Source organism: Gracilimonas sp. (genome assembly GCF_014762685.1).
Taxonomy (GTDB): Bacteria; Bacteroidota; Rhodothermia; order Balneolales; family Balneolaceae; genus Gracilimonas.
Map to the genome: position 1 here is coordinate 1,441,784 of NZ_JABURM010000005.1, position 115,343 is coordinate 1,557,126.

The 115,343-nt window shown below is 41.8% G+C and carries 111 protein-coding genes, 6 tRNA genes and 2 riboswitches (2 of these 119 running past the window's edge); of the genes, 47 read left to right on the forward strand and 70 right to left on the reverse strand.

Annotated features, from left to right (window positions below; all coding sequences use genetic code 11):
* Positions 1-199 carry the 5' portion of a protein disulfide isomerase family protein gene (locus HUJ22_RS06530; protein WP_290875441.1) on the reverse strand. 230 nt of this gene lie to the left of the window's left edge, so the window shows 199 of its 429 coding nt (coding positions 1-199); the start codon lies at positions 197-199; its stop codon lies beyond the left edge, outside the window.
* Between the two features lie 479 nt (positions 200-678).
* Between HUJ22_RS06530 and HUJ22_RS06535 the strand changes: the two genes are divergently transcribed.
* The 9 genes from HUJ22_RS06535 to HUJ22_RS06575 all read left to right on the forward strand — a co-directional run bounded on the left by HUJ22_RS06535 (position 679) and on the right by HUJ22_RS06575 (position 4,891).
* Positions 679-996 (forward strand): metalloregulator ArsR/SmtB family transcription factor, encoded by a 318-nt coding sequence (locus HUJ22_RS06535; RefSeq protein ID WP_290875443.1) that lies wholly within the window; start codon positions 679-681, stop codon positions 994-996.
* Positions 997-1,063: 67 nt separating this feature from the next.
* Positions 1,064-1,555 (forward strand): SRPBCC family protein, encoded by a 492-nt coding sequence (locus tag HUJ22_RS06540; RefSeq protein ID WP_290875445.1) that lies wholly within the window; start codon positions 1,064-1,066, stop codon positions 1,553-1,555.
* Complete coding sequence (locus HUJ22_RS06545; protein WP_290875447.1) at positions 1,552-1,770, forward strand: hypothetical protein; 219 nt, start codon at positions 1,552-1,554, stop codon at positions 1,768-1,770. Before HUJ22_RS06540 ends, HUJ22_RS06545 begins: the two co-directional genes overlap by 4 nt.
* Before the next feature lie 18 nt (positions 1,771-1,788).
* Positions 1,789-2,319, forward strand: a complete 531-nt coding sequence (locus HUJ22_RS06550) for a DUF4199 domain-containing protein (protein ID WP_290875449.1) — start codon at positions 1,789-1,791, stop codon at positions 2,317-2,319.
* 43 nt (positions 2,320-2,362) lie between these two features.
* Entirely contained in the window at positions 2,363-2,728 is a 366-nt protein-coding gene (locus HUJ22_RS06555) for a DUF2200 domain-containing protein (RefSeq protein ID WP_290875451.1), read from the forward strand.
* Positions 2,729-2,746: 18 nt separating this feature from the next.
* On the forward strand, positions 2,747-3,331 hold the full coding sequence (locus HUJ22_RS06560; RefSeq protein ID WP_290875454.1) for an SRPBCC family protein: 585 nt from the start codon (positions 2,747-2,749) through the stop codon (positions 3,329-3,331).
* Positions 3,332-3,340: 9 nt separating this feature from the next.
* On the forward strand, positions 3,341-3,925 hold the full coding sequence (locus tag HUJ22_RS06565; RefSeq protein ID WP_290875456.1) for a hypothetical protein: 585 nt from the start codon (positions 3,341-3,343) through the stop codon (positions 3,923-3,925).
* Positions 3,926-4,021: 96 nt separating this feature from the next.
* Positions 4,022-4,210: a hypothetical protein gene (locus HUJ22_RS06570; RefSeq protein WP_290875458.1), complete on the forward strand. Its 189-nt coding sequence runs from the start codon at positions 4,022-4,024 to the stop codon at positions 4,208-4,210.
* 33 nt (positions 4,211-4,243) lie between these two features.
* Positions 4,244-4,891 (forward strand): class I SAM-dependent methyltransferase, encoded by a 648-nt coding sequence (locus HUJ22_RS06575; RefSeq protein ID WP_290875460.1) that lies wholly within the window; start codon positions 4,244-4,246, stop codon positions 4,889-4,891.
* Between the two features lie 187 nt (positions 4,892-5,078).
* Here the strand turns inward: HUJ22_RS06575 and HUJ22_RS06580 are convergent, their stop codons facing one another.
* A complete protein-coding gene (locus tag HUJ22_RS06580; protein ID WP_290875462.1) occupies positions 5,079-5,471 on the reverse strand; it encodes an HU family DNA-binding protein in 393 nt (130 codons plus the stop codon).
* 212 nt (positions 5,472-5,683) lie between these two features.
* Here HUJ22_RS06580 and HUJ22_RS06585 point away from each other — a divergent pair, with 212 nt between their 5' ends.
* Both HUJ22_RS06585 and HUJ22_RS06590 read left to right on the forward strand, forming a co-directional pair.
* On the forward strand, positions 5,684-6,229 hold the full coding sequence (locus HUJ22_RS06585) for an alpha/beta hydrolase (protein WP_290875464.1): 546 nt from the start codon (positions 5,684-5,686) through the stop codon (positions 6,227-6,229).
* A 143-nt stretch (positions 6,230-6,372) separates the two neighbouring features.
* Positions 6,373-7,401 (forward strand): DUF6340 family protein, encoded by a 1,029-nt coding sequence (locus tag HUJ22_RS06590; RefSeq protein ID WP_290875466.1) that lies wholly within the window; start codon positions 6,373-6,375, stop codon positions 7,399-7,401.
* Positions 7,402-7,475: 74 nt separating this feature from the next.
* Here HUJ22_RS06590 and folE2 read toward each other — a convergent pair whose 3' ends face one another.
* The 23 genes from folE2 to HUJ22_RS06705 form a co-directional block, all read right to left on the reverse strand.
* On the reverse strand, positions 7,476-8,375 hold the full coding sequence (gene folE2 / locus HUJ22_RS06595) for a GTP cyclohydrolase FolE2 (protein ID WP_290875468.1): 900 nt from the start codon (positions 8,373-8,375) through the stop codon (positions 7,476-7,478).
* A 29-nt stretch (positions 8,376-8,404) separates the two neighbouring features.
* Positions 8,405-8,836 carry a 6-carboxytetrahydropterin synthase gene (locus tag HUJ22_RS06600; protein ID WP_290875469.1) on the reverse strand — a complete coding sequence of 144 codons (432 nt, stop codon included), beginning with the start codon at positions 8,834-8,836 and terminating at the stop codon, positions 8,405-8,407.
* Between the two features lie 153 nt (positions 8,837-8,989).
* On the reverse strand, positions 8,990-10,030 hold the full coding sequence (gene arsB, locus HUJ22_RS06605) for an ACR3 family arsenite efflux transporter (RefSeq protein ID WP_290875471.1): 1,041 nt from the start codon (positions 10,028-10,030) through the stop codon (positions 8,990-8,992).
* 104 nt (positions 10,031-10,134) lie between these two features.
* Positions 10,135-10,761, reverse strand: coding sequence for a protein-tyrosine-phosphatase (locus HUJ22_RS06610; protein ID WP_290875473.1), 627 nt, complete (start codon positions 10,759-10,761; stop codon positions 10,135-10,137).
* Between the two features lie 187 nt (positions 10,762-10,948).
* Positions 10,949-11,971: a 2-oxoacid:ferredoxin oxidoreductase subunit beta gene (locus HUJ22_RS06615; RefSeq protein WP_290875475.1), complete on the reverse strand. Its 1,023-nt coding sequence runs from the start codon at positions 11,969-11,971 to the stop codon at positions 10,949-10,951.
* A gap of 2 nt (positions 11,972-11,973) precedes the next feature.
* Positions 11,974-13,821, reverse strand: a complete 1,848-nt coding sequence (locus tag HUJ22_RS06620; protein ID WP_290875477.1) for a 2-oxoacid:acceptor oxidoreductase subunit alpha — start codon at positions 13,819-13,821, stop codon at positions 11,974-11,976.
* Between the two features lie 43 nt (positions 13,822-13,864).
* Positions 13,865-14,215 carry a 4Fe-4S binding protein gene (locus HUJ22_RS06625; RefSeq protein WP_290875479.1) on the reverse strand — a complete coding sequence of 117 codons (351 nt, stop codon included), beginning with the start codon at positions 14,213-14,215 and terminating at the stop codon, positions 13,865-13,867.
* A gap of 173 nt (positions 14,216-14,388) precedes the next feature.
* Entirely contained in the window at positions 14,389-15,396 is a 1,008-nt protein-coding gene (locus HUJ22_RS06630; protein ID WP_290875480.1) for a dihydroorotate dehydrogenase-like protein, read from the reverse strand.
* A gap of 99 nt (positions 15,397-15,495) precedes the next feature.
* A complete protein-coding gene (nifJ, locus tag HUJ22_RS06635) occupies positions 15,496-19,077 on the reverse strand; it encodes a pyruvate:ferredoxin (flavodoxin) oxidoreductase (protein WP_290875482.1) in 3,582 nt (1,193 codons plus the stop codon).
* 71 nt (positions 19,078-19,148) lie between these two features.
* On the reverse strand, positions 19,149-19,586 hold the full coding sequence (locus HUJ22_RS06640) for an Rrf2 family transcriptional regulator (protein WP_290875484.1): 438 nt from the start codon (positions 19,584-19,586) through the stop codon (positions 19,149-19,151).
* 222 nt (positions 19,587-19,808) lie between these two features.
* A complete protein-coding gene (locus HUJ22_RS06645) occupies positions 19,809-20,255 on the reverse strand; it encodes an Rrf2 family transcriptional regulator (RefSeq protein WP_290875486.1) in 447 nt (148 codons plus the stop codon).
* A gap of 159 nt (positions 20,256-20,414) precedes the next feature.
* Positions 20,415-20,828 (reverse strand): hypothetical protein, encoded by a 414-nt coding sequence (locus HUJ22_RS06650; RefSeq protein WP_290875488.1) that lies wholly within the window; start codon positions 20,826-20,828, stop codon positions 20,415-20,417.
* 161 nt (positions 20,829-20,989) lie between these two features.
* On the reverse strand, positions 20,990-22,480 hold the full coding sequence (locus tag HUJ22_RS06655; RefSeq protein WP_290875490.1) for an NADH-quinone oxidoreductase subunit N: 1,491 nt from the start codon (positions 22,478-22,480) through the stop codon (positions 20,990-20,992).
* A 76-nt stretch (positions 22,481-22,556) separates the two neighbouring features.
* A complete protein-coding gene (locus HUJ22_RS06660; protein ID WP_290875492.1) occupies positions 22,557-24,143 on the reverse strand; it encodes an NADH-quinone oxidoreductase subunit M in 1,587 nt (528 codons plus the stop codon).
* 38 nt (positions 24,144-24,181) lie between these two features.
* Positions 24,182-26,218 carry an NADH-quinone oxidoreductase subunit L gene (nuoL, locus tag HUJ22_RS06665; RefSeq protein ID WP_290875494.1) on the reverse strand — a complete coding sequence of 679 codons (2,037 nt, stop codon included), beginning with the start codon at positions 26,216-26,218 and terminating at the stop codon, positions 24,182-24,184.
* 38 nt (positions 26,219-26,256) lie between these two features.
* Positions 26,257-26,592 (reverse strand): NADH-quinone oxidoreductase subunit NuoK, encoded by a 336-nt coding sequence (gene nuoK / locus HUJ22_RS06670; protein WP_290875496.1) that lies wholly within the window; start codon positions 26,590-26,592, stop codon positions 26,257-26,259.
* Positions 26,593-26,594: 2 nt separating this feature from the next.
* The gene (locus HUJ22_RS06675) at positions 26,595-27,113 is read right to left on the reverse strand and encodes an NADH-quinone oxidoreductase subunit J (RefSeq protein WP_290875497.1); all 519 of its coding nucleotides are present in this window, start codon (positions 27,111-27,113) and stop codon (positions 26,595-26,597) included.
* 2 nt (positions 27,114-27,115) lie between these two features.
* Positions 27,116-27,757 carry an NADH-quinone oxidoreductase subunit I gene (locus tag HUJ22_RS06680; protein WP_290875499.1) on the reverse strand — a complete coding sequence of 214 codons (642 nt, stop codon included), beginning with the start codon at positions 27,755-27,757 and terminating at the stop codon, positions 27,116-27,118.
* Between the two features lie 19 nt (positions 27,758-27,776).
* A complete protein-coding gene (gene nuoH / locus HUJ22_RS06685) occupies positions 27,777-28,802 on the reverse strand; it encodes an NADH-quinone oxidoreductase subunit NuoH (RefSeq protein ID WP_290875501.1) in 1,026 nt (341 codons plus the stop codon).
* 85 nt (positions 28,803-28,887) lie between these two features.
* Positions 28,888-30,027 carry an NADH-quinone oxidoreductase subunit D gene (locus HUJ22_RS06690; protein ID WP_290875503.1) on the reverse strand — a complete coding sequence of 380 codons (1,140 nt, stop codon included), beginning with the start codon at positions 30,025-30,027 and terminating at the stop codon, positions 28,888-28,890.
* An 18-nt stretch (positions 30,028-30,045) separates the two neighbouring features.
* Positions 30,046-30,531, reverse strand: coding sequence for an NADH-quinone oxidoreductase subunit C (locus HUJ22_RS06695; protein ID WP_290875505.1), 486 nt, complete (start codon positions 30,529-30,531; stop codon positions 30,046-30,048).
* Between the two features lie 5 nt (positions 30,532-30,536).
* The gene (locus HUJ22_RS06700; protein ID WP_290875507.1) at positions 30,537-31,085 is read right to left on the reverse strand and encodes an NADH-quinone oxidoreductase subunit B; all 549 of its coding nucleotides are present in this window, start codon (positions 31,083-31,085) and stop codon (positions 30,537-30,539) included.
* 41 nt (positions 31,086-31,126) lie between these two features.
* Positions 31,127-31,579 (reverse strand): NADH-quinone oxidoreductase subunit A, encoded by a 453-nt coding sequence (locus HUJ22_RS06705; protein ID WP_290875509.1) that lies wholly within the window; start codon positions 31,577-31,579, stop codon positions 31,127-31,129.
* Between the two features lie 107 nt (positions 31,580-31,686).
* Between HUJ22_RS06705 and HUJ22_RS06710 the strand changes: the two genes are divergently transcribed.
* Positions 31,687-32,760 (forward strand): chemotaxis protein CheB, encoded by a 1,074-nt coding sequence (locus tag HUJ22_RS06710; protein WP_290875511.1) that lies wholly within the window; start codon positions 31,687-31,689, stop codon positions 32,758-32,760.
* Between the two features lie 48 nt (positions 32,761-32,808).
* Here the strand turns inward: HUJ22_RS06710 and HUJ22_RS06715 are convergent, their stop codons facing one another.
* From HUJ22_RS06715 to nuoL (HUJ22_RS06790), 16 genes are all read right to left on the reverse strand, one after another.
* Entirely contained in the window at positions 32,809-33,711 is a 903-nt protein-coding gene (locus tag HUJ22_RS06715; RefSeq protein WP_290875513.1) for an arsenite methyltransferase, read from the reverse strand.
* 1 nt (position 33,712) lies between these two features.
* Positions 33,713-34,045 (reverse strand): metalloregulator ArsR/SmtB family transcription factor, encoded by a 333-nt coding sequence (locus tag HUJ22_RS06720; RefSeq protein ID WP_290875515.1) that lies wholly within the window; start codon positions 34,043-34,045, stop codon positions 33,713-33,715.
* Positions 34,046-34,464: 419 nt separating this feature from the next.
* Positions 34,465-36,591, reverse strand: coding sequence for an ATP-dependent zinc metalloprotease FtsH (ftsH, locus tag HUJ22_RS06725; protein ID WP_290875517.1), 2,127 nt, complete (start codon positions 36,589-36,591; stop codon positions 34,465-34,467).
* 127 nt (positions 36,592-36,718) lie between these two features.
* Entirely contained in the window at positions 36,719-37,747 is a 1,029-nt protein-coding gene (gene thiL / locus HUJ22_RS06730; protein WP_290875519.1) for a thiamine-phosphate kinase, read from the reverse strand.
* Positions 37,748-37,822: 75 nt separating this feature from the next.
* Positions 37,823-38,275: a biopolymer transporter ExbD gene (locus tag HUJ22_RS06735; protein ID WP_290875521.1), complete on the reverse strand. Its 453-nt coding sequence runs from the start codon at positions 38,273-38,275 to the stop codon at positions 37,823-37,825.
* 1 nt (position 38,276) lies between these two features.
* Positions 38,277-38,819, reverse strand: coding sequence for a biopolymer transporter ExbD (locus HUJ22_RS06740; protein WP_290875523.1), 543 nt, complete (start codon positions 38,817-38,819; stop codon positions 38,277-38,279).
* A gap of 14 nt (positions 38,820-38,833) precedes the next feature.
* Positions 38,834-39,100, reverse strand: a complete 267-nt coding sequence (locus tag HUJ22_RS06745; protein ID WP_290875525.1) for a hypothetical protein — start codon at positions 39,098-39,100, stop codon at positions 38,834-38,836.
* A gap of 36 nt (positions 39,101-39,136) precedes the next feature.
* Entirely contained in the window at positions 39,137-39,865 is a 729-nt protein-coding gene (locus HUJ22_RS06750) for a MotA/TolQ/ExbB proton channel family protein (RefSeq protein WP_290875527.1), read from the reverse strand.
* Positions 39,866-40,344: 479 nt separating this feature from the next.
* The gene (locus HUJ22_RS06755) at positions 40,345-42,276 is read right to left on the reverse strand and encodes a cytochrome c biogenesis protein CcdA (protein WP_290875529.1); all 1,932 of its coding nucleotides are present in this window, start codon (positions 42,274-42,276) and stop codon (positions 40,345-40,347) included.
* A 110-nt stretch (positions 42,277-42,386) separates the two neighbouring features.
* A complete protein-coding gene (gene rplI, locus HUJ22_RS06760) occupies positions 42,387-42,833 on the reverse strand; it encodes a 50S ribosomal protein L9 (RefSeq protein ID WP_290875531.1) in 447 nt (148 codons plus the stop codon).
* An 18-nt stretch (positions 42,834-42,851) separates the two neighbouring features.
* The gene (gene rpsR, locus HUJ22_RS06765; RefSeq protein ID WP_290875533.1) at positions 42,852-43,103 is read right to left on the reverse strand and encodes a 30S ribosomal protein S18; all 252 of its coding nucleotides are present in this window, start codon (positions 43,101-43,103) and stop codon (positions 42,852-42,854) included.
* A gap of 33 nt (positions 43,104-43,136) precedes the next feature.
* Entirely contained in the window at positions 43,137-43,523 is a 387-nt protein-coding gene (gene rpsF, locus HUJ22_RS06770; RefSeq protein ID WP_290875535.1) for a 30S ribosomal protein S6, read from the reverse strand.
* 157 nt (positions 43,524-43,680) lie between these two features.
* Positions 43,681-45,135, reverse strand: coding sequence for an NADH-quinone oxidoreductase subunit N (locus HUJ22_RS06775; protein WP_290875537.1), 1,455 nt, complete (start codon positions 45,133-45,135; stop codon positions 43,681-43,683).
* A 9-nt stretch (positions 45,136-45,144) separates the two neighbouring features.
* Positions 45,145-45,429, reverse strand: a complete 285-nt coding sequence (locus HUJ22_RS06780) for a 4a-hydroxytetrahydrobiopterin dehydratase (RefSeq protein ID WP_290875539.1) — start codon at positions 45,427-45,429, stop codon at positions 45,145-45,147.
* A 1-nt stretch (position 45,430) separates the two neighbouring features.
* Entirely contained in the window at positions 45,431-47,038 is a 1,608-nt protein-coding gene (locus tag HUJ22_RS06785; protein ID WP_290875541.1) for an NADH-quinone oxidoreductase subunit M, read from the reverse strand.
* Between the two features lie 17 nt (positions 47,039-47,055).
* Positions 47,056-49,077 (reverse strand): NADH-quinone oxidoreductase subunit L, encoded by a 2,022-nt coding sequence (gene nuoL, locus HUJ22_RS06790; protein WP_290875543.1) that lies wholly within the window; start codon positions 49,075-49,077, stop codon positions 47,056-47,058.
* A gap of 533 nt (positions 49,078-49,610) precedes the next feature.
* On the opposite strand from nuoL (HUJ22_RS06790), the gene HUJ22_RS06795 reads away from it, so the two are divergent.
* The 12 genes from HUJ22_RS06795 to HUJ22_RS06850 all read left to right on the forward strand — a co-directional run bounded on the left by HUJ22_RS06795 (position 49,611) and on the right by HUJ22_RS06850 (position 58,364).
* Entirely contained in the window at positions 49,611-50,168 is a 558-nt protein-coding gene (locus HUJ22_RS06795; RefSeq protein WP_290875545.1) for a Na+/H+ antiporter subunit E, read from the forward strand.
* Positions 50,168-50,449, forward strand: a complete 282-nt coding sequence (locus HUJ22_RS06800; RefSeq protein WP_290875547.1) for a monovalent cation/H+ antiporter complex subunit F — start codon at positions 50,168-50,170, stop codon at positions 50,447-50,449. The genes HUJ22_RS06795 and HUJ22_RS06800 overlap by 1 nt, the downstream gene beginning before the upstream one ends.
* Positions 50,442-50,771, forward strand: coding sequence for a monovalent cation/H(+) antiporter subunit G (gene mnhG / locus HUJ22_RS06805; protein ID WP_290875549.1), 330 nt, complete (start codon positions 50,442-50,444; stop codon positions 50,769-50,771). Before HUJ22_RS06800 ends, mnhG begins: the two co-directional genes overlap by 8 nt.
* Positions 50,771-51,016, forward strand: coding sequence for a hydrogenase subunit MbhD domain-containing protein (locus tag HUJ22_RS06810; protein ID WP_290875551.1), 246 nt, complete (start codon positions 50,771-50,773; stop codon positions 51,014-51,016). Before mnhG ends, HUJ22_RS06810 begins: the two co-directional genes overlap by 1 nt.
* Positions 51,013-51,321, forward strand: a complete 309-nt coding sequence (gene mbhE, locus HUJ22_RS06815) for a hydrogen gas-evolving membrane-bound hydrogenase subunit E (RefSeq protein ID WP_290875553.1) — start codon at positions 51,013-51,015, stop codon at positions 51,319-51,321. Before HUJ22_RS06810 ends, mbhE begins: the two co-directional genes overlap by 4 nt.
* The gene (locus HUJ22_RS06820; RefSeq protein WP_290875555.1) at positions 51,311-51,751 is read left to right on the forward strand and encodes an MnhB domain-containing protein; all 441 of its coding nucleotides are present in this window, start codon (positions 51,311-51,313) and stop codon (positions 51,749-51,751) included. Before mbhE ends, HUJ22_RS06820 begins: the two co-directional genes overlap by 11 nt.
* Positions 51,744-52,112, forward strand: coding sequence for a cation:proton antiporter subunit C (locus HUJ22_RS06825; RefSeq protein WP_290875557.1), 369 nt, complete (start codon positions 51,744-51,746; stop codon positions 52,110-52,112). Before HUJ22_RS06820 ends, HUJ22_RS06825 begins: the two co-directional genes overlap by 8 nt.
* Complete coding sequence (locus HUJ22_RS06830; RefSeq protein ID WP_290875559.1) at positions 52,109-53,608, forward strand: complex I subunit 5 family protein; 1,500 nt, start codon at positions 52,109-52,111, stop codon at positions 53,606-53,608. Before HUJ22_RS06825 ends, HUJ22_RS06830 begins: the two co-directional genes overlap by 4 nt.
* A gap of 17 nt (positions 53,609-53,625) precedes the next feature.
* Positions 53,626-55,110 carry a monovalent cation/H+ antiporter subunit D family protein gene (locus tag HUJ22_RS06835; RefSeq protein ID WP_290875561.1) on the forward strand — a complete coding sequence of 495 codons (1,485 nt, stop codon included), beginning with the start codon at positions 53,626-53,628 and terminating at the stop codon, positions 55,108-55,110.
* A 2-nt stretch (positions 55,111-55,112) separates the two neighbouring features.
* Positions 55,113-55,328 carry a hypothetical protein gene (locus HUJ22_RS06840; protein WP_290875563.1) on the forward strand — a complete coding sequence of 72 codons (216 nt, stop codon included), beginning with the start codon at positions 55,113-55,115 and terminating at the stop codon, positions 55,326-55,328.
* The gene (locus tag HUJ22_RS06845) at positions 55,318-57,045 is read left to right on the forward strand and encodes a Na(+)/H(+) antiporter subunit D (RefSeq protein ID WP_290875565.1); all 1,728 of its coding nucleotides are present in this window, start codon (positions 55,318-55,320) and stop codon (positions 57,043-57,045) included. Before HUJ22_RS06840 ends, HUJ22_RS06845 begins: the two co-directional genes overlap by 11 nt.
* A gap of 80 nt (positions 57,046-57,125) precedes the next feature.
* Positions 57,126-58,364, forward strand: a complete 1,239-nt coding sequence (locus tag HUJ22_RS06850) for a BamA/TamA family outer membrane protein (protein ID WP_290875568.1) — start codon at positions 57,126-57,128, stop codon at positions 58,362-58,364.
* Between the two features lie 26 nt (positions 58,365-58,390).
* On the opposite strand, the gene HUJ22_RS06855 is transcribed toward HUJ22_RS06850, so the two are convergent.
* The 4 genes from HUJ22_RS06855 to HUJ22_RS06870 all read right to left on the reverse strand — a co-directional run bounded on the left by HUJ22_RS06855 (position 58,391) and on the right by HUJ22_RS06870 (position 61,418).
* Positions 58,391-59,557, reverse strand: a complete 1,167-nt coding sequence (locus tag HUJ22_RS06855) for a hypothetical protein (RefSeq protein WP_290875570.1) — start codon at positions 59,555-59,557, stop codon at positions 58,391-58,393.
* Between the two features lie 120 nt (positions 59,558-59,677).
* Positions 59,678-59,980 carry an NADH-quinone oxidoreductase subunit NuoK gene (nuoK, locus tag HUJ22_RS06860; protein WP_290875572.1) on the reverse strand — a complete coding sequence of 101 codons (303 nt, stop codon included), beginning with the start codon at positions 59,978-59,980 and terminating at the stop codon, positions 59,678-59,680.
* Positions 59,981-59,982: 2 nt separating this feature from the next.
* A complete protein-coding gene (locus HUJ22_RS06865) occupies positions 59,983-60,501 on the reverse strand; it encodes an NADH-quinone oxidoreductase subunit J (RefSeq protein WP_290875574.1) in 519 nt (172 codons plus the stop codon).
* Between the two features lie 110 nt (positions 60,502-60,611).
* Entirely contained in the window at positions 60,612-61,418 is an 807-nt protein-coding gene (locus HUJ22_RS06870; protein WP_290875576.1) for an undecaprenyl-diphosphate phosphatase, read from the reverse strand.
* Between the two features lie 76 nt (positions 61,419-61,494).
* Here HUJ22_RS06870 and HUJ22_RS06875 point away from each other — a divergent pair, with 76 nt between their 5' ends.
* On the forward strand, positions 61,495-62,496 hold the full coding sequence (locus HUJ22_RS06875) for a MoxR family ATPase (RefSeq protein WP_290875578.1): 1,002 nt from the start codon (positions 61,495-61,497) through the stop codon (positions 62,494-62,496).
* A 344-nt stretch (positions 62,497-62,840) separates the two neighbouring features.
* Here the strand turns inward: HUJ22_RS06875 and HUJ22_RS06880 are convergent, their stop codons facing one another.
* From HUJ22_RS06880 to cmk, 3 genes are all read right to left on the reverse strand, one after another.
* On the reverse strand, positions 62,841-63,209 hold the full coding sequence (locus tag HUJ22_RS06880) for a hypothetical protein (RefSeq protein WP_290875580.1): 369 nt from the start codon (positions 63,207-63,209) through the stop codon (positions 62,841-62,843).
* Positions 63,210-63,317: 108 nt separating this feature from the next.
* Positions 63,318-65,402, reverse strand: coding sequence for a 30S ribosomal protein S1 (gene rpsA, locus HUJ22_RS06885; protein WP_290875582.1), 2,085 nt, complete (start codon positions 65,400-65,402; stop codon positions 63,318-63,320).
* A 60-nt stretch (positions 65,403-65,462) separates the two neighbouring features.
* Complete coding sequence (gene cmk / locus HUJ22_RS06890; RefSeq protein WP_290875584.1) at positions 65,463-66,128, reverse strand: (d)CMP kinase; 666 nt, start codon at positions 66,126-66,128, stop codon at positions 65,463-65,465.
* A 128-nt stretch (positions 66,129-66,256) separates the two neighbouring features.
* Here cmk and rpsT point away from each other — a divergent pair, with 128 nt between their 5' ends.
* From rpsT to HUJ22_RS06905, 3 genes are all read left to right on the forward strand, one after another.
* Complete coding sequence (gene rpsT / locus HUJ22_RS06895) at positions 66,257-66,508, forward strand: 30S ribosomal protein S20 (protein ID WP_290875586.1); 252 nt, start codon at positions 66,257-66,259, stop codon at positions 66,506-66,508.
* Between the two features lie 17 nt (positions 66,509-66,525).
* Positions 66,526-68,049: a 2,3-bisphosphoglycerate-independent phosphoglycerate mutase gene (gene gpmI / locus HUJ22_RS06900; protein ID WP_290875588.1), complete on the forward strand. Its 1,524-nt coding sequence runs from the start codon at positions 66,526-66,528 to the stop codon at positions 68,047-68,049.
* Positions 68,050-68,195: 146 nt separating this feature from the next.
* Positions 68,196-70,775 (forward strand): ATP-dependent Clp protease ATP-binding subunit, encoded by a 2,580-nt coding sequence (locus HUJ22_RS06905; protein WP_290875590.1) that lies wholly within the window; start codon positions 68,196-68,198, stop codon positions 70,773-70,775.
* Between the two features lie 88 nt (positions 70,776-70,863).
* Here HUJ22_RS06905 and HUJ22_RS06910 read toward each other — a convergent pair whose 3' ends face one another.
* Entirely contained in the window at positions 70,864-71,946 is a 1,083-nt protein-coding gene (locus tag HUJ22_RS06910; protein ID WP_290875592.1) for a hypothetical protein, read from the reverse strand.
* Positions 71,947-72,065: 119 nt separating this feature from the next.
* On the opposite strand from HUJ22_RS06910, the gene HUJ22_RS06915 reads away from it, so the two are divergent.
* From HUJ22_RS06915 to HUJ22_RS06950, 8 genes are all read left to right on the forward strand, one after another.
* Positions 72,066-73,109: an NAD-dependent epimerase/dehydratase family protein gene (locus HUJ22_RS06915; protein ID WP_290875594.1), complete on the forward strand. Its 1,044-nt coding sequence runs from the start codon at positions 72,066-72,068 to the stop codon at positions 73,107-73,109.
* Between the two features lie 4 nt (positions 73,110-73,113).
* Positions 73,114-74,391, forward strand: a complete 1,278-nt coding sequence (locus HUJ22_RS06920; protein WP_290875596.1) for a glycosyltransferase — start codon at positions 73,114-73,116, stop codon at positions 74,389-74,391.
* An 81-nt stretch (positions 74,392-74,472) separates the two neighbouring features.
* Positions 74,473-74,546, forward strand: a tRNA-Pro gene (locus HUJ22_RS06925).
* 64 nt (positions 74,547-74,610) lie between these two features.
* Positions 74,611-74,684, forward strand: a tRNA-Arg gene (locus tag HUJ22_RS06930).
* Between the two features lie 23 nt (positions 74,685-74,707).
* Positions 74,708-74,778: transfer RNA gene (locus tag HUJ22_RS06935), tRNA-Cys, on the forward strand.
* Between the two features lie 47 nt (positions 74,779-74,825).
* Positions 74,826-74,898, forward strand: a tRNA-Glu gene (locus tag HUJ22_RS06940).
* Between the two features lie 97 nt (positions 74,899-74,995).
* Positions 74,996-75,069: transfer RNA gene (locus HUJ22_RS06945), tRNA-His, on the forward strand.
* A 57-nt stretch (positions 75,070-75,126) separates the two neighbouring features.
* Positions 75,127-75,199: transfer RNA gene (locus HUJ22_RS06950), tRNA-Glu, on the forward strand.
* Positions 75,200-75,241: 42 nt separating this feature from the next.
* Here the strand turns inward: HUJ22_RS06950 and HUJ22_RS06955 are convergent.
* From HUJ22_RS06955 to HUJ22_RS06970, 4 genes are all read right to left on the reverse strand, one after another.
* The gene (locus tag HUJ22_RS06955) at positions 75,242-77,941 is read right to left on the reverse strand and encodes a cation-transporting P-type ATPase (protein ID WP_290875598.1); all 2,700 of its coding nucleotides are present in this window, start codon (positions 77,939-77,941) and stop codon (positions 75,242-75,244) included.
* Between the two features lie 51 nt (positions 77,942-77,992).
* Positions 77,993-79,078: a chemotaxis protein CheB gene (locus HUJ22_RS06960; RefSeq protein ID WP_290875600.1), complete on the reverse strand. Its 1,086-nt coding sequence runs from the start codon at positions 79,076-79,078 to the stop codon at positions 77,993-77,995.
* A 118-nt stretch (positions 79,079-79,196) separates the two neighbouring features.
* Positions 79,197-87,893, reverse strand: a complete 8,697-nt coding sequence (locus tag HUJ22_RS06965) for a glucoamylase family protein (protein WP_290875602.1) — start codon at positions 87,891-87,893, stop codon at positions 79,197-79,199.
* A gap of 10 nt (positions 87,894-87,903) precedes the next feature.
* Positions 87,904-88,230, reverse strand: coding sequence for a DUF5335 family protein (locus HUJ22_RS06970; protein ID WP_290875604.1), 327 nt, complete (start codon positions 88,228-88,230; stop codon positions 87,904-87,906).
* 194 nt (positions 88,231-88,424) lie between these two features.
* Between HUJ22_RS06970 and HUJ22_RS06975 the strand changes: the two genes are divergently transcribed.
* The 8 genes from HUJ22_RS06975 (at position 88,425) to HUJ22_RS07010 (ending at position 97,844) form a co-directional block, all read left to right on the forward strand.
* Positions 88,425-89,564 carry a polymer-forming cytoskeletal protein gene (locus tag HUJ22_RS06975; RefSeq protein WP_290875606.1) on the forward strand — a complete coding sequence of 380 codons (1,140 nt, stop codon included), beginning with the start codon at positions 88,425-88,427 and terminating at the stop codon, positions 89,562-89,564.
* A 4-nt stretch (positions 89,565-89,568) separates the two neighbouring features.
* Positions 89,569-92,133, forward strand: coding sequence for an MMPL family transporter (locus tag HUJ22_RS06980; RefSeq protein ID WP_290875608.1), 2,565 nt, complete (start codon positions 89,569-89,571; stop codon positions 92,131-92,133).
* A gap of 229 nt (positions 92,134-92,362) precedes the next feature.
* Positions 92,363-92,455: riboswitch (TPP riboswitch) on the forward strand.
* 337 nt (positions 92,456-92,792) lie between these two features.
* A riboswitch (TPP riboswitch) is annotated at positions 92,793-92,887 on the forward strand.
* Between the two features lie 164 nt (positions 92,888-93,051).
* Positions 93,052-93,456 carry a TraR/DksA C4-type zinc finger protein gene (locus tag HUJ22_RS06985; protein ID WP_290875610.1) on the forward strand — a complete coding sequence of 135 codons (405 nt, stop codon included), beginning with the start codon at positions 93,052-93,054 and terminating at the stop codon, positions 93,454-93,456.
* Between the two features lie 53 nt (positions 93,457-93,509).
* The gene (locus HUJ22_RS06990) at positions 93,510-94,169 is read left to right on the forward strand and encodes a phosphoribosyltransferase family protein (protein ID WP_290875612.1); all 660 of its coding nucleotides are present in this window, start codon (positions 93,510-93,512) and stop codon (positions 94,167-94,169) included.
* 171 nt (positions 94,170-94,340) lie between these two features.
* Positions 94,341-95,966, forward strand: coding sequence for a chaperonin GroEL (gene groL, locus HUJ22_RS06995; RefSeq protein ID WP_290875613.1), 1,626 nt, complete (start codon positions 94,341-94,343; stop codon positions 95,964-95,966).
* Positions 95,959-96,636: an alpha/beta family hydrolase gene (locus tag HUJ22_RS07000; protein ID WP_290875615.1), complete on the forward strand. Its 678-nt coding sequence runs from the start codon at positions 95,959-95,961 to the stop codon at positions 96,634-96,636. Before groL ends, HUJ22_RS07000 begins: the two co-directional genes overlap by 8 nt.
* A gap of 5 nt (positions 96,637-96,641) precedes the next feature.
* Positions 96,642-97,136 (forward strand): BCAM0308 family protein, encoded by a 495-nt coding sequence (locus HUJ22_RS07005; protein WP_290875618.1) that lies wholly within the window; start codon positions 96,642-96,644, stop codon positions 97,134-97,136.
* A gap of 162 nt (positions 97,137-97,298) precedes the next feature.
* On the forward strand, positions 97,299-97,844 hold the full coding sequence (locus HUJ22_RS07010) for a flavodoxin domain-containing protein (RefSeq protein ID WP_290875620.1): 546 nt from the start codon (positions 97,299-97,301) through the stop codon (positions 97,842-97,844).
* A gap of 14 nt (positions 97,845-97,858) precedes the next feature.
* Here the strand turns inward: HUJ22_RS07010 and HUJ22_RS07015 are convergent, their stop codons facing one another.
* Positions 97,859-98,176 carry a hypothetical protein gene (locus HUJ22_RS07015; protein ID WP_290875621.1) on the reverse strand — a complete coding sequence of 106 codons (318 nt, stop codon included), beginning with the start codon at positions 98,174-98,176 and terminating at the stop codon, positions 97,859-97,861.
* Positions 98,177-98,385: 209 nt separating this feature from the next.
* Here HUJ22_RS07015 and HUJ22_RS07020 point away from each other — a divergent pair, with 209 nt between their 5' ends.
* A complete protein-coding gene (locus HUJ22_RS07020) occupies positions 98,386-98,904 on the forward strand; it encodes a hypothetical protein (RefSeq protein ID WP_290875623.1) in 519 nt (172 codons plus the stop codon).
* The gene (locus HUJ22_RS07025; RefSeq protein ID WP_290875626.1) at positions 98,901-100,733 is read left to right on the forward strand and encodes an adenosylcobalamin-dependent ribonucleoside-diphosphate reductase; all 1,833 of its coding nucleotides are present in this window, start codon (positions 98,901-98,903) and stop codon (positions 100,731-100,733) included. Before HUJ22_RS07020 ends, HUJ22_RS07025 begins: the two co-directional genes overlap by 4 nt.
* Before the next feature lie 41 nt (positions 100,734-100,774).
* On the opposite strand, the gene HUJ22_RS07030 is transcribed toward HUJ22_RS07025, so the two are convergent.
* From HUJ22_RS07030 to HUJ22_RS07095, 14 genes are all read right to left on the reverse strand, one after another.
* Entirely contained in the window at positions 100,775-101,662 is an 888-nt protein-coding gene (locus HUJ22_RS07030) for a F0F1 ATP synthase subunit gamma (protein ID WP_290875628.1), read from the reverse strand.
* Between the two features lies 1 nt (position 101,663).
* A complete protein-coding gene (locus HUJ22_RS07035) occupies positions 101,664-103,190 on the reverse strand; it encodes an alternate F1F0 ATPase, F1 subunit alpha (RefSeq protein WP_290875631.1) in 1,527 nt (508 codons plus the stop codon).
* The gene (locus HUJ22_RS07040; RefSeq protein ID WP_290875633.1) at positions 103,187-103,978 is read right to left on the reverse strand and encodes a F0F1 ATP synthase subunit delta; all 792 of its coding nucleotides are present in this window, start codon (positions 103,976-103,978) and stop codon (positions 103,187-103,189) included. The genes HUJ22_RS07035 and HUJ22_RS07040 overlap by 4 nt, the downstream gene beginning before the upstream one ends.
* 1 nt (position 103,979) lies before the next feature.
* Positions 103,980-104,249: a F0F1 ATP synthase subunit C gene (locus tag HUJ22_RS07045; RefSeq protein ID WP_290875635.1), complete on the reverse strand. Its 270-nt coding sequence runs from the start codon at positions 104,247-104,249 to the stop codon at positions 103,980-103,982.
* Positions 104,250-104,251: 2 nt separating this feature from the next.
* Complete coding sequence (locus HUJ22_RS07050) at positions 104,252-104,968, reverse strand: F0F1 ATP synthase subunit A (protein ID WP_290875637.1); 717 nt, start codon at positions 104,966-104,968, stop codon at positions 104,252-104,254.
* The gene (locus HUJ22_RS07055) at positions 104,958-105,257 is read right to left on the reverse strand and encodes an ATP synthase subunit I (RefSeq protein WP_290875638.1); all 300 of its coding nucleotides are present in this window, start codon (positions 105,255-105,257) and stop codon (positions 104,958-104,960) included. Before HUJ22_RS07055 ends, HUJ22_RS07050 begins: the two co-directional genes overlap by 11 nt.
* A gap of 2 nt (positions 105,258-105,259) precedes the next feature.
* Positions 105,260-105,550: an AtpZ/AtpI family protein gene (locus HUJ22_RS07060; protein ID WP_290875639.1), complete on the reverse strand. Its 291-nt coding sequence runs from the start codon at positions 105,548-105,550 to the stop codon at positions 105,260-105,262.
* A gap of 19 nt (positions 105,551-105,569) precedes the next feature.
* Positions 105,570-105,959, reverse strand: coding sequence for a F0F1 ATP synthase subunit epsilon (locus tag HUJ22_RS07065; protein WP_290875640.1), 390 nt, complete (start codon positions 105,957-105,959; stop codon positions 105,570-105,572).
* Positions 105,946-107,385, reverse strand: coding sequence for a F0F1 ATP synthase subunit beta (gene atpD / locus HUJ22_RS07070; protein ID WP_290875641.1), 1,440 nt, complete (start codon positions 107,383-107,385; stop codon positions 105,946-105,948). Before atpD ends, HUJ22_RS07065 begins: the two co-directional genes overlap by 14 nt.
* Positions 107,386-107,394: 9 nt before the next feature.
* Positions 107,395-109,794, reverse strand: a complete 2,400-nt coding sequence (ppsA, locus tag HUJ22_RS07075) for a phosphoenolpyruvate synthase (RefSeq protein ID WP_290875642.1) — start codon at positions 109,792-109,794, stop codon at positions 107,395-107,397.
* Between the two features lie 13 nt (positions 109,795-109,807).
* Positions 109,808-110,584, reverse strand: coding sequence for an SDR family oxidoreductase (locus HUJ22_RS07080; RefSeq protein ID WP_290875643.1), 777 nt, complete (start codon positions 110,582-110,584; stop codon positions 109,808-109,810).
* Positions 110,585-110,816: 232 nt separating this feature from the next.
* Positions 110,817-111,269, reverse strand: a complete 453-nt coding sequence (locus tag HUJ22_RS07085) for an Hsp20/alpha crystallin family protein (RefSeq protein WP_290875644.1) — start codon at positions 111,267-111,269, stop codon at positions 110,817-110,819.
* A 189-nt stretch (positions 111,270-111,458) separates the two neighbouring features.
* A complete protein-coding gene (locus HUJ22_RS07090) occupies positions 111,459-112,127 on the reverse strand; it encodes a response regulator transcription factor (RefSeq protein WP_290875645.1) in 669 nt (222 codons plus the stop codon).
* A gap of 17 nt (positions 112,128-112,144) precedes the next feature.
* Positions 112,145-113,563 carry a PAS domain S-box protein gene (locus HUJ22_RS07095; RefSeq protein ID WP_290875646.1) on the reverse strand — a complete coding sequence of 473 codons (1,419 nt, stop codon included), beginning with the start codon at positions 113,561-113,563 and terminating at the stop codon, positions 112,145-112,147.
* A 235-nt stretch (positions 113,564-113,798) separates the two neighbouring features.
* Here HUJ22_RS07095 and HUJ22_RS07100 point away from each other — a divergent pair, with 235 nt between their 5' ends.
* Entirely contained in the window at positions 113,799-114,338 is a 540-nt protein-coding gene (locus HUJ22_RS07100; RefSeq protein ID WP_290875647.1) for a DUF892 family protein, read from the forward strand.
* Positions 114,339-114,375: 37 nt separating this feature from the next.
* On the opposite strand, the gene HUJ22_RS07105 is transcribed toward HUJ22_RS07100, so the two are convergent.
* Together HUJ22_RS07105 and HUJ22_RS07110 are read right to left on the reverse strand one after the other, a co-directional pair.
* Positions 114,376-115,218, reverse strand: a complete 843-nt coding sequence (locus tag HUJ22_RS07105) for a hypothetical protein (protein ID WP_290875648.1) — start codon at positions 115,216-115,218, stop codon at positions 114,376-114,378.
* A gap of 43 nt (positions 115,219-115,261) precedes the next feature.
* Positions 115,262-115,343, reverse strand: the final stretch of a protein-coding gene (locus HUJ22_RS07110) for a hypothetical protein (protein WP_290875649.1). 380 nt of this gene lie beyond the right edge of the window; the window shows 82 of its 462 coding nt (coding positions 381-462); its start codon lies beyond the right edge, outside the window; the stop codon is at positions 115,262-115,264.

Sequence of the window (115,343 nt, forward strand, 5' to 3'; positions counted from 1 at the left end):
CAAACTCTCTCACCGCTTCTGCCATTTTAGGTTTAATAGCCTGGCAAGCTCCGCACCAATCTGCATACATGTACATCGTTATTACAGCGGGATCTTCTTCCGTCTCAGCCTCATTCGAAGCGATCAAAAAGAATGATCCAATAAAAAGTACGGCGGTTAAGAGAACTGCGGATGTCGTTTTATATCTATTTTTCATCATCTTTTTTTGAGTTTATAATCTTCCATCCTTGTCGACAGAAATACTTCGATTTACCCGGTTTAAACTTAAAACAAATCACGGTGATAACAGAAAGGACTTACTTCTCACTGTACGAGTGAAATGTAACCTTTCATACCCCCTTAATAAAGTGCGAAGTCTTCGGCTTCCATACAGGCAACCGGCCCCCCTTCAATATCCAATAATGAATAACCAACACAGAATATCCAACTAGTCATGCTGAGGATACTTCCGAAGCATCTTCAAGGACTTATGTAGCTTTATATTCGTGCAGGTCCTTCGGGGGTACCCTCAGGATGACCTTTAATAGAGTATGGATATTCCGTGTTGGATGTTCTTCAGCCTCATTCGCGTTCCATTCCTTTCGTGTTTTAGAGTTTTCGTGGCATTAAAAAAAATTTGCGTAACCAAAATGTTACATATATATTTGTAACCAATCAGTTACACATTAATTATTCTACATGCCTCAAGATGTATTCCAAGCCATAGCCGACCCTACCCGACGGGAGATCATTGATCTTTTGGCGGGACAATCCATGCCGGTTAATGACGTGGCCAGGCAGTTTGAAATGAGTCGCCCTGCGGTTTCCAAGCATATCAAGATCCTGAATGAATGCGGGTTGGTGGTCATCCGAAAAGAAGGCCGCAAACGCTATTGTCGTGCGGATACCCGGAAGCTTCAGGAAGTAATCGAATGGGCGTACCGCTACCGCAAGTTCTGGAATGAGAAGCTGGATGCGCTGGAAGCAGCTTTGGCAGAGGATGAGCGTATTAAATAGCTGTCAGCTCTCAGCTTTCAGCCGTCAAATCAGGCGGACTGAAAGCTGAAAGCCTAAAATCTACCCTATGAATAAACAAAACCTCCCAGTTGTAAAAGCAGAAATGTTAATCCGAAAGCCTGTGCATGAGGTATTTGAAGCAATGATAAACCCGGAGATCACCTCAAAATTCTGGTTCACCAAAAGCAGCGGTCGGGTTGAACCCGGAAAAACTCTTGAGTGGGAATGGGGGCAATTCGGGGTTTCGGATACAGTAGATATCCTTGAAGTACGAACCAATGAATATATTTCCCTGGAATGGAAACCTGGAGATCTGAAAACGAAAGTGGAAATGGAATTTGAGCCTCATTCCGAAACCTCCACCCTGTTCAAAGTAACTGAAAGTGGGTTTTGGGACTCCGCCCCTGCCGAAGATGAGAAGCTTGAAGAAAAGATTAACCTGATGTTAGGACAGAACGGCGGCTGGAATTTGGTACTCTGCAACATGAAAGCCTGGCTGGAACATAAACTGGATCTGAATTTAATTGCAGACCATAACCCCAAAGCAGCTGTTAAATGAATATTGCCGTATATAAAACAAATGTGGGCAGCAAGGAAGTTGCCAAACCGATCATATCCGCCATTCAACATCAAATTGGAGAGTGTGAGGTGAGCTTTGATCTGGAAGACCGCGATAACGTACTGCGGGTCGAAAGTATGAATACGACCATAGATGAATCCGCTCTTGAGGATATTTTCAAAAAACACGGTTACCGCATTGAACCATTACCTTAAAACTAAACAGGGGAATTTATGAAACGAAACGTACTGATTTTTGGATCCATTATCGGAGTCATTTTGATATTCCATATCATATATATGGTACACCTGATGTACAGCAAGCCTGATTTCCAGAGCAATGACGTCTTGGGATACATTTTCTTATTTGGCGTGTTTTCTTTGGTTTTCTTCGGAGTTAGAAATTACCGGAACAAGGAATTGGACGGATTTATATCCCTTGGAAAAGCATTCAAAACCGGGGCTTTGATTGCCTTGCTTGCAGCCACTTTTTATGTGGTTTTCTGGTTGTTTTATTATTACTTGTATGTGCCCGATTTCTTAGATAAATACATTGAACACGTAATGCTTGAAGCCGCCCTGGAAGGTGCAACGGAAGCCGAACTGGCTGCCCAATCGGAGCAAATGGACCAATTTAAGTCATGGTATCAAAGTCCCTTCATGGTAGTTTTTATTACTTACATGGAAGTTCTGCCCATCGGACTGGTAGTGGCTTTTATAAGCTCGCTGGTTCTGAAGAAAAAGCCTGAGACAGATCATAAATAAAACTTAGGGATCTTCGCACTTTCCATTAATAAAAGTACAAGGCATGAATTCAAAAAACTCAAAACACCGAATCTATACCACGAGCTTTGCAAGTGTCTACCCTCATTATGTGACAAAGGCTGAAAGAAAGGATCGCTCCAAAGCCGAAGTGGATGAGATCATTCGCTGGCTGACCGGATACAGCCAGAAAGAGCTTGAAACCATTCTGGAAGATAAAACAGACTTCGAAACTTTCTTTGCGGAGGCTCCCAAACTGAATCCTTCCCGGCGGTCGATCAAAGGAGTTATCTGCGGAATAAGGGTAGAAGAAATGGAAGAGTCAACCATGAAGGAAATTCGCTACCTGGATAAGCTCATAGATGAGTTAGCAAAAGGAAAGGCAATGGAAAAGATTTTGCGAAATGAGTAAATCTTCAGGTAGATAGTAATGCAGAAGTTTAATAATAAACCAAATAAAGTTGAAATCATCATGAACCAACAACACGGCATCTTTCCTGAACCCGGTACAATCCAATTCGAGCGACTGCTATCCGGGCCTCCGGAACGGATCTGGGATTACCTCACCAAATCAGAATTAAAAGCAAAGTGGCTTTCCGCCGGTGATGTAGAGCCAAAAGTGGGCGGCAAGGTTGAATTCCGGTTCAAACACAAAAACCTTTCCGAAAAAGACGATCCCATCCCCGAAAAATACAAAGCCATGGAAGACGGGACCTATTTTGAAGGGCGGGTGACCGAATGGAATCCTTATACCAAACTTAGCTATACCTGGGGTGAGGATACTGGGGAAGAATCGGAAGTGACTTATGAACTCATTCCTAAAAAGAACGACAAGGTGCTGCTTCGGTTGACCCACCGCAGATTGGGCGATGATCCGACGACGCTTATCAGCGTGGGCGCCGGCTGGCATACGCATCTGGGTATCTTAGCCGATCGACTGCAAGGCAAAGAGCCTGAAGGATTTTGGAAAGTCCATGTGCCCCTTGAAAAAGAATACGAAAAAATTATCAGTTAACAGTGTGCAATGAGCAGTTATCAGTTTATAGTAATTGAGGAAGCCGGAAGCAGTATTCGTTTTTTTGTAAAGGAAAGTGGTGCCCGGATTTCGCATCAGCGGTTCTTGGATTTATTGAAAAGCAATCCCGGGTTTCGGGAACAGTATAATAATTACCTTGCCGATTGTAATTTTGACGCTTTCTTCTGGGAAAATAAACCCCTCACGCAGCAAACACTGCATGAAGAATATGAATGCAATCTTATCGACAGTGATTTTCTGTCGGGCTGCTCGCCCGATTCAAGCACGTTTCAGTCTTATTTCAGGGACGATATAGCGGTCGTCCGTTTCCCCAATCTTGGAAAGGATGCACAACTGGTGGTCCCCTGCCCGGTTAAAGAACACTCGGTTTATACGCATATCGGGAACTTTGTACGGGATGCCGGTGCCGGTCAAAAAGACGAGTTCTGGAAGCAAGTCGGAAAAGAAACCCTGAATCAGATCGGTGAAGAACCCCGATGGCTCAGTACTTCGGGGCTGGGGGTATTTTGGCTGCACGTTCGGATTGACTCCTATCCGAAATATTATCAGACTGAAGAGTATAAAACCCCGTGAGTGATTCCGGATTGGGTACAGGATGTTAAAAATCGTCCATCGCTAATCGGTCGGTCGGTCTATCGCATATCAAAAGAACTGAAAAACGAATGACCGATGGACCGACAGATCGAACGGCGAATATATTTACTGTATAAATACTATTGCCCAACCCCCGAAAACCAACAAGGCTATGGGTGGCACCCACCGGGTGGAGGTTTAGGCATTTATTCATTCATTAACCCCGCCCTGAAGGACGGGGCTATGTTCGGTGATCCCTATCAGACGAATATTAAATTAGATTAGCACGTATTAGCAAATTTTGAGTATCATCCTTACATGAATCCTATTGAACTTTCATCACAACTGAGAAAACCTACCGGTGAAGCAGGAAAGGAGATTGGTAAAGCGCTCAACGAATCAAACCGGGGATTGTATGAGCTGGCTTTTGAGATGATGAGCCTTCAAAAAGATGACCGGGTGTTGGAAATTGGTTTTGGCAGCGGAATGCACTTCCCGGAATATTTCAGGCTGCAGCCCCGGTTAACGGTAACGGGCATAGATTTCTCGAAGGATATGTGTGAAGAAGCCAAAGCTCACAATGCGGAGTTAATCGCCTCAAATAAACTAAGCCTGCATTGTGAAGAAACTTCCGCCCTCCCCTTTTCGGATAACCGGTTTGACCTGGCAGTGGCCCTTAACGTTATCTATTTTTTAGATCCGCCCGGAGTTCACCTAAAAGAAATTCACCGCGTGCTCAAACCCGGCGGAATGTTACTGATCGGCTACCGCCCGCGACATACGGTGGAACATCTACCTTTCACCAAACAAAATTTCATTCTGTATGAGCCGGACGAGCTGAAAGTACTTCTCAGTAAAAACGGGCTTGAAGCCACAAAAGAAATCACCCGTTCCCATGAAAAAACATCCGTGGATGGCGTGGAAGTCACCGTCACTGATGCCTGCCTGCTTGTAAAGAAAGGGTAATTGCCGTGGCCTTACTCGCGCTTCATCATTCCCCGGATATGATGCCGAATGTTTAAAATCGTCCATCGCTGATCGGTTTTTCGGTCTTTCGTAAATCAGTTCCTGCAGAATTTCGATTAATCGATGGACCGATAGATCGAGCTGCGAATTAACCTGTTTTCCATCCTTTTACTTTATAACAGCCATTTCATTGCTCTTCCACCTTTACAAAGGTTGCTTTTTCCAGTTTCCTCTTTATCCGGGTATCCGGGATAAAGCCCAGGCGAACCTCCTTGATGTTATCGGCGGTTACCTCTTCAGGAGAATCGGCCGGCTCGGATTTGAGGTACAGTCGGAAAGTACCGAGTCCGTCAATCCTTACCGTATGCCCGGCCAGCAGCTGTTCCGGAATCAGATCCGACAATCCCCAGGCAATCAGGTGTACATCCCCTCCACTGGCCGTGGTGTGTTTTTCAAATATTTCCACTACGTCATCCATGCCCAACTTAGACGAACCCGTTAACTGCGGAAACCAGAACGGCTGCTTTTCATTATTATCTCCACGTTTATAAGACTTGACGGCTTTAAATTTTAAACTCATAGTTTCTCCGTAATTATCTAAATGTTTTTGTTATCTACCCCGGGGTAAATAAAAAAATTATCCTGATATTTTCTTCATCCCTTCATATAAATCCCTCAAACTCTTCAATATGTCGCAAAAGCCCCTTCAAGTCGTCGCTTTTCCACCATGCAAAGTTTGAATCAAGAAATTATACTGTTATAAATAAATGGGAAAACATCTTATAAAATGATATGAGCAAGCTTATAATATTTATACAAGGTGGAGGCGCAGGAGGTTACGATGCAGATGCCAGGTTAGTGGATTCCTTACAAACGGCATTGGGTGAAACCTACGAGGTACGCTACCCTCAGATGTTCTCAGATGAAACACAGCCGGATTTCGGATGGCCTCATCAGATCGGTAAAGAAATTTCAGGGATTAAAGGCAAAGTTATTTTGGCAGGGCACTCCCTGGGTGCTTCCATGGTGTTGAAATTTCTTTCAGAACATGAAATCCGGGAACAGATTGACAGCATATTTCTCATCGCTACACCCTTTTGGAGCGGTGATGAAGATTGGATTAAAGGACTTAAGCTGCAAGTAAATTTTGAAGATCATCTACCCAAAGAAGTACCGATTTTTTTCTACCATTGCCGCGATGACGAAGAGGTACCGTTTGAACATCTTTCTATTTATAGTCAAAAACTTCCCTGGGCGACTTTTCGCGAAATTCCCAGTGGTGGTCATCAATTTAATAACGACCTGACACTAGTAGCTAAGGATATTAAATCTTTATGAGAATTAAAGTTTAACCTCCCGCCCACTTCATCATTGAACATTCCGTGTCGGGTGTTGGATATTCCTGTAGCATTCACATGCGGGTTTTTATATTATATGAGAACAGTATATATGTAACGTTCCCCAACTAAACCCTCTCCCTTATGAAACATGTACTGATTTTAGCCCTCGCAGCTTTTGGGTTCGGTTGCAGTCCTACAAATACCGTGACCATGAGCGTTCAGGAGCCTCCGGTCGTACAATTGCCGTCGTCCATGGAACAGATTGGCCTGATCAATCGAAGCGATACGGGAGACCGCTCCACAACTATGGAACGAATCGACCGGGTGTTGTCGGCCGAGGGGAAAAACCTGGATCGTGACGGTGCGGCCGAGAGCATCACCGGGCTGACTGAGGAAATCCACCGATACGAGCTGTTCGATGCCATCGAAACTCCGAATATCAGCCGGCTCGATAATCCCCGATTCGGAGTCTTTCCGGCTGCGCTATCGCGGGACGAGGTTACGGAAGTTTGCAGTGAATATAATCTGGACGGACTATTTTCCCTGGAATTTTACGATACTGACTCCCACATCGATTACACCACAGAACGGGTTACTATAAAAGGGCCTCTGGGAGCCGAAATCCCTGCAATAGAACATCATGCCAGAGTTCATACCACTATTAAAACCGGCTGGCGTATATACGATAATACCTCAGGAATCATACTGGATGAATTTGTAGCAACCGAGAATGTAGTAACCACAGGCAAGGGGATTAATCCGGCGGAAGCGATTGCTGCCATAACCGGACGCAAGGAATTGGTAAATCAGGTCAGCCGTGAAATCGGTCGTTATTACGCGGGAAGAGTGGTTCCGTACTGGATCAGGGTTCGCCGCGATTACTATGTAAAGGGCAGTGATAATCTGGAGCGGGCCAAACGCCGGGCACAAACCGGCAACTGGAACGGTGCTGCAGAATTGTGGATGCAGGATACCGATCATCCCGATTCGAAAGTAGCCGGACGAGCACATTATAACATGGCGATTATTAACGAGATCAACGGCAACCTGGATGATGCCATCGAATGGGCTCGAATTTCTTACGAAGATTACGGGGATAAACGAGCTTTGGATTACGTGCGCATCCTGGAACGCCGAAAAGACAGACTGGCTGCCCTCGAGCAATATTAGAGGAATGAGTTTAGGCTCACTCCCCTCCACCCCGTTCCGGTATTAACCGATGGACCGATAGGTCGAACGGCGAATTATCTGAGGCCGTTGGGCAGGCCTTTGCAGATACGGCTTACGGCATCATGGCTGTGAAGGCTTTCCATGTGTACGCAGCGCACCACGAAGTCGCGGATGCTGTTGTAGCTGTCGAGTTCTTCATAAAGCAGCCGGGCGGCATCTTCCACAAACTTTTGATAGGCTCCATTGAGCTCGGCAAAAGCCTGTTCATCTTCGCGTTTCACCATCACCTGTGTTTCTGTTTTCAGGGCATTCCGGCAGATTTGCACCAGGTCTTCCACGAAAAATTCATCTTTTAATGCAACCGTTACATTCGCCACGCTGCGCTGACTGTGAGGAATGGCGGCCACCTCTCTCGTTTCCCGGGCATGTTCAGCCAGTTCATAACTGCACGGACATGCACTGCTGTACTCAAAATCGAGATGCATGTATTTTTGAAACTGATCGTAGTTATCCAGCCGGCCTTCCAGCTGTACTTTGTAGTACTGATATCCTTTCATCCCGGAACGGAGGCTTTCCATCATCATCGGGTAATTAAAAGAAATTCGAAGGAAAGATTCCTGACTGTCCAATTCATCTTTATAGGCTTTCAGAATTTCCTCCAGCAGATCCAAATGAAAAACCTTCTCCTGAAACTTGTAGAACGTTCGCATGATGCGGCTCATGTTGATCCCCTTCTTGCCCATCTCGAGGCTTACATAGCCATCTACGGAAGCCTCAAGCGTAATGGGCTCGCCATCTCGCCTGCGAAATCGCAAAGGCAGCTTAAAATTAGATATTCCCACTTGTTGAATGGGAACATTGGCTCCTTCAATAAGGGATGCCGGGCCGTTTTGAAGATCCGGCAGTGATTCCTTGTATTCTTCCGTTATTGCAAACGTAGGATCATAGAAACGTTGTACTCCATTTGAAATCATATTATGTAAAGCTAAAGATGAATAGTCTGTTAAATTCCCCGATAAGGACAATATTCGGCAATATTTCGTTCGGTCTCGAAGAGTTTGACCTTGTATAATTTTCCGTCGCTAACGCAAGCTGCTTCTACCTCCGGCTTTAATTCTTCGTAGAAAGCACGGACTATATTTTCCGTAGTTGGTAAAACCCCTTCCAAAAATGGCACGTCCATATTCAGGTTTCGGTGGTCACAAGGTTCCAGGATTTTCTTGTGGATGATGTCCTTTAGATCGCCCAGGTCAATGATGAATCCCGTTTCCGGATCGGGTTCGCCGGCTACGGTAACTTCAACCACGTAGTTGTGTCCATGCCAGTTAGGATAGTTGCACTTCCCAAAGGTTTTGCGATTCCACTCATCGCTTTTATCGGGATTATGAAGCCGGTGTGCGGCATTAAAATGAGCTCTGCGTGTTACGAATGTCAATGTTTGAGGCCGTTAGTTATTGTTTTCTGGTAAGCCTAACATTTAGAAATTATAAACAGTTCTGCAAGTGGAAAGTTTTTTTATTTGAGAATTCAGGAGTCAGAATACAGAATTCAGAAAAACTTATCCTGAATTCTGTATTCTGACTTCTTTCTAATACTTTAGCCTGCTTTTATTCGCAAACTTCACCAGCGAAAGCATAATCGGCACTTCGATTAAAACCCCGACTACCGTCACTAAAGCCGCTCCGGATTGCAAACCAAACAAAGCTATGGCAACCGCCACGGCAAGCTCGAAAAAATTACTGGCTCCGATCATGGAACCGGGGGCACAAACCTGATACGGTAATCCGATCTTCTTCCCCCCATACCAGGCCAGTACAAAAATAAAATATGTTTGAATGATCAGCGGAATGGCAATCAATACAATATCCAGTGGCTGACCCACGATCTTTTCACCCTGGTAGGCAAATAATAAAATCAGGGTCACCAGTAAGGCTGATATGGAAACCGGCTTAAATTTTGGGAGGAATTTGGAAGTGTACCACTCCTGTCCCTTTTGATTGATGGCAATTTTATGGGTCAGATATCCGGCCAGCAATGGAATCACTACAAACACGATAATGGATGCTGCAAGTGTGTTCCACGGAATGGCTATATCGGTAATGCCAAGCAATAATCCCACAATGGGAATGAACAAAACGAGGATCAGGATATCGTTCACCGAAACCTGAACCAAGGTGTAATTCGGATCTCCATCTGATAAATACGACCACACAAAAACCATGGCTGTACAGGGTGCAGCTCCCAACAAAATAGCCCCGGCTATATACTGATCTGCCAGCTCCGGACTCAGCCATGCCGAATAAATATGATCAAAAAAGACCCAGGCAAAAAAGGTCATGGTAAAGGGTTTGATTGCCCAATTGATTATTACGGTCCAAACCACTCCTTTAGGGGATTTTCCGATCTCTTTAAGAGAAGCAAAATCCACTTGCAACATCATAGGGTATATCATCAGCCAGATCAGAAAGGCAACCGGGATGTTCACTTTATAGATCTCCCAGTCGCTGATAACCTGTATTGAATCCCCGGTCAGGTACCCCACTCCGATTCCAATTCCTATACAAAGCAATACCCATAGTGTGAGGTAGCGTTCGAAAAAGTCCATTCGTTTTTGAGATGATTCAGACATGTAGCGTTTATGTGTTTAGAAGTTCTTGATAAAAATTTTGGTTGGATAGAAGTCAGGAATCAGGACTCAGAATTCAGAATACTGAGTCCTGAATTCTGATTTCTTTATTTTGTTTTGCTGATCATATAGAACATTTCCGTGGCTATTTGCCGGCAACGTTCGTCGTAAATTTCTTTTTCCTTATCTGTCCCATCAGACTCCTTTGGATCGCGATAAGTGATCGGTTTTCGAAATTCCGCTCCCGGCACAAATGGACAGTTTTCGTCGGCATCCGAGCAGGTCATGATGGCAGCGAAGTTTTTATCGGGATTGACCTCATCGTCAAATTTCTTGGAAAAGCAGATCATCGGCTCCGATTGCTCACTGAAGAAAACTTCATGCCCGGGATTCACTCCACCCGAATTCTCAACTTTAAAACCCGCTCGTTCTAGCGCTACAACCGCCCGTGGATTGAAGGCCGTAGCCTCTGTTCCCCCCGAATAGGTTTCGATGTTTTCTATTCCATAGTAATGAGCCGCCGTTGATGTCCAGATCTGTGCTAAATGACTTCTCCTGCTATTGTGCGTACAGATAAAATTAAGCCTGGCTGTCTCCCCTGATTCTTTTTTTGAGCGGATATAATCCGCAACTTCTCTAAGTTTTTCTTTTCTTGAAGAAGTAATGGAATCAAAATCAGCCTTTAATTCTTCAATATACTGTTCCAGCTTTTTATACATGATGAATAATCTCATTAACAGCAGCTTTTAACGAGTTTATAAGAAAAATCAGAAAGCAAAGACTTCAACTCATTCACTCCGTTGGAATTTAGATAATGCAAAATACATTATTATCAATTTATCGTAAAATTACGATTAATATATTGCAGCTAACTTTGATTATCAACAGATGTATTCAGAAAAGAATATTGTATGCCCTTAATTAAGAAATCTCCCAGGTACTTCCGCTTCGGAACAAATCATTTATATTATTGAAATCACCTCTTCCTTTTGCGGATTTAATAGCAGAGTGAACACGTTCTTCAAATGGTTTGGATTCAACCTTTCTGATCACTCCCATGGCAACGGGAAAATCGGGGAGTTGCATTTTTGCTAATGCCAAATGTTGCAGTACATCGGCTTCTTCGGCATCGTGCACCAGGGACCCGCCAATTTCATTTTCAAGAATGATTTTCTTAAGGCGCATTCCATCAACTTTTAATCCATGCTCTTTTTCTTTGCCAAATAGTATGGGTTGCCCCTGTTCAAGAATGACCTGGTTTTCATCTTTAGTCTCACGACCGGTTATTTGTTCGTGAATACCATCCGTAAAAATCACACAATTTTGGAGTACCTCAATAACAGAAGTACCTTTGTGGTTATACGCCTGCATCATCACATCTTCCAATAACTTTGGATCATTATCAGGAACCCGGGCAAAAAATGAAGCCCCGGCTCCAATGGCAATTTCTCCGATATTAAAGGGGTTCTCATAACTTCCTTCCGGAGCCGTCTTGGTTTTCACACCCTCCGGGGTCGTAGGCGACGACTGGCCTTTGGTCATACCGTAAATTTTGTTGTTAAATATGACAATATTTAGATCCACATTTCTCCTGCATGCATGAATAAAATGATTCCCTCCAATTGCCATACAGTCTCCATCACCGGTAAAAACCCATACATTTAAATCAGGGTTGGCTAATTTTGCCCCGGTTGCAACTGCAATAGCACGACCATGAATTGAATGAATACCATAGGTATCCAAATAATAAGTAATCCTGGAGGAGCAACCGATACCTGAAATACTTAGGGTATTTTCCTTTTTGTGGCCCATATTTGCCATGGCTTTTTGCATAATAGCCAGGATCATGTAATCACCACAACCCGGGCACCAGCGTACCGCCTGATCACTTTTAAAATCTTTCGTGGTCAGGGCAGCTCCATTATTTTTTGCATCCGTCTGCATACTTACTCCGATAAATGATTAATGATCTGTGCTTTTATTTCTGTGGTAAAGAAAGGTTGTCCCTGTATCTTATTAAACTGCTTATAATTGAAGTGTGGGTATATTGATCTCAAATAATGAACAAACTGTCCGTTGTTTAATTCACACACTAGTATTTGATCATAATTGCTAAAAACAGCTTCCGTATTTTCAGGCAAGGGCTTTATGTAGTTAAAGTGGGTAAATCCGATATCTTTTTCACCATCTTCCATCAGCTCTGTAACTGCAGTATTTATGGCCCCATGGGTACTTCCCCATCCAACGACCAATAATTTTCCGGATTTAGCTCCTATGACTTTTTGTTTGGGCAGTTTTTTTGCAATTCTGTCTATTTTCTCTTCCCTCAACTTGGTCATTTTCTCATGATTGAGAGGTTCATAAGTCAGATTACCTGTAATTTCCTTTTTCTCGAGGCCGCCAATCCGGTGTTCAAACCCCGCATCTCCGGGACTCATCCAATAACGATTCAGGAATTCCTGTTGACGCATATAAGGCTGCCAGTCTTGAGGTAATCCTTCATATCTCGGAATATTGATCTCTTCAAGTTCACCTTCCTCCGGTATTCTCCAGGGGCTGGTACCACTTGACAGATACGAGTCTGAAAGCAGCATTACAGGGGTAATATGCTCCAGGGCAATTTTTGCTGCTTCATAACTAAAATAGAAACAATCATCAGGAGAACTGGCGGCCATCACCACCATTGGTGCTTCACCATGCCTTCCATACAGGGCCTGATAGAGATCGCTCTGTTCTGTTTTAGTCGGTAACCCGGTAGAAGGACCTGCACGTTGAACATTCACAATAACCAATGGGAGTTCAGAGATCACAGCTAAACCCATTGCTTCAGACTTTAAGGAAGCACCCGGACCGGATGTTGTAGTAGCAGACAAATTACCACTAAAAGCAGCTCCAATTGCAGCCGTAATAGCGGCTATTTCATCCTCAGCTTGAAAAACAATGGCCCCCATATCTCTGCGTGCCGAAAGTTCATGGAGAATTTCTGAAGCCGGCGTTATTGGATAAGAACTTAAAGATAATTTTCTGCCGCTTTTTTCTGCTGCTGCCAAAAGTCCCCACGCTACAGCCGTATTTCCGTCTATATTCCGATAGGTGCCTTTAGGGAGCTTAGCCGGGGGAATAAAAACTGATTTAGCGATCACTTCTGTACTTTCAGCAAAATTATAACCTGCATTCAGTGCCTTTTTATTAGCCTCAACCAATGCCGGTTTTTTATTGAATTTCTTCTCAATAAATTCAACAGTTTTTTCGATCGGGCGGCTAAACAAATTCAGAACCAAACCAAGTGCAAACATATTTTTGCTTCGGGTTATGGCTTGCATTTCAAGCCCTAAATCTTTGAGGGCCTCTTTTGTCATGGATGTTGCAGGAGCCCGGATTACTTGAAAATCTTCCAATGTTTCATCATCAAGCGGATTACTTTCATAATCAGCCTTCTTCAGGTTTTTGGAAGTAAAATTATCCTCGTCAACAATAATAGTTCCACCGGGCTTCAGGAACCCAAGGTTAGCGGCTAATGCAGCCGGATTCATCGCAACCAGTACATCTACTACATCACCGGGGGTATAAATCTCGGTTCCGCCAATTTGTATCTGAAAACTGGAAACACCGCCAATACTTCCTTGAGGAGCTCGAATCTCAGCAGGGAAATCAGGTATCGTAGTTAAATCGTTACCCGCAATACCCGATGATTGTGAAAACATATCTCCGGTCAACTGCATACCATCACCGGAGTCTCCGGAAAACCGGACAACAACTTTTCTCATTTCCGAGGTTAAAACACTTTCTGCCATAATCAGCTCATCTTGGTTTTTGTTTAGATTCTAAAGTACCGGCCTATCCGTGGAGAAATGCTTGCCTTTTAATAAGTGTGTCTTCTGAGTCTTCATGATCAGGATCAGGTATAATACAATCAGGAACCGGACAAAAAGAAATACACTGCTCTTCGTCATGAAACCCCTTACACTCAGTACACTTATCTGCTACAATAAAGTAAAACTCATCGGAAATAGGTTCCTGCATGTCATCTGCATCCACCTCTTTTCCATTCAAAAGGGTTACTGTACCTGTTAAATTAGTTCCTTCTGCCATCGACCATTCCGCACCCGGCTCATAAATAGCCTGGTTAGGACATTCCGGTTCGCATGCTGCACAATTAATACATGTATCGGTGATTAATACTGCCATGGTCTTTAATATTTGATTCTGGGTTTGGGTTTCAACATGTGTTGGAAAATGTTTTAAATCCTATTTTAGATATTTAGACAAAAAACTCTACTATAAAGTATTAAAAAGTTTTTCCACTAACAATTTTATAACCAATACTGACTCATATTTAGAATCTGTATAGATTACAAACTTCATTTAATATCATCTAATTTAAAGCCCTGCAGTGCTTTGATATAATTTGCTCGTTCAAATGCTTCGGGATCGGCAACTGAAGCGGAACTCATGGCCCCTTTCATTTCCTCGATGGATGTATATTCTTTTTCTTCCATCCAGATTTCAATTTCCTTCAGCATAGATTTTAATACTCTTGGGCCTCCATAAAGTAATACGGATGCCATCATAGTTACATCGGCTCCGGCAAGTATCATTTTAATTACGTCATTTGCCGTATGTATGCCGGTTGTGGCGGCAAGACTGCATGAAAGATGCGGCCTGAGCATGGCAATCCAACGCAATGGAAGCCTTTTCTCAAAGGTACTGCTCAATTCCAAGCTGGGTTCAACTTCAAGAAACTCAAGATCTATGTCGGGTTGATAAAAACGATTAAATAAAACCAAACCATCTGCGCCGGCGTGTTCAAGACGCACAGCCATATTACCAAATGAACTGAAATAGGGGCCTAACTTTATAGAAACCGGGATATCAACAGATTCTTTAACCGCTTCGAGATCATCAATGTACATTTGTTCAACTTCAGTTGAAGTTAAATCAGGATTCCCTGCTATATAGTAGATATTTAATTCAATAGCATTGGCTCCGGCTTCTTCCATTTTCTTTGCATAAGACATCCATCCACCTTTCGAGAGACCATTTAAACTGGCAATCACCGGTATGTCCACGGCATTCTTCAGGTTCATGATCTGCTCCAGATAATCTTCGGCATGCAGATTGTGATACACATCCGGCTGGGGAAAATAGCTGAGAGCTTCCGCATAGCTATCACTCGATTTATTCAGGTAATGATCAAGAGCCTTATTTTCTGCTGTGATTTGTTCCTCAAATAAGGAGTACATCACTATAGCTGATGCCCCGGCTTCTTCCATCTTTTTAACATTATCCGTATTGCTTGAAAGCGGTGATGCAGATGGAACAAGCGGGTTTTTAAGAGACAGTCCAAGATATTTTGTTTCTAAATTCATAGCGTTAGAAATTCGATGGTTAAATCATTTCACGTTAATATTTCTTCTATCCCACCCTGCCAGATATAAATAAAAGCCAGGCTGGAATTAAGGTTTTCATTATTCTTCAGGCATTTCTTCACTTTCCGGCTCATATACTTTCTCCATCTGCTCGTACACGTGCCATTGCTCTTTTACTTCTTTTTGAGCCTGAGTAATTAATTCTTTGGCAATTTTCGGCTGAGATTTAGCCAGCATCAAATACCGCATTTCATTGTAAGCGTAATCCTTCAATGAAATCTTTGGTGCTTTTGAATCAAGCTGGAATGGATTTTTGCCCTCATCAACTTTTGTCGGGTCAAATCTGAACAGCGGCCAATATCCAGAATCCACTGCCAATTTCTGTTGTGTGAGGCCATCTTTCATGTCATAACCATGTGCAATACAGTGGCTATAAGCAATTATAATGGACGGCCCGGGATATCGCTCGGCTTCAATAATAGCCTTCATGGTCTGCATGTCATTGGCTCCCATAGCAATTCTGGCTACATAGGCCTTTCCGCCATTTACCGACATCAAGCCCAGATCTTTTTTGGCTACCCGTTTACCTGCTGCAGCAAATTTTGCAACAGCTCCCAGCGGAGTTGCTTTTGAGCACTGTCCACCGGTGTTCGAATAAACTTCTGTATCCATCACCAGGATATTGACATCACGGCCACTCGCTAACACATGGTCGAGCCCTCCGTATCCGATATCATAAGCCCAACCATCCCCGCCAAATATCCAGACACTTTTACGAACCAGGTAATCCGCAATGCTGTACAACATACTTGCGTCTTTAGAATCTGATTTCTTCAAGATTTCTTTGAGTTTACTTACCCGTTCCCGTTGTTCAAATATTCCGGGTTCTGTAGATTGATCCGCCTTCAGGATTTCTTCTTTTAAACCGGCATCAACAGCGCCATTCATATTTGATAACAGTTCACGTGCCTGTTCCTGTTGCTTATCAATGGTAAGCCTGAAACCAAGTCCAAATTCAGCATTATCCTCAAACAGCGAGTTTGACCACGCCGGACCTAAACCTTGACTATTCGTTGTATAAGGAGTTGATGGAAGGTTACCGCCATAAATAGAAGAACATCCAGTGGCATTGGCAATCACCATTCGGTCGCCATAAAGCTGGGTAATGAGTTTGATGTATGGCGTTTCGCCACAACCGGCACATGCGCCGGAGAATTCAAACAATGGCTGCAGGAACTGGGCTCCTTTTACTGTCTCTGTTTTTAAATCTTCTCGTTTATACTCCGGTATTCTCAGGAAGTGCTCCCAGTTTTCCTTTTCCTGCTCAATAAGCGGATCAATCGCCGCCATATTCAGTGCTTTCCGTCCTACTTCTTTACGGTCTTTAGCAGGGCAAACTTCTACACAAAGTTCACAGCCGGTGCAATCTTCCGGGGAAACCTGGATGCTGATTTTTGTATTATCCGGCCATTCCCGGCCTTTTGCATCCATATACTTAAAGGTTTCCGGAGCAGAATTGAGCCATTCTCCATCATAAGCTTTCATTCGGATTACGGCATGCGGACAAACCATCATACATTTGCCACACTGAATGCAAATATCCGGTTCTAAAACCGGTATCTCCTGAGCAATATTTCGTTTTTCCCATTGAGTAGTTCCCGTTGGGAAAGTTCCATCTGCTTCAAATGAACTAACCGGCAAGTTATCACCATTTCCTGCAATAATTTCTGCAATCACTTTTTGTACATAGTCAGGAGCTTCTTTTGGTACTGCCGGACGCATCTCGATCTCAGAACTTGCTTTAGCAGGCACTTTCACTTCAAACAAGTTCTCAACCGAATTATCTACCGCTTTGTAATTGCTCTGTAAAATTTCTTCACCTTTATTACCGTATGCTTTTTTGATGGCATCTTTGATCAGAAATATTGCTTTTTCTTTGGGTAGTATCTCTGAAATTGCAAAGAAACAAGTTTGCATTACCGTGTTAATGCGGGTGCCCATACCATTCTCACGAGCTACTTTATAGGCATCAATACTGTAGAACTTTAAACCCTTATCTATAATTTGCTGTTGCACTTTGTTGGGAATTTGCTCCCAAACTTCATCGGGGCTGTATGGGGCATTCAGCAGGAAGGTTGCTCCCGGACGTGCGTGTTTCAGCATATCAAGCCGATTTAAAAACTGGAATTGATGGCAAGCAACAAACTTTGCTTTATCAATCAAGTAAGCTGACCTGATGGGGTTTTGCCCAAAACGCAAGTGAGATACCGTGGTAGCACCCGATTTTTTCGAGTCATATACAAAATATCCCTGGGCATAGTTATCGGTATTGTCTCCAATAATTTTAATGGAGTTTTTGTTTGCACTAACGGTTCCATCAGCTCCTAAACCGTAGAATAAGCCTTCAAATACTTCTTTATCCGTATCCCACCCATCGGCAGTATAATCAAGGCTGGTCTTGGTCACATCATCATTAATACCAATAGTGAAATGATTTTTGGGTTTTTGTTCTTTTAGTTCATCGAAAATTCTTGCAATCATTGGCGGGGTGAATTCTTTGGAGGACAACCCATAACGGCCATTGATAACTTTCAGCTCTTCCGCAAACGGTTTCCATCCTTCAACCCTGTTTTCCTGAATTGCAGCTAATACATCATTATAGAGTGGCTCACCGGTACTTCCCGGTTCTTTGGTGCGATCTAAAACAGCTATCCCTTTTACCGTATCGGGCAACGATTGAATCAGATGATTCATACTAAATGGACGGAAAAGCCGGACTTTTATCAATCCTACTTTCTCACCTTTTGCATTCATTCGGTCAACAGTCTCGTGAGCCGTTTCCGCGCCGGAGCCCATCAAAATAATCACTCTTTCAGCATCATCCGGTCCATGATATTCGAACAGCTGGTACTGACGGCCTCCCAATTCAGCAAATTTATTCATCGTTTTTTGCACGATTTCCGGGCAGGCATCGTAGTAGGAATTCACAGACTCACGTGCCTGAAAGAAAACATCCGGGTTTTGAGCCGTTCCCCTTATAACAGGTTTATCCGGAGTCAAAGCTCGATTTCGGTGATCGATGATCCACTGTTCATCAATCATCTCGTTCATCACTTCCGGAGGAATCTGTTCAATCTTTTGCACTTCATGCGATGTTCTGAATCCATCAAAGAAATGAAGAAACGGAATCCTTGATTCCAGTGTAGCGACATGTGAAATCAGAGCCATATCCATGGCTTCCTGTACACTGTTAGAACTTAGCATCGCCATGCCGGTCATGCGAGAAGCCATCACATCACTATGATCCCCAAAAATCGAAAGCGCATGAGTTGCTACCGATCTTGCTGCAACATGAACCACAGCCGGAGTCAACTCTCCTGCAATTTTAAACAAGTTCGGGATCATTAATAACAACCCCTGGGAGGCCGTAAATGTTGCGGCCATTGCTCCCGATTGAAGAGCCCCATGCAAAGTCCCTGCTGCACCTCCCTCGCTTTGAAGCTCAACAACTTCCGGAACGGTTCCCCAAATGTTTTTCTTTCCGGCCATTGTCCATTCATCCGACCACTCTCCCATTGGGGAAGCCGGGGTAATAGGATATATCGCTATTACCTCGCTTAGATTATGCGCTACATACGCGGCTGCTTCGTTTGCGTCAATAGTTAACTTCTTTTTCGGCATTGGAAAATTCCTCCGGGGGTTATTAAATCAGTAAATTTGTTCAATGTTATATTCGTTGCTTTCATTGCTTATCACTTCGTAAACTTTGCGAGACTATCCCCATTCAGGATATCTTCAGTAAGTGCCTCCAGGGTTTTCGTCTCAAAAAGGTCTCGTACATGGTCCCTTATCCGCTTATAATCTGTATGAATCGGGCAAGGATCCTCTTCATTGCATTCCCTGAATCCAATTCCACATTGGTTAAATATGTCAAGCCCATCAATAGCTTTAACGATTTCAATGAGTGTTATCTCTTCCGGGGCACGATTAAGCCGAAATCCACCATGTGGTCCTTTCATTGAAATCAAAAGTTTATGCTTTACCAACAGCTGCAATATTTTGCTCAAAAAATGCTGCGGAATATTCTTGTCATTGGCAATTTCATTGAGACTTATATTCTTTTCTTCCGTCGAGTGAGATGCGATGTAAAACATCGCCTGCAATCCGTAATGGCATGAGGCAGAAAACATAAATCTTTGATTGAAAGGTTAAGTTATATGCTGTTTATACATCTTCTCAACGACAATGATATAAATAAAGATTTTTAGATATAAAACTCTAAATTTAATTTAAATAAAAATGAAGTCGTCTACAAAATAAATACTCTATTTAGTAATGGTCTAAACTGTTGAGGTACAAACTGCTTTTTGGCATACTGTAAACAAAGGTTTTGAAATTTAAAAACAGGGAAATCAGCCGGGAATTTTCTTCATATTAATAATGCTATCCCCTTGCTCAACTTCTTCAATAAGTTTTTTAAGGGTCTTGTTTTCAAACAAATTCTGAACCTTGTCCCTTACTTTTTTGAAGTCATGATGAATGGGACACGGGTGGCTGTCGCTGCATTTCTTAAACCCGATTCCACATTGAGTAAATACTCCCATGCCATCAATAGCTTCAATTATTTGTATCAAAGCAATCTCATCCGCAGACTTTCTCAGCTTAAAACCGCCATTTGGGCCTTTCATGGAATCAATCAATTCATTCTTTACAAGCTCCTGCAAAATTTTACTTAAAAAATGTTTGGGTATCTCCTGGTTCTCTGCTATTTCGGTTAATCCCACATTTTTATCATTGGATGAATACATAGCAATATAAAGCATAGCCTGAAGACCATAATGGCAAGATGTTGAAAACATAGTTTGTTCTTAATTATTTAATTTAATCTATGGGCTAATTAGCAAGCCCTTCCTGTTTGTTTAAAAGATTTAAAGATATAAAACTCCTTTTTAATTCCCGAAATTTTTTAACTCATTCAAAAGCTTTCGAATATTTTAAGTTTAGACTATAAACTATCCTCATAATAAAGACGGCTTCTTTTCAATTAAAATTTCCCGGACGCTTTCTGAAAGATCTGAGCAATAATTTACTTTGTCCACATTTGTACAATACACAAGATCCTCTTCTCCTTCTTCTTGCATTTTATGACACTTACAACTCAACATTGAAAAGTCGATGCTTTTTAAAGCTTCATTGTATTTGCTGTTGTATTTAATGAGCTTTTCCAGAGTGTTATCTTCCTGAACAGGATCATTGTTTTCTTCAGCATTTACCAGGGATAATCCCAACAAATACTTATATAGTGCTTGCCTTGTGAATACACAGGCAGAAAAATTTACTACATCCTCTATAGGACGATAAAGCTCTTTCTTCGCGTGTCTTAAATCCTCTTCAGCATCCGCAAACAGTTTTTTTAAGTTCGATTTTTTCATGGCATTATGGATTTATGGTTACTGTTATAATCTATGCGCTCATCAAATGGCGGTGATAGATGTCTCCCTAAACCGAAATAAAATTCTTCATTGAATTCTATTACTAACTCCGGTTAAGAAGCTTGTAATTTCATTTCCTCAACAAATACTCTTTACCATTACTACATACCGAACATGTTGATTGAATTTTTTGCAAAGTTTAGAACCGGTTCAAAGTAAATGCCTAACAAAACTGTTGGTATTAACAACAAAAAGAGAACTATTCGAGCTCCTGTATTAAATTTCAGCAGACTTGTATCACCTTCCGGCTTAAAGAAAAACATATTTCGTGATACCCGTATATAGTAGAAAAGCGATATCACCGTAGTGACACCTGCTATTGCTACAAGCCATATCCACCCGGCACTAACTGCGGCTCCAAATATGTAAAGCTTAGCGATGAACCCTCCGGTGGGAGGAATGCCCGTTAGAGATACCAGGAATATGGTCATGGCTACACTTTCCACTGGTGCCCGGAAGCCGAGCCCCTTGTATTCTTCAATTGATTCTGTTCCCAGTTTATTGGAAAAGAGCATGGCTACATAAAAAGCTCCAAGATTCATAAACAGATAGATGAACAGATAGATCATGATAGAAGCGAGACCTTCTTCAGCTAAAATCACCAATCCCATCAATAGATACCCGGCATGAGCAATGCTTGAGTAAGCAAGCATTCGCTTAATGTTATCTTGTCGCAATGCAGTCAGATTACCTACAATCATAGCTAAAGCAGCCATTCCTCCCAAAAGTATATTCCAGTGAATACCTTCAATAACCTGCCAAACCCCGGTTGCCATTACTCCTTCTGAGTCAATGAATGTAAGGGTGAAAAAACGAACCAATAAACCGAAAGCAGCTATTTTTGATGCCACTGCAAGAATCGCAGCTATTGAAATTGGAGCTCCCTCATAAACATCCGGTGCCCAAAAATGGAATGGGACCACTGCAATTTTAAAACCAAGCCCTACTATAATGAGTAGAATGGATAAATTCAGCAGTAATGACTGACTTGAACCGGCAACAAGGGCTTCATTCATTCCATACATATCAGTAGCCCCGGTGATACCAATCAGCAGCGAAATTCCATATAGCATCACCCCTGACGAAACCGCTCCATAGATAATGTACTTCAGGGAAGATTCGGCTGATTTATGTCTTTTTTTAGTAAAGCCAACCAGTACATAAGAGCTAATACTCGTCAGTTCAAAAGCAAGGTACATAAACAGGAGATTAGTAGAACCTACCATAAGTAACATGCCCAGCATCATTCCGGAGAGCAACATATAATATTCTCCGATGCGGGATTTGTATTCCTCAAGCTCCTTGCTTTGCAACGAAAAGAATACAATAAAGATGCCGGTGAGCACCAACAAAACTTTAAAAAATACCGCAAACGGGTCAACAACAACCATATCGTAAAATACAGCCTCGCTCCGGCCTAATTGCATCAATACAAAAATCCCGGTAAGCACTAATCCACCCAGAAATATATATCCGGTTGTATTACTTTCTTTTTTGATCAACAGATCTGCCACTATAATTACACAAAGTGTAAGAACAAGGATGATCTCCGGGTAAAACTGACTTAAACTATATAGGGTATGTTCAATCATATCAGTAATTGAGTCTGTGTGGATTACCGTTTTCCGTTTTGGGTATAATGCCGGTGAAATTTGAAATTGCCATCTTTTAGTTCCCTCCCACTGTTACAAATTCAACTAAATGGCTCAATGATATATTCATCAACTCTATTACCGGCGATGGATATATCCCAAGCATAATGATGAGTATGATTAGTGGTACAAACATCAGGATCTCTCTGGCTGTGAGGTCTTTCAGGTCTTTAAGCTTTTCAGGAGTTTTACCCAGGAATACTCGCTGAATAGTCCACAATATGTAGCCGGCAGTTATAATTATACCCGTTACAGATATCATGGCGATCCACTTGTAAGCTTCGAATGCCCCCAAGAAGGAGAACAGTTCACTTACAAATCCATTTAAACCCGGTAAACCAAGAGCCGCAAACATACCTATCATGGCTATACCGGTATATTTTGGCATTTGATTGGCTATTCCACCAAAATCATACAACCCGCGTGTGTGTGTCCGGTCGTAGAGCACTCCAACCGCAAGGAAAAGCACGGCGGTGATAATACCGTGGTTAAACATTTGAAGGACACCCCCAACCATACCCTGCGTATTAAGTGCTGCAATTCCAAGCACTACAATTCCCATATGACTGATAGATGAATAGGCGATCAGCTTTTTGAAATCATCCTGGGCCATGGCGCAAAGGGCTCCATAAATAATACTGACCATACCCAGTGCAGCCATGAAGTACACAAAATAGATGGTTGCGTCAGGAAAAATTGGGAAGTTGATGCGGAGGATTCCATAGGTGCCGAGTTTCAGCAATACACCGGCTAAAATTACGCTAATCGGTGTTGGAGCCTCAACGTGAGCATCGGGAAGCCAAGTGTGGAACGGGAAAAGCGGAATTTTGATGGCAAAGTTGATGAATAATGCCATCCACGCTACATAACGCCATGTGGTATCAACGCCGGAAAGCAGCCCTCCATCCACAAAATTATCCGGGTTCATCATGTGCAAAATATTGAAAGTATGCACGGACTGTCCGGTAGCAGGATCGGTATAAGCCACACTAAAGTAAAGGGCCAGCATGGTTAGCAACATCAAAATACCCCCTACAAATGTGTACAGGAAGAATTTGATGGCTGCATATTCCCGTCGAGGCCCACCCCATAGACCTATCAAAAAGTACATTGGGAGTAACATAGCTTCCCAGAAAATGAAAAAGAGAAAGAAGTCGAGGGAAACAAATACCCCCATCATACCGGTTACCAGCAGCAGGTACAGGGCAAAATAACCTTTCACCATTTTATCAATATTCCAGGATGATATCACCCCGATGAATCCAATAAGAGCCGTTAAGATCACCATCAGGATACTGAGGCCGTCAATTCCCATGAAGTACGAGATCTCAATGCGTCCTACCCATGGAACAGCATCGACTGTAATCCAGCTGAATTGCTCAACAAACTGGAAACTGTCTGCTTCGTTAATACCGACTTTAGTTCGGTCAAATAAAGCGAAAATAATTCCGGCGATCATCACCTGGGTACCGGTAGCAATAGCTGCAGTCCAACGTATGGCGTTACGGTTTTTATCAGGAAGCAGTAAAACTACAATCATTCCTGCTATCGGAAGAAAAACGAGCCAGGTTAAAATGCCAATGCCTAATATTTGAAGTTCCATAGTTTAACGTTCTATTAAAGTTTTCTTTTTCATATCCATTATATAAACAGGACAAATAGCACCAGGAAACTGAATACTACGTATATCAGGTAGGTCTGTACTTTTCCCGTTTGAATTTTACTTAGCAAACTGCCGGCTCTGTCGGCAGAGGTTGCAGTGGCATTTACCAGCCCGTCCACAACATTGTTATCGAACCAGCCGCTGATTCTTGAAAGTTTTTCCATTATCACGGCCGACCCATTTACAATTCCATCGATGATATTTTCATCAAACCATCTCAATATTCTCGTCAACAACAGGATGCCCCCCACAAATACTTTGTCGTACATCTCATCGAAATACCATTTATTAAGTGCACCTTTGTATAAAAATCCTGCCTTCTTAGCCATTTCATCGGCACTGATTTTCTTCCACTGATACACTGAAAAAGCCAGTAAAATCCCTCCCGCTGCAATCAGGATAGAGAGTATCATGGCCGTGGTATGTACGTGGTGTACTGTCTCACTGAAAACTGCATATGTAGCAGGCTGAAGGATTTCCGGAACCATACTCATTGGTCGCGTGATGGCTCCAAAAAACCACCCGTCTGCAGCTCCAAATGGATTAAAACTGTAGAAGAAAAAGAGGGATAAGGAAGCAAGTACCATCAAAGGTATAGTCATCACTTTTGGAGACTCTGTAATACCCGAGATCCTGAGCTCACTGGATGGCTTTCCATGAAATGTGAGAATAAGCAGGCGGAACATATAGAAGGCGGTAAGTCCTGCCACTGCAAATCCAATGACCGGTAACAGCCAATGACCGGTAATAGAGCTGAATGCCAAGCTTCCGGCAAGAATTTCATCCTTGCTTAGGAATCCGGAAGTCAACGGTATGCCTGAAATCGCCAGGGTGAATATTAGAAATGTCCAGTATGTAAACGGCATCTTTGATTTCAGCCCACCCATATTCCTGATATCCTGGGCATCTGTATGATGATCGTCCTGGGCATGAAGAACCTTGTGCATCGCATAGATTACACTGCCTGAACCGAGGAATAGTCCGGCTTTAAAAGCAGCATGAGTTACCAAATGCATAAATCCAGCAGTGTACGCTCCTACCCCAAGCGCCATTATCATATATCCAAGCTGACTTATAGTGGAATACGCCAGCACTTTTTTAATATCGTATTGGGTGATAGCTATGGTTGCAGCAATTAAGGCAGTAATAGCTCCGATGTACGCAATTACAAGCAAGGCTTCTGCCGTTAGCATGGGAAAAACCCGAGCTACCATGTAAACACCCGCAGCTACCATCGTTGCGGCGTGAATAAGCGCGCTGACTGGCGTGGGGCCTTCCATGGCATCGGGAAGCCAAACGTGCAGGGGGAATTGTGCCGATTTACCAACGGCTCCACAGAAAATTAGTATTCCGGCTGCTGTCAGCCAGCCATTGCTTGCAAAGGGAAGCTGACCGGCATCGATCGAAGTAAAAATGGTTTCAAAAGTGAAGGTTGAGAATGTGGCAAACAGGATCATAATTCCCAGAAACATCCCGAAGTCACCGACCCTGTTTACAATAAAAGCTTTATTGGCTGCATTTGAAGCTGATTTCTTCTCATACCAATGACCGATCAATAAATAGGAGCTCAGTCCTACTAATTCCCAAAAAACATACATCAGCAAAAGATTATCCGTAATTACAATACCAAGCATAGAGAATGAGAAGAAACCCAGGTAGGCAAAATATCTGGAGTAACGGACATCATCCTTCATATACCCCATAGAGAAAAAATGCACCAAAGTGCTCACCAGGGTAACAACTACCAACATCACGGCCGCCAGGTTGTCAATCAAAAACCCGAACTCAACATTCATGGAGCCCACAACAGCCCAGGAAAATGTCATAGTAAACACTTCTGCAGAATGGGAAGTAACTTTGGTGATCAATAAATACAGTGACAACAGGAACGCAATTGAAATAAAACCCGAGGCCAGCCAGTCGCCTTGCCGGGGCAGCTTTTTCCCAAAAAAGATCATTAGAAGAAATCCTAATAAGGGTAAAAGAAGGATAGTTATAGATAGTTGTGTAAACATGTGATATTCTCTGTATGGTTATTTCATTTTCTAGCGTGTTACCCTTTCATCAGGCTAATATCATCGATATTTATAGACTTGAAGCGGTTATAAATATTTAGCACAATGGCCAAGGCAACTGCCGCTTCTGCAGCTGCTATTATGATGACAAACAAACCTATCATCTGTCCATCCAGGGAAAGTTCCGTGAACCGGCTGAATGCTATAAAATTGATATTCGCTGAATTCAATATCAGCTCCACGCCCATAAGTACCATGATTATATTTCGCTTCGACAGAACCGCCATCAATCCCAACGCGAAAAGGATTGCACCTACAATCAAAAAGTGAGTTAAACCGGGTTCTGCAAGCCATTCTATCATATAAAATTCCATACTTAATTCGTTTGGTTATCAGTTTTTGTGGACAATCGGGTAGCCATTACTATGGCACCGATAATGGCAATGAGCAGTAACACTCCCACCATAATGAAAGGCAATACATAATCTCCCATCAGCATCATGCCGAGACTGTGTACAGTTTCACTGTGCTCAATAGGTTCAGAAATACCCCATTCAGTGGCAGTAAAGGCAAAAATCAAGAATCCCACTGCCGCTACTGAGAGAAGAGATGCGGGGATAAGGTTTACCGTAACTGTTTTGAAACTGAATGTATGACCTTGGGTTGTCAACATTACGCCAAATAGGATTAGGATTAGGATCCCTCCGACATAAACCAAAAGTTGTGTGGCCGCAAGAAAATCGGCATAAAGCAATACATAAAGGGCTGCTACTCCCATCAGTGTAAACATCAACGCAAAAGCTGAATGCACGATGTTTTTTGAAAACACCATGATTGCAGCTGCAGCGATAGTAATTATTGAAAAGAGATAAAAAAGAATGGCTGTAAATTCCATGGTTATTTATCCCCTTCTTTAGTATCAGGTGATCCATTTTCAGGAATTTCATCTTCGCTTGTCTCTACAGATGCCGCTTTCTGTTCTTCCTGCTCTTTTTCCCGCTTAGCCTCTTCTTTTTTCTTCATCATTTCTTCTTTCTGCTTCTGTTTTTCCTCGGCTTCTTTTTCAGCTTTATTTTTGACATCTGCCACCAGATCGGGTGTTAAGTTGCTGAAATGATATACCAGGTTAGTGCGGTCAAATTCCGAATACTCATATTCCGGAACCATGTAAATACAATCGGTTGGGCAAGGGTACACGCATAAGTCACAGTACATACACTTTGCCATATCGATATTAAACTTAGTCAGCCAAAAACGTTTTGGGTTACCGGTGGAAGTTTTCCCCAAATCCGTGTCGGAAGTGGCCGGGACTGTTTCTATATCAATACAGTTAACCGGGCAGGCCCGTGCACAGAGATTACAACCGATACAGTCATCTATATTCACAAACAATCGTGCCCGTGCTCCCTGCGGAAGTTCTACTTTTTCTTCCGGATACAGCTCCGTAACTGTAGGTTGAAAGAGGTGCCTGAGAGTGATTCCCATTCCCGCAAAAATAGATTTAAACGTCAACCAGCCGTCTTTAAAATCATTTACCATTGTTCTAAGCTCCGGTTATTTAAAAAATTACTTCCCATAGTGCTACCAAAATGAGGTTTATAAATGAGGCCGGAATTAAAATACTCCAGCATATATGCATCAATTGATCTACCCGGTATCGAGGCAAAGTCCAGCGAATCCACATCATGATTAATACCAGGAACAAACCTTTTGCCATGAACCAGAAAAAACCCCAAACCGGACCCGCCATAAATTCTCCAAACGGACTGTTCCATCCGCCAAAAAATAATGTTGCTCCTAAAAGTGAGAGCAACAGCATATCGGCATACTCGGCGAGCATGAACATCGCCCATCTCATTCCGGAATATTCGGTTTGATAGCCGGCTACCAGTTCTGATTCAGATTCGGGAAGATCAAAGGGTACCCGGTGAGCTTCGGCTAGAATGGAAATGAAGAAAATGATAAAAGCGACGATCAGAAATGGATTCTGAAATATGAACCAATTTGGAAGGAACCCAAGAATATCGTTTCCGGATTGCATTTCAGTAACCGTCATTAAATTCAATGAACCGGTAACCACGATCACTGTTAACACTGTTGCAATAGTAGGCACTTCATAGCTTACCATTTGAGCTGCGCTTCGCATTCCGCCAAGAAGTGACCACTTGTTATTGGAAGCCCATGCCCCCATAATCACACTCAGAGTAAGAACGGAGGTAACAGCCAGCAGATAAAAAACACCGATGTTGACCATGCTTCCTATATAGGCGCTGCTGAATGGAATCACAGCAAAAGCAGCGTAAGAAGCTGCAAACATCATAAATGGCGCAAATTTAAACAGAAACCGACTGGCATCAGCAGGAATGATATCCTCCTTCTGAAGTAGTTTCAATAAGTCAGCAATAGATTGTGCCCATCCATGCCACCCCCCAACGCGATGAGGGCCAAGCCGGTCTTGAATGAACCCCGCAATCTTTCGTTCTCCCCAAATTGCAGCAAGTGCATAAACAAGGATGATCGTCAGCGGTATGAATGCATGAACCAGTAGGGTTAAGGCAGGCTCGATATTTCCGAAGAGTTCCATTCTTTATTATATATTTAGATATTTATATCCAATTTAGTTTTAAAACTAAATCGGGTGAATTTAATTTTTGAGTAAAGCTTCACTATCACCTATCAACTTCTCCTAATACAATATCTATGCTTCCCACAATTGCTACCATATCTGCAATTAGTGATCCCTTAGAAATAGCCGGCAGCATGCTCAGGTGTACAAAACTTGGAGCCCGGGCTTTTACCCGGTACGGCCCACCTTGATTATCACTAATGATATAATAGCCTAGTTCCCCCCGGGGAGATTCAGTCCGAACATACAACTCCCCTTCCTTCGGTCTGATTCGTCTTGGAGTAGCTTCTGTTACGTCGCCTTCATCAGGCATTCCGTCCAGTGCTTGTTCTATTATTCTGAGGCTTTGCTCCATCTCAAGAACCCTAACCATATACCGGTCCCAGCAATCACCCAGGGTTCCCATTTCTCCGGTTCCTGTCGGGATATCAAACTCAAAGCGATCATAAATGGAATATGGATCATTCTTTCGCAAATCCCACTTCACGCCGGAGCCTCTCAACACCGGTCCCGATGCTGCATAATTCAGGGCAACCCGGTCGGGAATAACTCCAATATTTGCTGTTCTTTTAATAAAAATTCTATTGTAGGAAAGCAGGTCATTCAGCTCTTTTATTTTTGGACGAAAACTTTTAACAAATTCTGCGGTATCGGCTTTGAAGTCTTTGTGAACATCTTTGATTAATCCACCCACTGTCATGTAATTGTAGAGCAGACGTGCACCACTTGTTTTTTCAAAGATATCCAGCACTTTTTCACGCTCTGTGAAGAGGTAAAGAAATGGGGTGAATGCGCCCAAATCAAGGCCAAAAGCTCCAATTCCCAAGAGATGACTCGCTATTCGCTGTAACTCTGCCAATATTATCCGGATATATTCTACGCGCTCAGGAACTTCAATTTCAAGCATTCGCTCCATGGCAGTTACATACCCATGTTCTTGATTCATTGCGGACACATAATCCATGCGGTCGGTATAAGGAATCACTTTTGAGTATTCACCGACTTTTTCAGCATATTTTTCGAAACATCGGTGCAAATAACCGATATTTGGCCGGACTTCGTTGATTAACTCTCCATCCAAAACAAGCTCCAGTCGCAGTACCCCGTGGGTTGAGGGGTGTTGGGGACCCATATTAATGGTCATTTCCCGGGTACCGGCATCATTTGTAATTAGATTCATCATATCATTTATCACCGCTTGTTATTCACCGGTTGGCATACCTTGGTAAAATTCCTGTTGAACATAATCCTTTCGAAGCGGATGGCCTTCCCAATCATCCGCACATAATATTCTTTTATGATTTGGATGGTCTTTGAACCGAATACCCACCATATCCCAGGCTTCCCTTTCGTGCCAATTAGCTGTTTTCCAAATGGATTCAACCGATGGAACAACCGGGTCAACTAAAGGAACTATGGCTTTTAATGCCAGAGAATGATTGAAGGTGGTTGAATTGATGTGGTAGGTAACCCCAACAGCTTCTTTATCAGGATAATGGACGCCGCTTAAGCACATTAATACATCAAATAATAGCTCGTTATCATCTCTGAGAAATTTCATGATTTCTTTGACGGATGAAACATCAATTTCAATCCAGGGCTGGCCAACATCTGCGGCTTTATATTCAAAAAGGGACTCGCCAAAATTTTGCTTCAGGTATTCAAATATTTCTTCAGGCTGTTTCATATTCTTTACGCTGTTTTAATTTTAGGAGCTTCTACCGTTTCAATTTCAGGTTCGGTTTCTGAATCTTCATCTTTTTCAATGATGGTCTCCCCTGTAATTTTTTCCTGTAGTTTGATAAACCCTTCCAATAATGCCTCAGGGCGAGGAGGACAACCGGGTACGTATATATCAACCGGTATTACTTTATCCACTCCTTTTAATACATGATAGCCATGTTCCCAATATGGGCCACCGCAATTGGAGCAGGAACCCATGCTAATTACATATCGTGGTTCTGACATTTGTTCATATAATCGCTCTATCCGGGAAGCCATTTTCATTGTAACCGTGCCTGCCACAATCATAACATCTGCCTGCCGTGGTGAAGATCTGGGAATTATCCCAAAGCGATCAAAGTCATAACGCGAAGCTGCCGTAGCCATCATCTCAATGGCACAGCAGGCAAGACCAAACTGCTCGTACCAAAGAGAGTTTTTACGAGCCCAATTCAGTGCACTTTCAAGATTCACAATAATGATGTTACTGTCATGATATTTTTTGTCGAGTATTCCCATAATTGATATATCGCTAATAGTGGGTTTTTATTGAATTCATATTAAATAGCCGTTTTAACCGGGGTCTCTTTTTCTTTTTCATCTTCAAACTCAACCACTCCTACTCCTTCCACATACCTTGGGACACGAGGAACTGGAACATCCCACTTCAGTTGACCTTTGCCAAGCTCATAAATGAATCCAACAAAAATGAGGGATACGAATACAAACATTACCAGAAATGCGAACCAACCAATTTCTTTAAAGACGACCGCCCAGGGAAAGAGCAAAAGAATTTCAACTTCAAAGATCAGGAACATCAGGCCTATGATATAAAACCGATTATTAAACTGAATTCGTGCATCACCGAAAGGTATTTCCCCACATTCATATGTCATGAGCTTAGCCTCATTGGGGCGATGCGGACGAATCAATTTTGCCACAAAAAGAGCCACTCCCACAAAAAGGGATCCTGTAACTATAAAGAGAAGTACATAACCAAAATCAGTAATCATAGTTTTGTCAGGTTTAAGTGTTTAAGTCAAATTATGATATTTATACCTATTTATCCAAAATTATTTGTATCATTATAAAAAAGATCACAAAAACACGGGTAATAGCCATGAAACCCATAAACATATTCATTCTTGATGCAAATGAAATCGTCCGTCGAAGGCTACAAGATGCTGTAACAGAAACAACCGGATTAAATATTTTGTTATCCGGGAGCAGTACTGAGCATGACATAAGGACAAAGATCAAAGATGCAGAACCAGATCTTATTGTTATGGGAATTGATCATCATTATTCTGAAGAAATGAGATTATTTAATTACCTGAGAAATCAGCATGCTCACCTCCCCATTCTGGTCATGACACCACATAATCGGGATGGAGCAACAGTTGCCATAACAACCTTAAAAAAAGGAGCCGTTGAATTTTTTCCAAAAAGTACAACGCTGAGTGGATCTATTTTGACCGTAGACTTTTTTAAAGAAAGGCTTATTCCGATAATTAAGATAACTCCTCGCTTAAACCGGAATGTTCTGCTATCGCAACACTTTGTTGATACCGCTGTTAAAAAAATTGAACCTATTCCGGATGACTTTTTTAATACTTCTTTAAGTAGAATGGAACTATTGGTTATTGCAGGATGTCTCGGTGGTGTAGCCCCGCTGTATCTTCTTCTTTCGAGTTTACCTAAAAATCTACCTGTTCCCATTGTAGTCGTTCAGCATATGGTGGAGATATATAGTAAAGTACTAGCCGAAGACCTTGATAAATACACCAAGTTATCGGTTAAGGAAGCTGAGCATGGAGAAGAACTTAAGGCAGGTCATGTTTATATAGCTCCGGGCGACTACCATACTCTTACATATAAAAAAGATCAAAAGATTCATCTTACTTTAAATCATGGACCTAAAGTAGCTGGATTCCGTCCTTCTATTGACATATTGCTCAAATCTACCGCACAACAATTTGGCAAAAGAATGCTAACCGTGTATCTATCAGGTGGTGGTAATGATGGAATCGAAGGAGCTAAGATCATTGATATCATTGGTGGTCAAATCATCATTCAGAATGCAAGAACTTCGTTGCTTTCCGATATTCCTTGGAAAGTAGAATCCTACGGAATTAATGAAGGTGCCTACCCTGTAGAGCGTCTGGGACATGAGATTAGTAAGCGGCTTGTTTAATTAGATTTTCGCCGTTCACTTTCTGATCCATTATAAGAGATCTCATAATTAGCAGCAGCCGGAACCCGGTTCACAAAATCCTGCATCATCTGTATCTGCTCCCATCATGGTTACTTCTTTTTTAACAGCCCCACCGGACTTTTGTGCAAATACGGTAATACTGTATATCCCGGTTCCTCCGGAATTGAACTCTGCCATTTCTTCCTCACTCAAATATTGGCTGAGGATATCTTCAGGGATCTCAATCGGTTTCTCTTTTTGAATGGTAATATTCTCAAATCCCGCTTCTTTGATCTGATCAAGATAGGTTTCTTTTTGAATAGCACCCGCTACACAGCCGGCATACATTTCAGCATCCTCCCGAAGCGCATCAGGAAGGTCACCTTCCAATACGATATCGGAAATGCTAAAATGTCCCCCCGGTTTAAGTACTCGATGAATCTCAGCAAATACTTTGGGTTTATTGGGTACCAAATTCAGCACGCAGTTACTTACAACCACATCAGCTACATTATCCGAGACGGGCATATCTTCGATATCTCCATAACGAAACTCGACATTATTGAAACCTAATTTATCTACATTTTCTCTGGCTTTTATGATCATCGGTTCGGTGAAGTCAATGCCCAGAACTTTCCCCTCGGGACCGGTTTCGTGTCGGGCTACAAAGCAATCATTCCCTGCTCCAGAACCCAGGTCAATCACATAATCCCCTTTCTTGATCTGCGCAAATTGTGTTGGCAAACCACAACCCAAGCCCAAATCAGCATCTGCATTATATCCCTGCAAGTCACTGTAGTCATCGGTCATGATGTTATATACTTTGTCAGACTCCCCACCTGCTCCGCAACAACTTCTGACATTATAATCTTTGGCTTGTTGGCTGATCTCGGAGTATTTCTTGCGAACAGTTTCTTTGAGTTCTTCGGGTGATTTTGTTTGAGTTTTCATATTAGCAACAAGTTGGATTTGGTATTGAAAATTCTTTGATCATAGCTTTCATCACAGATTTGAATTCAGTCAGGTTGTCTTCATCAAAGCAATAACAGGTTCGAACCCCTTCTATCTCGCCTTTGATAATCCCTGCCGATTTAAGTGCTTTGAGATGCTGCGATACCGTTGACTGGGCAAGGGGAAGTTCTTCCGTGATATCTCCGCAGTAACATGCGTTTTTTGCCGCCAGAATTTGAAGTATCGCTATTCGTGCAGGATGTGCAATTGCCTTTGCAAACTCAGCAGCTTTTATCTGTTTCTCGTTAAATAATTGAGCTTTTGTAACAGTCATAATCATATATCGTAATTTTACGATTAATACTACGGGGAACTGTGACAATAATCAATAATTGATTTAACAAAAAAAGAGCCCCAATTCCTCAGAGCTCTTCTTGATCAGCACACCTCACATTGATGTGAGACGTAAACAGGTAATACCTAAAAATATTTGCGGGAATAATTTTCAGAGTTAGGACATTCCGGATTCGTATAAATCCAAAGCCTCTCAAAACGGCGGGATCTTGCACGTTCAAATGAGATACAAAATGCTGCTATAGAAATGAATAGAATATGACAGGCCTTTTCATGCATGCTTATAAGTTTAGTTGTATTTGCTATACTGCAAAACTAAACCTTGAGCATTTCCGAACTGTTAACCTGCGGTTATGCTTTCTTTACCCTTAGATTATCTAAGCATTAAAACAGAACCAATCAAGCTTCCGAACCTTCACTCTCTTTTTGGTCTTTATCCTTAACATTGGTGTCCTTATCCTTAGCACCTTCAGGCTTATTTTTAGCTTTTTTTTCTTTGCTATCTGAACCATCGGAAGATGCTTCGCTTTTCTTGCCTTTTTTGCTGGCCATCCCATTTTTATTAGAATCTGTAGGCTTCTCAAAAATTCCATCCGGATATTTTCCGTGAGGTCGGTCGCCTAATAATTCACGGAGCGCATGATGATCCAGAACTTCTCTTTCAAGCAAGGCTTTGGCAAGTTTCTCCAACTCATCCTTATGCTTATTAAGCAAATCAATAGTTCGGTCGTGATTCATATCTATAATTCTGCGAATCTCCTTATCAATTTGCTGACTGGTTACTTCAGAATATTTCTTATTGAATCCATAGCTGTTTTCAGGATTTTGAGAATCTTTCAGAGAGATATAGCCCAGCTTCTCACTCATTCCATACTCAGCTACCATGGCAAAAGCCATTTTGGTGATTCGCTCAAGATCATTTTGGGCTCCTGTTGAGATACGGCCAAAGATAATTTCCTCTGCCACACGTCCCCCTAAAAGAGCACAAATTTTGTCATTGAGTTCTTCAGTAGTCATGAGAAATCGTTCTTCCAACGGAGTCTGCAAAGTATAACCTAATGCAGCCAATCCACGAGGAACAATACTCACTTTCAAAACAGGGTCAGTATGCTCGAGGAACCAACCTACAATAGCATGTCCGGCTTCGTGATAAGCCACAATTTTGCGCTCATCAGGACTTATAAGTTTGTTCTTACGCTCAAGCCCGGCAATAACTTTTTCGATGGAGTCCTGGAAGTCTTCCATCTCTATACTATTTTTCTCCCGACGGGCAGCCAATAAGGCAGCTTCGTTACATAGGTTGGCAAGGTCGGCTCCCGCAAATCCGGGAGTTTGCGAGGCAAGTACTCTTAAATCAATATCATTGGAGAGCTTCAATTTCTTGCTGTGAACTCTCAGAATTTCGACACGACCGTTGAGATCGGGCTTATCAATCATAATCTGACGATCAAAGCGCCCCGGTCTTAATAAAGCGGAGTCTAAAATATCAGGACGATTCGTAGCCGCCATCAAGATCACCCCTTTATCGGAATTGAAACCATCCATTTCACTGAGCAACTGGTTTAGAGTATTCTCACGCTCGTCATTCGATCCCATTGCCATTCCGCGTCCACGTGTTCGGCCAATAGAGTCAATCTCATCAATAAATATAATACAGGGTGCTTTTTCTTTAGCTTGCTTAAACAAATCCCTGACACGTGCTGCACCAACACCCACAAACATTTCTACGAAATCTGAGCCACTGAGGCTAAAGAAAGGTACACTTGCCTCACCCGCTGTAGCTTTTGCCAATAAAGTTTTACCGGTACCCGGGGGGCCCACCAATAATACACCTTTCGGCAATACACCACCCAACTTGGTAAATTTCTGAGGGCTTCTTAAAAACTCTACTACCTCTTCAACCTCAGCTTTTGCTTCCTGAAGTCCGGCTACATCTTCAAAAGTAACTTTTGTTTCTGTCTGTTGATCGTAGAGAGAGGCTTTATTTTTGCCAATGTTCAATACCTGCTGTCCCGGATTCATTTTCCTAAAAATGAAAATCCATATTACAATAAGAAGTGCAATTGGAATCAGCCAAACAAAAACACCGCTGAACCAGTCTTCTTCAATTCGCACATCAAACTCTACCCCATTCGACTCCAAGATAGGCCGGATTTCATCATCCCGAAGCATGGTTGTGTTAAATTTCCTGAACTGCTCTGTATCACCGGTCGCAAATGGCATATTATTGTCACTTGCTTCAGGCCGTGATATAATTCCATCACTTATGGCTTTATCAGAATATACCCCGGTTACATCCACCCCATTGGTGATCGTAATTTCAGTTACATATCCATTTTCTACATAATTCAGGAATTCACTGTATTTGATACGATTTCCTGTGTCCGGAGAAAAGAAGAGAACCTGGGCAAGAAGCAATACAAAGAATAATACGAAAATACTCCACGTAGGAAACTTCGGGGCATTAGCACCCTTTTTGCCGTTGGGCTTAATTGGTTTATTTTTTTTGGAATTTTTTTGCGCCATTAAAACAAGCTTATAAAATTATCTTAGACTATAATATAACGATCCTTAAACTCAAATAAGTTCAAGAGACTTAAATATCTTTAATTGAAACTACTGTTAGTTGGCAAAAAGCGTGCCATGTATTATCTTATGACAAATCATCAAAGGAGACAACATCCCCTTCTCCGGTTTGCATTTTCATGCCCTCTTCTCGTGACACCATACGCCCTATTACTACAAAATCATTGAAATGATTCACAAATTCTTCCACTTTCTTTTCCGGAAGCGTGAACATTAATTCAAGATCTTCTCCTCCAAATAAAGCGTATCGATCCACATCTTCCTGCATCTCATCCGCTACCTGCCGCGTCTCGATGGCAATAGGTAATGCTGCTTGGTAAATATAGGCTCCAAGTTCTGATGCATCCGATAATGCACTGATTTCACTTACAAGACCTTTGGTTACATCAATCATTGAAGTGGGAACCATGTCATGTTCTTTTAAACTTTCTATAAGATCTTTTCTTGCTTCGGGAACCAGTTGCCGTTTTACAACAAACTGATAATCACCTAATTCCGGTTGTACCGACTCATCTCCATGTTCTTCCCAAAACTTCTTTTCTCTCATCAAAATCCTAAGCCCGGCTAAGGCCCCGCCGACATCTCCGGTCAGACAAATAGCATCACCTTCGGTTGCTCCCTTGCGATAAGTGATGGCATCCTTATCAGCTCTGCCATACACACTAATTGAAACAACTAAGTTTGCATGATTTGCTTTCAAGTCTCCCCCAACCACTTCTACGCTATAAGATTTACCGGCTGCATAAATACCTTTATAAATATCTTCAATCATTTGTACCGACATCCTGTTTGGTACAGCTAAATTTATCAAAACAGCTTCAGGATTTCCGTTCATAGCATAGATATCACTGACTCCTGCTGAAACAATTTTATACCCTAGATGATGAAAAGGAGTATAGGTTGGGTCAAAGTCAACGCCTTCCACATAGGTATCGCTTGTTAACAATGTCAACGAGTCATCTGACTCCTTTATTACCGCGGCATCATCACCGATTGATTGTATTACATTTTCATTTTTATAAGACTCAAAGTTGGTAATTTTTTCAAGAAGGGCTTTACTGCCAATACTTTGAATAGTTTGGAAAGATTCTGACATAGCTGCGCTAGTGTTAAATAAAAAAAGGCACCTGCATCATATGACACAGTTGCCTTAATTTTTTTGAAAATAAATTTAGTTCATTTCACGGCGAGTAGAATAATTTATTCTAAACGTACTGGCTTGTTTCAATTCTTCCTGAACATCAGTAAGAAGTCCAAACTCCGAGTTTTCGTCAACACGCAATGAAACAATTAGCTTAGGCTGTTCGCGAAGCTTGTCATACATAAGCGTTCTGATGGCGCCAATGTCATCGACAATGGCGTCGTCAATCTGAACCTTATCTTCACCCAATTGATTATTTGGGAGTCTTTCAGGTCCAATATAGATATAAGAAAGAAGGCGTTTCTGCTCAATTTTCTCAATATTTTCAGCTTGTGTAAGATTAACACGAACCTTCAAAGTAACTTCTCGCAATACGGTAGTAACCATAAAGAAAAACAACAGAATAAAGATTACATCTGGCATTGCAGAAGTAGGTACTTCCTGCTTGCTTCCACCTCTTTTCTTTTGAAAATGTCCTGCCATTTTAATTATCTCCCGGTTCTGCTATTGAAATTTTCTTCGGATACATATCCTTGATTTGTGTCTGCTGAGCGCTATTCTCATCCAGTGCACCATAAGGAACACCGTAGTTAGCCCTCGAAGCCTCGTTTCTGAGTTCTTTATAAGCACCCATAACTTCATCCAGCATATTCACATAAATGCGATATGGTGTTTGCCGTTGGGTTTTTACAGAAACAATCGCCAAATCAGGTGATTCTGCAAGATCAGGATCGTTCGTTGGATTCTTGATGAATTCAATGAGACGATTCTTTACTTCTGAAATTTGATATGGCTCCTCATCCATAAGAATTCTACCCTCTGCATTTACCAGAATGTTCATAAGGTTTCGTTCTCGAATGGGAGGAGGATCTTCATCTTCTAATGGTGGTGGTAAAACCAACCCAATTCCGGTATCCACATTAATTGTGGTAGTTACCAGAAAGAAAATCAGAAGAAGGAAGGCAATATCAGCCATGGAAGAACCATTGATTTCAGCCTCTTCTCTTTTTCGTTTCTTAATTAACATAGATTATATCCTGATTAAAACTTAAAGGTCCCGCGCATTCCGGTAAGAAGAATAGTCAAAACCATGGCACCCAGCATAAATATTGCTGTGAATACTCCGGCTTTGGGTACTTCTCCAAAAACAGCAAATGAAAGGCCAAACACCACAAATGGTACGGCCATCATCCCTGCTCTTTTATAATCCTGCTTTCCGTTCATAAGGCTTTTTATGCCTGCACCGATTATTCCAAGAATACCGAGTACAATTAAGCCTACTGCAAGTCCAACACTAATTACAACCATATTTTTATCCTTTTATTATTTGGATTCTTGTTATGATTATTCGTCGTCGGAACCAGACTCAGGTCCTACATTAGGAACAAGCGGCTTGCCTTCATTCAACAGAATAATGGAATCAATAAGAGTAATGGAACTTTCTTCCATCTCGGCAATAATGCGATCAATTTTAGATACACAATAGTTGTATCCAATTTGAAGAATAATACCAGCTATCAAACCACCGGCCGTTGTAAGAAGGGCCACTTTAATACCACCCGCAACAATACTTGGGGAAATATCGGCAGCAGCTTCAATATCATCGAATGCCTGAATCATACCAACTACCGTTCCAAGGAATCCTAAGAGTGGGGCAATAGCAATAAATAAAGACAACCAAACAAGACCTCTCTCAAGGAAACTCATTTCAATTGAACCGTAGGCAGAAATTGCTTTTTCAGCAGCTTCTATCCCTTCATGTGAACGCATCAAGCCAGCTTGAAATACTGATGCAACAGGTCCACGGGTTTGTGCACAAAGTTCTTCAGCGGCTTCGATACCACCATCCTGAAGAGCCTCTTGTACTTTTACTATAAATTTTCGTGTATTGATGTCTGCAAGATTAAGGGTAATAATCCGCTCCAGGAAAATAGCTAATCCCAAGATCAGAGCAATAAGCACCGGCCACATCCAGCCACTGTCATTACCTTCGTTAAATTTTGCGACAATAACGTTAAAAAACCCTTCGTCAGCAGGGGCTTGTAATAGAAAAAGAGCAATCGACGATATCATGTCTACTCCGCTAATTGTTTAAATGTTAAAGGCTAAGATTAATGAAGCGAAAGAATAGGTCATTTTATACTAAATGTCAAAGTAACATCACTCTTAAAACTGCTTTTTTACGTAATGTTACTCACTTTGCACTTGCTCGCAATAAGTTCTTCATTTTAGCTATCTTAATCAAAATATTTATATCATAACTATCACCATAGTATATAGCATACAACATTTTATCACATTTCTTAATTCAATATTAAAAGTTTACCGAAGTAATCCCCCATCCGGCAACAGTATTAAGCAACCAAAAAAATATGTTTGCTGACCACACGCTAAATTCAACTTGTTATTCAACAGAGAGATAAATACCCTCAAAAGCATCAATTAAATCCAGAAGCTGGATTGATAGTTCTCACTAAAATATAAGATCTGAGTGATTGTATTTGAGGCTAAAGGATTTGTTCAAAAAAGCTAAGAACAACCATCCTAAATCATCAGTTGGAATTAAATTTCTGCAATCCTTTATCTAAAAAGGCTACGAAATTATCTGCCTTGCTGTATCCCAAACTTTGTTCAATTACTCTTCCCGTTTCGGGATCAACGATGGCATAAGTGGGAAGGGCAACATTGCCGGTGAGCTCAAACTGAAACATTTGATTTTCAGGGCCATCGGGGCCTCCATCCGTATATAATTTTACGAGCACCATCTGGTCAAACCTGGATACGACTTCTTCCAATGGAAATACGTTTGATTCCATAGCTCTGCAATTGGTACAGGTATAACCGGTGAAATCAATAAAAACAGGTTTACCGTCTTGCAGAGCTACTTCACGGGAAGCTTCATAATCATCCGACCACCCCTCATCCGCACTGGTAGCGGCTCCTGATCCGGGGGTAGTTCCAATAGAGGCTACTAAACTCACATCTGTAGCCTGCTTCGGGGGTAGAAAAGCATCCCAAATTCCGAGTGAAGACCCTAGTAATCCTGGTATTAAATAAAAACTGAATAAAAGAAAAGGAATGGCTAGCAGCATCCTTCCGGTAGTAATGCTTTCAGGCTTACTCTCATGTTTTAGAGAATACGTTCCTAACAAATATAAACCGGTTAGTAAGAAAATGGCGATCCATGCCGCAATGGTCATTGGCCTGGAAATCATTCCCCATTCCCAAACAAGGTCGGCATTGGATAGAAACTTGAATGCGGCTGCCAGCTCAATAAATCCAAGCAGAACTTTCACCACATTCATCCATGAACCGCTTTTGGGAAGTGACTCCATCCATTTTGGGAAAATAGCCAATATCACGAACGGACTGGCAAATGCAGCTGAAAACCCAATCATCCCAATAATTGGGTAGAACCATTCCCCACCGGTGGTTGCGGCAAACACCCCGCCAACAAATGGAGCGGTACAAGAAAAGGAAACGGCACTGATTGTTAGCGACATAAATACAATTCCTGCAATGCCCGAACTTTGATTACTTTTCCGGTTCAGCCAATTAGTAAGTTGATGTGGAAGCTGCAATTCATACATCCCTAGCAAACTGAAAGCAAAAGCTACCAATACAAATGCGATAAATAAATTTACCCAGGGATTGGATGCAAAATTCTGTGCTCCGGATACTCCAAAAACAGCGGCTAATAAAACACCCAGTAATGTAAACGTAATAACGATACCTAAACCAAACAGAAAAGCTTTACCAACACCTTTACCATTATCTTCTTGTTTTGAAAAATAAGAAACAGTAAGCGGAATCATTGGAAACACACAGGGAGTCAAAAGTGCTGCAAATCCGGCCAGAATAGCGATCCATATAAAAGAAAACACCCCGTCCCCTCCCAAAACTGAACGTTTAATTTCACCTTCGCTCCCGGAAAGATCTTCCTCGCTTCCATCAGAAACTGATTGGCTAACAGGGTTTTCAGATACACCTGTTACAGTAACTCCGGCAATGATTGACTTTGTCTTTGGCGGCAAACAGACCCGGTCATCACAAACCTGATAATACACTTCTATATCCAGAGTTTGTTTGCCTGTCAAATTGGTTTTAACAGCTACGGGAATCGTGAATTTCGCAAAGCTGCTGTGCCAGCCTAACTCAGCTTCAAAATTGGGATCGAATTCAATATCAGCTTCTGATTCAACCACTTCTCCGGCAAATACAAAATTATTTGATTTGGGAGAAAATTCAGTAGGAAATGGCCCTGCATCTTCGTCATTCAAAATAGAATAAAGATGCCAGTTTCCTTCAATTGAAGCTTCAATTTCAATTTCAAAAACTTCACCGGCCAATACCGAATCCGGAGATTCAGAAATACTGAATTTTACAGGGTCTGGAATTTGTGCCTGAACAAAAAATGGGGATAACATCAGAAAGATGATCCCCATTAAAAAGGTGTGAAATGATTTCATTAATTCTAATTTCATCGAGTTAAACTATTTTCTCCTAATATAAAGAGAGCATACCGGTTATTAATCTTACGGATTCTAACTTAGTCTACCCGAAATTATTATAAGAGTCCGGAATTAGAAAGTAATTATTCGTCTTTTACAACCCAGAATTTTACTTGTGGATTCAAATCACCAACTAAATTTACGGTGGCAGTATATTCACCAAGAGCTTTTACTTCCTGATCCAAAGTGATGTCTTTTTTATCCACCATAATTTCACGCTCCTCTAATGCTTTAGCAATATCAGCATTGGTAACGGTTCCGTGAATTTTGTCTTCTTCTCCAGTAGTTACCGGGATGGTTAGCGAAGTAGCTTCCAATAATTGTGCTAATTCTTTGGCTTCCTTAACAGTAAATTCTGCTTGACGAGCGGCTTCTTTTTTGAGTCGCTCTAGTTCATGGATTGCTCCTTTGGTAGCCATAACAGCTTTGCCTTGCGGAATCAGGTAATTTCTGCCAAAGCCGTCTTTAACATCAACTACTTCACCGGATTGTCCTACTTTTTCTACGTCTTCTCTAAGAATGATTTTCATAATTCTGTCGTCTTAATTTTATCGGAGATTTTCAGCTACATATGGCATAAGGGCCAGGAAACGGGCGCGCTTAACTGCCGTTGTTAGCTGTCGCTGATGTTTTGCACTGGTACCGGTCACACGACGAGGGAGAATTTTTCCCTGATCGTTAGTAAAGCGCTGAAGGGTGTCAACATCTTTGTAATCAATATATTCAAGACCGGCACGGGTAAACTTACATTGCTTTACCTTGCGCTGGTTTTTTTTCGGGTGTGATGGATTCTTAATCATAATTCAATTTCTTTTAGTGAGGATTCTGCTTAATTAATCGTCGTCTTCAGTTTCTTCGTCTTCATCTTCTATCGCAAAGACATCAGGGATTTCGTTTTTCTTTTGAAGTTCACGATGACGCAACATCTTGGCATCATATTTTAAAGTCAGATAGCGCAGGATGTCATCATCAATACGTAACTGCCGCTCAATTGGAGCAATAGCTTCAGCATCCGCTGTGAAATACATATTCACATAATATCCGCTGCCTTTTTTGTTGATGTTATATGCAAATTGACGTAAGCCCCACTCATCAACTTCATCAATTTCCCCGCCGTGTTTTTCGATTAGCTTTGTTACCTTATCGACGGTTTCTTTGAATTTATCCTCTTCGAGAACAGGATTTATGATATAGGTAAACTCGTAATAGTTCTTGCTCATTTTATATAAAGTTTTCTTTGGGTGCTTTCCGAGATGAAAGCAGTCACTCTGGCACTTTGCCGAGCAACAGAAGAACCAAAGATAAGCTTTTTTTGGTGTCTATTCCAACCTTTAAGAAATGATTCTTTTAGCTGAGTAATAAATTGGTAAATGGATCTTACATTGCTGGAGTTGTATATCCGCCAAATGTATTCAGAATATCCATTAGCCCTTCACCCGGAAGCAATGGTTCTACACCATAATAAAGAGTCAGAATAGCAAGAATGGCTATAGTTCCACGGTAAAGTAGAGTCGGTGAAAAAAGCTGAATGGGCTGATGCTCCTCCCGGAAATATAGATATACCATAACCCGCAAGTAGTAGTAAACACTTGCTGCACTAGCAAGCACACCAACTATAGCAAGTCCAATCATCTCAGCATTAATGGCTGCAGCAAATACATAATATTTACCTACGAAACCAACTAACGGGGGGATGCCTGCCAGGGAGAATAAAAATACAGATAATGAAATTCCCATCAGTGGTTCTTTATATCCTAATCCCGCCAGGTTTTGAACCTGATTGAAATCTAAACCTTTGTTCCTTTCATAGTAAGCTATCACCCCAAAAGCACCTACATTCATCAAGGTATATGCAAATAAATAAAACAATACAGCACTGTACCCTTCAAAAGTGCCCGCTGCCAGACCTACTAAAGCATAACCGGCATGAGCAATACTCGAATATGCCAGCATACGTTTCACATTATCCTGAACCAATGCTATGATGTTTCCAAACACCATAGTTATAATTGCAATGACACTTAATACCAACTGCCAGTTGAGTCCTTCAATAATGGGTAAAGCTCTGGATAGCACCAGGATAAATGCTATAAATGTACCTGCCTTTGACGCTGTTGCCATATATGCGGTAAGCGTAGTCGGAGTTCCCTGATATACATCCGGGGTCCACATATGAAAAGGAACAGCAGATATCTTGAATAAAAATCCCACCAGTAACAAGGCCGTACCGGCTAAGAATAATGGATTGGTACTTGCTGCGGCTCCAATTTCAGGAATACTGGTTGTTCCTGTTGCTCCGTAAAGCAGTGCCATTCCGTACAATAGAAATCCGGTCGAAAATGCGCCCAGTAAAAAATACTTTAATGCTGATTCGGCACCCGATTTTTCATCCTTGATCAACCCGGCCATTACATATAAACAAATAGACATGGTTTCCAAACCTACAAACAAAGTAATCAAGTCATTTGAGCCGGCTAAAGCCAACATACCGGAGGTCGCAAACAGCATCAGTGCGTAGGTCTCTCCATAATAATGGCCTATTCCCCGCAAGTAATCTTCAGAGATAAAAACACAGAACACGGCACCGGTTAAAATTACCATATTCCCGAAAGCTACCGGACCGCCATAAACTAACATGCCGGAAAAAGCAGTATCAATTGTGGTTCCAAGAGACTGAAGGCTCACAAAAAGAGCAGCTACTAATGCTACGGTTGTAATCCAAAAATTGAGGGGGCTTTCTTTTTTAAAAGCTTCCACAATAATTACTACCAAACCGGCTACGGCTGTGATGACTCCGGGTAAAAAAGCTTGTATATCGCCTAAATAATCCATTTGCTATATTTATAAAATGCTTTCAATTGCTTGAGCCAGTTCAATGTCTTTTTGAGTGACTTTATCCCCGGCATCGTGTGTACTTAACTGAATTTTCACGGTGTTATAGACATTGAATAATTCAGGATGGTGAACCTGTTTTTCAGCTTCTATTCCCACCCGGACTATAAATCCGAGAGCTTCGCTGAAATCATTAAATGAAAATTCTTTTTTGATCTTATTACCCTCGAATTCCCACCCTTCTAAGGAATTCAAAGCATCGCGAATATCCTGTTCTGAAAGTGGTTGTGCCATTTTACTTAGTGACTATTTGAGATTCAACTTGATCTACTTCATAAAATCTTGCAGTCCAGTTTGGAAGGTCTTCCATCTTAGATTGCTCTAAAACAGCTACACTTTTTGTTTCAGATGCCTCAATTAATTCAGTAACCTGGGCTTCAGAATACTTAGTGAAATCTACTGGATGAATTCCAATCCAAAACATGAAGATTACCATTGGAATTAACAATCCGATTTCCCGCCCGTTCAGGTCAATCAATTTTTCATTCTCTTCATTTGTAATCGGGCCGAACATTACGCGCTGGAACATCCATAACATATAGACTGCGGCTAAAATAACACCGGTTGCTCCAAGTACAGCAAAGGTCTTATTACTGTATAGCTCTGAGAAAAATGTACCATTCAATATTAAAAATTCTCCTACAAACCCATTAAGTCCGGGGAGCCCGATAGAAGCAAAGGTAGCTATCATAAACATTACTGTAAAAACCGGAATCTTCTTGGCAATACCGCCAAAGTCTTTGATCATTCGGGTATGTCTGCGGTCATAAAGCATTCCGACAATAAGGAATAGTGCGCCGGTTGAGAGGCCGTGGTTAATCATTTGGATAATAGCTCCCTGTACTGCAACGGTATTTAATGCAAAAATTCCAAGAACAACAAAACCAAGGTGACTTACCGATGAGTAAGCAACCAACTTCTTAACGTCTTTCTGAACCATAGCAACTAACGCCCCATAAATAATTCCGATCACGGCAAGAGTCGCCATCCATGGAGCAAATTCCATAAAAGCATTTGGAAATATTGGCAGACAAACACGAATCAAACCATAAGTACCCATTTTCAGCATAATGGCCGCAAGTACTACCGAACCGGCAGTTGGAGCTTCGGTATGAGCATATGGCAACCAGGTATGAAATGGAAATAAAGGCACTTTAATACAAAACGCGAGTGCAAAAGCTAAAAACAGATAGGTTTGCTCAACCAATCCAATTTGGTAAATATCACTGGACAAAAATCTCCAGTCAGTCGTAAAGGCAACCCCCTCTCCCATGGCATATCCCGCATCATAGCCAAGGTAAATTAATCCAACCAACATAATCAGTGAGCCAACCAGCGTATAAATGAAAAACTTAACCGTTGCCTGAATACGTCCGGCTCCGCCCCAAATTCCAATCAGGAAGTACATGGGTATTAAAGAAAGCTCAAAAAATACGTAGAAAACCATCAGATCAAGAGAAGCAAAAACTCCTAATGAAGCAGTTTGAAGCAACAGTAACATGCTCAGATAGCCCGCCAAATGTTTGGTTACCGAATTCCAGGAAGACAGAATGACGATCGGCCCCATGAAGGTGGTTAACATAAAGAGTAGTAAGCTCAGTCCATCTAAGCCCACCAAATATTTGATATCAATTGATTCCATCAACCTGCCGCCTTCAGTCAGGTACTGAGGAGTTCCTGAAGCCGCGACATCAAAACCAAACATCAGCGGCAATGACGCTAAAAATGTAATGCTGGTCACTAAAAGAGCAATCCACTTTCTGGAGTTTTCATTCTTGATCAACAGGATCAGAGGAATACCTAACAGTGGTAAATAAATGACGATATTTAAAAGTGTTTCCATCAACTGATTTGTGACAATTACATTACCATTAAATAGAGTATTACAATCACGCCGATTACAAAGGCCAGCGCGTAACTTGAAACAACCCCGGTTTGAACATAGCGGAACAAGCTGCCAAATAAGCGAACGGTTCCGGCCGTAGCGTTAACAAAACCATCCACTACTTTCATGTCGAACACAGCAAGTACTTTGTCGGAAAACTTCACCAGGGGATCGGAAATCAAACCTTCATATACCTCATCAAGGTTGTACTTATCTTTCCAGGTCTGATACAAGCCGCCGAATCTGTCAGCCAGCTTGGCATCAGACTCAAGCTGATTATTGTTGTTGTACATCTTGAATGCTGTAAACACACCCGCAATCGCAATTACGATGGAAGCCGACATCAGCGCCCATTCAATTCCATGGGAAAGCGTGAGTTCATAATCAGCTGTTACGTTATACAACCAGTTATGCAATAAATTGATATGAGCTTCTTCGTGGGTGAAGGTTTCCACAATGAAATTCGGGACACCCATAAAACCGCCCACAGTTGCAAGCCCGGCTAAAGTCCATAACGGAATTGTCATAGTAGCGGGACTCTCATGCAAATATTTCTCAGCGCCAAGAGCTTCTTTAAATCTTTGGCCAAGTTTAAATTCTCCGTGGAACGTGGTAAGTGTGAGGCGGAACATATAAAAGGCAGTGAGGAAAGCGGTTATAATACCAACTACCCAAAGTGCCATATACATATATTGTCCAAACTCTCCTGCTCCGGCATTGGCCGTCATGGCAAGCACTTCATCTTTAGAGAAGAAACCTGCCAACGGTGGAATCCCTGCAATGGCAATGGTTGATATCAAGAAAGTTTTATAGGTTGACGGCATATATTTTCTAAGCCCACCCATATTCCTCATATCCTGAGGATCAAAATGCACCTCTTTTCCTTCATGCTCCAGTTCATGCTCAACATGGTGCATGGCATGGATTACAGAACCGGAACCAAGAAACAAGCAAGCCTTAAAAAACGCATGTGTTACCACATGGAACATCGCTGCGGTAAACCCCCCGGCTCCCAACGCAAGGAACATATAACCCAGCTGAGAAACCGTCGAATATGCGAGTACTCCTTTAATATCATTTTGCGTTATGGCAATAGTTGCCGCGACAATTGCAGTAAGTGCTCCAATTACAGCAACAATCAACATCACTTCCGGAGACAGCACAAACATAGGCGACATTCTGGAGATCAAATAAATCCCTGATGTTACCATGGTAGCAGCGTGAATCAATGCAGAAACCGGTGTTGGGCCGGCCATGGCATCAGGCAACCAGACAAATAATGGAATCTGAGCCGATTTACCGGTGGCCCCAATAAACATCAATAACCCAATCGTAAAAATATATCCTTCAGAAAAAGCACCTAGATTACCAAAAATAGCATCAAAACTCAGACTACCTACCGTTTGGAAAACCATGAACATCGCAATTAAAAAAGCAAAGTCACCGATACGATTATAAATAAAAGCTTTTTTGGCAGCATCCGATTTAGCCATGTCGGTATACCAAAACCCGATCAATAAATAAGAACAAACCCCAACTCCTTCCCATCCAAGGAATAACAGCAAAAGGTTGTTACCCAGAACCAAGTTCAGCATTGCAAATATGAAGAGGTTCAGGTAAGCAAAGAACTTCCAATACCCTTCATCATCTGCCATATACCCCATGGAATACAGGTGGATCAAAAAACCAACACCGGTAACAACCAGGGTCATTAATATGGACAGCTGATCGAGCCGGTAAGCAATATCCACGCTGAAGCTTCCCGCCTCCATCCACGTAAAGAGCTTATATACTACCGCTTCAGAATCAGCATTAATGTTAAAGAAGAAATAGACCGCAATCAGAAAGGGAATAAAAACGGCTACATTAGCTATGAAACCAATTAATTGCTTCTTATTTCTATAGTTCTCTGCGAATAGCCCGATGATCCCGTTGATCAAAAAGCCGGCTAATGGAAGAGCAATAATGAGTGTAAACAGCGCCGTAGCGGATTCCATTTATTAAACTTTGATTAATTACAATAATGCAACCGCGACTGAGCACGGCTCCGAAATGGATGGCAAAGATACAAAAAACTTCAGGAAGGTAAAGGCAGATTTAAGTGAATTTTGAGGAATTTAGAATTGGTTTAAGATTGCCGTAAAAACACCCGGGTACACAAGATGTTTTATAAATATCAAACAACCGACACGGAATACTCATCAAAAGGAATGCCGCTGGCGAATGATAAATTATTTTACCCGGACCTTGAACATCTGCCATTTACAACATTTAAACCCGATTCCTCAAAACTTGACTCAATCCATTTTTTTATACACCCCGAAGCTGTTATTTTCTCAGCTCATTTGTTGGCTTATAAACCCGGGCAACCTGCAAAAAAACATTTTAAATATTTCATGCTATTGTGTTTTTGCAACCCTATATATAAAGACTTCAGATTTCCCCGATTTTGATTTCGGGTAATTCCCAGAATTTGTATGTTTGAAGCCATTAAAAAAATTTATCCTGAAAAATTTAATACAGCTAAATTTTGAAGTCATTATCTGCTCAAAGCCTGATTGTATCTTTTATTAGCCTGATGGGGTTTTGGTATATCATGAGTGGTTTTTTTGATCTAACTCACAGCATCATGGGCGTGCTAAGTGTTGGCTTTGTTATGGCGATCAATCATCGCCTTAAGGTTTATTCTTTTTATGAAGATGAAACTGATGTCCTCAAAGAAATGCGGTTCTTGCAGGTTCCTTATTACTTTCTTTGGCTAATGCTGCAAATTGTAATTTCAGGAATTCACGTAGCAAAAATATTGCTCAGCCCATCACTTCCCATCAAAACTTCCATCGTCCGCTTTAAGGTGAATTATCCCAACCCCCACTGTAAAATGATCTTGGGGAACTCCATCACTTTAACTCCCGGAACACTTACAGTTGATATTCAGGGTGATGAGTTTATTGTCCATGCTATTTCTCCCGTTTCTTTTGAGGGAATTGCGAGTGATCGAATGCCACAACAGGTGCTCAAGTTATTTACAAACGAACTTTATCCCGTGGTCTCAGATTTTGAAGTATTAGAAAACACGGAGGAATTATAATGGATTCCTTCTTTTTATATAGCGCCGTAATTTTAACGGCCATTATCGCTGTTCCGGCCTATCGCGTGATAAAAGGGCCAACGGTATTTGATCGATTGGTTGGCACCAATGCCATCGCTACCAAAACCATTGTACTTATTTGCCTGATTGGATATGTATTTGGCCGTATTGACATGTTTATCGATATCACCCTGGCTTATGCTATCCTTGGATTCATTGGGTCTCTGACTATTGCCAAATATTTTTCATCTGAAAATGTAAATGTCCGGTTTGATGATTGATTTCACTTCCATATTTACCATCATTTTTGTTATAGCAGGAATTTTCTTCCTTCTCATTGGAAGCGTGGGCATCATTCGGCTTCCTGATTTTTATTCACGTACTCACGCTACCAGTAAAAGTGACACGCTGGGAATGATGCTCGTAATTATAGGGCTTATAATTTTTGAAGGATTGACAATAAACAGCGGGAAATTGTTTCTGATTCTATTATTCATTTTGCTTGCTAACCCTGTTGGAGCTCACGCACTGGCCCGAGCGGCTTACAATTCAGGACTCAAGCCCCTGTTTCCCAATAACAAGAAAGATCAAAACCAACGCTGATGTACTGGGAACTTGAACTCATATTATTCATCTTTTTACTGATTACTGCCTACATCGCACTGGAGGCTAACGACCTGCTCATTGCAGTAGTTATGCTCACGGCTTTTAGTTTTTTGATGGCCTTACTATTCACCACAATGGGAGCGGTAGATGTGGGATTTACTGAAGCTGTTGTCGGAGCCGGAGTAACCGGAATTTTATTAATCGTAGCAATTTATCAAACCACATATAAAACAGAAGATTGAAGTATCTGAAATTGCTTTTAATCATAGCGTTTACCCTCGTGCTGCTTTTTGCTGCATCGGATTTGCCGTATCGTGGAAATCCCGATAACCAAATGAACCAGGAAGTGAGCATGACCGGCACCGAAGTCCCGGGCAACTACTATATACAGGAAGCCTATAATGATGCGCATACGCCCAACATTGTAACCGTTATTTTAGGTGATTATCGTAGCATTGATACCTTAGGTGAACAAATTGTGATATTTACAGCCGGGCTTATCTGCTTTTTACTGCTCAGAAAACGAGGAGAAGGCGATGACGAATAAAGAACAAAGCCCTATCATTTTATTAGGTTCCCGCTTTTTAAGCCCGTACATCATGGTCTTCGGGTTTTATGTGATTTTTCACGGACACTATTCTCCCGGTGGTGGATTTCAGGGAGGTACACTGCTAGCTGCTTCACTTCTGCTAATCCGTATTGCAAGCGGGACGGAAATTGCCAGCCTTCAGTTTAAAGATTACTTAGCCACCCCTTATGCAGCACTTGGAGTACTCATATATTTTGGAACCGGACTCACCGCTATTTTCACAGGCGGTTATTTCCTCGATTACGAGCAGCTCCCCATTCCAGGCCTTGAAGCTGCAGACCTACGCTATTGGGGAATATTAATTGTTGAACTGGGAATTGGGCTTACTGTAATGACCGTTTTAGTACTGATTTATGACAACATGGTAAAAGGAGAAGACTATGCTTGATTTCTTTTTAGGGCATTACGCTTATTGGTTTACCATTATTTTACTGGCTATTGGGTTATATGGGATGCTTCTTAAGAAAAACCTGGTTAAAAAAACCATCGGACTCTCCATTTTCCAGGCCGGAGTCATTTTATTTTTTGTTTCCGTTGCTATGAAAGATGGAGCCACTGTACCGGTCAAAGCTGACGGCCTTCCTGTAAGCGAAGTAGCAAATTATATGAACGCGCTACCGCACACCCTTATGCTCACCGCTATAGTAGTTGGGGTGGCAACACTGGGAGTAGCTTTTGCTCTGCTGATCAATATTTACAACCGATACGGCACCCTCAACGAAGAAGAACTTTTAGATAAGATTCAATGATCGGATCCGAAATACCGGCGTTAATACCCGTTACATATATCCTTTTTGCGATTCTGATTCCCGTAATCGGACTTTGGAAACGTGAGATCACCTGGCATCTGAGTTTGCTTGGAACCGGTATCGCTACTGTTTTCTCAGCCTGGGGATTAATCCATCTCATCCAAACCGGTGAAACCATTCGTTACTTTTTTGGCGGGTGGATGCCTCCGGTCGGAATCGAATTTGTATATGATGGCTTAGCCGCATTCATCGTTCTTGTAATTAACACCATTGCCTTTTTGGTCCTCATTCATTCCAGGGAAATCAGTAAGGTAGAATTCCCCGGAAAGAAGATGGCCTATTACACCGTTTCCATGCTTTTGATGCTTGGTTTCAACGGAATGGTACTCACCGGTGACCTCTTTAATCTCTACGTATTCCTTGAAATTTCATCCCTCTCCAGTTACGCTTTGATTGCGATTGGAGAAAAACGAGCACCTTACTCCGCATTCCGATATTTGATCATTGGAACCGTGGGCGGTTCGCTCTACTTACTGGGTGTTGGCTTTTTATACACCGTAACCGGCACGCTCAACATCATTGATATGCATGCCATGTTGCCGCAGGTAATCGGACATTCCTCGGTAATCGCAGCCCTAATTTTGATGGTGGTTGGCGTAGGAGTAAAAGCTGCATTATTCCCGCTTCATGGATGGTTACCTGATTCATACACTTTTGCTTCCTCTACTTCATCAGCACTCATTGCCCCAATCGGCACCAAAGTAGCAGCCTATATTTTATTACGAATTGTGCTGTTCCTTTTTGGGGTTGAATTAATTGATGCTGAGTTACCAATTACTGCCATCATCGGCACTTTTGCAGGAATTGGAATTCTCTACGGTTCCATTATGGCCATTGCTCAAAGCGAGTTGAAGAAGATGTTGGCCTATAGCTCGGTTTCCCAGATCGGATACATCATCATGGGGATTAGCCTGGCAAATCCCTTTGGTTTTATAGGTGCGGTACTGCACATTCTAAATCACGCCATGATGAAGGCCTTGCTCTTCCTTGTTTCCGGAAGCCTGAGGCTGAAAGAAGGTCATTCACTCATTACGAAATTTGACAACAGCTATCGCAAAAAATATCCCTGGACGATGGCTGCTTTTACGACGGCGGCAATTTCAATGGTAGGCCTTCCCCCGCTCGCAGGGTTCTTTAGTAAGTGGTATCTCGCTCTTGGAACCATTGACAACAGCAACTGGATTTTATTAGCAATCATTCTGATCAGTTCACTGCTGAATGCCGTGTATTTCTTCCGGATTTTAGAAAAAGTTTATCTGAACAATCCCGAAACAGAACCAACCGAAGATCTCGAATCCGCTTCACCCCAAAACAATGAAGTGAGCTTTAGTATGATGTTTCCAATGGCTGTACTGGGGCTTGGCCTTTTGATCGTTGGAATCTTCAACGTCTATATCGTAAATATAATTTTCACCATGTTTCCGGCAGGATTTTAAATAGATAAATAAACGCAATGGAGCTTACCTACATCCCTTTATTAGCTGTTCTTGTATCGCTGGCTGCGGTGCCATTCATCTTGCTGAGTTCGAAGAAACCGAATCTCCGCGAGTTCTGGACTATCCTGGCTGGTGTGATCAAATTCCTGTTGGTACTCACATTATTACCCTCAGCTCTTCAGGGAAACACCATTGAACTGGAACTTATTGAAATTGCCCCAAATCTCCCGCTAGTACTCAAAGCGGATACCTTTGGAGTATTTTTTGCGCTCATTGCCTCAGGACTCTGGATCTTTACTTCTTTCTATTCTATCGGCTACATGCGCGGTCACCATGAGGAAAAACAGACCCGCTACTTTGCCAGTTTTGCCATATGTTTGAGTTCCACGATTGGTATCGCCTTTTCCGGCAACCTACTGACCTTCATCATCTTTTACGAGATGTTGACACTGGCCACTTATCCGCTCGTAATTCACAGCGAAACCAAAAAAGGAATTGCAGCCGGCCGCAAGTATTTGACCTACACTTTGACTGCCGGACTTCTTTTGATCGCAGCTGCCGGAATTACCTATTCCCTCACAGGAACACTTGATTTTCAGGCCGGAGGTATCTTTGAAGGCGTTGAGCTTTCCCAGACCATGGCAGTGACTATTTTCATCCTGTTCCTCGGAGGTGTTGGGGTGAAGGCCGGTATTATGCCTTTGCATAGCTGGCTTCCATCCGCGATGGCGGCTCCAACCCCTGTCAGTGCATTACTTCACGCCGTAGCCGTGGTAAAATCAGGTGTGTTTGGAGTGATCCGTGTAGTTGGGTTTATCTTTGGTCCCGAGGTAATGGCTGAATTCGGCCTCAACGAAATTTTGATGGTACTGGCGGGAATTACTGTAATTGTAGCTTCCCTCCTCGCCTTCGCACAAGACAATTTAAAGCGGCGATTGGCATACTCTACAGTAGGACATCTCTCCTACATTGTATTGGGAGTTGCTCTTCTTACTGAAACCGGACTGATTGGAAGTATCATGCATATTTCCTTTCATGCCACCATGAAGATTACGCTGTTCTTCTGTGCGGGAGCCATTATGGTGAACTTGCACAAATCGGATATCAGTGACCTGAACGGTATTGCAAAAGTGATGCCCTGGACCATGGCTGCATTTACGATTGGTTCTATGGGGCTAGCCGGAATTCCACCCGTAAACGGATTTGTAAGTAAATGGTATCTCGCCACCGGAGCACTCGAAGGCGGAATGATGATTCCTGTGATCATATTAGTGATCAGTGGATTATTGAACGTGGGCTATTTCTTCCCCATCATTCACCGTGCCTATTTCCGGAAAGGAGGTCCTGAGCTGGAAGGCCATACAGAAGCCTCACCATTTATGGTAGTTCCGTTATTCAGTACCGCGATCCTTTCCATTTTATTTGGATTGAATCCTGATCTGTTCTTCAACTTTTTTGATATGGCCACTTCGGTAGCATCCACAATTTTTAATCCATTGTAATTATGAAAAACTGGCACTGGATAGTACTTGGCATCTTACTTATTGCGAGCTTGATCCTGGAATTCACCTATCTTTCAGATTATGCTTCCCACTGGTGGAATCATATCCCTGCATTTTATGCCCTTTGGGGAGGACTTGGATGCGCAGCTTTGATTTTTATTTCCAAAGGATTAGGTAAATTTTTCATCTTAAGTGACGAAGACTATTATGATGCTTGAGCTTCTTTCTGTCCCAGCTATTATTTTGATCTTAGGAGCTTTTGTGCTCCCACTGTTACCGGAGCGTATCAGAAGTACCGCTTTCATCACTTTCCCGTTGCTCGCTTTGGCTATGGTTTGGACAATGCCGGAAGGAAATCTTCTTCAAGTATCTTTTGCCAGTTATGAATTAGAACTTCTGTCTGTTGATGGACTGAGCCGGATTTTCGGGATTATTTTTGCACTGATTACTGTCATTGGCGGCGTATATGCGTTCCATATTAAAGATCTTGGACAACAAAGCTCAGCCTTGGCTTATGCCGGCGGAGCTTTAGGAGTAACTTTTTCCGGAGATTTCTTCACCCTGTTTATTTTTTGGGAAATTATGGCTGCGGCTTCTTCTTACCTGATTTGGGCCAGAGAAAACGAAGAATCAGCTAAAGCGGGTATGCGTTATTTATTGGTTCACATCTTTGGCGGGGGATTACTGTTCACGGGTATTTTATTACACCTCAGCAGCGGTGGTTCCTTATATATCGAAAGCATTGAACCCGCTTACTCTGCCGCCAATATTTTTATGTTATTGGGCGTGGCTTTAAATACAGCCGTTCCTCCGCTCCACGCATGGCTGGCAGATGCTTATCCAAAAGCCACTATTACCGGTGCAGTATTCATGTGTGCACTTACTACCAAATCGGCCGTTTACGTGATGATTCGCTTATTTCCCGGCTGGGAAATTCTGATTTGGGTTGGAGTGATCATGGCCATTTACGGAACTATTTATGCATTACTCGCCAACGACATACGTATAATTCTGGCTTACAGTATAATCAGTCAGATTGGATATATGGTAACGGCAATAGGAATTGGATCCGAATTAGCCTTAAATGGAGCAACGGCTCACGCTTTCAATCATATTATTTATAAGTCCCTGCTATTCATGGCGGCCGGAGCTGTTATTTACGCCACCGGAACCAGTAAATTGAGTGAACTGGGTGGGTTTGCTAAAAAGATGCCATTGATCATCGGGCTTTATATGGTCGGAGCTTTATCCATTTCAGGAATGCCATTCCTGAACGGTTTTGTCAGTAAAACCATGATCTCAGGAGCGCTTGGAGATGCTCACCTGGAATGGCCAATTCTGCTATTGCTGATCGCAACCATTGGAACGTTCCTTCATACCGGACTTAAACTCCCTTACTTCACTTGGTTCACTGAAAAGAAAACTGAATTTGAAGTATCCTCCATCCCGACAAATATGAAAGTAGCCATGGGTATTGGCGCCTTTTTCTGCATCCTTTTTGGTGTGGCTCCGCAATTGCTTTACATTCAGCTTCCTTATGCTACTGACTTCCAGCCATTTTCCATTTATAATTTCGTGGAAATGACACAGATCCTCGTATTAGCATTTGCAGGATTCTGGTTCTTAAAAAAGCATCTCAACGTTTCTTCCACCATTTCCCTGGACACCGACTGGTTTTATCGCCGGCCGGCCGTTGCTGTACGATATGTTTTCGTTGACCTCCCAAACAACTTGTTTGGTGTGGCGGAAGATATAACACTTAAACTAGCAGGAAAGCTTTCAGGGCTTTCTAAAAACCCAATGAGACATTTGTTACCTTCGTTTGTCATGGAAGGCAGAGAAGTGAAATCTGACGGTTTTACTGCATCTATGAGTGCGGCCCTGGCCTTTATTTTATTTGGATTTTTAGTGGCCATTTTATTTGTACTGTTTTAAGAAAATAACTTGGCCAGATTTTATTTAGTAGACGGTTATTCTTAAATCACGCCATTATTTTTCTAAAACTGTCAACAGGATTGAATAGATTATCCGCTGATGATAATCAGCCAAAATCTTATAATACGATTTCAAAATTCTTGAAAATAACTTCTCACGGCCTTTCACCCTTTTTCATACTTTTGATTTTCGGGACTACTCTGTTCAGTCCCTTTGCACAAGCCCAAATTCCTGACACAATCCCTCCGGACAGCATCATTGCTGAATCTATTGAATATGCCTTTCTTCCCGCCCTGGCATATAATTCTGACCTTGGTTTAGTTGGCGGTGGAATAATGAGCCGGTATCACTTTAAAAAAAATGAGCACCCCTTTCAGTCCTATCTTATCGTCAATGCCATTGCCTCCACCAAAGGGCTTCTTTCTTCTTCTGTCTTCATTGATAAACCCAAAATTTTTGATTCACAACTGCGGCTGACTTCAGATTTTTATATCTCCCGCTTTCTCCAAAATCAATATTACGGAATCGGAAATTATGCAAAACTGACGGGTGAACCTGATTATTATTACTACAAATCGTTTTCAACCGGATTAGAATTTATCTTACGGAAACCGCTGTTAATGATAAACACAGAAAATTCACAGCTTGATGCATATGGCACAGCTAATTTCGATTACCGAACTCCATTTGGTAATAATACAGGCCGATTCATTTCAGAAGATACGCCTTTGGGTATCAACGGAATCAGAACGGCGGCTTTAGGAACCGGGTTGATTTGGGAAAACCGTGACAATGAATTTGCCCCTACCCGAGGAACTTATGCGAAAGCAGGAATAAAAATCAGTCAAATGTTGATCGGGAGCTCAGCGAATTACTTAAAGTTTGAAAGTGAGGGGCGGGCCTATACCTCTTTTACCTTAATAAAGAAAGTTACTTTTGCCAACCGAATTTCCTTCACACATACATCAGGGACATTACCCTACTGGCAGCTGGCCGAAATAGGTGGCGAAGCAACCATGAGGGGTTACCCTGAAAATAGATTCAGGGATGATAATGCTCTTTTTCTTAACAGTGAATTGAGGACCTGGTTTTTGGAATTTCCAGCATATGATGTTCGGATTGGAGGAACACTTTTCGCCGACATAGGAAATACCTTTTCAAATGGCACTGCTTTTAAAAATATATTTAAAAACCCCAAATATAGCTTTGGATTTGGAGGCAACAGCTCTTTTTTTAACGAAAACTTTATCTTTCGCGGAGATATTGGATTTTCAGACGAAGGCTATGGAGTTTACTTCACTGCAGGATATATGTTTTAAAACCTCTTTCCGAAGTATGAGTGATGCTAATAAGCAGAACTCAATAATCTACGGTTTCTATACATTATTTCTTTTGCGTGTTCCTTAAGCAAATTAGCCGCATCTAACAACATCAGTTCATTGTTCGGGAAAGGGGCCATCTCGGAATTCACCATATCTTTTGATTCTTTCGACAGTGCCCGCTCATCTCCGGTATAAGATGCCGACATATGTTCAAAAAGTGCTGTAACGCCAATATTTTCCGTTTTCACTAACTGATCAGTTCTGAGATCAATATAATCCAGCGTACCGCCTACTATTGCTTCTTTAACCTGTCTTACCTTAGATATTTCAGCTGAAACCGTTATATAGTTCGGTTCCCTTATATCATTACCGAGAGAATCTTTTTTCACATTTCCCCTTTCATCAAGCACGTATTTCGTACCATCCTGTACTTCCTTCTCTTCGGTAATTTTCTCTTTCTCTATCCTTTCAGGTGTTACATTTATATCATTTATGTTCAGTACAATGAAATAATCATATTTTTGATCCTCATCTTCATAAACACTGTATTTAATCCAGTTATTATTTAAGTCGCTGAGTCCAATTTTCATTAATTCCGATTCAAACCGCGCCGGTAAAACAACCTCAGAATTATTTTCGATAACAAAAAGAACCTGATTAGTTCCCAAATACTCCGCTTCCCGAAGCATTTGGTTTACTTCCCTATAATCTGAATAAATACTCTTCACTCGTTCAAATTCATAATAAGCCCTTCGGGCATTTTCTCTCCCGCCCAGTTCTAAATATTGCAGCCCTTTCTCATAAGAAATCTCTGCTGCTTGTGATTTAGACTCGATAAGCTGCTCATCATAATCGATAATGGTAAACTCACTCATTAATGAACTAGGGAGTGTTTTTATTCGATCTTGTCGATTATCCAATCTTTCGTATAAAAGAAAAATCTTTACATAATTTTCTTCTCTGCCTTCCTTTTCAAGAAATTCTATTTGGTCCATATCAAAGCTGTTTGCCTTTGTATATGCTTCTTTGAGTACATACAACTCTTGATCATCGTTAGGTTTCTTACGAAGCTTTTCCACCGCTTTGTCAATGGCTCTATCATATTGCCCCTTCTGTAAAAGCTTCTCAGAGGAGTTACAACCAGTAAGCAAACTAACCGTTATAGCCAGTATAAATATTCTATTTAGCATAGGACTATCATTTATGAGTTTTTTGAAAAGTAATAATACCAAACCAAATAATTACTATAAAAAAAGCCTTTCTGAATTTCAGAAAGGCTTGAATCTAATAAAATACGGTTTAAAATATCCTTACCAGCGCAGTAAATTAATCTTACTTACATCCACTGTCAGGTTATTTCTAAAAATGGCTATGATAATAGCCAGGCCAACCACAGCTTCTGCTGCGGCAACTGCAAGGGCAAAAAATACTAAAATAATTCCGTCAATATTCCCGTGAAAACTGGCGAAAGAAACCAGTGATAAATTCACTGCATTCAACATTAGCTCAACACACATAAAAATTACAATGGCGTTGCGGCGAATTAAAACCCCCACAATTCCAATGGTAAACATGATAGCACTGAGCCCTAAAAACCAATCGATTCCTATCATAATTAAATCTCTTCTATTCTTTTAATTTTATGCTGAGCAATCATTAATGCTCCCACAACGGCAGCCGTTAGCAGGATTCCGGTCATCTCAAATGGCAGCAGGTATTCCGTAAATAACACATCACCGACAGCTTCTACCGTACCGATAGCCACCATTTCTTCTGAAATTGCGGGAAGGAAGTCTGCCACACCTGCGAGGCTGTAAAAAATCTGCCCTATTACGCCTACAGCCAAAAAGAAAATCAGAAAATATTTCACTCTGAATTTATCAAATAACTGTTCTTCGTCTTCCACATTCAGCAACATGATTACGAACAGGAAAAGTACCATGATGGCCCCGGCATAAACCAGAATTTGTATTACTGCTAAAAACTGAGCATTTAATATTAGAAATATTCCGGCCAGCGAAACCATATTCAGTACAAGGAACAAGGCGCTGTTTACTACGTTTTTGTTTATAACCATAGCCAAGGCCGACCCTATGGCTAACACTGCTAACATGATGAATAAATAAACAATCATAGATAATTTGTTTTGTGAGCGACAAAGGTAGCCATATTTGTTTCCGCCTTCAAGAACCAGCTGTGCTATTTTTATTATTTATTGAATTTTTCTTCACGAGCTTGAAAAAGTTATATCAAATAATATACCAGCCCTATCCCGCCAATCAACCAACAATAGTAGGCAAAGTAATGGAATCCTTTTCTCTTAAGGATAATAATTAAGTATTTGAGAGCATAGTAGCCTGAAATAAAGGCTGCCAGAAATCCAATAACGAGATTAGTAAGCGCTGCGTCAGAAACCCCTATTTCCACTAATTCTTTTACTTCCAGAAGCATAGCTCCCGCTATTACGGGGATTAGCATCAGAAAAGAAAAATTCGCGGCTTCTTCCCTTTTCACGCCCATCCAAAGTGCCGCTGAAATTGTAGAACCGGAGCGACTTATACCCGGGATCATGGCAAAAGACTGCGCAACTCCTATGAGAAAACTGTTGGATAAATTTACATCTTTCGTAGTATTCCCAATAAATCGGGTCGTAAAAAGAATAAGGCCGGTTACCAGCAACATAACAGATACCACTAAAGGATCCGAAAAAATAGCTTCTACTTGATCTTTCAACGTGAAACCGACGATCATGGCGGGAATCATGCTTACAAAAATAAAACCGATCAATTTAACTTTCGGATCTTCTTTTCGAGCAGAAGGACTTTTTAAAAAGCCAAATGCAGAAACCAGCAAGTCCCAAATAATTTTACGGTAGTAAATGAGAATACTGCAGAGGGTTCCAAAATGGACAATCACCTCAAAAGTAATGCCTGTTTCTACTTCTACCCCTAAAATTTGCTTTCCAAGTACGAGGTGTCCTGAACTGCTAATAGGGAGAAATTCAGTTAGTCCTTGAATGATTCCTAATAAAAAAGATTGTAAAACGTCCATTTATTATATTTGTTCACTTTTTGAAGCCAAGAAAATAATCATATCATCAGCTAATACTAAAAAAGAATTTAAAATAATGAGCGAATACGCAATTGACATGGAAGTGCTGAGCGAGAAAATCCAAAAAGACAGCGCATTTATTGAGGACATTAGAAAGGAGTTAGACAAAGTAATAATTGGTCAGCGTTATATGATTGACCGGCTTTTGGTTGGATTATTGACCAATGGACATGTTTTACTTGAAGGAGTTCCGGGGCTAGCTAAGACGCTCACGGTTTCAAGCCTTGCCCAGGTCTTGAATACAGCATTTCAACGCATTCAGTTTACTCCTGACTTGCTCCCCGCTGACTTGATCGGTACTCTCATTTATAATCAGAAAGAGGCAGAATTTTTAGTTAAGAAGGGGCCAATTTTTGCAAATATCATTTTAGCGGACGAAATAAACCGTTCACCGGCTAAAGTCCAAAGTGCTTTGCTTGAGGCTATGCAGGAGAAACAGGTTACCATCGGAGAAAACACATTTAAACTTGAAGAACCCTTTCTTGTGTTAGCTACGCAAAATCCGGTGGAACAAGAAGGAACATATCCACTTCCTGAGGCACAGGTAGATCGATTTATGCTCAAACTAAAAATTGATTATCCTACCGAGAAAGAAGAAATGCAGATCATGCGCATGCAGGCAAAAACAGGGAAAAAAGAAGCGCTGAATAAAGTTGTTGATCCTAAGACAATCCTGGAAGCACGTCAAACTATCAATGAGATTTATATGGATGAGAAAGTGGAGCAATATATCGTGGATCTGGTATTTGCTACCCGGAAGCCAAAAAATTACAACTTAGATGAACTGGAAGACCTGATTAGTTTTGGAGCTTCTCCGCGCGCCACTATCAACCTAAACCTTGCTTCCCGGGCCCAGGCCTTTATGGAGCATCGGGCATACGTTACACCGGAAGATGTACGTACTATTGCAATGGATGTGTTGCGTCACCGTATCATTCCTACTTTTGAGGCTGAAGCCGAGGATATAACCCCGGAAGATATCGTCACCAAGATCATGAATACAGTTCAGGTTCCTTAATGTTTTAAGACATCAAAGCACTTTCACAATTTATGGTTATTAAAAAACCTCACAGCTTTTTAAAGATGTGAGGTTTTTTTGCATCAGGCAGAACTATTCTGTTTTACCTTCGTTCTTCTTTGACTTGTTTTTAAATTGATCGTATCCAATTGGTATGGCAAAGCATAAAATCGCCAATAACGATACAATAATTGTGGTTAGATCGGTATCCATTGTTATAAAAATTTAGGGTTGATATAGCATACCCGTCATTTTCTTTAAAATAATAAGAGGTATGCTTTGTTTGGAGTAGATGAATAATCTCCCGGAAAAGATTCAGGGAAATTATTTCAATAATGGATAGGTCAGAGGTAAAAATGAAAAGGAAAAATCCTCTTTTTAACCGTTAAGCTTATCTCCGTAATTCTTAAACTGGCAAGATATACGGAAGCTTTCCAGCTATGGTACTTCTCTGAAGTATATCTTCCGTAAGTTTCTTGTTCTGTTACATTTTCAGAGCTTTGTAACGAGTTGGTATTTGAATTATGAAGAGCTTGTTCACTTTGATGATGAATTGCAAATAAAAGATCGTGTGTAGTCTTATCTGAATGATGCTCTTCTATCGGTTGAATCTCTGCATCAGGGTAAACTGTGTTTACAGTCACCATCGCAACAGAGGACGAAGAAAGCAACAAACTAAATAGTAAAACAGGTATGTACTTGCTGGTATTCATTAATCAATAATACGCAGAAGATTACCAATAATTATTGACCGGTTAAAAATAAAAAAGCCCCTCACATAAGTTATGTTCGGGGCTTTTAAATAACTTGGCAAAAGAGAATTATTCTTCTTCGTCAGAAGTATCTTTTTTCTCTTCTTTTTCTGCCTTGGTCTCTTCCTCTTCATCGGGGGCTTCTTCCTTCTCGGCTTTAGCCTTGGCTTCTTCTTCAGCCTTTTTCTTCTTGGCCTTAGCTTTGTCAGCTTTTTCCTGAGCTTCAGCTTTCTCTTTTTCTTCCATATCCGCCTTCAAAGCAGCCAAACCTGACATCTCGCCGAGCGTTGGGGCGCCGGTTTCTGCCTTCGAAGTATCTGCTTTTTTCTTGGTTTTCGCTTTCTTGGCTTTATCCTTGTCAGAATCAAGCTGGCTGATTTCAATGTTTTTGCTGTTCTCGTCAAAGTTCAGTACAAAAGCATCTTCTACCTTATCGCCTTCTTTATACTCAGCTTCAGTAGATTTACTGTAATTCAAGAATGCTTCAGCTCCTAATGGAAGCTTCACAAATACGCCTTTATCCGTAGTTTTAATTACTTCCCCTTCTACTTCATTTCCGGGAGCGTATTCTTCAGCATATTTCTTCCAAGGGTTATCTTCCACTTGTTTGTGTCCAAGAGTGATTCGACGGTTATCGAAGTCAACACCAAGAATCACAACCTCGATTTCCTGATCTTTGTCAACCACTTCATTTGGATGGTCAACTTTCTCAGTCCAGCTTAGGTCAGAAACGTGAATCAAGCCGTCAATTCCAGGCTCCAGTTCAACGAAGACTCCAAAATTGGTAAGGTTGCGAACAACCCCGGTGTGTTTTGAACCAACAGGGAATCGCTCCAGGATATCTGCCCATGGATCTTCTTCCAGTTGTTTAACACCAAGAGAAATTTTCTTCTCTTCTTCGTTAATGTTCAATACAATACATTCGATTACATCATCCTTCTCAACTAACTGAGATGGGTGTTTAATATGTTGCGTCCAAGACATTTCAGAGATGTGAATCAACCCTTCCACGCCTTTTTCAAGTTCAATAAATGCACCGTAATCAGCAATAGATACTACGCGACCCTGAACTTTATTTCCTTCAGGATATTTCTCGTTGATACCTTCCCATGGATGAGGCTGAAGTTGTTTCAATCCAAGAGAAACTCGTTTACTTTTCTCATCAAAGTCGATTACAGCAACATTCAAGCGCTGATCAAGCTGGACAATTTCGTGTGGATCGTCAACACGTCCCCAAGATAGATCGGTAATGTGTAACAGTCCGTCAACCCCACCAAGATCAATAAATACACCGAAATCGGTAATATTTTTAACGGCACCTTCAAGTACCTGTCCGGCTTCAATGGTTTCAAGAATTTCTTCACGCTGATCTTCAAGGTCAGACTCAATAAGAGCACGGTGAGATACAACCACATTTTCAGCAGCCATATTCAATTTCACAACCTGGAATTCCATGGTTTTTCCTACATAGGCATCAAAATCGCGCACCGGGCGTACATCAATTTGCGAACCGGGCAAGAAGGCATCTATACCTAATACATCTACCACCATACCGCCTTTGATGCGACGCTTGATGTAACCTTCAATGATATCGCCATCTTCATGAGAGGCTTCAATTTTTTCCCATGCCTGCAGGATATCTGCTTTACGGCGAGAAAGGATAAGCTGACCTTCTTTATCTTCAACCCGATCCAGGAATACTTCAATTTCATCGCCCACTTCCATCTCTTCGAGGGCTTCGTTTGAAAACTCATTGACCTGGATGATACCTTCAGACTTAAATCCGATATCAACAACAACGTACTTCTCATCAATAGAGACTACACGTCCTTGTACAATTTCTTTTTCTTCAATTTCATTAAGGGTATTTTCATACATACCCACCATTTCATTGTATTCATCATCAGAGTACTCGTCTGACGGGCGCTGGAGATCTTCTAACTTGAATACATCTCCCTCTACCTCTCCTGAATACACATGAGTAAGCGTTTCTTCTCTCTCTTCAGCAGCAGTTTCTTCTGCCTCAGTTGCAGCTGCTTCTTCTTCAGTTGCTGTTTCTTCTTTCTCTTCCGCTTCAGTTACTTCCGTGGTTTCTTCAACCTGTTCCTCGGTTGTTTCTTGTTCGGCTTGTTCTTGTTTTAATTCTTCAGTCATTATGTTTGGTTATTGGTTTACCTCACAATTGACTTTCAACTGTGGGATAAGTTAAGGTTATTATTTTTTCTGTGATGAAATCAGTTGTTCAATCTTATCGCTTATGAAAGCAACTTGTTCCTCAAATGTCATCTCGGAGGTATCCACCAAGATAGCATCGTCAGCTTTTTTAAGAGGATCCGAACTTCTGTTAGAATCTTTCTCGTCTCTTTGGGCAATATTTTGTTTCACTTCATCGAGTGTAACATCTTTGCCCTGTGCCTTCACTTCATTAAATCTGCGCTTGGCACGTGTTTCCAAATCTGCAATCATATAAAATTTCAATGCTGCATCCGGGAACACTGCCGTACCCAAATCTCTTCCATCGGCTATATATATATCATGCTTAACAACTTCTCGCATGAGATCATTTATATATGCCCTTACTTCCGAATTTGAAGCCACTTCGCTTACACTCTCAGAAACCTCCATGCTTCTGATATCATCGCTTACATCGCGACCATTCAAAAACGCATGAAATTTTTTCTTTTTGAAATAAAAGGAAATCTCACTTTCTTCAAGCTGATCAAAGAACTGTCGGTAATCTTTTTGGCAGTTCAAATAAACTAAGGTAGCCACACGATACAATGCTCCCGAGTCAAGAAATTGAATCTGAAGTTGCGCCGCTACGGCTTTAGCTGTTGAACTTTTACCCGATCCTGCGGGCCCATCTATTACCACTATCATACAGATCAGCTAAATTAAACTTATATTGTTAATTATTCAATCATTTCTTGTTTAATATTTCCATAACTCTTAATTTTGGTTTCTCGGAAAAATTCGAGGAATAATTAATTTCAAAAGCATATTTCGCAATGCCAATTACCAAACAAGCCAAGAAACGCGTACGCCAGGCTGAGCAAAGAAGAAGTCACAACCGTAACCGTCGTTCTAAAATGAGAACGTTGGTCAAAAAAGTATATGAGATTTCTGATAAAAAAGAAGCAGAAAAAGCACTCAAAGAAGCTGTTTCTTACCTCGACCGAATGACTGTTAAAGGCATCATTCACGAAAACAACGCAGCTCGAAAAAAAGCCCAACTCACCAAGTACGTAAATAACTTATAAGATTAGGATGTAGTTGGATGGCCAACTCTGAATCGAAAGCATTACTTGTAATCTTAGATGGATTCGGGTTGGCTAAAGATCCAACCGTCAGTGCAGTAGATAAAGCTGACAAACCTTTTATAGATTCGCTTTTCAACACTTGCCCTCACTCCAAACTTTCTGCCAGCGGCGAAAATGTAGGCCTGCCTGATGGTCAATTTGGAAATTCTGAAGTGGGGCATCTAAACATCGGAGCAGGGCGAATTGTCTGGCAAGAACTTTCCCGAATTAATAAAGCTATAAGTGACGGTTCTTTCTTTAATAATGAAGAACTACTGAATGCTGTTAAAAAAGCCAAGCCTCGTAATAAAATCCACATCATGGGTTTATTTTCCGATGGCGGGGTTCACAGCCACAACAATCATTTATTTGCCCTGCTCGAACTTTGCAAAAAGCATGGACTTGAAAATGTTTTTGTGCATGCCTTTACCGATGGCCGCGACACCTCTCCTCACGGCGGGGTTGAATATGCCAAAGAATTTGAAGCTAAAGCCCAAGAAATTGGAGTTGGAAAACTGGCTTCAATTGTAGGGCGCTATTACGCCATGGACCGTGATAACCGATGGGAGCGCATTAAGCTTGCCTATGACCTCCTGATACATGGCAAGGGGGAAAAATTCGCCTCGGCCGAAGAAGGATTGAAAACATCTTACACTGAAGATAAAGTGACGGATGAGTTCATCAAACCTATTTTACTTGATGACACTCAGGAATCCCGTATTGAAAAAGGCGATGTTATCCTCTTTTACAATATCAGGGGAGATCGGGCCCGTCAGATTTCAAGAGCTTTTAATGAATCTGGTTTTAATGAATTTGAAGTAGAAGATTTAGACTTACATTATACCACCTTCACTTCCTATGATGAGACTTTTGACTTTGCCAATGTAGCCTATCCCCCACAGGAACTTAAAAATACTATGGGCGAGTGGCTCAGTAAAAAAGGCTTCAAACAATTCAGAATAGCCGAGACGGAAAAATATCCGCACGTAACCTATTTCTTTAATGGCGGAGTGGAAGCACCTAACAAAGGTGAAGACCGAATTGTAATTCCAAGCCCTAAAGTGGCCACATATGATCTTCAGCCTGAAATGAGCGCTGAGCAAGTTGCTGATACGCTTTGTGAAAAACTGTCGACGGAAGAATATCAGTTTGTGGTACTCAATTTTGCCAATCCTGATATGGTTGGACATACCGGCGTGATGGAAGCTGCAATAAAAGCCGTCGAAACTGTTGACGCACAGCTTAAAAAAGTTATTGAAACTGCCAATCAACATGGTTATCGCTCGCTCATAATTGCAGATCACGGTAATGCAGATTGCATGATAAAAGAAGACGGGAGCCCGCATACAGCACATACAACGGCATTGGTACCGGCTATTGTGGTTAATTATCCTGAAGAAATCACCTTGCAGGATGGTATTCTGGCTGACGTATCTCCCACGCTCCTAAAGCTTATGGGTATTGAACAGCCCGATGAGATGACCGGATCACCATTATTTTAATACTTGAGAGTCGCATTTAGTTTGCATTTACTATACCGCCCTACTACCTTCGAGTAGTAATGAACTAAAGCGGTGATTTACACGTTTTTTTATCCGAATCATTAAAGAATCTATTTACACCAAAAAGGACAAAAGGAACACGTCAGATGGAGGGAAATTTTTCAAGTAAAGTTCGAGATGTAATTCAGTTTAGCCGGGAGGAAGCTCTCAGGTTAGGGCATGACTACATCGGAACTGAGCATTTAATTTTAGGTATTGTTCGATTAGGAGATGGTGTAGCTGTCCGGATTCTTAAAAATCTGGATTGCGATCTCTTTAAACTTAAGAAAACTATTGAAGATACTGTTCGCGGAACTGGCGGGTCGGTACAAGTAGGAAATATACCTCTTACCAAACAAGCCGAAAAAGTTTTGCGAATTACCTATTTGGAAGCCAAACTTTATAAAAGTGACACCATAGGAACTGAGCACCTTTTACTCTCCCTGCTAAGAGATGATGAAAATATTGCTGCTCAAATCCTGCAACAGTTCAGTATTTCTTATGATGCAGTTCGTGAAGAACTGGATCTTATTATTTCAGGAAAATCTCGCGACGATCAAAGCGATGCATCATCGATGAAAGCGAGTGCTTCTAGCTCAAAAGGATCAACCGGTTCAGGAAGTTCAAGGGAAAAGAAAATGGAAAAATCAAAAACACCTGTACTCGATAACTTTGGCCGTGATTTAACTGAATTAGCCGAAGAAGGTCGCCTCGACCCTATTATCGGGCGAGAAAAAGAAATTGAACGCGTAGCTCAGGTGTTGAGCCGCCGTAAGAAAAACAACCCCGTGCTTATTGGTGAACCCGGTGTTGGAAAAACAGCCATAGCCGAAGGGCTTGCCACTCGTATTGTGGAACGTAAAGTATCAAGAGTATTATATGACAAACGTGTTATAGCTTTGGATCTTGCTGCCTTGGTGGCCGGTACAAAATATCGCGGACAGTTTGAAGAGCGTATGAAAGCGGTAATGACTGAACTCGAGAAAACTGAGGATGTCATCCTGTTCATTGATGAGCTCCATACTATAGTTGGAGCCGGGGGTGCAAGTGGCTCATTGGATGCTTCAAACATGTTGAAACCCGCACTTGCACGAGGAGATGTTCAAGCCATCGGGGCAACCACCTTAAATGAATACCGACAGTTTATTGAAAAAGACGGAGCCCTGGAACGAAGATTCCAGAAAATCATGGTTGACCCAACCACTCCGGAAGAAACTATTGAGATTCTAAATCAAATTAAACCAAAGTACGAACAACATCACAGTGTACGCTATGTGGATGCTGCTATTGAAGCGTGCGTGAAGCTGACCGACCGATACGTTTCTGATCACTTCCTCCCTGACAAAGCTATTGATGCTTTGGATGAAGCCGGCGCCCGTGTTCACTTGTCAAATATCACGGTTCCGCAGAACATCATCGATTTAGAAGAAGAGATTGAGACTACCAGTAATGAGAAAAATTCAATGGTGAAGAAGCAGCGTTTTGAAGAAGCTGCCCGACTCCGTGATAAAGAAAAACGTCTGATTGAAGAACTCGAGGTAGCCCAGCGTGAATGGGAAAAAGAGTCTGAAAGTATCGTTTATGATGTAGAGGAAGATGATGTAGCTTCAGTTATAGCCATGATGAGTGGTGTTCCTGTAAATAAGATCAGTCAAAATGAAGGGCAAAAACTTCTGAAAATGAAGGAAAGCCTTTCCGGCAAAGTAATTGGACAGGAAGAAGCTATTGTCAAATTAACGAAAGCTATACAGCGCACCCGTGCCGGATTAAAAGATCCTTCCCGCCCCATTGGTTCATTTATATTCTTAGGGCCAACGGGAGTAGGTAAAACTGAAATGGCAAAAGTGCTTTCCAAATATCTCTTTGATAAGGAAGACACTCTTATTCGAATAGACATGAGTGAGTATATGGAGAAATTCTCCGTATCCCGTTTAGTGGGAGCTCCTCCGGGCTATGTTGGCTATGAAGAAGGTGGAATCCTGACTGAAAAAGTACGACGAAAACCTTACAGTGTGGTATTACTGGATGAAATTGAGAAAGCTCACCCGGATGTATTCAACATCTTGCTTCAGGTACTGGATGATGGAATCCTGACTGACAGCTTAGGGCGCAAAGTAGATTTCCGGAATACGATCATTATCATGACTTCGAACATTGGTGCTCGCGATATCCGGAATATGGGTAAAGGAATCGGTTTTGATACCGACGACTCTCCTTTCGATTATGCGAAGATGAAATCAACCATTCAGGATGCGCTTAAGAAAGTGTTTAATCCGGAGTTCTTAAATCGTATTGATGATGTCATTACCTTCAGACCACTGGAGAAAAAAGATATCTTCCAGATTATTGACTTGATGAATGAAGAACTCTTTAACCGGATCAAAGAACTTGGCTTTGAAGTTGAAGTAACTAAAGCAGCTAAGGAATTCATCACCGACAAAGGCTTCGATCAGAAATATGGAGCGCGTCCATTGAAGCGTGCTATTCAGAAGTACATCGAAGACCCACTTGCGGAAGAACTCCTCGAAACCAAACATAACGACGGGTCTGTTATTAAAATTAAGATGAACAAATCCCGGGATGGATTGGAATTCGATTGGACCGATGCTGAACCTTCTGCTTCAGCAAAAGAAAAAGAAGAAAATGGTCAGGAAGAAGATGCTTCAGAACAAGCAAAAGAAGTATAGCCTGAACCCGAATTAAATCTCACCTAAAAAAGCCCCGCACATTAATTATGTCCGGGGCTTTTTTCTATCTGTCGCTAGATACTCATTTTCAGAATTGTACTTTCAAGCTCAGGGTTTTATTCATTCCTGAGAGCGTGTACCTGAAAGAACTGGTACGGTTTAGATCCAATGGCAATAAATCAGTGATGCTTAATTGAGAATTATAGCCGTTCCGCTCAATTGAACGTGCCGAAATATTAATCGCATGCAGCTCAACATCCTCCAAAACGGAACCGGCCTGTGAAGCCGTTAATGCAATCAGGGTCTCATCTTCCGGGATATATTCTGCAAAATATAATCTTGACCGAAAACTCGTGCTTCCTATTCTCTCACCGCTTGTTGTGGAATAAACCCCAACTCTCCCATTTGACCGAAGGGTTATGTGTTCACCATCATCGGATATCACCACATCTTCAACACTCTGATCAAAGCTTATTTGCACCAAATCATTGCCAAAACGATCGGTTAATATCACCTGATCTTCTGTACCCGGCCTGTATGTCACTATTCCTATAAACTGCCCATTATCTGATACTTTAACCACGCGGATGGCTCGCTCACTGCTAAAATAAATATTACTGGTAGTCCAGTTTTTATGTACTATTTTAGCCCTTGACCCTTCTTTACCGTCCTGAACTATTTTTGGATTATACAACACAATCGTTTTAAAAGCAGGGTCAGCCGCAAGCTCCGAAACAGACTCCCCTTCCGTGCTTTGCGAACTGTTTGAAACAGATTGCTTAATTTTCCCCATCGAATCATAAAAAAGAAAATTAGCTATATTTTCTCTGACAATAAAAGCTCCGTTCAGCTTTGCATAAATTTTCGCCGAAGCATCATTCCCTTTCAAATTATATAATGCATCGTACAAGGCTACCCCATTACCGGCATGCACAGTCACTCCACTGCCGGCCAACGCTGCAGAAATTGCCGTCAAACTATTTATATGAGATGATACAGCCTGATTGGTAAACGAAAGGCTATTATTGCTAATGCCTACCTGATGGCCTGCAACTGAATATTGATTTATCCCGTTATTTTGGGTAGCCGATGTTTCTGAAATACTTAATGATTGGGCATGACTAAAACTTGAACCCAACGCAAATACAATACAAAGAATAAAATTTTTCATGATAAACTTTAGATTTAATGGATCGCTAAGAACGGAATTTTTCAAGACTATTTCTTCTTTTTCAAAGGCTTTTTACTAAAATCCCTATCTTATGCAAAAATCAAAAACAAACTAGCAATATGGGCTATCATCTAATCACCGGCGGATGCGGATTTGTCGGAAGGAATTTTGTAAAACGTCTTCATAAAACCACTAACGACACCATTTTTTTCATTGACGACCTCTCCGTGGGAACTCACCCTTCTACCTGGCTTCCTGAAGGAACTCCTTCCCGTAAAGAAAACGGACTGGAATTTTTCGGAGATGATAGTCGTATGGTTTTCCTAAAACAGGATGCGCGCTACTTCATTCGAGCTATGCTCGATAATGAAAATCATATCAAGGATACTTACGGATTGGATGTTACACGTTTCAAAGACGTATTTCATTTTGCTGCCATTGTAGGCGGACGGGCTAAAATTGATGGTGACCCCATGCTGGTAGCTCTCGACCTTTCGATTGATGCCGAGTTTTTCCTCTGGGTATGCAGGCAAAAACCTAATCGGGTATTATACCCCAGTTCAAGCGCCGCCTATCCCGTTGATTTGCAAACAGAATCGGATGCTATCGCGCTCAGCGAGAGTGATATCAATTTCAAAAAAATGGGGCAGCCCGACATGACCTATGGCTGGTCTAAACTCACCGGCGAGTATCTTGCACAAACTGCTGCAAAGCATTATGGTCTTTCTGTAACCTGTATCCGCCCGTTTTCAGGGTATGGAGAAGATCAGGATTTATCCTACCCTATCCCGGCCATTGCCCGGCGGGCAGCACTGAAAGAAAACCCTTTCGAAGTATGGGGAACCGGTGAACAAGGACGGGATTTCGTTCACATTGAAGACGTCATGGATTGTACGTTATATGCCATGGACAGAATTACAGACGGAAGTGCAATCAATATCGGTAGCGGGAAACTCACCTCTTTCCTCGAAATAATAGAGATATTCACCTCTTTTGCGGGCTACGATCCTAATATTAAAAAGCTACTGGATAAGCCGGTTGGTGTTCACTCCCGATATGCCGATATGAGCTACGTAAATAACGAGCTTGGATGGAAACCCAAACTTTCCCTTGAAGAGGGTATGCGACGTGTTTATGACGTTGCAGTAGAAAAATACGCATAAGTTTATGCCAACTATTGTCTGTTTCGGACCGGGTCCAAAATTCAAGGGAGGAATTTCCAATTACAACACCTCGCTTGCAAAAACTCTGGATAAGAATCCTGAGAATGAAGTTCATATTGTTTCCTGGACGAACCAGTATCCCTCTATTATTCCAAGGGAATTTGTAGATAAATCAAGTCATTCTGATTTTCTTGAAGGTACCCGGGTTAAGGTGAAGTATATCACCAACTATAACAATCCCTTCAGCTGGAAAGAAACGGCGAAGTACATCGCATCCCTTAATCCTGAAAAGGTCATTTTTCAATGGGCAATTTCTATACAAGGCATTCCGATGGGGGCTATTTCCAAATGGCTGAAGAGACTTTCTGATGCTGAAGTGATTTTTGATTTGCATTTTGTAGTCCAAAAAGAAGGAAGTACCATCGATGAACGACTCACAAAACGAGGTATCAAACACGCCGATACCTACATCACTCATGCTTACAAAACAGTGGATGAACTGAAAGCCCTCTATCCAAATCGCGCATTTGTTGTTAATGAAACCGGAGAGCGATCGCCTTCGGATGCTACTACCGTAATCAAACTTTTTCATCCTGTGTACGATTTGTATGAATCGGATCCTGATTTTGATACCGAAGCCTTCAAAAAAGAACTGGGGTTAAAAAAGCACGTTTTCCTTTTCTTCGGATTTATCCGGAAATACAAAGGATTGCATAATACCATCCGCGCCTTTAAGAAGGTAACTGATGAACGGGATGACGTTTCATTACTAATTTGTGGGGAGGAATTTTGGGCTACACTCGATACTTCCAAACTTACTACAAAAATAAAACGAGGCCTTTTTGCCGTTGCTCAAAAACTTTTCCTCAAAAATAAGGATAGCGAGCAAGATTACCGACCGCTGAAATTAATAGAAGAACTCGGACTCGAGAAAAGCACAGTTGTTAAAAATGAATTTATTCCAAATGAGGATGTGCACAAATATTTTCAAGTCAGTGATTGCAGCGTGCTCTATTATTTAACCGCTACTCCGTCGGGAGTTGAATCATTGACTTATAATTTTGAGCTTCCAATTTTAGCTACCAGCGTAGGGCATTTCCCGGAAACCATTAAGGATGGATTTAACGGCTATTTAGCCAAAGATCAGGATATTGATTCCATGGCTGAACAAATGCTCAAGTTTATTGAAAAGCCATTACCGAAAGAAAATGTGCGTAAATCCGCGGAAAATATGAGTTGGGAAAATTACGTTACAGCCATACTCTATGATCACTCTGATTAATTACTGAATTTTAAGAAAAAAGTGATTTATTCATTTGGCAACCGTGTGAAATAAGTCCTATATTTGGAGTCTTTCGAAGAACGGGGAGTGGCGCAGTCCGGTAGCGCATTCGCTTTGGGAGCGAAGGGTCGCAAGTTCAAATCTTGTCTCCCCGACTAATAAAGATTTCCCGGCTTTACGGTTTGGAAATCTTCGTTTTTTTGAAATAATGTAAGTTGAGCGCCCGTAGCTCAACTGGATAGAGCAACGCCCTTCTAAGGCGTAGGTTACAGGTTCGACTCCTGTCGGGCGTACTAGCTTTTGGCTTAAACAATAAGGCGACATGGCCGAGTGGTTAGGCAGAGGTCTGCAAAACCTCGTACGGCGGTTCGAGTCCGCCTGTCGCCTCATTAATGCTTTATTTATTTATTTTTGACTTATTGATATTTCATTATGCCGCGTTCGTCTAGGGGTCCAGGACGCCGCCCTTTCACGGCGGTAGCACGGGTTCAAATCCCGTACGCGGTACTAAACTTCGCTTGCGAAGTTCAAATTCCAAATGCTCAAGCACCAAATTCCAATATCTTTGGAATTTGAGATTTGGAGTTTGGAATTTAAAAACACGGAGCCCGTAGCTCAGTCGGTTAGAGCGCTAGGTTGTGGCCCTAGAGGCCGTGGGTTCAATTCCCATCGGGCTCCCATTTATTTTAAGCTGTGGATTAAAAACCCACAGTTTTTTTATTGAAAAAACTTGATGCCGCGTTCGTCTAGGGGTCCAGGACGCCGCCCTTTCACGGCGGTAGCACGGGTTCAAATCCCGTACGCGGTACACACCAAAAAGCCCCGCACATAGATTATGTGCGGGGCTTTTTTATTTATCTAATAATTTTCCATAATAACTTTTGAGTATATAATAAGCCTGCCCCGCAACAAAAGGAATCAAACTCATTACGATCACTACCTTCCACTCTGAGATCGAGATAGGAAACAGTTTTAATACCAATGCTAATTCCGGTATATAAATAATAGCGATGATCAACAAGGTACATAGGATCAAAGCCAACCAGACCCATATATTTTTGGTAATCTCATTCTTGAAAATTTGGCTTTGTTGCTCTCTCATATTGAACACATGCCAAAGTTGTGCAAAGGCAAGGGTGAGAAAACTCATCGTTACTGCTTGAGATGGATCTTGCCCGATAATGTGTATCCCCCATAAAAATGCACCGAAAACCGATCCTGTAATCAGTACTCCATACCAAAAAATAAATGACCAATTTGATCTGTTCAGTATACCTTCTGTGCTTGAACGTGGTTTTCTTTCCATGATATCCTCACTTCCTTTACCTAGTCCAAGGGCGAGCGCCGGAAATACATCGGTAACCAAATTCAAAAACAGAATCTGAAGCGGAAGAATGGGTAATGACATCCCAATAATTGATGCTATACCGACCACCATGATCTCACTTACATTACAGGAGATCAGATACATGACAAACTTTTGAATGTTAATGAATATGACCCTGCCTTCTCTTATCGCTACAACAATGGTAGAAAACCGGTCATCAGTCAATACAATATCAGCGGCTTCCCGCGCCACTTGTGTACCCCTTTCCCCCATGGCTATACCTATATCCGCTTTTTTAAGAGCCGGTGCATCATTTACTCCATCCCCCGTCATTCCAACTATGTATCCGTTTTTCTGATAAAGTTCGATCAGGTCCAGTTTTTGTTTGGGATTGATACGGGCAAATATATGTGCCTTTAGCTGTTCTTCTTCCGGTTGATTCTCAAGTTCCAGGCTGTGAATGATATGCTGATCCTGAGGATCTCCGAGCCCCACCTCACCGGCAATGTATCTGGCTGTCTCTACCTGATCGCCAGTCATCATTACAACCCTTATCCCCGCATCCCTGCATTGCTCAATGGCTGTTCTCACATCTTTTCTTGGGGGATCAAGGAAAGTGATAAGTCCTACAAAACAGAGCTCTTGATAAGATTCTTCTTCCAAATCGGTTGAGAACCTTTCAGCCAAAGCTAACATTCTGAAACCGTTTGCAGCCAATTCCTGATTTAGTTTGATAAAATACTGCTTTACCTTTTCAGTTAGAGTTTTTATCTCTGAGTTGTGCAAATAGCTCGTAGACGACTTGAGCACTTCTCCCGGAGCTCCCTTAACATGTACCCGGTAACCTCCTTGATCCAATTCATTCCAGGTTGCCATCATTTTTGTTTGGGGATCGAATGCAGTTTCTTTCTTTTCAGGATATTGTTTTATGAGATCTTCAAACTCCAATCCTGCAATTCTACCGGTAGCAAGAAGTGCAATTTCGAGCGGATCTCCTGAGCCTCCTTCTGTTTTATCATATAGAGATGCATTATTACAAATGACTCCAATTTCCAGCGCTTTCATTAGTTCCTGATCTTTTTTTGGATCTACGCTTACTTCCCCTTCATAAAATCCACGGCCATTTGAGGTTTTAATTGTTATGGAGCGTTCATAAAACTGGAACCCTTCAACGGTCAACTCATTCTCAGTAAGTGTTCCTGTTTTATCAGTACAAATAACTTCGGTTGCTCCCAAGGTTTCAACGGAGGAAAGTCGATTAACCAAAGCATTCTTTTCTGCCATTAACTTAAGCCCCCTCGCAAGTGATATGGTTGCTACAATAGGTAAACCCTCCGGAATTGCTGCAACGGCCAGTGCTATACCCATTTCAACCATAAGAAAAAGTGACCGGCCGGTTAATATCCCCAATACTACGATAACAAAGATAATTCCTGCAGTGGCAATGATGAGTTTATATCCAAGATCATTCAGACGTTTTTCAAGCGGTGTTTTTTCGTCCTCAGTTATTTCTACTAAGGAAGTTATCTTTCCCAACTCGGTATTTAGCCCTGTATTTACAACCAATGCTTCCCCGGTACCCCGCGTAACAGCTGTTCCCTTATACAACATACTGCTGCGTTCTGCGAGTGCGGTCTTTGTATCGACAGGATCGGCTGATTTACTCACCGGTAAACTCTCACCGGTCAGTGCCGATTCATCAGCTTGAAGTTTGGAGCTGTTGAGCACACGCAGATCAGCCGTGATAATGTCCCCGCCTTCAATAATTATGATATCTCCGGGCACCAGATCTGCTGCATTTACCAGTGATATCTTCCCGTCCCTCCTGACCCTGGTTTTTACCGTTCCTAGTTTATACAAAGCCTCCATAGAACGAACAGCCTTCATTTCAGTACCAAACCCAATCAAAGTATTGATCAGGATCACGATCACAATGGCCCAACCCTCAATCCATTCCCCAAAAAGAAAAGCTACACCAGAAGCAGCGATCAATAATGCAATAATGATACTCTTAAACTGAGCAAATAATATTGACCACCAACTTCTGACTTTTTGTTTTTTTAACTGATTGGACCCAAATTGCTTTTTCTTTTGCCGTACTTCTGTTTCAGACAATCCATGCTGTACCTTTACATTAAATCTTTTAAGTAATTGATCCGTTGATAAAGCCCAGACTTTATCGTCTCTATCAATAGGTTCATGAGGGTCAGAGGATTGTGTCATTTATTTATTACATCTTCCAACGGCTAATGCCTGAAGCCGTTTTCAGGTTAGTTATGTTTGGATCACAGGTACTGTAACAAAACCTTTTTTTGCATTTCTCTTTTCAAGAGGCACTCTTTTAATAATTTCCCAACTTAAAAATTCTTCGAAACAAACCTGATCACTTAGGCCTGCATTATAAATATCATTCAGTAATGCTCCGGCAAAAAGTGAATCCGGTTGTAGTATCAAAATTTCACCGCCATTTTCTTTTAGAAGCTGGGCACCCATGAATCCATCATGTCCATAACCGTTTAGCAACACTCCCAGTGCTTTTTCTCTGAAGATCCTTGATATCGACCGAAATACAACATCAATTGAAGGTCGCACTCCATTCTCTTTAGGCCCCTTATGAAGCCTCAACGAATATCCGCTATCCTCACGAATAACTTCAGCATGAAAACCTCCGGGTACTACATATACAGTTCGCGGTTCTAGCTTAACTCTGTCTGCAGCTTCAGTGATCTTAAGTTTTGAAACCCGGTTCAATGATTCTGCTAAAACTCCGGTGAATATCTTTGGTAAATGTGGCACCATTACGACAGGTACCGATATATTACCTGATATTTTACTAAAAATTTTATACAAGGTTCTTATTCCTTCAGAACCGGTTCCAATAACCACTATATCTGCTTTTTGACGATTATTTTTTCGTATCAATGGTAGTTTACCCTGCCTTTGCTTCCCGGATTTGATCTCTCTTATATTCTCAATAATAAGTCCCAATCTCTTTTGAAAATGATTTTTAGCTAATAAAAGCATATTATTTTTTTCAGGATTTGTAATAAAATCAACGGCACCTCTATTTAATGCGTTTAAAATTGCAATTGCTCCTTTTTCCGTACGCTTTGCAATTGCTACAACCAATAAGGATGGATATTTCGCCCGAAGCATTTCGATATCAATTTTTGAACTTGATCTACTTTCCTGTACATCAAAGAAAACCACATCAAATTTTTCATTTTCAATAACTGTATAAATATCCTCAGAATCACACACATTACGAACTTCTACGCCATTGAAAGATTTCAGCATATTCGAAAGAACTCTTCTTTCAAGAATATTATCATCTATAATCAGTGCTTTTATATTTTCCATAATTGCCTCTCAAGGATTGCATGAATTATTTTACCTCTCTATTTAGTCTTCGAAGCATAGTCAGGAAAATGCTCATGTTCTGTACGGAATCTCTATTGGAACGGTGTGGGATTTTGTACTACATATCTTTTGTTGAAGTCTTCTCTTCACTGTGTTCAGTTTTTTTCACTATTAACCGAACTCGAATTTTGTGTTCACCCCCGTCAAAATTAAGCTCGATCCTTGCCGGAACTGTCTTTGTATTCAACTGTTTGCCATCTATGTTGATTTCCACATTACCCTTTTCAAGTCTTGCGGTATTCTCAATTTCTATATGATAAATTGTTTTATGATCGCTCATGACCCATTTCACCTTGTATGCTTCCCAATCCGAACTGATGGCAGGATCAATGATCATCTCCTCTCCGCTCAATTGTAATCCCAGAATTGATTCTATCACTACTTTATACATCCATCCTGCCGAACCGGTATACCAGGTCCAACCGCCCTGCCCCACAAAGGGAGGTTCACCATAAACATCAGCAGCGACCACATAGGGTTCGGTTTTGTACACTCTCATTTTTTGAGGATCTCGCCCATGGTTTACCGGATTGATCATCTGAAGATACCGAACCGCTTTCTCTCCATGACCGCTTTCAGCCAACGCCTTAATTACCCATAGGGCAGCATGCGTATATTGTCCGCCGTTTTCCCTTACGCCCGGCACATAACCCTTGATATACCCGGGATCTTTTTCTGTTTTATCGAAAGGCGGATACAACAATCGAATAATCCCATCTTCCGCAGAAATCAAATGTGTTTCCAAAGATTCTATAACAGTTTTTTCTTTTTCTGCAGGAGATACACCCGAAATAATTGACCACGCCTGAGAGATCGCATCAATTTGGCATTCGGTATTCTCAGCTGAACCCAACGGAGTCCCATCATCATAAAATGCTCGCAGATACCAACTTCCATCCCACCCTTCTGTATTCAGTTTTTTAAAAAGAGCGGAGGCCTGATCCATAAAAGCTTCTGCTATTTCCTTGTCGTCTCTATCTCGGGCAAGCTTTGCAAATTGTGTTAAAATATGATGGATAAAAAATCCCAGCCATACACTTTCTCCTTTCCCTTCGAGGCCTACTCTATTCATACCATCATTCCAATCACCCCCGCCAATCAGTGGAAGGCCATGAGACCCAAACTGCAATGATATATCAATAGCTCGCAAGCAGTGATCATATATTGTTCCTTGTTCAGAAGATTGGTGTGGTTGCAAATACACTTCATGCTCATATTCCTGTAGCTTGCGAGCCTGAATAAAGGGAACCGTTTCATCCAAAATATCAATCCTGCCAGTGAACTGAATGTATTCCAAAACTGCATAAGCTAGCCATAACCGGTCATCAGAGATCCTTGAACGAATCCCGCGGGTTGTTGGCGGATGCCACCAATGCAGCACATCCCCCTCTGGAAATTGCCGTGATGCATGGATTAATATCTGTTTTCGGGCCATTTCACTATCCACATACATGACAGCTAAAGAATCCTGTAGCTGATCTCTGAAACCAAAGGCGCCACCGGCCTGATAGTAACCGGTTCTTGCCCACATCCGGCACGCTATGGTCTGGTACATCAACCAGCCATTCATTATTGTATTCAGCGCATCATCCGGAGTTTCTATTTTGATCGTCGAAAGCATTTCTCCCCAAAATTCTCTTACAAGAACCAACGTTTCATTGCTAAATCTTGGTTCTTGATACATTCTGATAAGTTCTTCTGCCGCAGATCTTGATTCCGCTTGACCCAATAAGACAATAAATTCCATTTCTTCTCCAGGGTCAAGTGCAAAAGTGTTTTGAAAGGCCGCACAGGGCTCACCGCCTGTTATTACTTCATTATCAAGCAGCTCACTGCCACAAACCCCATCCGGATTCTCAAGGGAATTATTACGGCCTATAAAAGAGAGACGGTTAGTTGTGAAAGACGATCCGGCTCCAGAATGTTCTTCTGTAAGTATCGCGGCAAAGGCTGTTCTTTCTGCAAATTCATTGTTGTACCGATTTTCAGCAAACAGCGTATTCAGATCCTCATCAAATTCCTGCACCACAAACCGGGATGATCTTTCCCTTTGTACACCTAAAACCCATTCATTATAACTGAATAATGAAAGCTCTTTTCGGGTTGAACCGGTGTTTCTTATACGGATCTTCGAGATTTTGACGGGATTATCTGGATCCACGTACTGGGTTAACACCGAATGTATATCCATTGATGTATGCTCATAGGTCGTATATCCAAATCCGTGGGTAACGATATAAGGATGAGACCCTGGGGCAGGCGCCGGTGTTAATGACCAATAGTGTTGATTTTGATGCTCCCGGATATAAAAAGCCTCAGAAAGTGGATCCAATACCACATCATTAGCCCATGAAGTCAGCTTATTCTCACGGCTATTTTCGCTCCAGGTGTATCCGCCACCACTTTCAGTTACTAAAAAACCAAACTCCGGATTAGCAATTACATTGACCCATGGTACCGGTGGCAAATTCAGGTCACCTGTTTCAGGATCTCGTTTAATGATCAATTGATAGGAGTTTTCATCGCTCGTAAATCCTCCGAAGCCATTGAAGTACTTAAGATTATGGGTAACTTCGTCCTTCGGAATTTCTACCTTTGGAATGCGGATGAAGGTGACCTCAGAGTCTGTAACTGACGATGTTCGCTCTTGTGCTGCCATCTCATCCAGATTTGGAAATGCTCCTTCCAATACAATGGATGCAACCGTGAGCATCAGATTCAAGTCTTCCTCGGGTAACATTTCGGACCGGTGAACAAATACATTTCCACCCCCGGGAACCTTCTGCAGGCTCTGATAGTGCTCCATAGCCATCTTGATTCCTTCCTCCACTTCATCAGCATAGCTTGGGGGGTGATCATTCAGGATCAGTAAATCAGTATTCAATCCCCGATATTTCCAAAGTAAATGCCCCTTAAGCATTCTTTTCACGTAATTGATCTGATTTATATCACTGATCCGAAATACCACCAATGGGATATCACCGGATATACCATATCCCCATAAATTAGATTGTAACCTGCGATTTTTTACCAATAATGATTCATTTGCACGAAGTTTGGAGTCATTGTACAAAACATATGAAGCCAGCTTTTGAAACAGATGAAACTGCCCGCTGCTAATTCCAAGCTGCTCCAGTTCTACATTATTGTAGATGACCGAAAGATCGAAAACCCGATGGATCGAATAAGGGTCATCGAATCGCTCTGTTATTTGCCTTGCCTCATCAAATGAAGCTGCCCAGCCCGTCACAAATGTTACCTCCATTTTTTCTCCGGGAGCAATTTCCACATATTTACGGATACTGAAAATTGGGTCGGACACATTACCTGTTGAACCGCTTAATTTTGAATTAACATCCATGGCAGAAGGATTCCTTAATGACCGGCCACGGCCAATAAACTTAGAACGCTCAGTTTCAAATTGGATCGGCTTTGTAGAATATTCATGCTCTTGACTAACCAGCGTGTGTACCAAATAAATAGGTTGCTCATCAGCACTTCTTGGCCGCCTCCATGAAATAATAGAATCATGTTCTGCGAGGAAATCGGTTTGGACAAACAACTTGGAAAAAGCAGGATGAGCCGAATGACTTTCCCACTGATTTAGTATAATTTCCCCATAACTGGTAAGCTCCAGCTTTCTATGTCTGTCAGAATAATTAGTTAATGTGAGCTTATGCAATTGAACGGGATGGTCGGGAGATATACAAACCTCTGTGGTTGTTTCAATCCATTCATCTACCCGTGAAGTCTGTATTTTTTCATTATGAAACCACGAATCATACCGATCTGCCTTCCGCTGCACCGGCTGATGAAATGCAGACCAATACTTATCCGTTTCCAGATCTTTGACATAGATGAAAGTTCCAAGCGGGTCTTCGACGGCATCCGCTTTCCAACCTGTCAATGTAATGTCTTCGTATTTGAGACATCCTGTACCTGCATGACTGACAAACGAATGCAGTTTCCCATTAGATATTAAATGCACTCTTGGCGGGATGTTTGCCAGGTCAGCTTCCGTTGCTTGTTCAATGATATGCTTTGGACTATACTTTTCACCGGGTTCAAGTTCAACATCGATCGGATGTGGTTCTTTGATCGGAATTCCAACCGGAATACGTTCCTGAAGCAACAGTTCACAAGCTTTGATCCTTGGATCGGCATGAAAGTAATCCTGAATTACCCAATCATTCAGAACATTTGTTAACGCGATCAGACTCATTCCATGATGATGTGCCATATAGATCATAACTACTTTATAAGGCTCTTTTTCATTGAGATGTTCACGCGTATAATCAATTGCATCATAATAGCCCCATAACCCAAGTGCCCCAAGATCGTTCAGTTCTTTCAGGTTTTGAAATGATGAAACCGGATCAACCATAAGAGCCAGGATTGAAGCATAAGGTGCTACTACAAATTCTTCAGCTAACCCGCGCTTTAACCCCAGCCCAGGGGCTCCAAATGCCCGGTACTGGTAATTCATGTCCATGTTTAAAATATTATAGGCGCTTTCCGAAAACCCCCATGGGCGATCAAACCGCTTGGCATATGACTGCTGCCATTCTATGATATATCTGTAGGTATGGCTTAATAAAGTATGCGGATAAGAACGCATGAAAAGAAGCGGCATCAAGTATTCAAAGGCCGTACCTCCCCAAGACAGTAGAAATTCATTTTGGCTGATACTTGTCAAACGCCGACCAAGCCTAAACCAGTGTTCAGACGGCACATCACCTTTAGCAATGGCTATTAATGAAGCAATCCGAGCTTCGCTTGCCAACAGGTCGTAAGTGGCTTTATCCAATTCAGCCCGATCCACATTATACCCAATACTGAACAACCCCCTTTTTTTGAGATAAAGAAAGCGAAAATCCATTTCATTCGTAAGCCTGTTACAGATCATTTGGATGGCTTCAACTTGTTCTTTCATCTGTTTGAATGCCGGGTCATCCGACTTATTGGCCAGATCACTGAATGAATCTTCCAATGAACTATGAGGTCTAATGAACTCCAGTTCATACTTGTAGCCCTCTATTTGTTTTAATGGTGATTCAAGCCAATACAATAGATCATCTACTACCTCATCTCCCAACCTGTTTCTCAAACTCATAAGATTTGAAGCACTCAAATAACTGGCACATTTTTTCAGCGTTTTAAGATTTTTCAGCGCGGATTCCACTGACATGTCACTAAAATCTATTTGGTTCAGTTCATCCAACATATTTTGAATGCATGTCATGACCTGTGTATATACATCCTCTTCTAACTGAATTTGATCTTCGTATTCTGTAATGATCTTCTCTATTGTGATGATCGTGTCTGTTAGCCCTTCCCAAAAAGTATTTTTTGTATTCCTTTGAGTCCAAACTTTTTGTACTACCTGACCTGTAATAATAAGTCCTGCCGCTAAGTTTCCGGAATCTACTGTGGATATATATCTGGGATTTAATACTTCACCTAACCGAATTTCATACCAATTAAAAAAATGCCCTTTGTAACGCTCCAATTTTTCCAGTGAAGCAAGAGTATTATCTAAACGTTCGAATAACTCTTTTGCAGTTATATATCCCATCTCATAAGCTGATGCAGTTGAAACAAGCGTTAAGCCAATATTAGTTGGAGATGTTCGGGCAACCGGGGGTTTATCAGGTTCTTTTTGATCATTATCCGGAGGCAACCAAGAAAACTCTTCAGTCACTAAACGCTCAAAGTAATACCATGTACGGCGTGCATTTGACCTGAGCTCCATTTTGGCTTCTTCAGAAAGTTCAGGAGTTTTTTCCACCCTGGGTTGACTCAGAAACCATGCAAATACAGGGGAAGTGATCCATAACACTGCAAATGGAGCGATCACCCAAAGATCTGTTGGATCGAAAAAGAACGCAGCTAAAAGAAGTACAAATCCCAACAACACTGAAGAAACCATTGATCTGAAATAAGAGCCCGGATCGTTTGAGCTCATGTGCTCAGCCTGAGCAGCGGCAGTCCACTCAAGCTTTTTTTTCCCTGAAACATACAGCCGCCACCATACCCGAAAAATAGCATCTATATTCAAAACGGCCTGATGCGGAAAAATGGCCAGTGTAGATATGGATTGGATGGTATTTACTTTCAAATTGAGGCGTACCTTCTCAAAATATAACTTCCATTTTATGCGCGGCGGCCGATTAAATATATCCGTGGAAAAATTTACATAGATGGGATAAGCAAGGATACCGAATGCCAGGATTGTCCATAACAATGCCGAACCGGGCAGCCAAAGCCAACCCATAATGAGCAGCAGCACTAAGAAAAATGGATTCAATGAACGACGAAGGTTGTCAAATATCTTCCATCGTGAAAGTAAACTGGTCGGGTTTTTAACCTTTCCGCTTGCTCCCGGAACTTTAGGAAATAACCAGCTTGCTATCTGCCAGTCACCACGTACCCATCGGTGATTTCGTTTGCAATAACTGTTATAGTTAGCAGGATAATCATCAAAAAGCTCAATGTCGGTACAGAGTGCTGTTCGTATGTACGTGCTTTCCAACAGATCGTGTGACAGAATACGATTCTCCGGCATACGTCCGTGTAAAACCATATTAAAAGCGCATACATCATAGATGCCTTTTCCGGTAAATACCCCATAACCAAACAGATCCTGATACACATCTGAAACTGCTGTGGTGTAAGGATCTATTCCCACATTACCTGAAAAAAACTGAGTAAACCAAGTTTTGTAAGCTGAATCGGGAGCAATGGATATGCGAGGCTGAATAATACCATATCCTTCCCGAACTGTATTTGTATCAGGATCAAGTATTGCACGATTTAAAGGATGTGAGGCAACTTTGACCAATTCTTTAATGCTGTCTGGCGGGGTGCGGGTATCAGCATCCAGGGTAAGTACAAACCTCACCGGTGTTTGAGATATACTTCTTAGAAAATCACCGAATGTATAATAAAAAGGATTCTCCGCTTTCGTATTACAAAGCAGCTGATTGAGCTGCTCGAGTTTTCCTCTTTTTCGCTCCCATCCCATCCATTTCCCTTCAGAATCATTCCATTCCCGTTTTCGGTGAAGCACAAAAAATTTCTCCCCGTATTGAGATGAATATCTTTCATTGAGCTGTGATATCATCACCTTCGCTTGTTCAAGAACCTGTCCATCCTTCAGCATGATCTTTCTATCCGCATCAGCAAAATCACTGAGTAGCACGAACTGCAAACCCGGGTCAGGATTGGCCAAAGCCGTGATCTCTAACTTTTCCAGATGCCTTTTCACATCTTCTTTGTTATTCAGAATTACAGGTACGACCACCAGCGTTCGGTCTTGCTCCGGAATCTCATTTTTCACCCTCATTTTAGGAAGCACACGGGGAGGAAGTGTGAATGCAAATAATCGATTTATAAAAGAAATAGATAGTTCAAGAGCAGGAAAAAAAGCCACTGACAAAAGCATAACCTTAACAAATAAGGTATGGGTGGCTGCAGCGGTCAGCACCCAAAGGAAGGATAAAAGTATAAAGGCCATTGCCAACATAAGACCGATGTAAATCAAAGTTCTTCCCTCGATCACCTTACGCGTGACTTCCCCCAATGTTCGTCTGTAGCGAAGTTCTTTACGCAGACTGGAGTATCCTTTCCCAATTAAATAATAACCCACGTGAGTTTTCAATATTGAAGGGTCAATCATTGAGCTGTTGATTGTTTCCCTTGAATATGAACGATTACCCTCTGCCAGCTGTAAAACTTTTTCAGCTACTTCAGTCTCTGTATATCCGGTCCTCCCACTCAATCGCTCAATGGTTCTCCGATAATGATCTTTGGTTTTACGATCCATCAGCGAATAGACCTCCATGGGGTCAAGCCTCAAAATATGATCAACCAAAGAGCAATCTTCAACAAAATCTTCCCACTCAATTTCAGTTGATTTTCGAAATGAGATCACTGCATTCTGAATGCTCACCTGCAGTTTCGACTCGCGTTGCCTTTCCTCACGAAGACTTTCATTCAGTGTGGTTCCAAAAGTATTCAAGCGATATTCAAACCAATTCTTGAGTTCCCCCGACAAAATACCCTCAGCCTGAAGTTGACGGGCTAACTCCACCAATAGCGTCTGGCCTTCATGGTCTACTCTCTGTTCATTAAGCCAATCAATTATATTACGAAGTAAAAAGCCTGGTTCTTCTGTTTCTGCCAGTTGTATGGTTGCAATAAGCTTCCTTACTTCAATTTTAAGTTTTCTTCTTTTTAGGATGGCTGCAGCCTTTAGTGCCAACTGATTTACCAGCACCAGGCGCAGCATGATCGGAATAGCCCAAAGTTCACCAAGCCGCAGTGTTACTTCTTGCTGATAATGTTGTGTGTACAAAGTCAGGTGTTCTACATCAATTACATTGTCAGTATGAAGAGCAAGGTTATAGACCAAATCATATACCCTTGGTAAACCTTTGTTAATTCCTAATCTCAAGTGTGGGATATTACGCTGAAAACCAATTGGAAAATCGGTTTCGATTTGGACGATCTGTTCCTGAATAATGTAGAAATTGTCGATCAGCCACTCTGCTGCCGGGGATATATCTTTATTTTCCTTGGCGGATGTAGCCAAAACACGATAAGCTTTAGTAAGTGTTTGCTTGTCGTGTTGAAGCAGCGGCTTTATTGGACGGATTTTTTTATTTACCTCAGAGATTACATGTCTTTTGGATAATTCCTTCGCATCCTCTTTGAGTAAAGACGGTTGTAATATCAGTGGGGAGTCTTGCTCCATGGATATCTTATTAACGGGTTTCGATTATATTTTTAGTACCGTCATTTTCAATCACTTCAAAGCTCAGAATCCATCCACTTTTTTCTTCATCCACATAGATCTCTTTTGGATGATTAATTACCCGGTTTAAATCATCAAATTGTATTTCCAGCATATCATTTCTGCTGTCGTAGCTAAGACCTTTGAGCGGTAACCAAGATGTTTCCGGCTGGTCTCCCATATCTTTGCTTAAAATTCGGATCTCAGCATATTCCGGCTGTTTATCTTTCAGGTACTTCTTTGAAAAGCTATCGAAGTAATTAGTCCACTCTTCTCTATGGATCATTTTAATAGGCATATCTCCTCCTTTTTCTTTGGATTTGCCTTAAAGTTCAAAAAATAGTTTCAATTTGGCGGACAGGAGTCTCCAACAATGTTTGAGAGGGAAAGTATTACAGACTAATTAGTTCTATCTTTACAGTCTTTTAGCGTTATTTCTGCTAATTAATGTCAGGCTATTCGGCCTTTTACATCAACACAAAACAGCCTGACATGAAAAGAATGACGATTTTTATTGTACTACTGCTCACCTTGATGACCAGTGAGACCCGGGGACAAGGCAGTGCATATCGAAGTGCAGAAATTGTACGAATTTCGGAATCAGATTCCATTCAAACCCAATTGTTTGCTACCGGAGATGTTATTGAAGTATTCGGCTGGCTTGGCAACGATTTTATATCAGCCTCAGAGTCACTCATCATAACGGGGGAAATCATGGATGATGCCATTGTTGTGGGCGAAAAAGTCATGATGCTGGGCACTATTTACGACCTTTTTGCTGGAGCAGGCGAATTGGTGGTCATTGACGGCCTCATTCATGGCGACGTTTTTGCTGCCGGAGCAACCATACGTATCACTGAAAATGCACTTATCAAAGGCAATGCAAACCTTGCAGGACAACGTATTTTATTTGAAGGAGGAATGATCGAAGGAAATCTAAAAGCAGCCGGAAATCAGCTTGAGTTAAACGGAGCCGTTCAAAAAAAAGTGGAATTATACAGTCATAAAATCAATTTTGGCCCGAATTACATAGCTGATCTGGGAACAGATATATACAGCGACCGGCCCGTGTATCATGAGAATCTGGGCACCCTTCCAGAAAACCTTTATATCAATGTTAAGTCTCCAGACATCCTTGAACTTTTAATATTCAAAAGCGGACTTTATCTCTCCCTGTTTATAACAGGATTGGTTCTCATTCGAATTTTCAGCAAAACAAGCAAAGACATCTATAAATTTTCCATAGAACAATTCTGGAAAAATACGGGAGTGGGGTTGCTCACATTTTTAGTTTATCCTTTGATATTGATAGTTCTTGCTTTGCTCATTTTTACACTCCCCATTTCATTTCTGTTATTGCTTTTATACGGGTTTCTATTGCTTATCGGATATTTATTGGTGGCAATGGTATTAGGAGTCAGCAGTCTTCGGTTTCTGAAAAAAGAAAGTCAAGAGACTTCTTATTACTGGGGATTGTTTATTGGAATGATTTTGGTAGCCATCATCGTAAACTTGCCATTTTTGGGATGGCTCTTCCATGCTATTTTTATCTTTTTTGGGCTCGGAAGCCTGATTCTTTACATCTGGAATATACGAACCCTGTCTCAAGTACAAACGGAGGCCACCAACTAACTTCATGATAGACCGGTTATTCAAATTACTCAGGCCCTTTATTCGTTGGGTCATCAAAAAACCAACACCGGTCTTATTGACAAGTATAGCTCTCGCCATTATTGGGTTTTTGCTGGCCCGTCAGTTAACCATTGATACGGACCTGTCAAAACTAATCCCTGATTCCTATCATAGCGTTCAGGCTTTGAATAAACTTACTGAGCAAGTTGGCGGTGAACATGACGCCACAGTGGCCATCCAAAGTCCCTCTTTTGAGGCCAACCGGGCTTTTGCAGAAGTACTCATCCCAAAAGTTCTTGGACTAAAAAAAGCAGAATACCAAGAACCCTACTTCAAACGGGTTGAATATCGTAGAGAGATCAAATTCTTAAAACACAACGCTCTTTATTTTGCTACTTCAACCGAGCTTGATCTTCTGCAGGAATACCTTGAGGCTGAAATCGAGGATGCCAAGAACAAAGCCAACCCATTTTATTTTGACCTTGATGATGAGGAAGGCCTTCGTGCCGATTCTCTGGCAAATGAATTAATTGTAAAGTACGATCAATTGGCAGGTTCAGAATACAACACCTCACCGGATTCTACTGTGTTGGTTATCAAGTTTTTCCCGAGCCATGCCCAAACTGAACTTGAATTTATTCGGCATGCCTACAGTGACCTTAACACTTTGATCTCAACTCTGAACCCATGTTCATACCATCCTGAAATGATCGTTGTTGCGGGAGGCCCCATGATACGCACCCTCATTGAGATCGAAACAATTGTTGCTGATATAAAAAGTTCTTTTGGAGCGGGCGTATTCATGCTGATGCTGGCCGTTGTTTCCTTTTTTTTCTATAAAAGTTACCGTGCCAGGGCAGGACGTCAGTTCAATTTTTCAGTTTTATTCTCACAGCTTCTTCAGGTTCCGGCCCATACCCTAATAATGGGACTTCCATTGGTACTCAGCCTCTGCTGGACTTTTGGATTAGCATATCTGTTTTATGCACATTTAAATATCATGACCTCAACGCTTGGACTACTTCTATTTGGGATGGGCATAGACTTTGGAATCCATTTTTTTGCCCGGTATACCGAAGAGCGAGGCAAAGGAGAATCTGTTTCGGAGGCCATTGAAACGACCTTCATGACAACAGGTCAAGCTATTTTTGCCGTTGGCATAACCACTGCCGCTGCTTTTTTCATTCTAATGGTGGCTGATTTTAAAGGTTTTAGTGAATTTGGTGCTATATCAGGCATTGGACTTATTTTAGCAATTGTTTCATATACCATATTTCTGCCTGCTTTACTCGTTGTATTTGAACGCAGTCCTCTTCTGAATCTACATACTGATATATCTATACAACTCGAAAGTGACAATAGATTTTCGAAAAATTCTGATAAGAAAAACCGGTGGAAACTTATTTCAACTGGTGTTATTGGACTTTCGATCGTCATCACCCTTATGTCAGTTACTGAAATTCCAAAACTTTCCTTTGAATATGATTTTGGAGAATTAGAGCCTAAATATGAAAGGTATAGTGAGCTCAACAGAATTGCATCTAAAGCCTCACGAGGACGAAGCGATCGAAATTCTGCATATATTATCGTTGAAAACCCCTCTGAAGCACCTCAGGTAGCTGACATCTTGCGAAAGCGGAAGGAAATGGATTTTAGCTCTCCCACTATCAAAGAGATCGAGATATTACAGGATCGTTACCCGTTTGATGATGAGGAAGCCAATTTGAAAATTGACCGGCTTGTCAACATCACAGAATTACTGGACGATCCCTTTCTTAGAAGTTCAACGAACCGGGATATCCTTCGGCTTCGAGAATCGGCTTCTACAAAACATATCATTCCAGTAGACAGTGTGCCCGATTTTATAAAAGCCCCCTTTACTTCTATATCAGGTTCAATTGGAAATCTTGTGATAATTCATCCTTCTGTTAGTTTATCTGATGGTCGAAATTCCATGAATTTTGCCGATGATGTAAGTTCGGTAACACTTCCTGACGGCACCACCTATTATGCTGGATCTACCTCAATAGTAGCCTCCGATATGTTGCGACTGTTAATGGAAGAGGCTCCATTAATGGTTGCACTGACTATTGCATTCATCATTATATTTAAGTTGCTAATCCTCAGAAATATTAAATGGGTAGCCCTTGCATTACTGCCTTTAATAACCAGTTTTGTTTGGCTGTTTGGACTGATGGTCTTATTTGGCTGGAAATTGAACTTTTATAATCTCGTGGTATTTCCAACGATCCTGGGTATTGGTGACGACAGCGGGATACATATTGTTCATCGTTACCTTGAAGAAGGAAAAGGGGCGGTCAGTAAAGTACTCAGATCTACAGGAGAGCATATCAGTATAAGCATCTTTACCACTATGTTAGGTTTCAGCGGCCTGCTTTTTTCCATTCATCCGGGGCTAAGAACCATAGGAGAATTAGCTGTTTTGGGTATTGGGCTTTCACTGATTGCAGCCCTGATATTATTACCCAGTATTATATTTATGCTGGAATATTTTTCCAAAAAAAGAACATGCCCCCCTACAAATTCGATCTGGAAAATACTTACATGATATTGGGTTTTTACCCTGCTTTTATGCATCCCGGCATGGATTATAATGCTTTCAGATTCTTTGACTTACTGACATTAAAAGAAAGAGCACAATTTTTAGTTCTTTAAATAGGACAGAAATATACCGGGAAAAAAAGCCGCCGGTTACTACTGAAAATGATCCGAGGGATTATTTAAAGAGTGTGCTCCGGTTATCAATAAGGAATGCCGATAAAACAGCAAACCCGAAAGCCGGCCATTGAGGGTGCTCTTACCGAGCTGAGATGATACCTCTACAACTTGATGCGGACTATCCCGACGAAAGGAAATGACCGACTTTCTAATTATTGAGTGGCTCGCAGTATTTATACTGTGAGCCTTTTTTATTTTAGGGAGATAAGTAACACGTTATATATGCTTACCCTTACAAGAATGAGATGAAAATTCTCACACACACATCCGACTTCCCCCTGCTTTGCGAGATCCAGACACTAATTATATTGCTTTTAGATTCTTTGACCTAATGGTAGTTATTAGAGTACAGTTTCTAATCCTTTAAATAGGACAGAAATATACCGGGAAAAAAAGCCGCCGGTTACTACTGAAAATAATCCCTTGGATCATTTAAAGAGTGTACCTCGGTTATCAATAAGGAATGCTGTTCAAACAGCAAACCCGGAAGCCAAACGTTGAGGGTGTCCTTCAAAAAGACTGAGAAATACCTCCACTACTGGAAATCGGATAAAACCGACAAAAGGAAACGCAACGCTTTCTAATTATTGAGTAGCCCGCAGTATTTATACTGTGGGCTTTTTTATTTAAATGCAGTGAATTCTACTACAAACAGAAGTAACTATTTACTCTCGTATCATTTCTGTTTTGAATACTATCATAAAATATTGGTTTTCTACTTACCTACTCCAACTCTTAATTCAATGTTATGGAAAGCTTAAAAGTCAGTAACTCACCCTTAGATAAAAGATCACTGGATTATTTTAAAAAAATACTCCTTGCCAAGCGGAAAAATGCTGAAGAACAAATACGCTTGACTACTGAAAACATCAATATTCTGCAGGATGAAGATGATCCTGATTATATGCCTGCTTCAGATGTTCAGGAAGCCGGAACGGATACCCAAAGTGATACCATGAATTATCAGCTATTGGAGCGTACGCGCAAATATATCAAGCAGATAGATGATGCACTGGATCGTATTGAAAATGGAACCTATGGTATTTGTCAGGCTACCGGAAAACCCATTTCAAAAGCCCGCCTTGAGGCTGTGCCACACACTCGATTCAGCATTTGGGCTAAAAATTCAGGTTTAGCTGATGATGAAATCTAACTATAATATTAACATATGAGAGGAGCCTATCCTGATACAAATGGCTGAGTAAAATGTTCAAAAACCGAAAAGAAGCAGCGATTGAGCTGGCTAAGGAATTAGAGATCTTCAAACCTAGAACCCCCCTTATTTTAGCAATACCCCGGGGTGGAGTCGAAATTGGATATTATATAGCTCGTGAATTAAGTTGTGAATGGTCCGTGCTTGTTGCCCGTAAACTGGGATACCCCGAGCAGCCGGAAGCTGCATTTGGAGCAATGGCAGAAGATAAAAGCCTGTACTTCAATCCGCGGGCTAATATACGTCTCTCCAAAGAAATGATCGAAAGGGTTATCAAGAAAGAAGAAAAAGAGATCCTGCGACGAATCAAAATATATAGAAATGGTGCTCCTCTTCCCAGTATGAATAATCGCACTGTGGTTTTAGTGGATGATGGGATTGCCACCGGGGCTACGCTTTTTGCCTCTATTGAGATGTGCAAAAAAGCCCGCGCCGGTGAAATCATAGTTGCTGCACCCGTTGCTTCTATTGATGTGTGTGAGCAACTGATGGATATCGTGGACATGGTTGTGGTACTGGAAACACCACTGAATTTTTTCGCTGTATCTCAGGCCTATCTTCACTTTGAAAATTTGAGTGATAAAGATGTCCTGAAATTTTTGAGTGTTGAAAATATCCTCAAAAATAAGTCAAATAAGCTCGTGGAATACTGATACACATGCATAAGTAGGTTTGTACTATTTCTGCCTACATGCTAAAGGCGAGTTCCCTTACCTGTTTTCGTGCCCAACGCCCGCACCCAAAACTCATCTTTTTTGGTACTATTTATCCTATCAAATTAAGTCTTTTCAACAATTAATTTATACTGTTAATACAGGAATACAATGGGAAGCTATATAAGAGTTCTATTTCGCGATGAGGCTCGTGAAAAAATTCAAAAAGGAGCATCTGTTTTATATGATGCTGTCCGCGTGACCCTGGGGCCAAAATCGAAATCCGTACTGATCAATAAATCGTGGGGTAAGCCACTGGTTTGTAACGATGGGGTAACCATCGCTAAAGAGATTAAGCTAAAAGATCCTGAAGAAAATATGGGAGCGCAAGTATTGAAAGAAGCCGCAGAGTTAACGGGGGATGTAGTTGGGGACGGAACTTCAACATCCACCATCCTGGCGTATAACATTTTTGCAGAAGGTATGCGGAATATAGCTGCTCATTCCAGTGCCATTGAATTGAAAAGAGGATTAGATATTGGATTACAGGAAGCCATTGAGGCATTAAAACTACTTTCAAGGCCGGTAAAAAGTAAAAAAGAAAAGGAACAAGTGGCAACCATTTCAGCACATAACAATCAAAAAATCGGCAAGCTTGTGGCTGATGCTGTTGAACAGATTGGCCCGGAAGGAGTGATTACTGTTGAAGAGGCCAAAGGCACGGAAACCTCCCTGGAATTAGTAGAGGGAATGCAATTTGATCATGGCTACCTTTCTCCTTATTTCATCACCGATTCCCAAAAAATGGAAGTGATACTGGAAGAACCTTATCTCCTGCTATACAACAAGAAAATCAGCGGACTAAAGGAATTACTCCCTCTCCTTGAACAAATAGCCGATCAGCATAAGAATTTATTAGTGATTGCCGATGATGTTGATGGAGAAGCACTGGCCAGTCTCGTTTTGAATAAACTCCGGGGCGTGCTGAATTGCGCCGCGGTGAAAGCACCCGGTTTTGGCGACCGGCGGCGGGAACAGCTGCAAGATATTGCCATCCTTACCGGAGGGCAGGTAATCGATGAAGAACTAGGAATGAAGCTGGAATCTACTACCCTTCAAATGCTTGGAAAAGCCCAGCGGGTCATTATTGATAAAGAATTTACCACCATCATTGGGGGTGAGGGCGACAAAAGTAGTATTGACGGAAGGTGTAATGAGATTAGAAAATTAATTGACCGGTCCACTTCCGATTATGACCGTGAAAAACTGCAAGAACGGCTGGCTAAACTTTCCGGAGGTGTGGCAGTGATACGTGTTGGAGCCCTTTCAGAAAGTGAGATGAAAAGCCAGAAAGAAGCGTTTGAGGATGCTATAAGTGCCACCAAAGCGGCCGTACAGGAAGGTATTGTTCCTGGAGCCGGGCTTGCCCTGTTGCGATGCATTGAAACCATAGAGACAGCAGCCGAAAAGCAAGAAGGAGATTTAAGATCCGGTATCATGATCTTGCGCAGAGCTATGGAATCACCTGCCCGGCAAATTGCAGAAAATTCCGAAGTGGACGCAGGCGTCATCATCGAGAAAATGCGTGGTGGAACTGGAAATTTTGGTTTTGATGCCTCACAAAACACCTTCACTGATTTATTGGAAGCCGGCATCATAGACCCAACCAAAGTAGTTCGCGTTGCATTGCAAAATGCGGTTTCTGTTGCCAGCATGCTTTTACTCACAGAAGCTACCCTCACTGAGATCGAGGAAGAGAAAATAGATTCACACTTACTTGAACCTGAATATGACTAATATGCTAATTGACATACCCGTACACGACATGGTTCTGAAAGGTGACTTAATACATTTCACAAATTCTGCCGGGCTCATCATCTTTTCTCATGGAAGCGGAAGCAGCCGGCTCAGCCCAAGAAATAGAAAAGTAGCCCAGATACTGAATAAAAAAGGATTTTCGACTTTCTTGTTTGACCTGCTTTCTCCCGAAGAAGCCACAAGAAAAGAGAAAAGATTTGATATTGAATTGCTTAGTAAACGGTTACTGACTGTTGCTGAATGGTTCAAAAACGACTTCAGGTTCAAGGATTTGAATATTGGGTTATTTGGGGCAAGTACAGGTTCAGCATCTGCAATTCAGGCTGCCACAACTTTAGGGGAAGGCATCATTCAGGCGGTAGTTTCAAGAGGGGGAAGACCAGACCTGGCCAAGAGGTATTTGAAGCTGCTAAAAACACCAACGCTTTTACTAGTGGGTGGGAATGACAAACTAGTGCTGGAATTGAATGAAATCGCCTATAACATCATGACATGTCCCAAAAAGCTAACCGTTATTGAGGGAGCCTCACATTTATTTGAAGAACCGGGAACTCTGGAACAAGTGGCCGAAGAAGCAAGCAGTTGGTTTCGCCAATATTTGTTTTGGCCAACTATTAAGGTCAGTAAAGATTTTATAGACGAATGGTGAATATTATGAAAAGAAAAAAGAAAGGAAACATTTTTAAACAAGAACGAACACGGATCTTTAAAGATGACCGCCATGATCCCTACCAACGAACACAAAAATTGCCCGACCCCACTCTTTGTCCCTCCTGCGGCTCCATTTTTACAAAAGGAAGATGGACCTGGGAATCCATTGAATTTGTCGACAATGAAAAATTATGCCCGGCTTGCCAACGCATTCAGGATAATTATCCTGCCGGCTATATAGAAGTAGAGGGATCCTTTTTTCAATCACATAAAGAAGAGCTTCTCAACTTGATTCGAAACCTTGAAAAAAAGAAAACCGAACAACATCCTTTGGAACGTATCATAACGATCAGCGAATCTGATGGTAAAATGATCATTACTACTACCGGTATGCATTTACCAAAAATGATCGGTGACGCTTTAAAAAGCTCTTATGAGGGTGATCTTGATATTTCCTACGATGCTGAAAGTATGGCTCGTGTCCATTGGACGCGATAATTCTTAAGAGCTTTATTTGTATTGTATTGTATCATCCCGGGCAGATACAAAGCCTACAAATTTTGTAGTAGAATCCCTTACTTCCGTACTTCCAAATTCCTGACCCTGCTGAATACCTGCTTTCATTATTATTGGGAAAAACCTACACTCATATCCATCATCATGAAACTATTAATTGTTTACGGTACAGTAGAGGGGCAAACCCGAAAGATTTGTGACAGATTAAAAAATGAAGCAAGATTGAACGGGCACACTGTTTCAATAAATAATTCCACCGGTCCAAAGTTAAGTCCATTTGGCTTTGATGCAATTATCATCGCCTCTTCCATTCATAATGAGAAATTTCAAGCTTCTATAGAGCAGTATGTTGGTGATTATGCAAAAGTTTTAAATAATATGGTGGGAGCTTTTATATCGGTGAGCTTGACTGCTGCCCATGATGTACCTGAAGGTTGGGAGGAACTTGAAAAAATTACAAAAGATTTCCTGCATAAAACCGGATGGTATCCATCCTTTATAGAGCATATAGCTGGAGCAATTCGCTACTCAGAATATAATTTCTTCAAGAAATATATTGCCCGTAATATTGCAAAAAGAAACAATGCGCAAACCAACACTTCTGAAGATCATGAATATACGGACTGGGGGCAAGTGAAACGGATCTTGACCAAGGTCGAAAAAGCGGTAGCCGAGACCAAAAGAGTGTAGCATAAAACCACTTTCTACTGCTTTTTATTCTTGAATGTCAGTTCATGAATAACAGCTGCATTGGCATCCGGGAACAGAAGTATATCTTCTACGTGGTGCTGATGAAATACATTCACCAAAAAGAGAAAGGCCCACGTACCCTGAAAGGCAAAAAATACACCATCACCCGGTAAAAACCAAAGGCCGATATAACCGTTTATAATTCCGGATACGACACCCCAAAATAGGTTATTGTATAAAGAAATGCCCTCCCTCTTGATCAAAGAGCCGATAATAAAACCCACCAGCAGGCCTACGGTTACGAATCCAAATAATGATCCTAGCTCACTCATAAGAAACCCTCCTTCGTTGTTATTAATTATTGAAGCTTAGCTTATCCCTTGCGAATTTAATGCAGGGTATTCCCTGATTTTTCCAAGCATGAACGAAAAATTGATAGTCCCTGAGGGAATCCCTTACATTTTTATCCGTCTGGCTCCCTGAATAAAAATTCTACCTCTTTACTAATTTGCATTTACATTAAAAAAAGAACAGGAGACCTATGAAAGGGTTAGATCTTTACTTTTTACCCTGGATCTTTTCCAATCTTGCAGGGTTGTTGATACTGTTTGCAGCATGGAAAAATCCAAAGATCGGGCGTTTTGTGTTTGCTCTGTTATTTGGATGGGCGGCCTGGAAAAATCTGACTGTTGTTTATCAGACACCCGATCTATATATCGAGTTTGCCTTCCTGGCGATTCCCCTATACCACGATCTTATCTTAGGTTGGTTTGCTGATCATATTACCCCGGTGGTCACAATTATTGCTATTGGCCAGGCTCTGATAGCTTTTGGAATGTTTATGAAAGGCTATTGGGTGAAAATTGCAGCTGTAGGAGCTATTGTTTTTCTGATCGCTGTATCCCCTTTAGGTGTGGGATCAGCGTTTCCATTTCCAATAGTTGCTGCTTTTGCTGCTTATCTGATCTTAAAAGGACAGGGTGAGACCTCTTATTTATGGTCGTTGAAAAAAAGCATGGAAAAGACTTCCAAAATTGAAAAAGAGCCACATCATACATGAACTTTCATGGACTCCAGAATTCATTATCACGACAGATCTGGGATCGCAAATACCGATTGAAATCGAATACGATACTCTCAGAAGAATCCATCGAGGATACCTGGTTGCGGGTTGCAAATGCGCTGGCTTATGCCGAAGAGAATGAGCACTCGAATTGGGCAAAAGTCTTCTATCAAGCACTTAAGGATTTCAAGTTTATACCCGCCGGACGTATTCTTGCCGGTGCCGGAACCGGTCATAAGGTAACTCTTTTCAACTGTTTTGTAATGGGAACCATTGAAGATTCCATCCCATCCATTTTCGAAAACCTGAAAGAAAGTGCTCTAACGATGCAAAAAGGAGGGGGTATCGGTTGTGACTTTTCCTGCTTACGTCCCAAAGGATCTCTGGCTAAAAGCAGTAATAACATTTCTTCAGGACCGGTTTCTTTTATGAAGATCTGGGATTCGATGTGTTCCACCATGCTGTCAACGGGTTCTCGTCGTGGGGCTATGATGGCTACTCTTCGTTGTGATCATCCTGATATTTTTGAGTTTATCCATGCTAAAAGTAAACCGGGTGAGCTGACCAATTTTAATCTTTCGGTATTAGTAACGGATGAGCTCATCAAAGCAGTCATAAACAATGATGACTGGCCATTAGTGTTTCCGTCAAATGAGATCTCTGAACCGGACATGCCCCAACTTTCAACCTTGAAGAAACGTTGGTCTAATACCAAAACCCCTGTTTCATGTATGGTATTTAAGGTTCTTAAAGCAAGAGATCTATGGGATGAATTAATGAAAGCAAATTATCATTCTGCAGAACCGGGAGTCCTCTTTATTGACCGAATCAATAAAATGAACAACCTCAGCTACTGTGAATATATCACTGCTACCAATCCTTGTGGTGAAGTTCCTTTGCCACCCTACGGAGCTTGTGATCTTGGCTCTATTAATCTTACGCAATTTATTGAACAGCCATTCACAGACAAGGCCAAAATTCAAAGCGAATCTTTGAAAGTAACTACTGAAACTGCCGTTCGAATGCTCGATAATGTGATCTCAATATCTGAATTTCCACTAGACCAACAGCGTGGAAAAGCACAGCAAACCCGTCGGGTCGGTCTTGGCATTACCGGACTGGCCGATGCCCTTATTATGCTAAAATTACATTATGGAAGTGAGGAAGCTCGGCTTATGACAGGCAATATCATGAAGCTGATTGCCCAAACCGCTTACCAAACTTCCATAGAGTTGGCCAAAGAAAAAGGAGCCTTCCCCCTCTTTGACAAGCAAAGATATTTGCAATCCCGGTTCATCAAAAAACTCCCGGCTAATTTGAGAAAAGGGATTGAGATTAAAGGGATTCGAAACAGTCATTTGTTGTCCATTGCACCGACGGGAAGTATCAGCCTGCTCGCAGGCAATGTATCAAGTGGAATCGAACCGGTGTTTGATTTCTCCTATAGACGTAAAGTGCTGGATTACGAAGGTAATTCAGTTTCTCACACCGTTACCGATTTTGCCTATTTGAAATGGATCATGGAAAAAGAACCGCAAGAATATCTCCCCGAATATTTTGTAACGGTGCGACAGTTATCACCCAAAGATCATCTCAAAATGCAAGCGGTGGTGCAGCAGTATGTAGATAACTCCATCTCTAAGACCATTAACATTCCTGAAGATTACTCCTTCCAGGATTTCAAGAATGTGTATGAATTGGCTCATGAATTAAAACTGAAAGGATGCACTACTTTCCGGCCCAATTGGGTGACCGGCTCTGTGCTAGAACATGGGAATGAAAAAACAAATATTCATTGTTGTACACCAGATCGGGAAGCGGATTGATGAAGTTTAATAGAACCTGCTTGGCGGTTCTATACTGAATTCTATCTTTTCAGATGGGAAACCGCCTCAAAACCTGCCATAATATCCAGCAACTCTTCGGTGATGGATGCCTGTCGCTCATGTAAAAATTTATTCCGAAGCAGTCCCAATCGTTCTTCAATCTTTTTTTCTGCACGTTGCATAGAACTGAGCCGACTTCCATATTCGGCCGCTAGTGATTCTGCCAGTGCTCTGAACAGCGATACAAACAAATACTGCCGCAGTAACGACATGAATAACACATCAGCATCCATGGTAAATTGGGGAAGGTTATTGGTGGACCATGGACGGCTAATCAGTCGATCCAACCAGGCTTTGTTCATTGGCAACAGATGTTGAACTCGTGGGGTGAATCCTTTTCGGGCCAGCGGTTTGTTATGAATCAACTGAATAGATTCGATCTTCAGTTCGCTTTGCCAGTGCTCAATCTCTTTCAAAAGCGATAGCACTACCGAACTAATTCCTTCTACACTTCCCGGCACCTCAAGCACCTTTTGAATCGTGAACCCATCCTTTACTAAATGATCAGCCAACCGTTCACCAAGCACCAAAACATGCAGATTTTCAGAATCGGAGTTTTCTACATTTTCCCGGATATAATCTGACATCACCTCATCAAAGGGACCGCAAAGTGACTGCCCCGACCCACTGGCAATAATTCCCACAGCTGATACCCGATCCTTCTTTTCAACAGGTATCAGGTTGGAGTACGCTGATCTCAACACAATTTGCATACCCAACTCCAGCGTACCAAAATATTCCGAAAGTGACCGAACCGCTTCCTCAAACTGATGGATACTTACAGCCGATAGAATCTTCATGGTTCGAGTGATCGACTGTAATTCCTCCGCGCTTTTCACTTTTCTTTGAAGTTGCTCCAGCTTTTGCATGTTATCCCTCTTCTTTTTTTTGTGAGATCAGCGGGCGAACAATATTCAATAGAAATTCCCGGTCCTCTTCCTTAAGATAGTCTTCCCAATTCATGCGGTGATTGATCTCATCGGATATTACCTTCACTCTTTGCCGGATCTGCTCCTTCAACTCGGGAATATTACCGGGAGGAAATACATCCAGAAGATTTGAGGTGGCAGCCAGCAATAGCACCATCTGTTCCTCTACTTTGATGGGCTGCAGCTGCGGTTGTTTCAAGATTTCGCGGATCAAACGTCCACGACGGATCACTTTTTGCGTTTCTTCATCCAAGCGAGAACTGAATCGGGAAAAGGCCTCTAACTCCTCAAATTGTGCATAGGCCAGACGCAGCTTTTTGGTGACCGATCGATAAGCCGGAAGTTGCGCATTCGATCCCACTCGGGAGACCGATTTCCCTGTATCCACGGCAGGGAGCACGTCTTTCTGGAACAGTACAGGTGACAGGTAAAGCTGTCCGTCGGTAATGGAGATCAGATTTGTGGGAATGAATGCCGAGATATTTTGAGCTTGGGTTTCCACGATGGGTAGGGCCGTCATTGATCCCCCCCCATAAAGTGATTTCAAGTGCGTGGAGCGTTCTAACAATCTTGAATGGATATAGAAAATATCGCCGGGATAGGCTTCACGTCCGGGAGGGCGACGCAGTAACAATGCCAGTTCTCGATACGCTCGTGCGTGCCAGGTGAGATCATCATAAACGATCAACACGTCTTTGCCTTGCTCCATAAAAAATTCCCCGATGCTAGTAGCCGCATAGGGCGCGATGTACTGCAAGCCCACCGGACTATCACTGCTGGCCGACACCACGATGGAATATTTCATGGCAGCTTTGGCTCTCAGATCTTTGATCACCCGCGCAGTAGCCGCATTTTGTTTTCCGATGGCGCAATAGATACAGATCATTTCTGTGTCTTGTTGATTGATGATGGTATCTACCGCGATAGTGGTTTTTCCGGTTTGCCGATCGCCAAGAATGAGCTCACGCTGTCCACGTCCGATGGGAAATAAGGCATCGATCACTTTGATCCCGGTTTGCAGTGGCCGTTCAACCGGTGCTCGCTGAATGATGGGCGGAGCCGGACGTTCGATGGGATATTTTTGCTTACCCAACAGCGGTTTTCTGCCGTCTAAAACTCGCCCAAGTGGGTCGATCACCCGCCCTATCAGTTCTTCACCCACCGGAATTTCCACTATTTTCCCTGAACGATAGACCTCATGCCCGGCTTCAATATCTTGTTCTTCCCCTAATAAAATGATCCCGATTTCATCCTCATCGAGGTTATAGACCAACCCCGGACATCCGCTTTCAAACCAAACCAACTCGTCGATACCCACATTGGGTAAGCCAGCGACCCTGGCGAATCCTTCTCCCACCGATATCACTTTGCCATATTCTCGAAACTGAAGTTGTTTCTCCTGCTTTAATATCTCTTCAAATCCCAAGATGGCTTTGGAAGCTGCAGAAATGAATAGTTGATCATTCATGCTGTTTCCTCCCCTGTGATATTCTGAGTTTCTTCCATTCCCTTTGTTTCCAGAAATGAGCTTAGATCAGCTTTCATCTCTTCCAAATAGGATCTCAAATTCCAGCCCATTTTCCATCCTGAAGTCCGAATTTCGATGCCTAATCCTAACTCCGGTTTATCTTCAAACTGACACTCTATGTCATCCACAAATACCTGCCTAAGTATTGCTTCTATTTTGTGTCGATCTTTTTCTTTGAGGGGAAAAGCGGTTGTGATATCAAGCTTATGATCTGAACTTTCAGTGAACGTCTTGATCTGCTCCTGCGAAATCTGTTCAATTTTGTGAATGAAATTAGTCAATACGTGATGCTCTAACCCCTGTCCGGCCAACTCACCGATAATCTTTTGCACCGCATCCAACAGTTTTTCAAAAGACCGTTCTTCTAATTCTGTCAGAAATTGTTCCTTTTCCTCGTCAATGGTTCTCCGCCAGCGATTCTGAATTTTCTCAATCTCATAGCGAGCTTCCATGAGCAAATTCTTGCGATATTCCTCCGCTTCCTGCCGCGATTCTGCTATCATTGCTTTTTCATTCTCAATAAGTTGATCCAGCTTTTGCTGATATTCTGATAGCTTCGTACGGGCATCAACCAGTGTCAGTCGGGCCTCTTCGAGTTTACCTGTGATCTCCTTTTCTCGCTTTTGCATGACTTGCTGAACCGGTTTATACAAGAACCGCTGCAGTAACCACAACAGGATCAGGAAATTGATGATCTGTGCCCCAAATGTGAACCAATCGAGTTGCACGTTATCCTCCAATCACAAAATTCCAGAATGGATTTGCGAAGATGAGGATCAAGGCGACCACAAAACAATAGATCGCGGTTGACTCTACCATCGCCAATCCCACAAACAGCGTTCGGGTGATGGCCGGTGTTTCATCCGGTTGTTGAGCAATGGCCGTCAATGCCTGGGCCAACGCTTTTCCTTCACCAAGCGCCGGGGCAATCGATCCAATGGCGATCGTAAATCCTGCCGTAATGATGGATACCATCCCGATTATGCCTTCGATTTCCATAGTTACTCCGTGCTTGAGGTTATTGATTCTGTTTCTGATTCAAATTCTTGATTGGGTTTGGTTCGGGTGGCCGATGCAATATAAACCAGTGCCAAAATGGAAAAAACGTACGCCTGTATAACCCCGATCACCAATCCAAAGGCTTGCATCACCACCGGAAAAAACAGTGGACTCAAACTCAGCAATACCGCTACGATCAGGCTTCCGCTCATGATGTTCCCAAACAGACGAATAGCCAACGCGAGTGTTCTTGAAAGTTCTCCGATAATATTGAATGGCAGCATTAACGGTGTTGGCTTCATGTATTGTGAAAAATAATCCCTGAATCCTCTCGTGCTCACCCCAAAAACCGGGACCGCTACGAAAACGCTGAATGCGAGTGCAGCGGTTGTTGTAAGTGAAGCTGTTGGCGAATGTACGCCGGGAATCACCCCAATCACATTCGAAAAGGCAATGAACAAAAAAAGTGTGCTAATGAACGGAAAGTACCGATCCGCTTTTTGCTGTGTGGCTTCCTCAATTTGGGTAACAATAAACACGACAAGCGATTCATAAAGTGCTTGCCTTCTGCCGATATCGATACCTGAGGTCAAGTTTCGGGAGATCAGCCAGCCCAGTCCGACCAACAGCCCCATAATAAGCCAGGAATACAAAAGTGTAGCATTCACTTTAAGAAATCCCCACTCTAAATAGACTATATCATCGATGTTAAATTCCATATTCTTCTTCCACCGAAAATTTTTTAACCTGTTTAAACTGCTGTGTGAATACCGATCTTGCTAACAAAAAACCGATAAATCCGACTGCTAAAAACGACCAATTTATCATCAGCAACCAGTAAAAAGTGATCAACAACATCCCAATCCGAATGAAAAAACTGCTGATCATCCATAATGCCGGATATATTACTGTATTGATCTTCTGAACCGTGAACCACAATCCTCCGAAATATAGTATTCCCAAACCAACACCCATCAAAAGTGGCAATATAAATCTGATCCATTCCATGACTATCCTCTCGATTCTTTTGTGATCCAATACCATGCATTCATACAACCAATGCCTATTCCAAATACCAGCAGCATTAAAGTCCACGAATATTTGCTTTTATAGCTGTGGTCGATCCAGATTCCCAACGCCAGTGCTAAGACTGCCGGAATACTAACCGCCCAGCCTACCAGTCCAAACATACCCAGTCCGTACCAAAGTCCTTTGTGCTTTTCCTTTCGGGCACGAAGTTTTCGGGATGATTTTTCGCCGATTTCTTCTGCCAATTTTTCTCCCTTTTTTTCTTCTTCCACTTTAGTGCTGAATTATGAATTATCGATGTTGTTCAAATTCCAGAAATCGCAATAACAAATCAGCTTCCATGCTTTTGAGTACAATTTTTGATGCCTGATTCATAGCTTCCGTTTTCTTGAATTCCTTTCGGATGCGCTGCTCCAATTCTTCGAGTGTGTCCCCTTTTATGGCATTCAACACAGACACCAGCACCTGCTTGCCACACTTCACAAGAATACCCTCATCTACCGCTATGTAATGTTCTTCTTCGCCCACAATGTAAAGCAAAATGCCCGGTTTCAACGCCGACACAAAATCCACATGCTTAGGTTCCAGACAAAAAGATCCATTATTTCCCTCGGCAATGATCTTAACCACTTGCTCATCTGTGATCATTTGTTCCGGTTCCATCACTTTAAGCTGCATCATGTTGTTTGGCCTCATCTATGTTTCCAATCATGAACAATCGCTGTTCGGGCACGTCATCGAATTCTCCATCTAAAATTCGTTCGCATCCTGAGATGATCTCCTCGATGCTAACCATCTTCCCTTCTATTCCTGTGAATTGTTCGGTTACAGCAAATGGTTGGGTAAAAAATCGCTCTAATCGACGGGCTCGATGAACCAGTTGTCGGTCTTCGGAAGAAAGTTCTTCCATCCCCAGCATGGAGATAATGTCTTTGAGATCTTCATAATGAGCCAGTGTTTCTTTAACGGCCTGCGCTACCCGGTAATGCCAATCACCCACAATATGTCGCGCCAGCATTTTAGAACCAGATCTCAGCAGATCAATAGCAGGATATAAACCTTGACTTGCACGTTCTCTCGACAACACAATAAATGATGACAAGTGGGAGAACGTATGCGTTACGGCCGGATCAGTAAAGTCATCGGCAGGCACATACACAGCCTGAATGGAGGTAATGCTGCCGTTTTTGGTGTTGCAAATGCGTTCCTGAAGCTGAGCCAATTCGCTTCCCAGAGTAGGCTGATATCCCAATCTTGAAGTCACTTTTCCCATCAATCCTGAAACTTCGGAGCCGGCCTGTACAAACCGAAAAATGTTATCGATCAGCAGCAGCACATCCCTGCGGTGGACATCCCTGAAATATTCAGCAATGGTGAGGGCGGTTTGTCCCACCCGAAAACGAGCGCCGGGTGGTTCGTTCATCTGCCCAAATACCATGATGGTATTATCCAATACGCCGGCCGCGGTGATCTCCCTGTATAACTCTTCGGCTTCGCGGCATCGTTCTCCAATTCCGCAAAACAGGCTGATGCCTTCATGCTGAGCGACCATATTTCGGATCATCTCCATGATAAGCACGGTTTTCCCTACTCCGGCTCCACCAAAAAGTCCTGCTTTTCCACCTCGTTCCAGCGGCGACAGCAGGTCCATAGCTTTGATACCGGTCGTTAAAATATCCTGCCCGGTTTGCTGAGCCGATAATGGAATAGCGGACTGAAAGACCGGCCGAACCTCCCCGACTTCCACTTCTCCTTTTTCGTCAATTGGTTCACCAAATAAATTTAACATTCGCCCTTTTAGGTGGGATGAAACCGGAATATTAAGTGGCTCTCCGGTATCGTAGAAAATTGTTCCTTTTTGGAGTCCACAGGTGGGAGTAAGTGCCAGCGCCCTCACCATTTTTTCATTGATGTGAACCGTCACCTCCGCCTTAATGGGCTTTTTTGTATCAGAAGTCAACATTGATTGTAATTCGGGAAGATGCTCTTCAAACCGAATATCTATAACACTGCCCCGAACCGAATGTACCCGTCCGAATGCTCTCTCTTGACCAGCCTTTATTAATTGTTCATGGTCACTAGTTGATATGTGTTTGATTTCACGCATAGCTCCATATCAGACGGGTACTTTATGTTCAGTACTTACAATTTTTTCTATAGTTGAGATAACGCTATCAGGATTTAATGAAATAGAATCGATCTCACAATCCACCAGGAAGGCTGCAAAATCAGGGTCATCACTGGGCGCTTGACCGCAAAATCCTACTTTTCTGTTTTTACGATGCGCTCGCTTTATTACACTTCTAATTGCTTTTTTTACAGCCGGGTCATTCTCATCAAACAAATATGCCAGTTCAGCTGAATCTCGATCAACTCCTAAAATCAGCTGTGTCAGATCATTGGAACCGATCGAAAATCCATCAAAGTATTCTGCAAATTCCTCGACCAGTATATAGTTGGAAGGAATTTCACACATCACATAAACCTCAAGTCCCTCTTCTCCACGCTTCAATCCGTTTGCTGCCATTTCCTGCTGTACCCTTTCAGCTTCTTTCAGGGTTCGGCAGAATGGGATCATTACGATCACATTTTTAAACCCAATCTCTTCACGAACTTTTTTCAAGGCTTTGCATTCCAGCTTAAATCCATCCCGGTAGCCATCGCTGTAATAACGGGAAGCTCCTCTCCAACCGATCATGGGATTCTCCTCATGAGGTTCAAAGCTGCTCCCTCCAATAAGACGTGCATATTCATTGGTCTTAAAATCACTGGTGCGTACGATCACCGGATGTGGATATTGAGAAGCCGCTATTTTTGCAATCCCTGCCGCCAGCTTATCAATAAAATAGTTCTCATGATCCTTATAGCCCTTGGTAAGCTTCCTGACCTTCTCAAATTCTTGTTCACTTTCGATCTTATCGGGATGAACCAACGCCATGGGATGAATTTGAATATGATGGCTGATAATAAATTCCATGCGGGCGAGCCCTATTCCGCGCGTCGGTAATTTCCACCATTTAAAAGCTGATTCCGGAGTGGCCAAATTCAGCATAATATCAACTTTTGTAGGGGGCAGTTTTTCCAGATCTACTTCCTGAATGTTATAAGCAACAAATCCATCATATACCCTTCCCCGTTCTCCTTCACCACAGGAAAGCGTAACCATATCACCTTCATTCAGTACTTTTGTAGCATTCATCGTACCCACCACTGCAGAAATACCCAGTTCCCGGCTTACAATAGCTGCATGACAAGTTCTGCCTCCAAAATCGGTAATAATTCCAGCCGCATTCTTGAGTGCAGGCACCCAATCAGGCTCTGTCATTTTTGTAACCAGGATGTGATTGGATTGAATATTCTTCAGATCTTTTGGGTTCTTAACCAATTTCACAATGCCATGTACAATACTGTTACCGATGCTTATTCCCTGAGCCAGAATTTCGTTGCTATTCTCTTTTATGGTATATGAGGTCAGAATCTTTTCGGATTTTTGTGATTGTACGGTCTCAGGTCGTGCCTGAACGATAAATAGCTCTCCCGTTTTATCTTCTTTGACCCATTCAATGTCCATTGGAGTCTCATAATGCTCCTCAATTATCACCGCCCATCTCGATAGTTTCAGAATTTCTTTATCATTGATCACGAATTGCTGACGTTCGGCTTTTGTCGTAGGAATGTTTTTGGTTTTAGTACTCCCATCTTCTTCATATACCATCTTAAGTTCTTTACTGCCTAAGCTTTTCTCAATAATGGGTGATCTTTTTTTATCCTTCAAAAATGGTTTAAATACATAAAACTGATCCGGGTTTACGGTACCCTGCACAATATTCTCTCCCAACCCCCAGGAGCCATTGATCAAAACCGCATTGGGAAAACCGGTTTCTGTATCAACGGTAAACATCACACCTGAACAACTTTTGTCGGCCCGTACCATTTTTTGAATTCCTATTGAAAGAGCCACTTTCATATGATCGAAATTCTTTTCTTCCCGATACGATATAGCCCTGTTCGTAAAAAGAGAAGCATAACATTTTTTGCAGGCCTCAATAAGTTCTGCCGTACCTCTGATATTCAGAAATGTTTCCTGTAGTCCGGCAAAACTCGCGTGTGGAAGATCTTCAGCTGTAGCGCTGCTGCGTACCGCAACATCTATGTTTTTTGTTACATACAGATCTTCGAGCTGTTTGTAACTCTCAGCGATCTTCTCTGCAACTGCGGTGGGGAATACACCCTTCAATATAAGCTGCCTGATATTGCTTCCCGTTTCCTCCAGTGATGAACCCCCTGATTTATATTCCTGTAAAAGAGTGCTTATGGGCTCCTCAAGGTTATTTTCTTTAATAAAAAGACGGTACGCTTTGGAAGTTGTAGCAAAACCATTCGGAATATTAATACCCTTTTTACCCAGGTGATGGATCATTTCTCCAAGGGAAGCATTCTTCCCCCCAACAAGTGGTAAATGCTCCATCCCTATTTCTTTGAACCACACTACAAGTCTTTCATATATCTCTTCCATGACAACTCCTATTTTAACGTGCAATATATCCGCCATCAACCATCAAAGGATGGCCGGTAATAAATGAGGCCTCCTCTGAAGCCAGCCAAACGATCACATTGGCCACTTCCTCAGATTTCCCCAGCCGTGCCATGGGATGAAGGGATCGAATATAGGTTAGCGTGTCTTCATCTTTAGTAATACCGGCCCGTTCCAGCATTGGAGTATCAATAAAACCGGGGCATACGGCATTGATCCGTATTTTTTGGGGGGCATACTCAATGGCAGCTGCTTTTGTGAGCCCAATTAACCCATGTTTAGCTGCGGTGTAGGCGGGGGCATTCCCAAAACCTACTATTCCCAAAATAGAGGATACATTGATTATGGAACCCCCTCCCGTCTTCAGCATGATCTCGATCTCGTGTTTCATGCAAAGGAATTGTCCCCTAAGGTTTACATTTAAAACTTTATCCCAATCTTCTAGTTTATACTCTCCGGTAGAAGCGGAGACTCCTTCAACACCGGCATTATTGCACGCTGCATCCAACCTGCCAAATTTATTCATGATCTCGTCAGTCATCCCCTTCACATCATCGGGATCAGAGACATCAGCAATGATCATTTCTGCTTCCCCTTCCGTTGATCTTTCTATCAGGGACTTGGTGTTCAACAGTTCATCCTTGTTGATATCAGAAATGACGACTTTGAAATCCTTTTGAGCAAAAGCCAGAGATGTTTCCCTTCCAATACCTGTTGCCGCACCTGTGATAAGGGCTATTTTTTGTGGATACTTTTCGGCACTTTTTGCCATTTTTTGAGGGGCTAAAGAGTTATCAATTATCAACCTGTGTTATTTAATACTGACTGATACCGAATTGAGATGATCGTAATTCATACATATCTAAAGACGGGAATAAACCTGCGGTGACTTACTGAGTTCTCAAGATCAAAACGCTTCAGGCGTACTGATCCGGGGTCAAGAAAGTCATTCGCAGGTTCCCCAAATTATCTCAGTACGGAAAACCAGGTTTTCCGGGATCAGATCAATCAATTGGAACGAGTTTGGGTTTACTTACTTCCACTTTAGGAGCGGTTACGGTAAGTACTCCGTCTTTGAATGAGGCCTTGACCTTGTCTTCTTTGATCTTGGTCGGTAAGGTCAAAGAGCGTACAAATTCACCGAAATACCGTTCCCGGTGTAAGTAATCTTTTTCCTCTTCTTTGGTTTCTTCCTTACGGGTTCCTTTTATGATCAACCGATTGTCTTCATAGTTGATCTTGATATCTTTCTTTTGGAAGCCGGGAAGGTCTACTGCAACAATATATTCCTTATCGGTTTCCATCATATCCGTGTCCGGTGTCATCAGATCCAATCCCATAAAACCGCCATTATCACTTTTCAGCGTAAATGGTGACATATCATCAAAAAAACGATCCATTTGATGTTTGAAAGATTCGATCGGAGATGGTCCGGTATATTTTGCAATTCTGTTCATATTATTCTCCCAATCTTATTATTTATTATTATTCAGATATTTGGCGTACTGCCTTATGAACAAAGAAATGCATTCTTACAGCTCTTAATTGACAGTACTTCCTTAAGCAGGATGTAGGTAAAGGATGGGGAAATAATTAGTGAATTCCCTTACACTGAGAGCACACAGATACTATGCTGAAGAAGCTTACTATATCTCTTTCTTTTCGTTCTCCACAAATTTGACGGCATGCATCATTAGTTCAGTAGCATTTTCCAGATTCAACTTTGTTTTTATTCGCGCCCTGTACGATTCAACGGTTTTAACAGAAAGGTGAAGCCGTTCAGCGATCTCCCTGGTGTTATTGCCTTGCCCGGTCATTTCAAAAACTTCAAGTTCCCGGTCACTGAGCAGATCGAGTGGAGATTGTGAAAGATTTTTTTGTCCGGCAGCCATCCCCAAAAGCAGTTTTTCACTCACCTGTTCACTTACATAAATACCGCCATTAAATATTTTCCTGATCGCCTTCAGCATTTCCTCTCCTGCTTGCTGTTTCATTACATAACCTTTTGCCCCGGCCCTCAATGCCCGCTCAGCGTATAAGGTTTCTTCATGGCGAGACACTACCAGGATCTTCAGGGTTTGTTGCAGGCTAATAAGATTCTTAATGAGTTCAAGTCCACTCATTCCGGGTAATGAAATATCTATTATAGCCAGATCCGGCTGGAGTTCTGATGATCGTTGAAGTGCTTCTTCAGCCCGGTTGAATTTACCTACCACCTCATATCCGTGTTCAGCATCCAGGGTCATCACCAATCCCTTGAGCATCATGGGGTGATCTTCTACTACAATTATTCTTTTTTTGAAGTTATAACTCATCTTACCGCTCCCTTTAATTAACTATTTGATCCTTTTTGTAAAGGAATCATGCAATTGACTTTGGTCCAACCGTCCGATGCATTTTCGATGCTAAAATTACCTCCTAAAATTTCAGCGCGATATCGCATGGTATTCAGCCCCATACCTTTTTGCTTTTCTTCATCAAAATCACTCATCAATCCTTTTCCGTCGTCTTCAACTGTCAGAACAAGGTAGTCCACTTCATTCTGAAGTTTAACTTGTATCTGGTTAGGATCTCCATGCTTGATCGCATTTTGTACGGCTTCCTGAACAATTCGAAATAAGTGCAGTCTGGTGTTATAGTCTGTGATCTCTAACCCCGGGCTGCAGATAAACCGGCAAGGCTTTTCTGAGAGTAATTGAAATCGTTCACACATTCTTTTCAATGCGACCTGAAGCCCCTCATTTTCGAGTTCGACGTGGGCAAGTCCATGTGACAATTGTCTGATCTCCTGATCCGCTTCTTGTATCATAGCCGTAATCTCTTCCAGTTCATTGGCTATCGGCATGTTGTTGGCTTTTGCCTTTCGCGCCAAATTTCTGCTTATCATGGCTATGGCCGAAAACATTTGCCCAACACCGTCATGCAGTTCCTGACCGAGTGTGAAGCGTTCACTTTCTACTATTTTGAGGATCTCAGCTTCAAGTTTACGGCTTTCACTCCGGTCTCTTAGTAAACCGGTATAAAAAACATCCTTGCCAACAACTATTTCATTTAGGCTCAATTCTACAGGAAACACCTGCCCGTCTTTATCTTTTGCCTGACCCTGCCAGTTTCGCCCCATTAACATTTCTCTTCGACCTGTAAAATCTGCCGCAGCAAAATCAGTAGTCGGTAAGGATATAAAGGAACATAACTCCTCACCGATCATCTCAGATTCACGATATCCAAATATCTGCTTCACAGCAGGATTTACACTCAGGATGATCCCCTTTTTATTTGTTGTAAAGATACCTTCTGTGGCGGATTCAAGTATCGCTTCCACTCGCGCTTTATTCCTAGCCAGGTCTTTTTCCATGATCTTTAATCTGCTAATATCGCAAGCAGTCCATAAAGCTAAGTCCTCAAATTGATCTGTCTTAAGCTTTCTGACCTTCACATCAAGCCATTTCTTGGTTTTATTCGGGAGATGAAGGTTGATATTAAAAGAGTTGACCTCACCTTCCCCGGCTTGCTTATTCCATTTATCGAATAGCTGCTCCCCTTTCTCATGATCTTTGTAAAGATACCAGATGGGAATATCTTTAAGATCTTGCAAAGTAAAACCTAATTCAGTTTCAACCTGACCATTGGAATAAACTATTCTACCCTCAGAGTTAGTGATTAAGATCATCGTTGGAAGTTCATCTAACAAAGAGATGAATTTATCTTCTAAACCCGATCCTTGTAATATTTTGAATTCCAATAAGTTCATGCATACACTCCGGCTTTGAAGAGGTGATATGTTAATCTAATGATTTATTTATTTACCTATATCATAATTATTTAGCCCCTAACTTGCTCTAATGCACTCCCCTACAAAAATGTAATCTATTCCCCTACTCATTGAATTTGTATAACCCTTTAGCTGATCTCACCAAGATTTCATACCTATAATGAAAGTTGAGTGCCCGAGGTATTCTTCCAATTTTAAATTTAACACCAAGCTCATGAAAAAGAATGACATTATTGATCTCTATGACCTGATGATGGAGCAGCTACGTGACCTTTACGATGGTGTAAATAGAAAAATGAAATTCCTGGAAGAAGCAGTTGACATCTCTGATTCCGATGAACTTGATGAGTTGATCCTGGTGCAGGTAAAGCAGTCAAAACTCCAAAAAGAACGGCTTGAGCATGTTTTCAAGGTACTTGATGAAAGCCCGAAAGGAGAATATTGTTTAGGCATAAAAACTCTGATAAAAAGTTCGCTGGGGCTGGCCAAAAGATGTAAGATCCCGGAAGTCAGGGATGCAAGTCTGATTACTTCCATCCAGCACATAAATCATTATGAAGTAGCCGGCTATGGAACTTCAATTGCATATGCAAAAATATTAGAACAACATGATATAGCAGAAGCTTTGCTTACCAATCTGCAGGAAACCAAAGACGCCGATATTTGGCTCAGTGAACTTGCCGAAAAGGACATCAACCGCAGTGCTACCTGGAATGCCCTTGTGGTTGCGGTTGAAAAGGCACGCACGGTCTAACTTACTTTCAGCTACTCATGAGAATCATATTTGAATATTAATTCAAGTGTATCATCCAGCCCATGCCTAACGAATAATCTGCAGACGATTCTGATAAGCCGTAACCGGCATTAAACATTAAGCTTGTAAAGGTTCCCATTTTGTAACTTACCCCAATTGTCGTTAACAATGGTGCAGCAGTGCCTTCAATAACCTTGCTCATACCTGATATTGAATAAAGGATCATCACTTTTTGATCTGAAAAAGAGCGTCCTGCTCCCAAGCCATAACTTAAAGCATCATGGAGATTCAGATCTTCCATATCCCCAAAATGCCAATAGGCCACAGATGCATTCCAAAGCCAGCTTCCTGACCATCCCATTGCACTGCCTCCCAGTGAAAGGTCCCATGCACCGGTTCCAAACCCCATCTCAGGATTGGCAAAAGGAACTTTTGCAACTCCTGTCACACTCAAAATGGTGTGTCTATTGTAAGATTCGAACACATCGTAGCTTAGGGAAACCGAAGGGTCACTGAATCCGGACTGTATGTATGAAGCTGTATCCGGGATGTTTATGGAATCGTGCCTGCCTTTTCTCCCCTTGCCGGCACCCTCAGAAACAATACCATGCTGAGGGCCTCCGGTGGCTATACCCCCGGCAGATGTATATGAGATCCATGGAGAATCTTGAAATACATATGATAGATTAGCAGAAAAGTGCAATTTTGGGTAACTGAAATTTACTCCGTTATTCAAGTACACACTTCTTGAAGTTTCCGCGAAATAATACTCACCGGAGGAAAACTGAACAGTTCCATTGTAGTTCACTTCTTGAGCAATTGCCCGGAAGGAACAAATGCTCAGCAAAAAAGCTAATGTAATCTTGAAAATGTTACACATTTCTGTTTTGGCCTGTTGAAATAAAGAATTTTCGCTCCCTTGTTTATTGGTTTTCCCGAAGTCGCTTAGTCATTCTTTCCATGGTCTGAACGGATTCTTCGAGCTTCCCGGTCATATCACGAAGC

Coding starts and splice junctions, on each gene's coding strand:
- HUJ22_RS06880 (WP_290875580.1), bottom strand. CDS start 63,209: ATGAATACCAGCAAGTACATACCTGTTTTACTATTTAGTTTGTTGCTT.
- HUJ22_RS07045 (WP_290875635.1), bottom strand. CDS start 104,249: ATGGAAATCGAAGGCATAATCGGGATGGTATCCATCATTACGGCAGGA.
- HUJ22_RS06990 (WP_290875612.1), top strand. CDS start 93,510: ATGTTCAAAAACCGAAAAGAAGCAGCGATTGAGCTGGCTAAGGAATTA.
- HUJ22_RS07035 (WP_290875631.1), bottom strand. CDS start 103,190: ATGAATGATCAACTATTCATTTCTGCAGCTTCCAAAGCCATCTTGGGA.
- HUJ22_RS07020 (WP_290875623.1), top strand. CDS start 98,386: ATGAAAGGGTTAGATCTTTACTTTTTACCCTGGATCTTTTCCAATCTT.
- HUJ22_RS06775 (WP_290875537.1), bottom strand. CDS start 45,135: ATGGATTATTTAGGCGATATACAAGCTTTTTTACCCGGAGTCATCACA.
- HUJ22_RS06565 (WP_290875456.1), top strand. CDS start 3,341: ATGAGCAGTTATCAGTTTATAGTAATTGAGGAAGCCGGAAGCAGTATT.
- HUJ22_RS06745 (WP_290875525.1), bottom strand. CDS start 39,100: ATGGTTGTAATTAGTGTTGGACTTGCAGTAGGCTTAATTGTACTCGGT.
- HUJ22_RS06975 (WP_290875606.1), top strand. CDS start 88,425: ATGAAAAGAATGACGATTTTTATTGTACTACTGCTCACCTTGATGACC.
- arsB (WP_290875471.1), bottom strand. CDS start 10,030: ATGTCTGAATCATCTCAAAAACGAATGGACTTTTTCGAACGCTACCTC.
- HUJ22_RS06955 (WP_290875598.1), bottom strand. CDS start 77,941: ATGACACAATCCTCTGACCCTCATGAACCTATTGATAGAGACGATAAA.
- HUJ22_RS07065 (WP_290875640.1), bottom strand. CDS start 105,959: ATGATGCAGCTTAAAGTGATGGAACCGGAACAAATGATCACAGATGAG.
- HUJ22_RS06865 (WP_290875574.1), bottom strand. CDS start 60,501: ATGATTGTTTATTTATTCATCATGTTAGCAGTGTTAGCCATAGGGTCG.
- HUJ22_RS06645 (WP_290875486.1), bottom strand. CDS start 20,255: ATGTTTTCAACATCTTGCCATTATGGTCTTCAGGCTATGCTTTATATT.
- HUJ22_RS06960 (WP_290875600.1), bottom strand. CDS start 79,078: ATGGAAAATATAAAAGCACTGATTATAGATGATAATATTCTTGAAAGA.
- nuoK (WP_290875496.1), bottom strand. CDS start 26,592: ATGGAATTTTATATGATAGAATGGCTTGCAGAACCCGGTTTAACTCAC.
- HUJ22_RS06755 (WP_290875529.1), bottom strand. CDS start 42,276: ATGAAATTAGAATTAATGAAATCATTTCACACCTTTTTAATGGGGATC.
- HUJ22_RS06650 (WP_290875488.1), bottom strand. CDS start 20,828: ATGAAAAAATCGAACTTAAAAAAACTGTTTGCGGATGCTGAAGAGGAT.
- HUJ22_RS07030 (WP_290875628.1), bottom strand. CDS start 101,662: ATGCAAAAGCTGGAGCAACTTCAAAGAAAAGTGAAAAGCGCGGAGGAA.
- HUJ22_RS06610 (WP_290875473.1), bottom strand. CDS start 10,761: ATGAGATTATTCATCATGTATAAAAAGCTGGAACAGTATATTGAAGAA.
- HUJ22_RS07105 (WP_290875648.1), bottom strand. CDS start 115,218: ATGTGTAACATTTTCAAGATTACATTAGCTTTTTTGCTGAGCATTTGT.
- HUJ22_RS06920 (WP_290875596.1), top strand. CDS start 73,114: ATGCCAACTATTGTCTGTTTCGGACCGGGTCCAAAATTCAAGGGAGGA.
- HUJ22_RS06980 (WP_290875608.1), top strand. CDS start 89,569: ATGATAGACCGGTTATTCAAATTACTCAGGCCCTTTATTCGTTGGGTC.
- HUJ22_RS06820 (WP_290875555.1), top strand. CDS start 51,311: ATGACGAATAAAGAACAAAGCCCTATCATTTTATTAGGTTCCCGCTTT.
- ppsA (WP_290875642.1), bottom strand. CDS start 109,794: ATGGAAGAGATATATGAAAGACTTGTAGTGTGGTTCAAAGAAATAGGG.
- HUJ22_RS06640 (WP_290875484.1), bottom strand. CDS start 19,586: ATGTTTTCTGCCTCATGCCATTACGGATTGCAGGCGATGTTTTACATC.
- HUJ22_RS07085 (WP_290875644.1), bottom strand. CDS start 111,269: ATGAACAGAATTGCAAAATATACCGGACCATCTCCGATCGAATCTTTC.
- HUJ22_RS07080 (WP_290875643.1), bottom strand. CDS start 110,584: ATGGCAAAAAGTGCCGAAAAGTATCCACAAAAAATAGCCCTTATCACA.
- HUJ22_RS06705 (WP_290875509.1), bottom strand. CDS start 31,579: ATGATTACTGATTTTGGTTATGTACTTCTCTTTATAGTTACAGGATCC.
- HUJ22_RS06630 (WP_290875480.1), bottom strand. CDS start 15,396: ATGAATTTAGAAACAAAATATCTTGGACTGTCTCTTAAAAACCCGCTT.
- HUJ22_RS06810 (WP_290875551.1), top strand. CDS start 50,771: ATGTACTGGGAACTTGAACTCATATTATTCATCTTTTTACTGATTACT.
- HUJ22_RS06690 (WP_290875503.1), bottom strand. CDS start 30,027: ATGATGAATCTAATTACAAATGATGCCGGTACCCGGGAAATGACCATT.
- HUJ22_RS06740 (WP_290875523.1), bottom strand. CDS start 38,819: ATGTTAATTAAGAAACGAAAAAGAGAAGAGGCTGAAATCAATGGTTCT.
- HUJ22_RS07090 (WP_290875645.1), bottom strand. CDS start 112,127: ATGAGTTATAACTTCAAAAAAAGAATAATTGTAGTAGAAGATCACCCC.
- HUJ22_RS06615 (WP_290875475.1), bottom strand. CDS start 11,971: ATGCAGACGGATGCAAAAAATAATGGAGCTGCCCTGACCACGAAAGAT.
- HUJ22_RS07050 (WP_290875637.1), bottom strand. CDS start 104,968: ATGGAATTTAACATCGATGATATAGTCTATTTAGAGTGGGGATTTCTT.
- atpD (WP_290875641.1), bottom strand. CDS start 107,385: ATGCGTGAAATCAAACACATATCAACTAGTGACCATGAACAATTAATA.
- HUJ22_RS07015 (WP_290875621.1), bottom strand. CDS start 98,176: ATGAGTGAGCTAGGATCATTATTTGGATTCGTAACCGTAGGCCTGCTG.
- HUJ22_RS07100 (WP_290875647.1), top strand. CDS start 113,799: ATGAAAAAGAATGACATTATTGATCTCTATGACCTGATGATGGAGCAG.
- HUJ22_RS07055 (WP_290875638.1), bottom strand. CDS start 105,257: ATGGAATGGATCAGATTTATATTGCCACTTTTGATGGGTGTTGGTTTG.
- rplI (WP_290875531.1), bottom strand. CDS start 42,833: ATGAAAATCATTCTTAGAGAAGACGTAGAAAAAGTAGGACAATCCGGT.
- HUJ22_RS06700 (WP_290875507.1), bottom strand. CDS start 31,085: ATGGGAATACTCGACAAAAAATATCATGACAGTAACATCATTATTGTG.
- HUJ22_RS06915 (WP_290875594.1), top strand. CDS start 72,066: ATGGGCTATCATCTAATCACCGGCGGATGCGGATTTGTCGGAAGGAAT.
- HUJ22_RS06590 (WP_290875466.1), top strand. CDS start 6,373: ATGAAACATGTACTGATTTTAGCCCTCGCAGCTTTTGGGTTCGGTTGC.
- HUJ22_RS06585 (WP_290875464.1), top strand. CDS start 5,684: ATGAGCAAGCTTATAATATTTATACAAGGTGGAGGCGCAGGAGGTTAC.
- HUJ22_RS06715 (WP_290875513.1), bottom strand. CDS start 33,711: ATGAAAACTCAAACAAAATCACCCGAAGAACTCAAAGAAACTGTTCGC.
- HUJ22_RS07010 (WP_290875620.1), top strand. CDS start 97,299: ATGAAACTATTAATTGTTTACGGTACAGTAGAGGGGCAAACCCGAAAG.
- HUJ22_RS06710 (WP_290875511.1), top strand. CDS start 31,687: ATGAAACCCATAAACATATTCATTCTTGATGCAAATGAAATCGTCCGT.
- folE2 (WP_290875468.1), bottom strand. CDS start 8,375: ATGATTTCAAATGGAGTACAACGTTTCTATGATCCTACGTTTGCAATA.
- HUJ22_RS07000 (WP_290875615.1), top strand. CDS start 95,959: ATGACTAATATGCTAATTGACATACCCGTACACGACATGGTTCTGAAA.
- HUJ22_RS06905 (WP_290875590.1), top strand. CDS start 68,196: ATGGAGGGAAATTTTTCAAGTAAAGTTCGAGATGTAATTCAGTTTAGC.
- HUJ22_RS06550 (WP_290875449.1), top strand. CDS start 1,789: ATGAAACGAAACGTACTGATTTTTGGATCCATTATCGGAGTCATTTTG.
- HUJ22_RS06620 (WP_290875477.1), bottom strand. CDS start 13,821: ATGGCAGAAAGTGTTTTAACCTCGGAAATGAGAAAAGTTGTTGTCCGG.
- HUJ22_RS06560 (WP_290875454.1), top strand. CDS start 2,747: ATGCAGAAGTTTAATAATAAACCAAATAAAGTTGAAATCATCATGAAC.
- HUJ22_RS06720 (WP_290875515.1), bottom strand. CDS start 34,045: ATGACTGTTACAAAAGCTCAATTATTTAACGAGAAACAGATAAAAGCT.
- HUJ22_RS06870 (WP_290875576.1), bottom strand. CDS start 61,418: ATGGACGTTTTACAATCTTTTTTATTAGGAATCATTCAAGGACTAACT.
- HUJ22_RS06535 (WP_290875443.1), top strand. CDS start 679: ATGCCTCAAGATGTATTCCAAGCCATAGCCGACCCTACCCGACGGGAG.
- cmk (WP_290875584.1), bottom strand. CDS start 66,128: ATGATAGTGGTAATAGATGGGCCCGCAGGATCGGGTAAAAGTTCAACA.
- HUJ22_RS06780 (WP_290875539.1), bottom strand. CDS start 45,429: ATGGCACAACCACTTTCAGAACAGGATATTCGCGATGCTTTGAATTCC.
- HUJ22_RS06660 (WP_290875492.1), bottom strand. CDS start 24,143: ATGGAACTTCAAATATTAGGCATTGGCATTTTAACCTGGCTCGTTTTT.
- nuoL (WP_290875543.1), bottom strand. CDS start 49,077: ATGGAATCCGCTACGGCGCTGTTTACACTCATTATTGCTCTTCCATTA.
- thiL (WP_290875519.1), bottom strand. CDS start 37,747: ATGTCAGAATCTTTCCAAACTATTCAAAGTATTGGCAGTAAAGCCCTT.
- HUJ22_RS06985 (WP_290875610.1), top strand. CDS start 93,052: ATGGAAAGCTTAAAAGTCAGTAACTCACCCTTAGATAAAAGATCACTG.
- HUJ22_RS07025 (WP_290875626.1), top strand. CDS start 98,901: ATGAACTTTCATGGACTCCAGAATTCATTATCACGACAGATCTGGGAT.
- HUJ22_RS06555 (WP_290875451.1), top strand. CDS start 2,363: ATGAATTCAAAAAACTCAAAACACCGAATCTATACCACGAGCTTTGCA.
- ftsH (WP_290875517.1), bottom strand. CDS start 36,591: ATGGCGCAAAAAAATTCCAAAAAAAATAAACCAATTAAGCCCAACGGC.
- HUJ22_RS06540 (WP_290875445.1), top strand. CDS start 1,064: ATGAATAAACAAAACCTCCCAGTTGTAAAAGCAGAAATGTTAATCCGA.
- HUJ22_RS06575 (WP_290875460.1), top strand. CDS start 4,244: ATGAATCCTATTGAACTTTCATCACAACTGAGAAAACCTACCGGTGAA.
- HUJ22_RS06970 (WP_290875604.1), bottom strand. CDS start 88,230: ATGCCTATTAAAATGATCCATAGAGAAGAGTGGACTAATTACTTCGAT.
- HUJ22_RS06835 (WP_290875561.1), top strand. CDS start 53,626: ATGGAGCTTACCTACATCCCTTTATTAGCTGTTCTTGTATCGCTGGCT.
- HUJ22_RS06825 (WP_290875557.1), top strand. CDS start 51,744: ATGCTTGATTTCTTTTTAGGGCATTACGCTTATTGGTTTACCATTATT.
- gpmI (WP_290875588.1), top strand. CDS start 66,526: ATGGCCAACTCTGAATCGAAAGCATTACTTGTAATCTTAGATGGATTC.
- HUJ22_RS06875 (WP_290875578.1), top strand. CDS start 61,495: ATGAGCGAATACGCAATTGACATGGAAGTGCTGAGCGAGAAAATCCAA.
- nuoL (WP_290875494.1), bottom strand. CDS start 26,218: ATGTTTACACAACTATCTATAACTATCCTTCTTTTACCCTTATTAGGA.
- HUJ22_RS06545 (WP_290875447.1), top strand. CDS start 1,552: ATGAATATTGCCGTATATAAAACAAATGTGGGCAGCAAGGAAGTTGCC.
- HUJ22_RS06580 (WP_290875462.1), bottom strand. CDS start 5,471: ATGAGTTTAAAATTTAAAGCCGTCAAGTCTTATAAACGTGGAGATAAT.
- groL (WP_290875613.1), top strand. CDS start 94,341: ATGGGAAGCTATATAAGAGTTCTATTTCGCGATGAGGCTCGTGAAAAA.
- HUJ22_RS06750 (WP_290875527.1), bottom strand. CDS start 39,865: ATGATATCGTCGATTGCTCTTTTTCTATTACAAGCCCCTGCTGACGAA.
- HUJ22_RS06910 (WP_290875592.1), bottom strand. CDS start 71,946: ATGAAAAATTTTATTCTTTGTATTGTATTTGCGTTGGGTTCAAGTTTT.
- HUJ22_RS06695 (WP_290875505.1), bottom strand. CDS start 30,531: ATGAAACAGCCTGAAGAAATATTTGAATACCTGAAGCAAAATTTTGGC.
- HUJ22_RS06675 (WP_290875497.1), bottom strand. CDS start 27,113: ATGGAATTTACAGCCATTCTTTTTTATCTCTTTTCAATAATTACTATC.
- HUJ22_RS06845 (WP_290875565.1), top strand. CDS start 55,318: ATGATGCTTGAGCTTCTTTCTGTCCCAGCTATTATTTTGATCTTAGGA.
- HUJ22_RS06570 (WP_290875458.1), top strand. CDS start 4,022: ATGGACCGACAGATCGAACGGCGAATATATTTACTGTATAAATACTAT.
- HUJ22_RS06840 (WP_290875563.1), top strand. CDS start 55,113: ATGAAAAACTGGCACTGGATAGTACTTGGCATCTTACTTATTGCGAGC.
- HUJ22_RS06830 (WP_290875559.1), top strand. CDS start 52,109: ATGATCGGATCCGAAATACCGGCGTTAATACCCGTTACATATATCCTT.
- HUJ22_RS06965 (WP_290875602.1), bottom strand. CDS start 87,893: ATGGAGCAAGACTCCCCACTGATATTACAACCGTCTTTACTCAAAGAG.
- nuoH (WP_290875501.1), bottom strand. CDS start 28,802: ATGGAACTCTTCGGAAATATCGAGCCTGCCTTAACCCTACTGGTTCAT.
- rpsT (WP_290875586.1), top strand. CDS start 66,257: ATGCCAATTACCAAACAAGCCAAGAAACGCGTACGCCAGGCTGAGCAA.
- rpsA (WP_290875582.1), bottom strand. CDS start 65,402: ATGACTGAAGAATTAAAACAAGAACAAGCCGAACAAGAAACAACCGAG.
- nifJ (WP_290875482.1), bottom strand. CDS start 19,077: ATGCCGAAAAAGAAGTTAACTATTGACGCAAACGAAGCAGCCGCGTAT.
- HUJ22_RS06680 (WP_290875499.1), bottom strand. CDS start 27,757: ATGGTAAATGATTTTAAAGACGGCTGGTTGACGTTTAAATCTATTTTT.
- rpsF (WP_290875535.1), bottom strand. CDS start 43,523: ATGAGCAAGAACTATTACGAGTTTACCTATATCATAAATCCTGTTCTC.
- HUJ22_RS06785 (WP_290875541.1), bottom strand. CDS start 47,038: ATGGAAACACTTTTAAATATCGTCATTTATTTACCACTGTTAGGTATT.
- HUJ22_RS07095 (WP_290875646.1), bottom strand. CDS start 113,563: ATGAACTTATTGGAATTCAAAATATTACAAGGATCGGGTTTAGAAGAT.
- HUJ22_RS06800 (WP_290875547.1), top strand. CDS start 50,168: ATGGATTCCTTCTTTTTATATAGCGCCGTAATTTTAACGGCCATTATC.
- HUJ22_RS06855 (WP_290875570.1), bottom strand. CDS start 59,557: ATGCTAAATAGAATATTTATACTGGCTATAACGGTTAGTTTGCTTACT.
- mnhG (WP_290875549.1), top strand. CDS start 50,442: ATGATTGATTTCACTTCCATATTTACCATCATTTTTGTTATAGCAGGA.
- HUJ22_RS06655 (WP_290875490.1), bottom strand. CDS start 22,480: ATGATTGAACATACCCTATATAGTTTAAGTCAGTTTTACCCGGAGATC.
- HUJ22_RS07005 (WP_290875618.1), top strand. CDS start 96,642: ATGAAAAGAAAAAAGAAAGGAAACATTTTTAAACAAGAACGAACACGG.
- rpsR (WP_290875533.1), bottom strand. CDS start 43,103: ATGATTAAGAATCCATCACACCCGAAAAAAAACCAGCGCAAGGTAAAG.
- HUJ22_RS06625 (WP_290875479.1), bottom strand. CDS start 14,215: ATGGCAGTATTAATCACCGATACATGTATTAATTGTGCAGCATGCGAA.
- nuoK (WP_290875572.1), bottom strand. CDS start 59,980: ATGATAGGAATCGATTGGTTTTTAGGGCTCAGTGCTATCATGTTTACC.
- HUJ22_RS06735 (WP_290875521.1), bottom strand. CDS start 38,275: ATGGCAGGACATTTTCAAAAGAAAAGAGGTGGAAGCAAGCAGGAAGTA.